The following is an 86,334-nucleotide window of genomic DNA, read 5'->3' on the forward strand; positions in this document are numbered from 1 at the left end:
TCATACTGCGAAAGTTGAGTACTTTAATTTTACCTTTTTCCCGCCATACTGTCCATTCGATTCATGTAAGCGCATATAAAATAATACCTTTTCCTTGATTCCAAAAAACAGTTACAATAGAACGATGGAACGAAGCCAACATCGACCGTGACCGTACGGTCTTGTATACGATCGCCAAAACCGGCGATAAACGGAGGGAGTATCGAAATGGCGATAGAAGTGGATGTTGCGATTCTGGGCGGAGGACCCGGAGGATATACGGCTGCGATACGCGCCGCCCAGGAAGGCAAGCGGGTAGCGATCGTTGAGATGGACAAGCTGGGCGGTACATGTCTGCACCGGGGCTGCATACCGAGCAAGGCGATGCTGCGCAGCGCGGAAGTATACGCCGGTTTGCTCGAAGCGGAGCAATTCGGCGTCAAGGTGGACGGAAGCGTCGCGCTCGACTTCCGGCGCGTATTGGCCAGAAGGGAAGAAACCGTCCGGCAGCTGCACAACGGGCTGCAGCATTTGATGAAGAAGCATGGCATTCAAATGATATATGGAAAAGGTCGGGTAATCGGTCCTTCTATTTTTTCGCCGCGCAGCGGCGCGATCGCAGTCGAAATGGCAGACGGAGAGACGGAATCCGTTGTCCCCGCCAATCTCATTATTGCGACGGGTTCGCGTCCGCGTCAGCTGCCCGGTCTGGAAACGGACGGCGAACGCATTCTGACAAGCGACGATGTTCTGCGGCTGGAGAAATTGCCCGCTTCGATTCTTATTGTCGGAGGCGGCGTCATTGGCGTCGAATGGGCTTCCATGCTGAACGATTTCGGCGTCGAGGTCACGATAGCCGAAAGTGCTCCCAGGCTGCTGCCGAATGAAGACCGCGACATCGCCGAAGAGCTGGCCCGCCAGCTGCGCCGAAGGGGCGTGCGGATCGCGACCGGAGTTACCTTCAAGGCGGAAACGGTGCGTCGGCATCATGACGGTATTTCCGTTACGGCGGCCACTGCCGACGGCGACGTCGAATGGACGGCGGAATACATGCTGGTGTCGGTGGGCCGGGAACCGAATACGGCCGGCATCGGTCTGGAAAATACGGATGTCTGTCTGAAAGACGGTTTTATTCAGGTGAACCAAAACTTTCAGACATCGGAACCGCATATTTACGCGATCGGCGATGTAATCGGCGGCTTGCAGCTAGCCCATGCCGCCGCGCACGAAGGCATTGCGGCTGCGGAACATCTGTGCGGCGTCGGGCTTTCCGGAACGGATTTCCGGCAAATTCCGCGCTGCATCTATTCGCGTCCGGAAATCGCCGCGATCGGCATGACCGAAGAACAAGCGAAAGCGAAAGGATATGACGTCGCGGTCGGACGCGTGCCGTTTCAAGCCATTGCGAAAGCGATCGTGGCCGGACATGCCGCAGGCTTCGCCAAAGTCGTGACGGACCGGGCGAGCGGCGACATATTGGGCGTGCATCTGATCGGCCCGCATGCGACCGAACTGATCGCCGAGGCTTCCGTTGCGGTCGGTCTGAATGCCGCCCATTGGGAAATAGGGCGGGCGGTTCATCCCCATCCGACGTTGTCCGAAGCGGTAGCCGAAGCGATGCTGGCCATCGACGGCAAATCGCTTGTCATCTGAATAATAATCGTCGATTTTATTTTTGCGGAAATAAGCGGTATAATGATATCAAGTATTAGTACCAGGTTTTAATAGCTTGGATATAAGGAGGACGATCGATGACCTCATTCGGATCTGTTCAACAGACTTCGGACCATGCCGCTCTTGGACTGACCGACGAACAGGCGCTCGATATGTACCGGACGATGCTGATGGCGAGAAGATACGACGAACGCGTCCTGCTGCTGCAGCGATCGGGCAAAATCAATTTCCACGTGTCGGGCATCGGCCAGGAAACGGCGCAGGTCGCGGCGGCTTTTGCTCTTGACCGGGAGAAAGATTATTTTTTGCCGTATTATCGGGATTACGGTTTTGTGCTGGCCGTCGGCATGACGCTGAAGGAGCTGATGCTCTCGGTATTTGCCAAAGCTGCCGACATTACGAGCGGCGGCCGGCAGATGCCGGGCCATTTCGGCAGCCGTAGGCTGCGGATTGTGACCGGATCGAGCCCGGTGACGACGCAGGTCCCTCACGCCGTCGGCATCGCGCTGTCGGCCAAGATGAAGAACGAGAAACTGGTCGCGTACACGTCGTTCGGAGAAGGCTCGAGCAATCAGGGGGATTTCCACGAAGGCTGCAATTTTGCCGGCGTTCACAAGCTCCCTGTCATTTTTATGTGCCAGAACAACCAGTATGCCATCTCGGTACCGGCTCATCGCCAGCTTGGCGGAAGGGTATGCGACCGCGCGATCGGCTATGGCTTTCCCGGCGTCAGAGTCGACGGCAACGATCCGTTGGAGGTTTATCGAACGGTGAAGGAGGCGCGGCAGCGCGCGATTGCGGGCGAAGGCCCGACGCTGATCGAAGCGATGGTTTACCGGCTGTCGCCGCATTCGACGTCCGATAACGATATGGCTTACCGCACGAAAGAGGAAGTGGAGGAGCACCGCAAACGCGACGGGCTGCCGCGGTTCAAGCAGTATTTGATCGATTGCGGCATTTGGAGCGAGGAAGCGGACGAGGAGCTGAATCAGACGATTCGCAAGCTGCTCGATGAGGCGACGGACGAGGCGGACCGGGCGCCATTCCCCGCGCCGGAGGATGCGCTGCTCCACGTGTATGCGGACGATGCGCCGGAAGGGGGATATTGAATGCCGGCTATTTCGTATCTTGAAGCGCTCAGGCAGGCGATGAGGGAAGAGATGGAGCGCGACGAAAATGTATTTGTGCTCGGCGAGGACGTTGGCGTCAAAGGCGGCGTCTTCACAGCGACAAAGGGTCTGTACGAACAATTCGGCGAGCTGAGGGCGCTCGACACGCCGCTTTCCGAATCGGCGATCGTCGGCGTGGCGATCGGCGCGGCCATGTACGGCATGAAGCCGATCGCGGAAATGCAGTACAGCGATTTTATGCTGCCGGCGACGAACCAGATTATCAGCGAAGCGGCCAAAATCCGCTACCGCTCCAATAACGATTGGAACTGTCCGGTCGTCATCCGGGCGCCGATCGGCGGAGGGGTGTTCGGAGGGTTGTACCATTCGCAATGCCCCGAGTCGGTTTTCTTCGGAACGCCCGGACTGAAAATCGTCGCCCCCTATTCGCCTTACGACGTCAAAGGGTTGCTCAAGGCGGCGGTACGCGATCCGGACCCGGTCTTATTCTTTGAAAATAAAAAATGCTACAACATGATCAGCGGTGAAGTGCCGGAAGGCGACTATACCGTGCCGATCGGGAAAGCGAATGTGCTCCGCGAAGGGGACGACATAACCGTTATCGGCTACAGCCTCCCTCTCTTTTTTGCGATGGAAGCGGCAAAAGAGCTTGCAGAGGAAGGGATCAGCGCGCATATTCTCGACTTGCGAACGTTGCAGCCGCTCGACCGGGAGGCGATTCTGGAGGCGGTGCGCCGCACGGGCAAGGTGCTGATCGTGCACGAGGACAACAAGACGGGCGGCGTCGGGGCGGAAGTGGCGGCGCTGATCGCCGAAGAGCTGCTCTATGAGCTGGATGCGCCGATTATGCGGCTATGCGGGCCGGATGTGCCGGCTATGCCGATCAATCCGCCCGGGGAGAAATTTTTTATGTTGAACAAAGATAAACTGAAGGAGTCCATGCGGCAGCTGGCGTTATATTAAAAGGTCTCTTTAAAAGGCCTTGAAAGGCCGAATACGTTCAGAAAGGCAAGTCAGTCCCGGCAAGGGGAGGATGAGTATGAAAACGGTGACGGAAATTATTTTGCCGCAGTTGGCGGAATCATTGGTGGAGGCGACGATCAGCCAATGGCTGAAGCAGCCGGGCGATCATATCGAGAAGTATGAGCCGATCTGCGATTTGATTACGGATAAAGTAAACGCGGAATTGCCATCCACCGTATCCGGAAAACTCGTCAAAATATTGGTAGGCAACGGGGAAACGGTGCCGGTAGGGACGGCGATCTGTCTGGTGGAGACGGATGAAGTATCCGGGGAAACGGCGACCGGAGCTCCCGGCGGCGGTCAGGCCGGGGATGACGCGGCGGCGCAAGCGAAAGCGACCGGAGAGAGCATGCGCGGCCGCTATTCCCCTGCCGTCCAGTACCTGGCCGCGGAGCATGGCATCGATTTGCGGCAGGTTACGGGTACGGGCATGGGCGGACGCATTACGCGCAAGGACGTTCTTGCCTATATTGCCGCCTCCGGAGCGGAGAGCAAACCGGACGGGCAGGAAGGAAAGGAGCGTCAAGCTTCTTCCGGCCAGGATGCGAACCGCACGAACACGGGGAGCGTCGTCGCGATCGATGAGGTGAAAGTTCCCGTCCGTTCGTCCGGCCTGCATCTGTCGGAGACGCCCAAAATTCCGACGGTGGAGGTGCAAGGGCAGTCCGTACCCGGACCTGGCGAATATTTCATCGACGTGACCCCGGTGCGCAATACCATTGCCAGCCGGATGCGGCAGAGCGTGTCGGAAATTCCTCACGCATGGACGATGATCGAAGCCGACGTGACGAACCTGGTCATCCTTCGCAACAAGCTGAAGGACGAATTCCGCAAGCGCGAGGGCATCAACCTGACTTATCTGGCGTTCATGATGAAGGCCGTCGTCAATGCGATCAAAGATTATCCGATTATGAACTCCGTATGGGCGGTCAACAAAATTATCGTCAAGCGGGAGATCAACCTGTCGATGTCGGTCGGCACGGAAGATTCCGTACTGACGCCTGTGATCAAAAACGCGGATCAGAAAAATATCGCCGGACTGGCCAGGGAAATCGACGATCTGGCGCGCCGGACGCGCGAAGGCAAGCTGAATCTGTCCGATATGCAGGGCGGCACGTTCACGGTGAACAATACCGGCTCATTCGGATCGATCTTGTCCAAGCCGATCATCAACTATCCGCAGGCGGCCATTTTGACATTCGAATCGATCGTCAAGCGTCCGGTCGTCATCAACGACATGATTGCCGTCCGTTCGATGGTCAACATTTGCCTGTCGCTGGACCACCGGATTTTGGACGGCGTCATCTGCGGCCGGTTTCTGCAGCGCGTCAAGGACAATCTGGAAAGTTACGACTTGGATACGAAATTGTACTAGCACGGGGGTGGCAGAACGTGGCTGACAGACGACTGGAGACGCGGTATATCCCTTCGATCGGTTACGGCGAAGCGTGGGAGATGCAGAAGAAGTACGTACGCGAAATCGACGCCGGGGAGCGGCCGGATACGCTGCTCCTCCTCCAGCATCCGCCGACTTATACGATCGGAACGGACCGTCATCCCGAGCATTTGCTGCTGGGAGAGCGGGAATTGCGGGAAAAGGGAATCGAGCTCTTCGAAATCGACCGCGGCGGGGATATTACGTATCACGGTCCGGGCCAACTGGTCGGCTATCCGCTGCTTTATCTGGATGCGGCCGGTCTCGACCTGCATGCGTATTTGCGCAATCTGGAGCAGGTGATCATCGATTGGCTGGCCGATTACGGCATCGCGGGCGGACGCAAAGCCGCCTACACGGGCGTATGGGTCGGGGAGGAGAAGATCGCGGCGATCGGAGTGAAATTCAATAAGGCCCGCAAACGAAAAGGATTCGTCACGAGCCACGGCTTTGCGCTCAATATCCGGTCCGGACTGGCCGCAGAAGGATTCGCGGGCATTATTCCTTGCGGCATCCGGGAATACGGCGTCACCTCGTTCAACGACTTGACCGGTCTCAATATGACGGTCGAACGGGCGGCCGCAGAAATGATCCCTCATTTTCAACGGGTGTTCGGCTACCCGGCTTAATAGAACAGCATGCCGGCGCCTGCCACGATCGTGGACAGCAGCATGGAAGCGAGCACCAAATAAATAACGATTTTGAAAAATTTCGAATTGCGCATGAGGCAGCACCCCTTTCGGAAAAAAATCGCTATCTCTATTGTATACGATAAAGTCGGACGGAGGGAAGGCCGATGGTTAACCGCGACCGTTTAGTGAACGAATTTATGGAGCTTGTGCGGATCGACAGCGAAACGAAGCACGAGCGGGAGATCAGCCTCATTTTGCGCCGCAAATTCGGCGAACTCGGACTGGACGTGAGCGAGGACGATTCGATGGCAAAGTCAGGCCATGCCGCGAATAACCTCTTTGCCGTTCTCGAACCGTCCGGCGCGCCGGACGCGCCCGTCATTTTCTTCACCTCGCATATGGACACCGTTGCGCCCGGGCGCGGCATCAAGCCGCGGCTTGACGAGGACGGGTACATCCGCAGCGACGGGACGACGATTCTGGGCAGCGACGACAAGGCCGGCATTGCGGCCATGCTGGAAGCGATCCGCGTGCTGAAGGAGCGGAAAGTGAAACACGGCCGCGTCCAATTCGTCATTACGGCCGGAGAGGAAGCGGGGCTTGCCGGCGCGCGTGCGCTCGATGCGTCCAAGCTGGAAGCGGAGTTCGGCTATGCGCTCGATTCGAACGGTGAGATCGGCGCGATTGCGGTCGCCGCGCCGACACAGGCGAAAATCACGATCGAATTTTTCGGCAAGTCGGCGCATGCGGGCGTCAATCCCGAGGACGGAATCAGCGCCATCCAGGTCGCGGCAAAAGCGGTCGCCCGGATGCCGCTCGGCCGAATCGACGAGGAAACGACAGCCAATATCGGAAAAATCGAAGGAGGCGGCGCGACGAATATCGTCTGCGACTATGCGAGACTCGAGGCGGAGGCGCGAAGCATCGCCCGGGAGAAGCTGGACCGTCAGATCGCCGCAATGCGCGACGCTGTCAGCAGCGCGGCGCAGGAATATAACGCGCGAGGCGAATTCAAGAGCGAGATCGTTTATCCGGCTTACAGCCATGACGACGGCGATCCGGTCGTGGAGCTGGCGAAGGCGGCGATTGCATCGATCGGCTGCAAGCCCCGAACGTTTCGCTCGGGCGGGGGAAGCGATGCCAACATTTTCAACGGACTGGGCGTGCCCACCGTCAATCTCGCTATCGGTTACGAGCATATTCATACGACGAACGAGCAAATCCGTGCGGTCGATTTGGCCAAGACGGCCGAACTTGTCGTCGCGCTGATCGAACAGGCCGCTTCGCGGCGCCGATGAATCGCTTTCCGTCCTTGCCGTCCTTGAATGGAGCGGTCCGGACGGAAAGCGATTTTTTATCGGCCGTTATCGTTCGGACGAACGCATGAAGCGGCTCGAAGAACGGGACGGCACGGCTGGAGGCGCAGATGCGGCTGCGGCGCCGTCGACGTTCTTCACGGCGGCCAGATGCGCGCGCCGCGCGCCGGACGGGCTGCCTGCCGCCAAATAACTGTGCAGCGTTATGTGCCGGCTGGCCGGCGATTTGGCCAGCTGCCGCAAATGATGCCGGATTTCCCATGCTTTGCCGACGAGCTGCATATTCCGCTCTCTTAAATACTTTTTCATGACCCGAAGCCTCCGCTATCAATCTTTGATATAATGAAGCGTATGCGGCGCTCGGACAAGTTATACCTTTGGAGCGGATCGATCGCGATGACCCTAAACCGGACAGGAGTGGAAGGATATGGAAGATAAACAAACAAGCAGGCGGCCGGAAGAAACGATCAAGACGGAACCGATCTTTGACGGTAAAATCATATCGCTGCAGGTCGATACCGTACTGCTGCCGAACGGGGCGACGGCGACGCGGGAAATCGTGCGTCATCCCGGGGCGGCCGCCGTACTCGCCCTTCTCGGGGACCGTATGCTGGTCGTCGATCAGTACCGCAAGCCGCTGGAAAAATTCCAGGTGGAAATACCGGCCGGCAAGCTCGATCCCGGGGAAGATCCGGCCATTGCGGCGGCGCGCGAGCTGGAGGAAGAAACCGGCTATCGGGCAGGCAAGCTGCGGCCGCTTGCGGCGTTTTATACGTCGCCCGGCTTTGCCGACGAGAAGCTTTATCTCTATATTGCCGAAGAATTGGAGCGGACGGAGATGAAGCTGGACGAGGATGAATTTCTGGAGGTCGAGGCCATTACGTTCGAGCAGGCCCAGGCTTATATCCGGGAAGGGCGCATCAGCGACGCCAAGACGATTCTGGCGGTCTATGCCTGGCATATTTACCGGCTGACCGGAGAGATCGGAACGTGACCGGAGCCGGCGGGCTTTCGCGGATTTTCGCTGATCTGCATATCCATATCGGATGTACGGACGCGGGAGAACCGGTCAAAATCAGCGCGAGCCGGGAGATGACGTTTCGGCGTATCGCCCGCGAAGCGGCCGAGCGCAAAGGGATCGGGCTGATCGGCGTCATTGACGCGCATTCTCCGGGCGTGCAGGACGACATAATGCGCCTGCTGGATCGGGGCGAGATGGAAGAGGTGCCGGACGGCGGCATACGATATCGGCAGACGACGATTTTGCTCGGAGCGGAAATCGAAGTGAAGGAGCCGGCAAGAGGGCCGGCGCATTATCTGGTCTTCCTTCCCCGGTTGTCGGATATGAGCGACTTTACCCGTTGGATGGAACGGCGCATGCGCAACGTCCGGCTCAGCTCGCAGCGCCTGTACGCCGCAGGGCGCGAATTGCAGCGGGAAGTGCGAGAGCGGGGCGGACTGTTCATTCCGGCACATATCTTCACGCCGCACAAAAGCTTGTTCGGCAGCAGCGCGGACAGGGTGGAGGAAGTGCTCGATCCCGGGCTGATCGACGCGGTGGAGCTGGGACTTAGCGCCGATACGGAGATGGCGGGATGGGTGGCCGACCTTGACCGGTACCCGTTCCTGACGAATTCGGACGCCCATTCGCCGGCCAAAATCGGGCGGGAATACAATGCGCTGCGCATGGCGGCTCCTACGTTTGCCGAATTTCGGCTTGCGCTGCTCGGACGGGACGGACGCGGCATCGAAGCGAATTACGGCCTGCAGCCCCGCCTCGGCAAATATCACCGGACAGCCTGCCTGCGCTGCGGAGCGGCTCCGGAAACGCCGGATTCGCGGCGCTGCGCCGTCTGCGGCGGCACGCGATTCGTTCGCGGCGTATCCGAACGGATTCGGCAGCTTGCCTCCCTCGCCGGAAGAACGGATTCGCGGACGGACGGCAGGCCGCCTTACATCCATCAGGTGCCGCTGGAATTCGTCCCCGGCGTCGGTCCCGCCGCGCTGAACAGGCTGCTGGAACGGTTCGGCAGCGAGATGGAAGTGCTTCATCGCGCCACGCCTTCCGAGCTTGCCGAGACGATCGGTCCGAAGACGGCCGAGATGATCGTCAAAGCGAGAGCAGGGCTGCTCGCCCTTAAGGCCGGCGGAGGCGGCCATTATGGCGGCGTCATAACCGGTACGAGCGGTACATAAACTGTACCAATCGGACAAGAAGGGAGAAAGCTATGCGTTCGCCATTCAAGCAGCCGGTCGTCAAGGATCAGCTTACGCTGTTTGTGTTCGTGTCCGTCCTGTTCGTGGTCGGCGCGATTTTTGGCGCTCTCGTCGTGAGCGCCCTGACATTGGAGCAACAGCAGACGCTGGCGGACGATATCGACCACTACGTCAAATTAATGGATGCGGGCATAGCGCCGGACGGAGCGGCAACATTCCGGGACCGATTGCTGTTCCACGCCAAGTGGCTGCTGCTGATATGGCTGCTGGGCACGACCGTGGTCGGAGTCCCGCTTGTGCTCGCGCTCGATTTCCTGAAAGGCGTGCTGGTCGGATTTGCCGTCGGAACATTGGTGAGCCAACATGCATGGAAAGGCGCCGCCTTCTCTCTCGCCTCGGTCGCACCGGCCAACATCCTCGCGGTGCCGGCGATTTTGATCGCCAGCGCGGCGGCCATATCGTTCGCGGTTTATGTGGCGAAGAACCGGATTTTGTTCCGGCAGGGGACGCTAATGCCGCAATTTGTTTCGTTCAGCTCGACCGTTCTGTTGATGCTTTTCGCGCTTGCGGGCGCGGCTTTTTTGGAAGCTTACGTATCGCCTGTCCTGATAAAATGGGCAGCCCCTCTGATCGTTGCCGCGGGCCTCTGATACCGAAGAAGTCAAATCGCAAAAGGTTTGACTTTCTTTGCGTTTAGCCCCTATAATGGATACAAATGTTCCGGCGTGGGCACTGGATTATGTGCGAGGGGGGGAACCATGGAAGCCCGGATCGAGAAAATCAAACAACAACTGCAATCGCAGGGCTACAAGCTGACCCCGCAGCGCGAGGCTACGGTGCGTGTGTTGCTGGAGAACGAAGAGGATCACTTGAGTGCGGAAGATGTGTTTATGCTCGTGAAGGACAAGGCGCCGGAAATCGGCCTTGCTACCGTTTATCGCACACTGGAACTGCTTAGTGAGCTTCATATCGTAGAGAAGCTGAACTTCGGAGACGGCGTGGCCCGTTACGATCTGAGAACGGACAGCAACCAACACCACCATCACCATCTCATATGCGTCAAATGCGGGGCGATGGACGAAATTATGGACGACTGGCTTGGACCGCTCGAGGAGCGGCTCGAACGGGAATACGGATTCCGGGTCATCGACCACCGCCTCGACTTTCAAGGCATATGTCATCGCTGCAGGGACGAGAATGACGGAGCCGAATCGGACAAATCGAATTCATAAGAAAACCTGTTGCTTCCGGAAGATCCGCTATGCAGGCGGATTCTCCGGAAGCTTTTTTTTATGACGGGACGCGTAAGCCGGTTAAACACATATTTTTGGTTGTGCGGGGAAAACGTATCGTTTGAGGACGGTCAAAACGGCAGTCGGCTTCATACATCATAGCAAGGAGGAGGATATCGATGATTGTCGGTGTGCCGAAAGAAGTAAAAAACAGCGAATTTCGCGTTTCGCTCACCCCTGCCGGCGCGGCGGCGTTGAAGGCGGAAGGTCATACCGTCGTCGTGCAGGCGGGAGCGGGGGAAGGCAGCGGCTTTCCGGACGAGGCATACGCTGCGGAAGGGGCCGAGATCGCTCCGGACGCCGCAGAGGTGTGGGAGAGGGCCGGCATGATCATGAAAGTCAAAGAGCCGCTTCCGGAAGAGTATCGGTATTTTCGCAAAGGCTTGCTGCTCTTTACGTATTTGCATCTGGCGGCTGCTCCCGATCTTGCCCGGGCGCTCGCCGATAGCGGCGTGACCAGCGTCGCCTACGAAACGATACAGCTACCGAACGGCACGCTGCCGCTGCTGACGCCGATGAGCGAGGTGGCCGGAAGGATGGCCGTCCAGATCGGCGCGCAATTTCTGGAGCAATTTTACGGAGGACGGGGCGTTCTGCTCGGGGGAGTGCCCGGCGTCCCGCCGGCGGAAGTGATGATTGTAGGAGGAGGCATCGTCGGCACCAATGCGGCGAAAATTGCGCTGGGAATGGGTGCCGATGTGGTGATCATCGAGAAAAGCGCGGAACGGATGCGATACTTGGACGATGTGTTCGGAGGCAGGGTGCGCACGCTCATGTCCAACGCCACTAATATTGCAAGCGCCGTCCGCAAAGCCGATCTGCTGATCGGGGCTGTCCTCATTCCGGGCGCCCGGGCGCCGCATCTCGTCACCGAAGAGATGGTGCGTTCGATGAAAAAAGGGGCGGTCATCGTCGATGTTGCGGTCGATCAGGGCGGATCGATCGCTACGGTCGACCGCGTCACGACCCACGACGATCCCGTCTACGTGAAGCATGGCGTTCTGCATTATGCGGTAGCCAACATTCCGGGAGCGGTGCCGCGCACGTCCACGCTCGCGCTGACGAACGTTACGCTGCCCTATGCGCTGATGCTGGCGTCGGAAGGACTGGGGGCCGCTTACCGCAACGAAGCGCTGCTCAAAGGCGTCAATACGCACGAAGGCAGCATTACGCACTTGCAAGTGGCGCAAGCCGTCGGGCTGCCCTACCGGACGCTCACTCCGCTTTGATTCCCGCTAAGCGGCTTGACCGGAGCCGCATAATTCGGACGTTCGCCACATATGGTGTGGTACGGGGCGGCGGTTGTCCGCTTCCCCGGTGCGAACGTTGGAGGTGGGGCGGGAATGGTCGTATCCGTACGCAAATGGGTTGGGAATCTGCTGTTTATGACGGTGTTTCTCGCGTTGTTTCTCGTCGTATCCGGCGGGTACAGATGGCTGCTTGACTTCATTTCGCCGGTCGATCCGTACCGGGAGCCGCAAGGCGAAGCGGTGAAAGCGTTCCGTCAGCTCGAGACGTATCCCGAAGGCGGATCGGTTGTCGACACGCTGCGCTGGTTTTACTGGTACGGCCAGTAATCCTGCGTCGTTTTTGCGGGCGGTCCCGACTTGCAAGCAGGAAATTCAGTTCCGGCGTGGAATATGTCGAAAGGGGGAATAAACGTTTCCCCTGCGGCGATTCGTCCGGAAAGGAAGACTTATGAAGACGTATTTGCAATCGTATACCGTTTTTTTGTCGTCCGAACGAGGCCTTTCGCAAAATACGGTGCAATCGTACAGTCGGGATGTGGAAGACGCCCTTTCGTTTTTGCGCGAAAACGGCATCGTTCAGCCGGAGCAGGTGCGCAGGCAGCATCTTTCGTTATATTTGGCCGAATTGCGGCGCCAGGGGCGAAAAGGATCGACGATCGCCCGCAAGACGGCGTCCATCCGTTCGTTTTTCCGGTATTTGTCCCGCAGCGGCGTCATATCCCGGGATCCGTCGGCGGAGCTGGAGACGCAGAAACGCGAGCGGAAACTGCCGGATATTTTGACGGTTGCAGAGATAGACAAGCTGTTGAACGCTCCGCCCAGGCATACCGTCGCCGGTTTGCGGGACAGGGCGATGCTGGAGCTGCTTTATGCCGCCGGTCTGCGCGTCTCGGAATTGACGGAGCTGGATCTGGACTCCGTCCAGCCGGCCCTCGGCATCATCCGTTGTACCGGCCGCGGCGGCAAAGAGCGGATTGTGCCGCTCGGTCAGGCCGCTGCCGCCGCGCTTGACAATTATCTCCGCCATGCCCGTCCGGCGCTCGAGAGGCCGGGCGGATCGGAGCCTGCGCTTTTTCTGAACCCGGCCGGGCTCCGAATGTCGAGGCAAGGATTCTGGAAAATCGTCAAAAAATACGCCCGCGAATGCGGCATTGCCTCGAACATAACGCCGCATACGCTAAGACATTCGTTCGCGGCCCATCTGATCGCCGGCGGAGCGGATTTGCGTTCGGTGCAGGACTTGATGGGACATACGGATTTGTCCGCCACGCAGCCGTATGCCGCCTTGTTTCCTGCCCGAATGAAGGAAATTTACGATAAAGCGCATCCTCGCGCAAGAATGGACAAATAGGCGTTAGATGTAAAAAAACGTTAGACAGACAAGGGGAGAACATACGGATGCAACAACAATTGTCTCAATCCGCGAAAATCCGGGAAGCGGCCGACTATATTCGCCGTTCGCTCCGTAAACAGCCGCAAATCGGACTCATTCTGGGGTCCGGACTCGGTGTGCTCGGCGACCATTTGACAGAAGCTGTCGTCATTCCGTACCGCGATATTCCGCATTTTCCGATATCTACGGTGGAAGGGCATGCCGGCGAGCTGATGATCGGGGAACTGGCCGGTCGAACGGTGGTGCTGATGCGGGGCCGCTTCCATATGTACGAAGGCTACGGACCGGAACTGACCGCGTTTCCGGTACGCGTCATGAAGGCGCTCGGCATCGATCGGCTGCTTGTGACGAACGCCGCGGGGGGCATCAACGCCTCGTTTGCCCCGGGCGATTTGATGCTCATTTCCGACCATATCAATTTGACCGGCCGCAATCCGCTTGTCGGTCCGAACGAAGAAGAGCTCGGCGTCCGCTTTCCCGATATGTCTGACGCGTATAGCCGGCGACTGCGTTCGCTGGCGAAAAGCGTCGCCGCGGAACAAGGAATCGAGCTGCGCGAAGGCGTTTATGTCGGCGTGCTCGGCCCTTCTTATGAAACGCCTGCCGAAATTCGTATGTTGCGCGCGATTGGCGCCGATGCCGTCGGAATGTCGACCGTCGCGGAGGTGATCGCCGCGAACCACGCCGGCATCGAAGTGCTCGGCATCTCCTGCATCAGCAATATGGCCGCGGGCATGCTCGATCAGCCGTTATCCCATCAGGAAGTGATGGAGACGACAGAGCGGGTGAAATCGCGATTCCTTCACCTCGTCAAGTCTTTGGTACCGCAACTATAGAGCCATTTTGTAACAAAATTGTAATATAACGCTCGACTGATTTTGACATTCTTTCATCATGAATTCGTCGTATAATGTTGTCCGTGAAACCGAATAAAAGTGGGAGTGTTCATGGACAATCATTTACATGTGCAAATGGAAGCGATCCGCGGCCAAATGATCGCGACAGCGCTGCGCAAGCAAACGTTTCTGCACCGCGAAGTGCTGGTACTCAGTCAAATGCTCGATGCGTTGATCGTACAAGTGCAGAGCGAGCAGCGGGCGAATCGTGTCAAAAAAAGGAACGGGCGGAGAGGAGTGCGGTGATCGGCGGCTGTCCGCATTCCGGCGGCAACTGATCCGGGCAGCTTCAGCATAAAACCGAAAAGGCCTCCACTTCCCGAAGAGGGTGGAGGCCATTTTGTGCCCGACGCCTGATTTATCCTTCTCTGTCCCGGTCCGGAACGCTGCTTACGGCCGCCGCTTTAGGCTTATCCAGTCTGAAAATTTTGTTGATAATTTTGTAGACCGTTTTCGATTCCTTCGTAAGCAGAGGGCCGAGAATGGCGAGAATCAGAACGTACAGTGCGGCGAACGGCTGCAGGATTGCAAGCAATCCTCCGGCTTTGCCGAGATTCGCCATAATGATCGAAAACTCGCCGCGGGAAACGATCGTCAAGCCGATGTTGGCGGACGACTTGTTCGACAGTCCGGCCATGCGACCGGCCAGCATCCCGGCGACAAAATTGCCGATCAGCGTAATGACGACGGCACCAAGCGACAACCATACGGCGTCTCCCAGCGACAGCGGATCGATCGTAAGACCGAAGCTGAAGAAGAACAGGGCGCCGAAGAAATCGCGGAACGGCAAGATCATATGCTCGATCCGTTTCATATGCTCCGTTTCGGCGAGCACGAGCCCGAAGAGGAGCGCACCGATCGCCTCGGCAACATGGATCGTTTCGGAGAAGCCGGCGATCAGGAACAGAAATCCGAAGATAAATAGCAGAAACACTTCATTGGAGCGAATATTTAATAACCGGTTTAAAAGCGGTGCGCATTTGCGGCCGACGATCAGGACGATCAGCATGAAACCGAGTGCAACGCCCGCGGATATCAATACATCGACGAACGAACTCGAGCCGCTGAGCACAAGCCCGGACAGAATGGAAATGTAGACGGCGAGGAAAACATCTTCGAACATGATGATACCGAGAATCATCTCGGTCTCCGGATTGGCCGTCCTTTTCAGGTCGATCAGAACTTTGGCGACAATCGCGCTGGACGAAATGGTCGTAATACCTGCGACAACGAGTATTTCCTTGAAAGGCAAGCCGACGATCCAGGCAAACAGAAGGCCGAGCGTAAAGTTGATGACAATATAAATGGTTCCGCCGACTGCGATCGATTTGCCGGACTTGATGAGCCGGCCGACGGAAAATTCAAGACCGAGGTAAAATAAGAGGAACAGGACGCCGAGTCTTCCCAGAAACTCAATTAACGACGCGCTTTCGATAAATCGAAAATCGAACAGCCCGACAACCGGAGCGTGCGGTCCTACGGCCATTCCGATCAAAATATAGAACGGAATGACGGAGAACCGCAGCTTGCTTGATAGAAGGCCAGCGAGAGCGATAAGTGTAACGGCGAGACCAAGCTGGAATACGGTATGGTCCATTCGTTATTCACTCTCGCTTAGGAGGATGTTCTTCAGCTTTTTAATATGCTGGCGTTCGCCCGCTACGATAAGCGTGCTGTTGACGCGGAACACATAATCCGGACCGGGGTTGATTTGCTTCGTATGGTCATGCTCGACGACAGCGATAATCGAAGCGCCGGTTTCTTGCCGGATTTGCATTTCGCCTATCGTTTTGCCAATGCATGCCGCTCCCGGTTCGATTTTGTACCATTCGATAATCAAATCGTTCAGCGCGATTTCGATCGTTTCCAAAGCTTTAGGCTTGTAGGCCATGCCGCCCACGATGCCGGCTATGCTCCGTGCTTCGTCGTCGTCAAGCGTCACCATCGACACCGAATCGTCCGGATCGTCGTAATCGAAGTGGTACAGCTCTCGCCGGCCGTCATCGTGAATGACGATGACCATCTTGTCTCCGCTCTTCGTATCGATCTGAAATTTCCGCCCGATGCCTGGCAAATCCGATTCGCGAATATTCATGAACTATGACCTCCGTATAGTGAGTTCTGTATATTTGTCATGACTTGACCGCAATGCTTCATACCTTCCGCAATTTACCGGATAAAAAGGTCGTGTTGCATTTGATCGGCATCAGCATCAGCAGCTTCAACCCGAGGCCTATGGCCGAACGGGTTCTGCGCTTCGCGGCGAGCCTGCGTTGAAGCCTGCGTATGTAGGACAGCGCGGGGAACGCCGGCAGCGCGGTGATGGGCTGGGCTTTCGTCAACAGCTGCGGCTTGGTCGGATAGGCGCTGCGCACGGTCGCTTTCTGCTCCAATGCGGAACGCTCGGCGAGCTGAGAGCGCTCATTAGGCAGGGGAAGCTCGTCTTCAGCCAAATTGGGGACGACGCCGGCCCATGCGACAGCGATGGAAACAAGCAGCAGCAGTAAACGGACCAGTCGGTTCTCGATCATTTTGGAACGCTTCCCCTTCCTTCATTTTTTCCCTGTTTTGCTCTTTTAGCCCCAGCCTTCGCTCATGCCTACACAATCAGGTTCAAGGATACCGTTTTGCTTCATTCAAGTCAAGAAAACCGAGAAAATCTCAACAATTTGGGCATATATATGCAACATAAATGGCATCCCGATCGTCTTATATTATAGAAGAGCGAAAAAACGAATGCGAAAAGGTCAAGGGAGCGATACATAATGAAGAAGACGACGATCAGTTTGGTTGTTGCAGTGGCTTGCTTGTTCACAGTCGGACTTGCCTTGGCCGAAAATAACGAATACGAACCCGTGCCGAGAACGGCCGACACGATAACCGTTTTTATCGATCATATCCGGAGCGCCGACGGCGGTTATGCCGTAACTTTCGATCAGGTGGACTGGTACGAAGGAGAAGAGGCGAACGCCGTATTTCGCGAACGGGAGAACGATCCGGAAGTGACCGAAGCGCCGGACGGCTATTATATCGTCAATGACGACGAGACGATGCGGACGTTGAAGCTGGACGCCAATGCCGTTGTGCTGCTGCAATTGTACAACCGTACGGGCGATCCGACGGAAGCCGAAATTGTATGGAATGAGAAAGTGCCGGCGGAACGGTTCGTCGAATTGATCGAAGCAAACGACGGATTCGGCATGAAAGATTTTCCTTATCATCTGACAGTGAAGAATGGCGTCATCGTCAAGGTCGTTCAGCAGTTTATTCCATAAACCGTATTATCGCTCGAATAATGAGGGCGGATCTTTCCGGGTAGCGGGAAGATCCGCCTTTTTACTTGCGCGGGGGCTTGGCGGAGTCCGTTACCTGTTGCCTGTTCGTTACATTGAGTTTTCGGCTTTGGGGAACACTCGTTACCAGATGTTTATCGCTTGGCAACAGGATCGATACATGAACGGGTTATGTTGAACATAAGGAGAACGAATCACTGACACAGGAGGACTTTTCATCTATGAAATTGTCATCGCTGATCCGGCATATTCCTTGCGTTCAGCTTGCCGGACAAACGGACCCCGACATAGCCGACATCCAGTTCGACTCCCGGAAAGCAGGCAAAGGGACGCTGTTCGTTTGCGTCCCCGGACTGCGGACAGACGGACATCTGTACGCCCGGGAGGCGGTGTCGCGCGGAGCGGCGGCACTGCTTGTCGAACGCCCGGTAGACATAGCGGGAACGGATGCGTCCGTCATCCAGGTGTCGGATATCCGAAACGTGATGGCAAGGCTGGCGGTAGCGTTTTACGGCGATCCGACCCGTGAGCTCAAAGTGATCGGGGTGACGGGGACGAACGGCAAGACGACGACGACCCATATGATTCGCCATTTGCTGGAGCATGCCGGCCGACCGGCCGGCATCATCGGCACATTGGGCGTCGCGTATGGCGATTTCGAGGAGAAGACGGCGAATACGACGCCGGAATCGGTCGACCTTCAGCGGTACATGCGTTTGATGGCCGACCGGGGAGCGGCATATGCCGTCATCGAAGCGTCTTCCCAGGCGCTGGCGATGGGGAGAATGAACGGCTGCCGGCGCCATCTGGCCGTCTTCACCAATCTGACCCGCGATCATCTCGACTATCATTCCACTTTGAAAGCCTATGCCGATTGCAAAGCGAAGCTGTTCGACGACAGCCTTAGCCCCGGTGCCGGGCACCCGATCGCAGTCGTCAACGCGGACGATCCGGCATCCGATTTGATGGTTCGGGCATCCCGGGCGGAAGTTATCCGTTACGGCATCCGCCGCCGTGCAGACGTCAGAGCGGTCGGCATTCGCAGCACGGACAAAGGCATGGCATTCGCTATCGCTGCGGCGAACGAAACATTCGAGGTCGAGCTCCCCCTGTTTGGCATGCATAACGTTTATAATGCGCTGGCCGCGTCTGCGGCGGCACTTCGGGAAGGATTGTCCCCGGCGGAAATCCGGGAAGCGCTGAGCGGCTTCCGCGGCGTGAAGGGGCGGTATCAGTTCGTCCGGGCAGGCCAACCGTACCGCGTGATCGTCGACTACGCCCATAATCCGGACGGTTTGAAAAAATTGTTGCAAACAGCGCGGGAGCATGGCGGCAAGCTGATCAGCGTCGTCGGATGCGAAGGCGACAAGGACAAGGGCAAACGCCCGGTCATGGCGCGGATTGCGGCTCAATATTCCGACCGGACCATCTTTACGACGGACAATCCTCATTCGGAAGATCCCATCCGCATATTGTCCGATATGTATAAAGGTCTCGATCACGCATCTTGCCGCAGCAAGGCCGTCATTATACCGGACCGGCGCGAAGCGATCGCGTGCGCGCTGGATACGGCCCGGCAAGATCCGGACTATAGCGTCGTCATCGCCGGCAAAGGGCATGAAACCCGACAATGGTGGCACGGGACGAGCATTCCGTTCGACGATGCGGAAGTTGCGGCCGAGACGATTCGCCGTCTGGAGGCTGAAAATGCGGCTGTGGTAAAATAAGACGAAGCTGATGAATGGGGAGCGATGAGCATTCGATGCAGGACGATTCGAATTTGCCGCAAGGCTCGGCCGATGAAAACGGGATGGACATCGCCAGGCTCGAGGCGCTGGCTTCGCAATTGCCGGAGTGGGGAATGCGGGATGTCGTAGTTGTCCGGCACGGACAGCTGGTATGGGAATGGCATGCAGCGGGGGACGATCGTCTAGCCGCCATCTATTCCTGTACGAAGAGCATACTTTCCGCGCTTGTCGGCATTGCGATCGGACAAGGCATACTCGCGGGGCCCGAGCAGCCGGCGGCCGAACTGCTGCCGGAACTGGCCGAGGCGGCCGACGAGCGGAAGCGCGCGATTACGATCGGGCATCTGCTGACGATGACGTCAGGGCTCGAGTGGCCCGATTTCGACAAGCCTTACCGGCGCATGAAAGCGTCCGCCGACTGGGTCCGTTTCGTCGCCGAAACGCCGCTCGCCCACGCGCCCGGCCAGGTGTTCGCTTACAATTCCGGCGGATCGCATTTGCTTTCGGCCATTCTGACCCGGGCGACAGGCGAGTCGGCATTGGTATTCGCCAGAAAGCATATATTGGATAAACTGGGAGTTCGCGATGTGCGTTGGAACGATCACGGGGGCATCAATGAGGGCGGAACCGGTATTCATATGAGTTCCCGGGATTTGGCGAAATTCGGCCTGCTGTATTTGCAGGGAGGGCGCTGGGGCGGCGAGCAGCTCGTTCCGGAATGGTGGGTGCGCGCTTCGCTTTCGCCCAAGCATAAAGGATTGATGAATTATGAGCCGCCGATCTACGGACAATACGGTTATCATTGGTGGATATCGGAGCGGTCGGCCAACCGCTGGGCCGATTGCCCGTTTGCATTCGGCTACGGCGGCCAATGTCTGTTTATCGTCCCGTCAGCCGATCTTGTCGTCGTCGTTCGCAAGCGCCCGGCCGGCCGCAATCAGGCGATCCTGTCGCATCGGGTTCTGTTTGACGGCATCGCCGAAGCAGTCCTGTCATAAGTTCGACAGTGAGAGGAGCGTATGAATGATGCTCATCGGAGTGCTGTCCGATACGCATATGCCGAAAATGGCCCGTCGGCTCCCTTCGCGTCTCGTGCAGAAGCTGAAAAAGGCGGATCTTATTTTGCATGCGGGCGACTGGTGCTCGCTAGCGGTGTGGGAGGAGTTGTCCGCGATTGCGCCGGTGGAGGGGGTTGCGGGAAACAACGACGGCAGCGATATCGTCCGCCGTTTCGGATATAAGAAGCGGCTCGAGCTGGAGGGCGTCCGCATCGGCATCGTACACGGCCATCAGCCGCTTGGACGAAGCGGCACCGAGCGAAACGCGATGAGCGCGTTCGCCGACAATCCGGTTCATGTCATTATATTCGGGCATTCGCACATCCCGGTCTGCAAGACCGTTGGCCATACGCTGCTGTTCAACCCCGGCTCTCCTACCGACAAGCGGCGCCAGCCGCAGTATTCTTTCGGTTTGCTGCACATTCATGACGGCAAAGTCAAGGCGGAGCATCTGTTTTTCAAAGACAAAACGTGAACGCCGACCGCTGGTGCCTACCAAAAGCAGAAGGCAACAAAACCGGAGCGGGAAGAAGCGGCGGCACGACGGCAGCGTTCGCGGCGGCAGCGGCCGTCGGCTCCGCGGCGCAGATGAGACGAATGCCGTACAGCCAAGGCGAGCAAGCGCCTTGGCTCGTTTGCGTGGCCATGATCGCGAATGCTATACGAGCGCCCCGGCTTGCCGGACGATTTGCATGGCGCGTTCGTAATCCTCTTCTTCGACGACCAGCGTCAGCAAAATATCGCGTCCTGTCGTCTGGTTGTCGTCCCCGCCGGAGCTCATGCCGCTCGCGCTGACGCTTGCGGCTGCGAGCACGGCCGCGTCCCGGTCTTCAAAATCGCCCCCGAGCGTCAAATACCCGAGTCCGGGGAAATCGCCGGTAACCGGATTTTCGATACGATCGATGCCGTCGCCGGGGTAGCCGTCGATCCGATCGACGGACGAATCGACGACACGGACATCTTTCAGCAAGTTCAGCGCTTCTTTCGCCTCTTCCGGGCTTTTGAAGAAAGCCAAAATATTTTTCTCCGCCATAACGGTCTCCTTCCAATGCTGAATTTTCGTTATAGTTTGCGCCGGCTTCTTCTGCAATATCGCGCTGCAAACGTTGCAAATGTTGGCGCGAATAAGCGGGATGCGCGATGCGCATCACTAAAGCGACAAGGATCTACCGGGAGGATGGCCGCTCATGGTTAATTTTTTGGTGAAATGGGTCTTAAACGGGATTGTCGTTGTTCCTTTGCTTATGCTGTATGCCGGCGTTTCGTTCTCGGAATCGTTCGTTGCCGCCACTTTGCTCGTAGTCGTCGCATACGGCATCGGAGATCAGTTTATTTTTCGTTATACGAATAATGGAATGGCCACTGTCGCGGATTTCATTCTGGCATGCGCCGTGCTATGGCTGGCCGCCGTTTTGACGGGCTGGGATCTGAGCGCCGGAGAAATAACGGTTATTGCCGTCATCCTGGGCATCACGGAGTACTTCTATCACCGGTATTTTCTGCGCGAAAATGTATTCGGAGGCTTATAAAAAACTCATCACACTTTTGTTCCACCGCAAATAGCCCAATACACTAGTGCTCACTGTAATCGTGACAAGTATTGTCATATAGTAAACCAAGCGGAGGCTGCCGGCCTTCGTTTTTTTTATGAAGCCGTATCTTTTGGCCGCTTCCGTTCGTTTACAGAATGAAGGCGTCTTGAAGAGAAAAGGAGGTGCGGGGATGCCATCGCAACGGGGTCGAGGCGGCCGGGACAGCGGCTTGGAATTTGAAATCGCCGTGATAAGAGACGCGCTTGTCCGCTACGGTCTGTCCCTCACGGGATCGCCGTGGGATGCGGAAGATTTGGCCCAGGAGGCGTGTCTGAAGGCGATGCCCGTTCTGCAGCGCAGACTGCAGCATGACAATCCGGTAGCTTACGCGCTGCGTATCGCCAAAAACGTCTGGATCGATCAGCAGCGGCGGAACCGATTGTTCCGGCAGCTGATGGAGAACGGTCTGCCCGGGATGAAAACGGCCGAAAAGGACGCTGCGGAAGAAACGGAGGCGGTTATGAACATGCTGCTTTCACGTCTGTCGCCGATGCAATGCGTCATTTTTCTGCTTCGGGAAGCGATGGGCTATACGGGGCCGGAGACGGCGAATATGCTCGGCTGTTCGGAAGGAGCGGTCAAATCGGCGCTGTACCGGGCGCGCAGAGCGCTGGAACGAATGCGCCGCGCCGGCGTCGAGGCGCTGCCGGAGCGGAGCGGGAGCGTCAAGCGCGAGCTGGCATACGCTTTTGCGGCCGCCTTCCGCATCGGCGATGCTTACGCGCTTATCCGGCTCGTTCAAGATGACGGATTCGACAGTACGCCGACAGCCTTTGTCATCGTTTCCCGTCCGGACGGCGCGCCGGAATGCCGACTGGACGGCGGCACGGCAATGGCGCTGATGTCGGCGTAAAGGAGGGCGAACAGGATGAGTCTAGTCCCTTATGTCGTGGAGCAGACGAGCCGCGGAGAGCGGAGCTACGATATCTATTCGCGTCTGCTGCGCGACCGGATCGTACTGGTCGGCGACGCAATCGACGACCAAATGTCGAATGCGGTTGTGGCGCAGCTTCTGTTTCTGGCGGCAGACGATCCGGAGAAGGATATCCAGATGTTTATCAATAGCCCCGGAGGCTCCATAACGGCCGGCATGGCGATTTACGATACGATGCAGTACATCAAGCCCGACGTATCGACGATTTGTATCGGCATGGCGGCGAGTTTCGGCGCGCTGCTGCTTGCCGGAGGAACGAAGGGCAAACGGTATGCGCTGCCCAACAGCGAAATGATGATCCACCAGCCGCTTGGCGGAGCCAAAGGCCAGGCGGTCGACATCAAAATCCATGCGGAATGGATTCTCCGCACGAGAGAAAAAGTCAACCGGATTATGGCGAAGCATACGGGTCAGCCGATCGAGCGGATCGAACGCGATTCGGACCGCGATTATTACATGAGCGCCGATGAAGCGGCAACCTACGGTTTGGTCGACCGTATCATTTCCGCCTTGTAGTTTCCTGGCTCATGCCAGTTTCCATGCAGCGGCCCGCCGGACGTATTGATCCGTCGGGCCGCCGGTCGTTATAATGGAGTAATGGCCGCAACGGCCAAATGGCGGTCGAATCTGTTATTGATGATGGAAACAAAGGAAGTGGAGATGCGATGAAAGGCCCCACAGACAGGCGCAAGGTAACGTTCGCGTTATTCATCGCCACGTTTCTGGCCGCAATCGAAGGGACGATCGTCAGTACGGCCATGCCGAAAATAACGGGCGAACTGCACGGGCTGGAACAGTACAGCTGGGTCATATCCGTCTATTTGCTCGCGACGGTGATCGGAACGCCCATATACGGCAAGCTGGCCGATCTGTACGGCCGCAAAAGCGTCTTCATGACCGGCGCGCTTATTTTTCTTGCCGGGTCCATGCTTTCCGGCTTGTCCCAAACGATGGAGCAGCTTATTCTGTTCCGGGTTGTGCAGGGACTCGGAGCCGGTGCGCTCATTACCGTTCCTTATACGATCATTGCGGATATTTACCCGTTCGAGCAGCGGGGCAAAGTGCTCGGTTGGACCGCGAGTATTTGGGGAATTGCCGGCATCGCCGGTCCGCCGGTCGGCGGCTTGCTCGTCGATTATGTGTCGTGGCGGGCGATCTTTTACATGAATTTGCCGTTCGGAATGGTCGCCTTGACGTTGTTCCACTTGTCTTTTCGCGAGTCGTTCGAACGCAGGAAGCGGCACATCGATTACCCGGGAATCGTGACGTTCGCCGGCGGCATGTTCTGTTTTCTGTATGCGCTGACGCTGCTCGGCGGCGAAACCGGAACGCCGGTCTCCCGGACCGGAACGTTGTTATGGCTGGCGGGCGCCGCCGTCTTGCTGACAGCGTTCTTCATCGCGGAAAGACGTTCCCCGGAGCCGATCGTGCCGCTCGGACTGTTCCGAATTCGCACGATCAGCACGGCCAACGCCGACAGCTTTCTGATCTGCGTCATTAATGTGGCGGCGATCTTTTATGTCCCGCTATGGATTCAGGGCGTTTACGGCGAATCGGCCACCTATTCCGGTCTGGCGATGATTCCGCTGTCCGTCGGATGGCCTCTCGGTTCGATCGTAGCGGGCAATTTGATGGCGAAAATCGGCATGCGCCGTCTCTCGATAACCGGAGCGTTGTTTCTTATCGCAGGCAGCGCCGGCTTCGCGACGATGACCGCCTCCACGCCGGTCTGGATGCTGATGATTTTCACGTTCCTTGCCGGCATGTCGTTCGGTTTGTCGTTAACGTCGTTCACCGTCGCCATCCAGTCTGCCGTCGGCTGGGAGGTACGGGGCTCTGCGACAGCGATGAACAACTTCATCCGTAACCTGGGGCAGACCGTCGGCATCGCCGTGTTCGGGATGATGCTGCATACCGGCAGCGCGAACACGCTGGAACCCGCGAAGCTGGAAGCAAGTCTGCATGGCATATTTCTCGTCATTCTCGCGCTGTCGTTCGTCGCGCTGCTTCTTTCGCTGAATTTGCCGAAGCAGGAAGAGCGGGCGGAGCCCGCCGCTTCCTGACGGGATCTGCCGTTAGCCCGCTCTAGGCGTCGTAGCGGCCATAGCTGCGCGCGAACGACCGCATCCGGTTGTAAGCGGTCCGATCGAGCTTGCGAAGCGGATGAAACTGCGGATGATTCGAATTTACTTCGAGAATCCACAGTTTCCCGTTCTTGTCGAAGGCCCAGTCGATTCCCATCTCGTACATGCCCGACCGTTTGGCCGCCAGTATGCGGGACACCTTCTCGGACAGGCGGGATAAATCGCGAATCTTCGACTTGATTGCGGATTCGGGCAGCCTTTTGCGCTTCAGCAGCTTGCGGATTGGCCATATTTGTCCGCCCTGATAATAGTTGGTGACGATTCGGTCGGCGGCGCCGACTTTGACAAGAAAGCCGGTGCAAGTCCACGGCCCGCCCGGCCGGCGCTGCACCATGGCGCGAATGTCGTACGGCCGGGCTTCGACGGTGTCGAGCGGTATGGCGCGCTGAACGATCCGTTTTTGGCGTTTCGATTGCAGATGGCGATATAGCTTCATCAGATTGGCAAAAGTCCGCTTGCGCACGCTGCGCCGGCGGGTCGACCTCAGCACGTACCCGTCGCCGGTGCGCGTCATTTTGTGGATTCCGATGCCGAGTGAACCGATGTCCGGCTTGATGTAAAGCGAGCGGTGAGCGGCGGCCATCCGCTTCAGCGACGCTTCCGTCAGACGGGCCGTTTGCGGAACGAATGCCCGGGTGCGCTTATCGCTTTTCAAATAACGGCAAACGTTAAGCTTTCCCCATATCGCACGGCTGTTGTAGCGTTTCCTGAACACGGCAATCACCTCTTGACCAACATATGCAGGACGCCTCTCAGGGACTGTACATATAACTATACGGGCCGCACAATTCGAAACGGCGATATAAGATATAGCGGAAAATATAGCGAAAATTAGCGATAGGATATAGTGAAAGAGGTTCTTTCCGCCGCCGTGCAATTGACATGGCGGCGCCGTCCCTATATACTTACAAATATAAAGTTACTAAAATATAGATTGATAATTGGAGGGGACGGTCATGAATCAAGCAGCCATTCACCCGCAAACGGCACTTGGGCGCGTACGGCTGAATATTGTCGATCTGGAGAAGTCCATTGCGTTTTACCGCGAAGTTGTCGGGTTGACGCTGCTGAAGCGGTCGGAGGGCGCGGCCGTATTGGGCGTACCTCCGGGCGTACCGCTTGTGGAGCTTGAGGAAGGGGCTACGGGCAGTCTTCCGAGACGCGCATATGCCGGACTGTATCATTTTGCCATCCTGCTTCCGGATCGCGTCCGCTTGGGCGAAGCATTGAGAAGGCTGATCGAGCACGACATTCCGTTCGGCCAGGCGGATCATCTCGTCAGCGAAGCGTTGTACATTCACGATCCGGACGGAAACGGCATCGAGATCTATGCCGACCGGCCCCGCGATCAGTGGACCTGGAACGAGCGGGGAGAAGTGGCGATGTCAACCGATCCGCTCGACCTGGAGGGCTTGCTCAGAGCGTCCGTCGGCCGGAAAGGCCAACAAATGCCCGAGGGAACGACGATGGGCCATGTCCATCTTCATGTAAGCGATCTGGGAGCGTCCCGATCGTTCTATCACGGCATACTCGGTTTCGGCGTGACGGCCCGCTATGGCCCCCAGGCCTTGTTCGTCTCCGCGGGAGGCTATCATCATCATCTCGGATTGAATACGTGGGCAGGCGCCGGCGCTCCGCTGCCGCCGGAGAACGCGCCCGGGCTGCGCTTCTTTACGGTCGTTCCGCCCGATGCGCAAGCTTACGGCGACGTCTTGCGGCGGCTGGAAGAAGCCGGCTGCCGAGTCGAGCGCCACGCGGAAGAGGCGTTTGCGCTGGACCCTTCCGGCATCCGCATCCGCTTCCGGCTGCCGGAGGCGGAAGCTGTCGTATGAGACGTCCGCGGCGCTTCATATACGGCCGGATCTATAGCGGATACAAGGTTTGACGCTTGCGTTTTCGCCGGACGAAAAGCAGCAGCGCCGCCGTCGCGTTGGCGAAGGCGGCGCTGCTGCGCTTTGGAATCGTTATTCGTTCGTACTTTCGGGCGCCGGATCCCCGTTGTTGCCGAGCCTGAGCACTTCGATCAGCTTGAAGAAGAGGCTGAGCGCGATGGCGGCAACGGTGGCAAGCGCCATTCCTTTCAGCTCGAAAGAACCCCATGCAAACTTCGTGCCGCTTACGCCGAGAACGAGTACGACGGCCGTCAAGATCATGTTTTGCGGTTTGCCGTAATCGACTTTCGCATCGACGAGCATCCGGAGTCCGGCTACGGCGATGACGCCGAACAGCATAATCGACACGCCGCCGAGCACCGGCGTCGGCACATTCGCGATGACAGCCGACAGCTTCCCGAAAAACGACAATATAATCGCGAGCACCGCCGCTCCGCCGATGACGAATACGGAGAATACGCGGGTCAGCGTCATGACGCCGATGTTTTCGCCGTAGGTGGTGTTCGGCGTCGAGCCGACGAAGCCGGATAGAAGCGTGGAGACGCCGTTGCCGATCAGCGAGCGGTGAAGGCCGGGATCGCGCGTCAGGTCGCGTCCGACGATCTTTTCCGTCACGAACAGATGGCCGATATGCTCGACGATGACGACCAGCGCCGCCGGCAAGACGATCAGGACGACGGACAGGTCGAATTTCGGGAACGTAAAGTCCGGCATCACGAAGAAGCTTGCCTTTCTTACGGGGGCAAGATCGACGAGACCCGCCGCCCAGGCGATCGCGTATCCGGCAACGAACCCGATCAGAATCGGAATGATCTTCAGAAATCCGCGAAACAGCACGTTGCCCAGTATAATAATGAGCAGAGTGGCGAACGAGACGAGCACCGCTTTCGGGTCGGGGCTCCACGATGCGGCCGCAGCGCCCTCCGGCGGTATCCATCCGGCCATCCGGGCGGCGACGGGCACAAGCTCCAGGCCGATTACCGCCACGATCGCGCCCATCGCGGCCGGCGGGAAGACGATGTCGATCCACTTCGTCCCGATCGCCTTCACAAGCAGGCCGACGAGCGTAAAGACGAGGCCGACGACGATGAACGCTCCGAGCACGTAAGGATATTTCTCGGGCGTATTGTCGCCGAGGACCAGCGTGACCGGCGAAATGAACGCGAAGCTGGAGCCGAGATAGGCCGGGATCCGCCCTTTGCAAATGAACAGATACAGCAGCGTGCCGATGCCGTTCATCAGCAGAATCGTCCCGACGTCGACCTTGAACAGAATCGGGACCAGTACCGTCGAGCCAAACATCGCGAACAGGTGCTGGAGGCTCAGCGGCAAGCTTTGGAGCAGCGGCGGACGCTCGTCCACCTGAATGACACGATTCACATCATTTCCCCCAATAACGTCTTAATCTTGCTTAAACCTTTAACATCTTACCAGAATCGAAGGCTTTTGACAGCCTATTTCTTCAAAAAAAAATAGCAAACCTCGCGGGAACCGGCTTGGAGGACGATAAGGGCGATCAGGGAAGCGAGGGACGACAGGGACTCCGGGGTGATCGGGGCCGGGACGATTGGGAAAGCGAGGACGGCAGACATGCGGAGCACCATACAGACCCGGGGACTATCGGGGAAGCCGGGGGCGACTGGGGACGCCGGAGCGCAGCGGCGCGGCCAGGCCGGCATCACCCCGCAAGACTACAGCTTTTGCACTGCAAGCGTCTGCACGCGGCGAATTCAGTACGTATGCCGCAGTTGCTCCTCGGTCACAACAGCGAGCTTCACCAGCCCGGCGATTTTCCCGGCATCGTGGGTCGACATCAGACGCCACAGGGCCGGATCGGGAAAAGCTTCTTGCAACTTGTCGTCCGAATATTCCCGCCGATCCTGCACGTTAATCTTCAGGATATAATCGCCGTAAGCCCGCTTCGCGATCCCGTCATGTCCGTCAAGCAGCTCGTTCCGCAGCTTGCCAAGCTCTTCGTTTACCTCCGCAGCCAGCTTTTTCAGCTCGAAATACCGTTTGAGCTTTTCCTCCATACCGAACTCCTCCTCGCGTCATCTGATATCCGTTCAGTTTATGAGCGTTCGGGAAAAAATCAGACCTGCGCGTCGTCGTCCCGCCGCAGCGGACGGCGGAACGCGGCCTTTGGCTTGCGGGTTTAAATCGGCAGCCGGGAGGTCATAAATAGATAGACAACGGGGCATTCGCGCGCCGTCTGCCGCGTTCAAAAAAATGTCGAAATTTAGACACGAATTATACATAAATGTTAAAAGCGATTTTTCAGCCGAAAAATAAGAATTTATTGGTATTTTCTTCGAATATTAAGGCCGTATGAATATAAATATGTTAAAATAAATAGCGACCAATGTACCAAAACCGCAACTTTTGCAGTTTTTGTCCGTTCTATCGGCATTTTTGGCTATCAATGCCTGGGAATGACATGTTACAAATGTGGAGAATTTTTGTACGTTGGTGTATGATGGCAACGAGAGTGGTTGAAGCAAACAAGCGAGGTGGCGAAAACCGCAATGACGTCAGACGGTACGAACAATCAGAATCCATGGCAGAACTATTACGGACCGAACTACGGTTACGTGCAGGAACAATACGAACGGTATTTGAACGATCCCGGTTCGGTCGATGCGACCTTCAGGGAGCTGTTCGATCGCTGGGGAAGTCCTCCGCTGGCGCCCGCTCACGGCGCATCGGCCGATTTTGTCGCGCCTTCTTCCGGCGCTCCGTCCCACGATCTTCTGCGCAAGGTGGTCGCGGCGGAGAAATTGGTCTGGAATATTCGGACTTACGGCCATCTGGCTGCCGATATCGATCCGCTGGAACTGCGGGCCAAAGGAGACACCCGGCTTCTGGACCCGAGCACTTATCATTTGACGGAGGCCGATCTTGAGGCGATTCCGGCGTCGCTGATCTGGGAGCATGCTCCGAGCGATGTGCGCACGGGAAAAGACGCGATCAAGCGCCTTCTTCAGACGTATACGAAAACGATTGCCTTTGAATTTTCCCATGTTCATCAGGAGGAAGAGCGGGACTGGCTGAATCGCCAGGCCGAACTCGCGATGTCTTCCGTCACGCTGAGTCCGGAGGAGAAGAAGGCGCTGCTGCGCCGCCTGACCCAAGTCGAACAGTTCGAAGTGTTTCTGCATCGGACGTTTGTCGGACAAAAGCGCTTTTCCATTGAAGGCGTCGATATGCTCGTCCCGATGATCGATGGACTTATTCGCGCGTTCGCCGACAACGGCATCAAGCATGTGCTGATGGGAATGGCTCACCGCGGCCGCCTGAATGTGCTGGCGCATGTGCTCGGCAAGCCTTACGGCAAAATCTTTTCCGAATTCCATCATTCGCCGAATAAAGATATGATTCCGTCCGAAGGGTCGATGGGGATAAATTACGGCTGGACCGGCGACGTTAAATATCATCTGGGAGCGGATTATTCCTACAGCGGCAAAAAATCGAACGTAACCCGCGTGACGCTGGCGAACAACCCGAGCCATCTGGAGTTCGTCAACCCGGTCGTCGAAGGGTTTACCCGCGCCGCTCAGGAGGATCGGACGCAGGCCGGATATCCGCGCCAGGATTACGACAAGGCAGCGACGATTCTCGTTCACGGGGATGCCGCGTTCCCGGGCGAAGGCATTGTGGCGGAGACGCTCAATTTCAATCAGCTTCCGGGCTACCGCAACGGCGGAACGGTTCATATTATCGCGAACAACCGGATCGGCTTCACGACGGAAAGCCACGATTCCCGGTCGACTTTGTACGCCAGCGATCTGGCCAAAGGCTTTGAAATTCCGATCGTGCACGTCAACGCTGACGATCCGATAGCCTGCATCGCCGCGGTGCGGCTGGCGAGCGAATACCGTCTGCGGTTCAAGAAAGATTTTCTAATCGATCTGGTCGGGTACCGGCGGTTCGGCCATAACGAATCGGACGATCCGGAAGCGACCCAGCCGCTTATTTACCAAGTCGTCCGGAACCATCCGACGATCGCCGCCAAATGGGGCGAGCAGCTGGTGGCGGAAGGATTGATCAGCAAGGCGGAAATCAAGGAAATGCAAGAAGAGATCGTAGCCGAAATGAAAGAGGCGTACGATCGGGTCAAGCGCCAGGAAAAGCTGGAGTACGCCCTTCAGAAGAGCGAGCCGCTCAGCACGCAGCGCAACACGGAGACGACGACAGCCGTTCCGCTCAAAAAGCTGAAGGAAATCAACGCCGCGATGCTGGAGCGCCCGGAAGGGTTTACGGTGTATCCGAAGCTGCAGCGCATTCTGGAGCGCCGCGCCAACGCCCTCGAGGAGGGCGAGAAAGTCGACTGGGCGCATGCCGAGGCGCTTGCATTTGCGACTATACTCGCCGACGGCAAGCCGATCCGGCTGACCGGTCAAGATTCGGAACGCGGCACGTTCGCTCATCGCCATCTGGTGCTGCATGACGTCAAGACGGGCGAGACGTTCTCGCCGCTGCACCGGCTGCCGCAGGCCAAAGCGTCGTTCGCGATTCACAACAGTCCGTTGTCCGAAGCGTCGGTGCTCGGGTTCGAATACGGCTACAACGTGTTTTCGCCGGAAACGCTTGTGCTGTGGGAAGCGCAATTCGGCGATTTCACGAACGTCGCGCAAGTCATTATCGACCAGTTCATCAGCGCCGGGCGCGTGAAATGGTCGCAGCGCTCTTCCATCGTGCTGCTGCTGCCGCACGGCTACGAAGGCCAGGGGCCGGAGCACTCGAGCGCGCGGCTCGAACGCTTCTTGCAGATGGCGGCGGAAGACAACTGGACCGTGGCGAACTTGACGACGGCGGCCCAATACTTCCATCTGCTTCGCCGTCAAGCCGCGCTGACCGAAAGCGATCACGCCCGCCCGCTCGTGCTGATGGCGCCGAAGAGCTTGCTCCGCAATCCGCGGGTCGCGTCGCCGGCCGCCGATTTTGCAAGCGGGACCTTCAAGACCGTACTGGAGCAGCCCGGCTCCGGCGGAAGACCGGATCGCGTCGGCCGGCTCATCCTGTGTACGGGCAAAGTGGCCGTCGATCTCGAAGAAGCGCTGTCTGCGCTTGAGGAAGCCGAACGGGATTGGATCCATGTCGTCCGGGTGGAACAATTGTACCCGTTCCCGAAGGATGAGATCGCGGGGATTCTGAAAAAATATGCGAATGCCAGCGAAATCGTATGGCTCCAGGAAGAGCCGAAAAATATGGGCGCGTGGTCATACATCGAACCGAGGCTGAGGGCGATCGCGCCGCGGCCGGACATCATCCGCTACATCGGCCGTCCGGAGCGGGCCAGCACCGCAAGCGGATATCAGAACGTTCACAGTTACGAGCAGCAGCAAATCATCGCAGCGGCCATGAAGCAGCGGGCCCGGGAAACTCAAGCGTAAGGAGAGGTTGTCACCGTGAACGAAATCAAAGTGCCCGCTATGGGCGAATCGATAACCGAAGGAACCATTTCCAGATGGCTGGTTAAAGAAGGCGATACGGTCAATGAAGGAGATGCGCTCCTCGAGCTGGAAACCGATAAAGTCAATCTGGAAATCAGCGCGGAAGCGAGCGGTGTATTGACCGAAATCCGCTTCCGCGAAGGCGATAACGTACAGGTCGGCGAGACAGTGGGCATTATTTCCGATGCGGCGGCCGGCGCGGCGCCGGCCGCCCGGGAGCAGGCCAAGCCGGCCGAGCCGGAAGGCAAAGCCGAACCGGCACCGGCCCAATCGGCGCCGGCCGCAGCTGCGCCGCAGCCGGCCCCGGCTGCCGCAGCCGCAGGCCGCGGGGAAGGAACGGCAAACGCTTCGCCGGCGGCACGCAAGCTGGCCAGAGAGCGCGGAATTCCGCTCGACAGCGTACAAACGAAAGATCCGATCGGCCGCATCCGCCCGGAGGATGTGCTGTCGCACGGCACCGCCGGCTCGGCGCCGCAAGCGGCGGCTAATGCGACCGCGCCGAAAGCAGCGGCCCCTGCCGCTGCGCCGGCGGCGGACGCCGGCAAGCCGATTGAGCGCCAGCGCATGTCGCGGCGCCGTCAGACGATTGCGGCGCGGCTTGTCGAAGCGCAGCGCACGGCCGCGATGCTGACGACGTTCAACGAGGTAGATATGACGGCGATCCTCGATATTCGCAAGCGCCGCAAACAATCGTTCCAGGAAAAGCATGACGTCGGACTCGGCTTCATGTCCTTCTTCACCAAGGCGGTCGTCGGTGCGCTGAAGCAGTTCCCGCTGCTGAATGCGGAAATTCAAGGGGACGAGCTGCTCGTGAAGAAGTTTTACGATATCGGCATTGCGGTATCGGCGAAGGAAGGGCTCGTCGTGCCGGTCGTGCGGGATGCCGACAGGCTCAGCTTTGCCGAGATCGAACGGCAGATCGCCGAGCTGGCGGCGAAGGCGCGCAGCAATGCGCTGACATTGTCGGACCTCCAGGGCGGCACGTTCACCATTACAAACGGCGGCGTTTTCGGTTCGCTGATGTCGACCCCGATTTTGAACGCTCCGCAGGTCGGCATTCTCGGCATGCATAAAATCCAATGGCGTCCGGTCGCGATCGATCAGGAAAAAATGGAAAACCGGCCGATGATGTACATCGCCTTGTCCTACGACCACAGGATCGTGGACGGCGCCGAAGCGGTCCGCTTCCTGGTCACGGTGAAAGAATTGCTGGAAGATCCGGAATCGCTCCTTCTGGAAGGCTAAGTTCGAACCTTCGCGGCCGGTCACAAGCCGCTTGCTTTTCCGGGTAGCGAAAGCTATAATGGGAAAAATAGGGATACAGACGAGGAACGGGAGAGTACCTTGGCGCAAACCGCTTGCAGCGAGCCGGGATGGTGGAAGCCGGCAGCGGACGGCAGGGGAAGCGGTCCCGGGAGTTGCATGCCCGAACGATGCCAGTAGGGTATGCCGGCGCAAGCCGTTAACATTGTTCAAGATGGGATTTCCGCCAGTGGCGGAAATACCAAGAAGAGTGGCACCGCGTAAAGCGACAAGCTTTCCGTCTCTTTGACAGAGACGGAAAGCTTTTTTATTTGGCGGGACACGGAAGGAGGAATAATGTATGCTGTTGCAATTGGCGGCGGAACGGATCGCGCCGCATCTGCCGGAAGCCGGCGTTGAAATTGCGGAATGGCTCGAATATCCGCCAAAACCGGAAATGGGCGACGTCAGCTTGCCTTGCTTCGTTTTGGCCAAACGGCTCAAGCGCTCCCCGCAGAGCATCGCCGCGGAAACGGCAGGCAAGCTGAACGAAGCGGACGGAGGCATCCGGGCGGAAGCGGCGGGCGGTTATCTTAATTTGCGCTTCGAACCTTCCGTCTGGAGCGCCCGGCTGCTTCGCCGCATCGCGGACGACAAGTTCGGACAGCCGGATTGGGGAAAGGGACGAACGGTCGTCATCGATATGTCGTCGCCGAATATCGCGAAGCCGTTCGGCGTCGGCCATCTGCGCTCGACGGTCATCGGCAACGCGCTCGGCAACCTGTACCGGGCGGCCGGCTACCGCGTCATCCGCGTCAATCATTTGGGGGATTGGGGAACCCAGTTCGGCAAGCTGATCGCCGCCTACAAGCGTTGGGGAAACGATGAAGCGCTCGCCGCCGAACCGATCCGGGAAAGCTTGCGGCTTTACGTGAAATTTCACGACGAGTCGGAGCGTTCGCCGAAGCTCGCAGACGAAGGCCGCGAGTGGTTCCGCCGGCTGGAAGCGGGCGACGATGAAGCGCGGCGGCTGTGGGACACATTTGTCCGCGCCAGTATGAAAGAATTCGACAGGGTATACGAACGGCTCGGCATCCGGTTCGATCATGTGCTCGGTGAGAGCTTCTATAATGACAAAATCGGCGCCGTCGTCGAGCGGCTCGCGGAGCAGTCGCTGCTGGAGGAAAGCGACGGCGCGCAGGTAGTCCGTCTGGCGGAAGAAGGGCTGCCGCCGTGTCTCATCCTGAAATCGGATGGCGCCACGATTTACCCGGCGCGCGATTTGGCCACCGCCATTTACCGCAAGGAAACGATGGGCGCGGATATGCTGCTGTACGTCGTCGGCGCCGAGCAAACGCTCCATTTCAAGCAAGTATTCGCCGTTCTCGCCCGGATGGGCTGTACGTGGAGCGAAGCTTGCCGTCATGTGCCGTTCGGACTGATGCGGATGAACGGGAAGAAAATGTCGACGCGCCGGGGACAGGTCGTATTTCTCGAAGAAGTGCTGGACGAAGCGGTCGCGAGAGCGGAGCGGATGATCGCGGACAAAAATCCCGAACTGCCGAATCGCAAAGAGGTTGCCGAAGTGATCGGCGTCGGAGCGGTCGTGTTCGGGGACCTGAAACATCGGCGGATGCTGGAAATCGACTTCAATCTGGATGAGGCGATCAGTTTCGACGGCGAAACCGGGCCCTATCTGCAATATACGTTTGCCCGGGCTTCCAGCCTGCTGCGCAAAGGACGGGACGACGTTCCCGATCGTGCCGACAATATCGACGGCGTGCATCTGTCCTCCCCTGAGGCGTGGATGTGCGTCAAGATGCTTTGCGGATATGAGGAGGCGCTGGCGGAAGCGCTGCGGGACGACGAGCCTTCCGTCATGGCGCGGTATTTGCTCGATCTCGCCAAAGCGTTCAACCGCTTCTACCACGCCGAGCGCATCGTTGCGGACAGCCGTTCCGAGCGCCGCGCAAAACTGACGCTTGTCTCGCTGGCGGCGCGGAAGCTGCAAAGCGGCATGGCTCTGCTCGGTCTGCGGACCCCCGAACGGATGTAGCCGATCATAGTCGATGCAGGGCGGCTTATGCCGATGAAACAAATAATGGTTCTCGTTCGTCTAATCGTTAAGGCTGGCGCAAGCTGGACAAACGTCTCATCATTTGCATAACCATTATTTTACAAAAATTATTGGCAAAGCTCGCTTGTTATTGCATAATGGGACATATGCCGTGACCAGACTGCGGCATACTTGGCTTTGATTTGGGGAAACATCGGAGGAGAGGCGAAATGCTGAAAAGGGAACGATTGAACGAGCTGGACCTCGTGCGCGCCATGGCGATCGTATGCGTCATCATGGTTCACGCCACGTCGTCGGCGATCGCCGAGACGACGGGGATGCGCTCGTTCGTCGTCTACAATTTTTTTAACATCTTTTTTCGGATCGGGACGCCCATTTTTATTTTTTTGAGCAGCTTCGTCCTGTTTTACAATTACTATCATCAGCCGTTTACGAAAGAAAAGCTGGCCCGCTTTTTCAGCAGACGCTTCATGTTTATTCTCATTCCGTACGTTATCTTCTCGATCGTGTTTTATCTTGTGCGCAACTACCAATATTTTGACGGCTGGTCGTTGATGTACACGCTTGAGCATTTCGGCATCCGGCTGCTGACCGGAAAAGCGAATGCCCATCTGTATTTTGTCATTATCAATATCCAATTTTATTTGATGTTTCCGATATTTCTTATGCTGTTCAAGAAAAGCAAATGGTTGCGGGTGCTGGCGCTTCCGCTCGGTTTTGCCATTCAGTGGGCTTTCGTGCTGCTGAACGCCGAATATTTCCACCTTCAATATAAAGGCAGCGTTTCTTTCTCATATATGAGCTATTTCTTTTTGGGCGCTTTTCTCGGCATCTATTTCGATAAATTTCAACAGTGGTTCAAGCCGGGCAAGCTGAAGAACGGCGGCTCGAAGCTGCCCGTCTGGCTGACGGTCTGGGCGTTGTGGGCGGCATCGGCTGCCGCGCATATTTGGGTCATGTATTCGGGCCGCACCGGGCTGCACAAGTGGAGCAGCGAAATGTACGACGCGGTATGGAATATCCACACTTATTTTTCGGCAATCGTCATGCTGCAGGCGGCTTTCTACTTGTACCATAACGCTCCGAAGTGGTCGATCCGCATGATGGCCGGCTTCGGCTCGATCTCGTTCGGCGTCTATTTGTTCCATCCGCTCGTCCTGCATTATTACCGGATGACGAAGCCCGATTGGCAAGGCATCCCGTTCCATCTGTGGTACGCAGGCGGATTTGTGCTCGCGGTTCTCGTATCGTGGCTGGTCGTCGGGCTTGTAACGAAATATTTCAAATGGTCGTGGCTCCTGTTCGGATCGGTTGCGAAGCAGAAGACGCCGCGGCCGAAGCAGGCTCCGGGCCAATACAGCGAAACGCCCCAGGCTTATTCGTAAGCCGGGGCTTTGCTTTTCTTGCCGCACCGTCCCTGGCATTTTATAATAAAACCAACGTTTGCAACGCGTTCCGGCAAAGGAGTGACTAACATGAGCGACATGCCGAAGCTGCTGATCGCGCTAGGCGTTATTTTGATCGTTGTCGGCGTCATATGGATGATCGGCGGACGGTGGCTGCCGTTCGGCCGTCTGCCCGGCGATATTGTCGTGGAAAAAGAAAATATGCGCTTCTATTTTCCGATCGTGACGTGCATCATTGTCAGCGTCGTGCTGTCGCTGATCGGCTTTGTCGTCAACCGCTTCTTCAAATAAAATGCAGCGCGGCCCTGCACGCGTTACAGCTGCCGAAAGGAGGCGACACGCCATGAACCCCGATTTCATCCGGTTGAAATCGCTGGAAGGCGAATTGAAGCTGTCGCACAAAAACAAGGACTATGGAATTACCGTATCGACGGCGGAATTTGTCATTCACAAGCCGCATGTCAACTACTTCATCCGGTTTGCCGATATGGTGAGCATCGTGCCGTACGAAGCGCCGGGCGGCGGCCGCATGGCCGTCCGGCATAAACGGCGCGGAGGAGCCGAGCTTGCGACGGCGAATCCGAGCCGCGACACGTACCGGATTTTCGTGCGCGGCGCGACCGTTCATAACCGGAGCGGCCGGTTCGATATCGGACCGATGGAGTTCGTGCTGCCGATCCACCGGGATCTGCTCGAGCTGGTGGCGCAATACAGCGGCATGGAGCTGTTTCGCTAGTCTGTTGGACGCATTTTTGCAAGCTGCGGAAGGAATCGGGACTTTTCGGGAGAATTGTTTGGAGAATTGATTATCGCAGCGTTCATCGATAAGGAGGAGAAATGGATGAATACGGTTGACAGCGTTTCCAACCTGGTCGGAAGCGGTTCGCATGTTTACGAGGCGAATTCGAACTGGGCGAAGCTTCCGGATTCGATTCGGCTTGGCTATACGCACGGCATCGTCACCGATGCGCAGGATAACGTCTATCTGTTTCATACCAACCGTCCGAGCGTCGTCAAATTCGACCCGGAAGGGAACTACATTTCTTCATGGGGCGACGAGTATGCCGGGGGGGCGCACGGCTTTTACCTTCACCGGGAAAGCGGCGGCGAATTTTTGTATTTGACCGATACGAGCAGAGGGCTGCTCGTCAAGACGACGCTTGACGGGGAGAAGGTGCTGGAGCTCGGAACGCCGGACCTGCCGGGCATATACGATGACGATCACCGCTATGTGCCGACCGACGCCGCCGTCGCGCCGAACGGAGACATTTACGTCACCGACGGCTACGGCCAGAACTGGATTCACCGCTATTCGTCGGACGGCACTTATATTTCCTCTTTCGGCGGCACCGGCAGCGAGCCGGGCAAGCTGTCCTGTCCGCACGGCATCAGCATCGACACGAGAAACGGGGAACCGGAGCTGTATGTCGCCGACCGGAGCAATCACCGGATTCAGGTTTTGACGCTGGACGGCGCGCACAAACGGTTTATCGACGAAAATATGGATATGCCTTGCAGCTTTTTTATTTTCGGCGATGAGCTTTACTTTCCGGACCTGCACAGCCGCGTTACGATTTTCGACCGCAACGACAAGCTGATTACCCATCTGGGCGAGGATCAGCAGGCTTACAAGCAGGAAGGCTGGCCGAACTTGCCGGAATCGTACTTCCGCCCGAACCGGTTCAGTTCTCCGCACGGCGTATGCGTCGACTCGAAAGGGGACGTATACGTGGCGGAATGGACGGTGAACGGACGGGTGACGAAGCTGACGCGCGTTCGGCACAAATAAGATCGAGCGGAAACGAAACCGGACGAACGGCTTCGCCCCGAATGGAATGGCGAATTCGGCCATGAAGCCCCCGCCACTTACAAGTGGTTTTGGGGCTTTTTGGCGTGTCTGTCGGCGCCAAACCGCCGCAGCATGGGCAACGCTATGAATGTAAGCGATTTCATATTTATGGCGCGATCCGACATGTTTTTGGCGGAAACCGCAATGAGCCCCCGTACCGTTTTCCACTAGAATGAACACTAGCAAGCGCGATTCATAGGAAGACCGGAAGCAGACCAATCGTGGGAGGAATAGGGATGACGGTAAAAGCGGCAGTGGTCGGCGTCGGCAATATCGGCTCGATCCATGCGGACGTTTACAATGGGCATCCGCAGGCGGAATTGGTGGCGGTTTGCGACATCGTGAAGGAGAAAGCGGATGCCGCCGCGCGGAAATTCGGATGCCGCGCTTTTTACAGCGTGGAGGAAATGATCGGAAGCGGCATCGAAATCGATGCCTGCAGCGTCGCGACCAAAGGGGAAGAAAACGGCGGCGAGCATTACGAGCCGACGATGCGGCTGCTCGAAGCGGGCATACCGGTGCTCGGGGAGAAGCCGATATCCAACCGGATCGACGAAGGCGAACGAATGGTGGAACTGGCCCGATCCAAAAAAATTCCGTACGGGGTCAACCTGAACCACCGCTTCACGCCTGCCGCGCTGAAAGCGAAAGGCTGGGTGGAGGAAGGCAGGCTCGGCAAGCTTCACATGATCAATATGCGCATGTGGATCAACAACCCGGTGGAGACGTCGCCGTGGTTTCATCTGCGGGCGCTGCATCCGCATTCGTTCGACGTCATTCGCTACTTCTGCGGCGACGTGAAGCGGGTCGCGGCGTTCATGATGAAGGGCGAGGGCCGCTCCATCTGGTCCAACGCGCAAGTGCTGCTCGAATTTCGGAACGGGGCGATCGGCAACCTGGTCGGCAGCTACGACGCCGGCGGCAGCTACGGGCTCGAGCAGTGCGACGTTGTCGGCTCCAAAGGGCGCTTCGTGCTGACCGATGCTTGCGAACACCTTACGTTTTATCCGCGCCGCAGCATCGAAACGGAAACGTACAGCTATCTCGGCGGGATGCGTTCGTTCTCGGAAACGTTCAAGAGCCGGATCGGCTCATGGATCGAGCAGATCGCGGCGGGCGAGCCGTACGACCGGATCGACGGTTCCGGCGAAGACGCGCTGAAGGCGCAATACATTATCGAGGCGGCAATTCGTTCCTGGGAAACGGGTACGATCGTCGAATTGGATTTTTAATTCGGGAGGTGCGAACATGATCAAGCTGGGCGTCAACACGGTCCTGTTCAAAGATTTCGATGTCGAAACGGCCCTTCGCCATATTGCGCGATGCGGTTACGACGGGGCGGAGCTGTCCGCCATCAAAGGGATGTGCGAGCATCTCGAGCTCGACCGCTGGCAGGAGCAGGCGGAAACGATCAAGTCGATCTCGGACGAATGCGGCATCGGATTGCTGTCCATGGAGGTCGCGTCGCTCGACGAAGCGCGGCTGACCAAAGCGTTCGAGGCGGCGGCCGCTCTCGGCATCCCGATCGTCAACGTCGGGCCCGGCGGAAAGAGCAATGCAGAGGAAGACTTGGCGCAGTCGATCGCCACGCTTGCGCGCCTTTCCGCGCTTGCCCATTCCTATGGCGTCACGCTGTGCGTCAAGGCGCATGTCGGGAACGCGATCTACAATACGCCGACGACGCTGCGGGCGATGGCGGCGATCCAAAATCCCGGTTTCGGCATCGATATGGACCCGAGCCATGTGTACCGCGCCGGCGAAAATCCGGAGGAAGCGCTGCCGCAAGTGCTCTCGCGCGTGAAGCATATCCACATTCGCGATTGCAAAGGGCGCACGGCCGGGCCCGGCGACATCTTCAACCAGGCATGCGGACGCGGGGACATCGATCTGGCCGCTTACTGCAAAGCGATGGTCGACGGCGGCTACGACGGACCGGTCTGTCTGGAGGTGATCGGCGCGAGGGGGCATTCGCTGGCCGAGGTGTCGATTGTGGCGGCCGAAAGCTACGGCTACCTGAACGCCTGTCTGAATCGTCTCGGCGCCAGACCGTCCGACGTTTCGACTTATGTCATTTGAAGCGAGAAGCGATTTCGCAAAAAGGAGTTGGGTCCGAATATGGGAAAATCCGAGCTGTCCGGACGCCGAAAACCGAACCTGCTGTTTCTCGGCGTCGATAGCCTGCGCCGCGATCATATGAGCGGTTACGGCTATGCCAAGCTTACGACGCCGCATATCGACCGTTACGCGCAGGGCGGCGTTCTCTTCGAAAACCATTTTAGTCCCAGTGTACCGACAACGCCGGGCTATGCTTCGATGCTGACCGGCATGGATTGCTTCGGCACCGATGTCGTGGCGCTTCGCCATAACGGCGGATTGGGCGGGCATGTGAAAACGTTGGCGGAAGTGCTGAACGATAACGGCTACAATACGACATGCATCGGATTTACCGGCAATCCGTCGTCGCGCGGCTTCCAGACCTATCTCGATTACGAAGGCTGGGCGGCCGATCCGGGAGGGAGGAGCCCGAAGGCGGAAAATATGAACCGCGTGGCGATTCCGGAGCTGAAGCGGCTCGTCGCCGCCGACAAGCCGTTCTTTCTGTTTCTCCGGCATATGGACCCGCATTCGCCGTATTTGCCTCCGCAGCCGTTCGACCGGCTGTTCTACGACGGCGAAGAGTTCAGTGCGGAGAACGATTCGCTGGACGCGCTGTACCGCTTCGAGCCTTTCGCCAACTATTTCCGGTCCTGGTTTCCGGAGGGCTGCACCGACGCGCGTTATATCGACGCCCAGTACGACGGCGCGCTTGCGTATATGGACGCCTGCATCGGCCGGCTGTTCACGGTTTTGGAGGAGCTCGGCCTGGAGGAAGAGACGCTTGTCGTCATCACGTCCGATCACGGGGAAACGTTGAACGAGCATGATTGCTACTACGATCATCACGGCCTGTATGAAACGAATCTGGTCGTGCCGCTGATCCTGAGATTTCCGGGCAAAGTGCCGGCCGGCGTGCGCTGCGCCGACTACACGCAAATCAAGGACATTATGCCAACCGTTCTGGAGCTGCTCGGCATCGAGTCCGGCATCGGCTTCGACGGCTCCAGTCTCGTGCCCCGCATGTTCGGGCAGCGCGGCAAGGTCGAGCCCGAATTTTACATAACCGAATGCACCTGGATGCGCAAGCACGGCTGGAGAACGCCGGAGTGGAAGCTGATCGTGGCGCTGGAGCCGGATTTTCATTTCAAACCGGCTGTCGAGCTGTACAATCTGATTCGGGATCCGCAGGAGCTTCGCAACGTGGCAGAGGAAGAGCCGGAAGTCGTCGCCATGCTGAGAAGCCGGATGGAAGCCCATATCCGCAAACGGGAAAGCGAGACGGGACGAACGAATCCGATGTATACGAATTTGAACTGGCACGGTCTCGGCACCGGACCGTTCGAGTCGTCGGAGCAGGCATATGCGTCGCTGCGCATCGGTTCGGTGAGCAACGCCAGACAGCTGCAGGAGAAATACCGGAAGAAAGGGCGCAGGGTCACATCATGATCAAAGCGGCGGTTATCGGACTGAATCATATCGGCCTGATTCATTGCGGAGTCTATTCCGACAACCCGGACGTCCGTCTCGTCGCGGTATGCGATTTGCGCGGCGATTTGGCCGAGCGGGCGGCGGAGCGGTTTCACGCGAAAGCGTATACGAGCGTGCCGGAAATGCTGGCCGCCGAAGAAATCGATCTCGTCAGCGTGGCGACCGGCGGGCTGGAGAACGGCTCCCATCATCGGGAGCCGGCGCTGCAGGCGATCGAGGCCGGCAAAGACGTCCTGGTCGAGAAGCCGATTTCCAACCGGCTGCGCGAGGCGAAGGAAATGGTGGAAGCGGCCGGGCGCAAAGGGGTACGGCTTGCCTGCAATTTGAACCATCGCTTCGTGCCGGCCGCGCTCAAGGCGAAGTCGTGGATCGACAAGGGAGATCTGGGCACCCTGCTGTTCCTGAATATGAGGCTTACGATCGGCAATCCGAACGAGTCGACGCCCTGGATCCATTTGCGCGCGCTGCATCCGCACTCGTTCGATGTGCTCCGTTATTTCGGCGGAGATGTATCGCGGGTGCAGTCGTTTTTGACGCGGGCGCCGGGGCGCGGCGTCTGGTCGACGGCCTCGATCAATCTCGAATTTGCGTCGGGCGCCGTCGGCCATCTGACCGGAAGCTACGACATGTTCGGCGGGCATCCGATCGAGCGTTGCGAAGCGGCCGGAACGGGCGGGCGATTCGTGCTCGACAATGTGTACGAGCGGCTGACTTTTTATCCGAAGGATCGCGAGGAACTGCGGGTTTTCCGCAACTCCATCATGTCGGGCGCCCGCGGGTTCCATGACACGTTCCGCTACCGGCTCAACGCTTTCGTGCAGGAGATCAAGGATGACGTTCCCCTTGACCGGATCGCCGGCTCGGGAGCGGACGCGCTGGCGGTGCAGCGCATCATTGAAGCGGCGATTCTGTCTCACCGGGAGAACGGCTCGCCGGTGCGCGTGGACGAAGTCGGCGACGACACGCCGGAGGGAGAGGAATAGGAAGAATGGATGGATGTGTCGTATGGTTTACGGGCCTGTCGGGCTCCGGCAAAACGACGACGGCGAGCGAATTGCTCGGCTTGCTGCGCGGCGCCGGCGTCCGCGCGGAGCTGCTCGACGGCGACGAGCTGCGCAAGACGATTTGCAAAGATCTCGGCTTCAGCCGCGAAGGCCGTCTGGAGAATATCAGAAGAGTGGCGTTCGTCGCCGAACTGCTCGCCCGCAACGGCGTCGTCGCGCTCGTCTCGGCCATTACTCCGTATCGCGAAATGCGGGAGCATGCAAGGTCGGCCATCGGCCGCCGCTATATCGAAGTGTATGTCGAATGCCCTCTGGAGGAATGCGAACGGCGCGACGCGAAAGGGCTGTACGCCAGGGCGAGAAAAAACGAGATCGAGCGCTTCACCGGAGTTTCCGATCCGTATGACGTCCCGGAATCGCCGGACGTCGTCATTCGTACGCAGGATTTTTCGGTCGCAGACAACGCCCGGACCGTCCTCGACTTTCTGAGAGCCCGTGGATGGTTGCCGGCCCATGTGGAGGGATGCGTATGAAAATCGTCTTCGTCTCGCTGGACACCTTGCGCGCCAGCAGGCTCGGCGCTTACGGGTACGGCAAGCCGACTAGCCCCTATCTGGACCGGATCGCCTCGCAAGGGGTGCTGTTCAAGCGGGCATACGCCGCCGACATTCCGACGGAGGTGGCGCATACCGGCATTTTTACCGGAAAGGTCGGCTTGACGACCGGCGTCGTCGCACACGGCTCCGAGCTGACGAGCCTGCCCCGCTCGGTCGGTTGGCTGCCCGCCATGCTGTTCGGCGCAGGCTTGACGACGGCGGCGATCGACAACCTGTACCAGTTGAAGGAATGGTTCGCACGCGGCTATCGCTACTATATCAATTCGTCCGGCCGCCAGCGCTGGATCGACGGTCGTACGGTCAACGAGCTGGCGAAGGCGTGGCTGAACGAGCACGCCGGCGAAGATTTTTTTCTCTTCCTGCATTATTGGGATCCGCATACGCCTTACCTGCCTCCGGAGAAGTATGTGTCCCGTTTCTACGACGCGGGGCGCGACCCGCGCGATCCGGCCAACCGGAGTATGGAGCGGGCGTACAACAACGGCGCTTATCCGTTTTTCAAATACCATCATTACGACCTGCTGGGTCCCGTTACCGACGCCGAATATATCAACGCGCTGTACGACGCGGAAATCCGCTATCTCGACGATTTGCTGCAGGAGCTGGACGAGACGCTGGAGCGGCTCGGCATCCGGGATGATACGCTGCTTATGCTGTTCGGCGACCACGGCGAAAGCCTGACCGAGCACGACATTTTTTGGGATCATTGCGGTCTCTACGAGCATACGGTCCGCGTCCCGCTCATTATGCGTTGGCCGGGACGGATACCGGCCGGCAGAAGCGTGAGCGGACTCGTGCAGCAGGTCGATATGATGCCGACGCTGCTGGAGGCAGCGGGGCTGCCGGTTCCGGACGGGCTGGACGGCCGCAGCCTGTGGCCGGCTATCCGGGGCGAAGCTTCCGGCGCGCACGATACGATTTATTTGAGCGAGTGCGCCTGGCAGGCGGCCCGCGGCATAACCGACGGCTCCTATAAGCTGATCGTGACGTACGATCCCGGCCCGTTCAAGCGTCCGCCCCGGGAGCTGTATCATCTCGAAGCCGATCCGGACGAGACGGTCAATCTGGCTGAAACGATGCCGGCCCTTGCCGACCGGATGGAACGGCAGCTGAACGACTGGGTGGCCGGCAAGCTGGCGGGCCGACGCGATCCGATGCTTGCGCAACTGGAAGCCGGTCTGCCGTTTCGCAAGCGCCTTCAGACGATTCTGGGGCAGTTCGGCTTCACGTGGGAGGATTGGTGGAACAATCCGGCGCGGGAGCGGTTCGACGAGGCGATGGAGCGGTCGCGGATGAACGGGGGTAAAGGCGCATGACGCGGCGGCCGAATGTGCTGGTCATCATGAGCGATCAGCATCGTTACGATTGTACGGGCGCAAGCGGCCGGTATCCGGTGCGAACGCCGAACATCGACCGACTGGCGGAAGAAGGCGTCTGGTTCGCCAACGCCTATACGCCGATTCCGGTATGCGGTCCGGCCAGACAATCCTTCGTCTGCGGACGCCGTCCGGAAAGCTTCGGCGCCCTCTGGAATGCCGGTCTTGGGCTGCCGGTCGGAAGTCTGGCCCCGGATGCGTATTCGTGGGCGCGGGACCTGCAGCAAGCCGGATACGCCACCGCTTATATCGGCAAATGGGACGTCCATCCGGACGCCGATCCGACCGCGTTCGGCTACGGCCGCTATGTCGATGCCGAGCGGGAATATGCGGCATACCGGCGGCTGAGGCACCCGGATATCCGGCTCGAAGGCGGCTGGCGCGGCGAGACGGACCCGGTACCGCTCGCCGATTCCCGCACCCATTGGCTGGCAGACCGGGCGCGCCGGATGCTGCGCGAGCTGTCGGAGGCGGACGGTCCCTGGCATCTGAGGGTCAATTTCGCGGAGCCCCATCTGCCGTGCCGCCCGTCCGAGCCGTTCGCCAGCCAGTACAATCCGGCCGATGTCCCGCCATGGGGGAGCTTCGGCGACACGCTGTCGGGCAAGCCTTATATTCAGCGGCAGCAGCTTGTCAATTGGGGAGTGCAGCACGCCGGCTGGGACGAATGGGCGCCCGTCGTCGCGCGGTATTACGGCATCGTCAGCCAGATGGACGACGCTGTCGGTCTGCTGCTGGACGCGCTGAAAGAGCAGGGCGAAGAAGACAATACCGTCGTCGTGTATACGTCCGATCACGGGGATATGTGCGGTGGCCACGGCATGATGGATAAGCATTACGTGCTCTACGACGATGTCGTCCGCGTACCGCTTGCCATCCGCTGGCCGGGCGTCGCGAAGCCCGGAACGGTATGCGGCGCCTTCGTCTACAACCATCTCGATCTGCCGCCGACGCTGCTCGATCTGCTGGGCTTGCCGCTGCCGCCCCATTTGCACGGACGCTCCATGCGGCCGCTGCTCGAAGGCGAGGTGCCGGACGATTGGCGGTCATTCGCCGTATCGACATCCAACGGGCAGCAGTTCGGCCTGTTCGCACAGCGGATGATCCGTACGGCGGATTGGAAATATATCTGGAACCCGACCGATACCGACGAGCTGTACGATCTGCAAAATGACCCGCACGAAAGGGAAAACCGGATCGCCGGTCCCGGTTGCGGGAAGATCCTCAGCGCGCTGAGGCGGGAGCTGCTTGGCGAGCTCAGGCGCACCGGCGACGGTCTCGTTGCCGGACATTGGCTGGAAGGCCAGCTGCTTCGCGGGGAGAAGCTGTAAGCCGGCATCCGCTGTTGCAAGCGTTTTCCCGAATTTTGTCCGATCCTGTCATCTGATAACCTGACCTGTTCCGGTTCAGTGGCAGCACATCGGTTCCGATTTGAGAAGCAGAGCGTTCATTCGCGTCATCCATTTTGCCGGGAAAGGAGTGTTGGCATGCGCACAACATGCTGTACCGGGACGTACCGCCGTATTCGTCCGCGGGATGGGCCGGGATGCGAAGCGGCATAGTTACCGAAGCAAGCACGGACAAAGTGATCGCAGCTAGCACCGTCATAGTGGCCGAAACAAACACGGACATCGTGACCGAAGCAAGCACGGGCATCGTGATCGCAGCTAACAGATGCGAAATGGTGTTTCCCGGGAACAAACATTTTAATGAAGGGGGATGCATGTGAAAACAAGGAGCACGATAACCATTGCGTGGGTGCTGGTCCTCGCACTCGCCGTGACTACCGCATTGGCCGGTTGCAGCGGTTCGCCTGCGCCGCAGGACGCGGAACGATCGGCCGACAACGGCGCTGCCGGAGAGACGGAAGGCAGCAAAGGGGAGGATGGCGGCGACAAGGGCGAACCTGCGCCCGTCGTCGACGTGTCGACGATTACGGAATTTCAGCAGTCGCCATCGCTCGAAGGCAAAGATTTGCCGCCGGTCAAGGACCGTCTGCCGGAAGTGCCGAAGCTGACGAATGAAATGCCGGCATCGATGCTGAACTACGAGATTGGCCGATACGGCGGCACGCTGCGCACGGTCACCTCGGTCATCGACTGGGACGCCGACGTCTTCGTCATGAACAACGAGCCGCTGCTCAACACGCCCGGCATTCTGGGTGAAGAAATTACCGGCAATGTGCTGGAAGGCTACGAAATGAGCGAAGATGAGAAGGTATTCACGTTCAAAATGCGCAAAGGGCTCAAATGGTCCGACGGCGAGCCGGTCACGACGGAGGATGTCCGTTTCACCATCGAGGACATTCTGTTCAACAAGGAGTTGACGCCGATCTTCCCGGCCTATCTCCACTCCGGAGGCAAGGCGACCGGAACGCCGATGAAGTTCGAACTGGTCGACGAATATACGTTCAAAATATCGTTTGACGAGCCGTACGGCGGGCTGCTTATCCGACTCGCCATTCAAGGCTGGAGAGGATACCAGCAATTTATCCGCCCGGCCCACTACCTCAAGAAGTTCCACGTCAAATATACGCCGCTTGAACAACTGGAGCCCGAAATCCGGAAAGCCGGCTTCAAAAAGGGCGAGTGGGTCAACCTCTTTAACGACAAAGATATCATCAACACCGAGCTGACCAACAAGAAAGCGATCGGTTTCCCGGTGCTGACCCCGTGGATGATTGTGAAATCGACCCAGACGACCGCGACCTTCGAACGAAACCCGTACTATTTCAAAATCGATTCGGCCGGCAACCAGCTGCCGTATATCGACAGCATTCAAAGCACGCTCGTGCAGGACATCGAAATGGTGACGCTCAAAACGATCTCCGGCGAAGTAGACTTTTCCCGCGAATCGGCGGCGCTCGTCAAAATGCCGCTGTACAGGGAAAACGAGAAAAACGGCTACAAGGCGCTGCTTGCCAACATGCATGTCACGCCGACGGATATTTTCCTCAATCTGACCCACAAAGATGAGACGTGGCGGAAAGTGACGCAGGACGTCCGATTCCGCCAGGCGCTCAATATGGCGCTCAACCGCGACGAAATCATCGATGCGATCTATTACGGCTTCGCCGTCCCGTCGAAATTCCAGGATTCCGCCTTCGATCTCGAAGCTGCGAACAAGCTGCTCGACGACATGGGTATGACAAAAGGAAGCGACGGCTTCCGCGTCGGTCCCGACGGCAAGAAGTTTACGATCCCGTTCGAAGTCGGCGCGCAGGCGCCGGACATTGTCCCGCTTACCGAACTGGTATCGGAGATGTGGAAGCAGCTCGGACTGGATGTCACGATGAAGGTGATCGACTCTACGCTGTGGGGCAAGCGTCGCGAAGCGAACGAATTGAAGGCGACGATGATCTGGACGCATACGCCGCTCTGGTATATGAGCGATTGGGGGCAAGGCTACTGGGGGACGCTCTGGGAAATGTATCACAGCTCGGGCGGCAAGAAGGGAGAGAAGCCGCCGGCGAACGTGCAGGAGCTGTACGATCTGATCGATCAGGCAGCGATCGCCAATCCGACCGACGCCCAGGCGATCATCGAGCAGGTAAAGCAGAAGATGGGCGAAGAGCTGTTCTATTTCGTCCATATCGGAGACGTGAAGCAGCCGCTGATCGTGAACGGGAAACTTCGCAACATCCCGGGCGAGGAAGGGTTCGCCATTGCGACGAACTTCAGCGGCGAGCAGTTTTTCTTCGCGGATTGACGCAGATCATTCGGACAGGGGCCGGGATCGCCGCGCGATCCGGCCCTCGCCTGCGCCCCGATGGCGGCCGCTTAGGCGGAGCCGGTTGAAACCTGTGCGCCGGCAGCCGCCGCACATCGCGGCGGGCATTCGCCGCAATAGCGCCGATTCGGCGGACTTGCGTCCGACAGATCGGCGAAACCGCCGTCCGTGCGCAGAATGACGAAGGAGGGTTCGGATGCTTAACTATATCGCATACCGTGTGCTGCAGCTTATACCGCTGCTGCTCGCCATCAGCGTGATCGTTTTCGTCATCATCCAGCTTCCGCCCGGCGACTTTCTCAGCACCTACATCCAGCAGCTGGAATTGTCCGGCAACGATGTGAGCGAAAGCGCCATTCTTAGCCTGAAAGCCCAATACGGCCTGGACCAGCCGATGTATATGCAATATCTTCTCTGGATCAAAAATATTGTGCTGCACGGTGACCTCGGTCGATCGTTCCAATGGAATCAGCCGGTTTCCGAAGTAATCGGCGATAGGCTGCTGCTGACGATCATCATTTCGGTCATCTCCCTTATTTTCGTCTGGGCGGTCGCCATTCCGATCGGCATCTATTCCGCAACGCACCAGTATTCGATTCTGGACTACGTGTTTACGTTCATCGGCTTTATCGGCCTTGCGGTGCCGGGATTTCTGATCGCTCTCGTGCTCGTCTACATCGTCTTCGTCAATACCGGGGTGTCGATGACCGGTCTGTTCTCGCCCGAATTCCAGGATGCGCCGTGGAGCATCGACAAGGTGCTCAATATGCTGCCCCGCCTTGTGCTGCCGGTCGTCATTATCGGCTTGTCGGGGACGGCCAGCCTGATCCGCGTCATGCGCGGCATGCTGCTCGACGAGCTCTCCAAGCAGTACGTCATTACGGCGCGCGCCAAAGGGGTGGAGGAGCGCAAGCTTCTGTTCAAATATCCGGTCCGCATGGCGATCAATCCGCTTATCAGCACGATCGGGTGGACGCTGCCGGCGCTGATTTCCGGGGAAGCGATCGTCTCGATCGTTCTGAATACGCCGACGACGGGCCCGATGCTCCTGAAGGCGCTCATGTTCCAGGATATGTATCTGGCCGGAAGCTTCCTGCTCATCCTGAGCGTATTGACCGTCATCGGGACGCTGTTATCCGATATATTGCTGGCATGGCTCGATCCGCGCATCCGGTTCGGGGGGGTGGCGGAATGAGCACGGTGCTGGAAAAGACGGACAAGCGCGGCATCGGGATAAGCCGGCGCAGCCGCAGGCGCAGGGACGAGCAAGGGGCGTACGAAGTGGCGTCCCAATGGCAGCTGATGTGGTGGAAATTCCGCAAGCACAAGCTGGCGATGGCTTCCGCCGTCATTTTGCTGCTGATGTATCTGACGGCCGCGTTCTGCGAATTTTTGTCGCCGACGCTGCCGGCGCAGCGGTTTACCGAGTATAAAAACGCGCCTCCGCAAACGGTCCGGTTTTACGACAAGGAGAGCGGCTTCTCCTTCAGGCCGTTCGTATACGACATGAAAATGGAGGTGGATACGAAGACGTTCCGCCGCACGTTCCAGGCCGACACGTCGAAGAAATATCCGATCCACTTCTTCGTCAGAGGCGAGCCTTACAAGCTGTGGGGGTTGTTCAAGACGGACATCCACCTGTTCGGGACGAAGGAAGCGGGCGCTCCGCTCTTTCTGATGGGCACCGACGATCTGGGGCGGGACCTGTTTACCCGTATTTTGTACGGCGCCAGAGTGTCGCTGTCGTTCGGCATACTCGGCATTATTCTGACGCTGGTGCTCGGCCTGCTGCTCGGCGGCATATCGGGCTATCTCGGCGGCGTGACGGATACGGTCATCCAGCGCGCGATCGACCTCCTGATCTGCCTGCCGACGATCCCGCTCTGGATGGCGCTTGCGGCGGCACTGCCGCGAAGCTGGTCCGCGCTCGACATCTACATGGGGATGATCGTCATCTTCTCCATTATCGGCTGGACCGGGCTGGCGCGCGTCGTCCGCGGCAAAATATTGTCGCTGCGCGAAGAGGACTTCACGATGGCGGCGCGTCTTGCGGGAGCGAGCGATATACGCATCATCCGCAAACATCTGCTTCCCTCGTTCGCCAGCTACATCATCGTCAATACGACGTTGGCGATTCCGGGCACCATTCTCGGCGAAACGTCGCTCAGCTTTCTCGGCCTCGGCTTGCAGGCGCCCGTCGTCAGCTGGGGCGTACTGCTGAAGGATGCGCAAAATCTGGAGACGCTTGCCCATCATCCGTGGCTGCTCTGGCCGGCGTTTTTCATCGTGCTGACGGTGCTCATGTTCAATTTTCTCGGCGACGGCCTGCGCGACGCGGCCGATCCTTACAAATAGGAGGGGAGCGGCGTGACTGTTCGGGCGAGAGAGGAATTTGTGAAGCCGGCGTCCGGCCGGGAAGATGCCGTCATGGAAGTGAAAAACTTGAAGGTGCATTTTCAACTGGACGAAGGCTTGCTGAAAGCGGTTGACGGGGTCGATCTGACCATTCGCCGCGGCCGGACGCTCGGTATCGTCGGCGAGAGCGGGTGCGGCAAAAGCGTCACATCGCAGGCGCTGCTGCGCATCGTGCCGGCTTCCGGCAAGGTGGAAGGGGAAATTCTGCTCTATCCGAGCGACCAGAGCAAAATCGACGGGATCGACATTCCGGACGGCGATCCGGTCGATCTTGTCGGACTGGACGGCAAAGGCCGGACGATCCGGAGCATTCGCGGCGGCGAAATCGCGATGATATTCCAGGAGCCGATGAAGGCGTTCTCGCCGATTCATACGATCGGCGATCAGATTATGGAAGCGATTCTGCTGCACAAAACCGCGAACAGGAAGGAAGCGTACGACATCGCGCTGGAGACGCTGCGCAAAGTCGGCATGTCCAACCCGGAACAGCGGATGGGCGAATACCCGCACCAGCTCTCCGGTGGCATGCGCCAGCGCGCGATGATCGCAATGGCGCTCTCCTGCGAGCCTTCCATTCTGATCGCCGACGAGCCGACGACCGCGCTCGATGTTACGGTGCAGGCGCAGGTGCTGCAACTGATCAACGAGCTGCGGGACCATACCGGCACCTCGGTCATTTTCATCACGCACGATCTGGGCGTGATTGCGGAAATGTCGGATGAGGTGGCCGTCATGTATCTCGGCAAAGTCGTCGAGTATACGGACGTCGACACGCTGTTTTACGGGCCGAAGCATCCGTATACGAAGGCGCTGCTCAACTCGATCCCTTCGGTGGCAAGGCGGGACAGACTGGAATCGATCGAAGGGACGGTGCCGTTTCCGATGAATTTGCCGCCGGGCTGCGGCTTTTATTCCCGTTGTCCGCTTGCCGAGGACGGCGTGTGCAACGCCGGCGACATCCCGCTGCGGGAGATCGCCCGCGGGCATCGCGTCCGCTGCGTAAAGGCCGAACAAGTTTGAAGGAGGCGCTGGCATGAGCGAAGCGAAGCAGATCATTCTCGAAGTTACCGGCATGAAAAAATATTTCCCGATCAAAAAAGGTTTTTTCAAGCGGACGGCCGGATCGGTCAAAGCGGTGGACGATGTGCACTTCTATATTCGGGAGGGCGAGACGTTCGGGCTGGTCGGCGAGTCCGGCTGCGGCAAGACGACGCTCGGCCGCTGCATTCTGCGCGCGATCGAGCCGTCGGACGGAAAGACGCACTTCCGGGACCGGACAGGCAACATGGTCGATCTGAATACGCTCGACAGCCGCCGGCTGCGGGCGTTCCGGCGGGATATTCAGCTTATTTTCCAGGACCCGTATTCGTCGCTTAACCCGCGGATGACGGTGCTGGGCATCGTGGGCGAACCGCTTGTATGCAACAAGCTGGCCGGCGGCGAGAAGCTGAAGGAGCGGGTGCGGGAGCTGATGGAGATGGTCGGACTCGACAGCCGGCATCTCGAGCGCTATCCGCACGCCTTCAGCGGCGGCCAGCGGCAGCGCATCGGCATCGCCCGGGCGCTCGCGACGAACCCGCGCTTTATCGTCTGCGACGAGGCGGTGAGCGCGCTCGATGTCAGCGTGCAGGCGCAAATTTTGAATTTGCTGCAGGATTTGCAGCGAAAGCTCGGTCTCAGCTACCTGTTCATCTCCCATGATCTCGGGGTCATTCAGCATATTTCCGACCGTGTCGGCGTCATGTATGTCGGACGGATGGTGGAAACTGCGCGAACCGGACAACTGTTCGCCAGACCCCGTCATCCGTACACCGAAGCGCTGCTCTCGGCCAAGCCGTTGCCCGATCCGCGGCGCAAGGCGGAGCGCATCATTCTGAGCGGCGAGGTGGCCAACCCGGCGAATCCGCCTTCCGGCTGCTACTTTCATCCGCGCTGCCCGTATGCGACGGATATATGCCGGATGGAAAAGCCGCCCTGGCGGGCGGTCGGAGATGACCATTATGTCGCCTGCCACCGGACCGACGAGCTCGAATTGCGGGGGGCGGCGACATGAGACTGATCTTGGCCGCCATGCTCGTCTTTGCCGTATCGATCGTTCTGATCATGCTGGGCGGCGTCTGGCTCGCGCAGACGGTCATGAAGCGGACGATCGGCAAACGGCACGAAGCGCTCGATACGATTATGCGAACCGGAGCGCCGCCTGCGGATTGGCTGGATACGATGCCGGCGGGCCGAATCGAGCGCGAGCTTGACCGTCTGGCGGCTTATGTCCGCAGGACGAGGCTGGTTGACGGCGAGGAGACGCGCCGGCAGCTGATCGAGCGTTTGCGGCAGGCGAAGTTGGCGGGGAAAGGATGAATAGGGCCATGGACGCGCTGATCGAGAAGGAAAGACGCAAGGCGCGCGCGGCGATTCTGTCGTGGCTGCTCGTCATCGTGCCGGCGGGAATCGGGCTGGCTATCTGGTTTACGCTGCGCTCGCTCGTGCTGCACGCGCTGATCGTCTTCGAGGTAAGCGCATGGGCCTGGCAGGCATACGACCAGTTTTCGTTCGTATTTTTCGGATTCGTATGGCTGGCGCTTGTATTCGTATACCAATACATGCTTTACAAGCAGGGGATGAAGGGCCGGATGGGCGCTTCCTTCCGGAGGCTGACCGCGGCGATGACGGCGGTGCTCCTCGCGGCGCAGCTGCTCTTGTACGCAATAGGCGGAACGGATATGAGCGTGCGGACCGCCTTCATGATGGCGGCGGAAGCGATGATCTTCGCCGCCCTGCTGACGGCGCGCGGCAGAGCCGCCGGCAAAGCCGGAACGGCATCGGCAAGCGAAGAGCGAAAGGATGGTGCGTAAGCGAATGGATATTGGCGTCGTATCGAGAAGTTTCCCGCAGCTGACCAACGAGGAAGCGGCCGGTCTGCTTGCGGCGAACGGGTTCAGATGGACGGAGCTCTGTTTCTCGCAAACCGATTCGAAATATTGGGTATATAACGGACGTTCGGATTTGTCGGGGATGACGGACGGAGAAAGCCGCCGGATTGTCGAGACGTACCGGCGTCACGGCATCGAGGTGGCGGCGCTCGGCGTATTTACGAATTTGATCGAACCGGACGACGTGGAGCTCGAACGGAATATCGCCTACTTCGAGCGGCATATGGAGCTTGCGGCGCTGAACGGCATTCCGTGTGTGGCGACCGAATGCGGCTTCGTTCACGGCAGCAGGGGCATTATCGCCGAGCTCTACGAAAGCCGCTTCGCCAGACTTGCGGACAGCCTCCGCCGGTTGACGGCGCTGGCCGAGCGTTACGGCGTCGATTTGGCTTTGGAGCCTTGCGTGCTCGATGTCGTGCCGAGCGCGAAGCGGATGGCCGATTTGATCGCGCAGGTCGGCTCGCGGCGCTTGAAGGTGCTGCTTGATCCGGCGAACCTGATCGCCAACAGCTCGGAGGACGACATGTTCCGCTATTTGGCCCCCCATATCGCCTATTTTCACGGCAAGGACCGCAAGGTGAACGACGCCTACGGCCGGGCGGTAGGCGACGGCGACATCGACTGGAGCCGTTTTCTCGATCTCTATCATAGCCATACGGAGGGGGTTCCGTTTATACTGGAATATGTAAACATCGATAATTTTTGTGCGATTCGGGATCGGGTGCTGCAGGCCGACAAAAGTCGGTAAATCGCATAGATGTAAAGCCGTTTTCCTCTTGGATGAGATCAGACCGCTTTCAGCGGATGAAACAGGGAGGGAAGATGATGGAAGAACGTCTTGCGCTAAACGATTTTTTGCGGGAGTACCGTTTTCCTTTTTATATCATTCAATGCACGCACAACGACCGGAACGTGCCGAATATGCACAGCCACGATTTCGTCGAGCTCGTATACGTCGTCAGAGGCGAGGCGGAGCATTGCTTCGAGGGCGACTGCTATCCGCTGTGCGCCGGCGATGTGTTCATTATCAATCCGAACGAAGCGCATACGTTCCGGATCGAGAAGGGCAAGGAAATTGAAATTATCAATTGCCTGTTCCAGCCCGATCTCATCCATAACAGCTGTCTTCGGGAGCTTGGCGTGGATGATTCGATGGATTATTTCTACGTGCAGCCGTTTATGAGCCACTCGGAGCGGTTCTATCACAAGCTGCAGCTTCGCGAGCGGGAGACGTCGGACGTGCTGCGGCTGCTGCAGGGAATGCTGGATGAATGGCAGGCGAAAAAATCCGGCTACCGGACGGTCATTCGCCTGAAGCTGGTCGATCTGTTTATTCTGCTGTCCCGCGTGTACAAGGAAAGTCTGAACGAAGGCAGGGAATCGACGAAGCGCTCGTCGCACCATATGCTCGTCCGGCGGATCAACGGATTTCTGGAGCGGCATTACGACGAGAAGCTGAATATCAATCATCTGAGCACGCTGTTTAATATCAGCACGAGGCAGTTGAACCGCATCTTCAAACAGGAAATGGCGATCACCGTCATCGAGCGCATTCACCAGATTCGCATCGAGCATGCCAAGCAAATGTTGAAGGAGAGCGACGAGAAGGTGATTCATGTGGCCCACAAGGTCGGATACGACGATCCGGCGTTTTTCAGCCACCTGTTTCGCCGGTATGTCGGCTGCTCGCCGGGCAAATACCGCGCGCACGGGAGTTGAGCGCTCGGCCGCAAGCTGTGGCCGCACCGGCCGGCTTGCGGCCGAAACGGACCGACGCCGGTCGGCTTGCGGGCTGACCGGCGTCGATCCGTTGGAACGGCGGGTTAAGAGGAACGGACTTCGAGATTGCGGTTGTAGACGACCGGGAATCCGGCGCCGGTCAAAATTTCACCCGGCTTCACTTCGATATGCGCTTCCATCGGGTGGCGGCCGGTCGGCTCGAAGCGGGTATGGCCCGGCATGTAATGGACGGCGATGGCGCGGCGCTTCCGCGCGGAACGGTTATGCGGGCTGCCGTGCCACGTCATGCAATGATGATAGCCGACCTGGCCTTTCTTGATCTCGAACGGCACCGCCTTGATGACCGCGCCGCTCGGCAGACGTTCCGGACGTTTGTGCACGGGCATGAAGTTCTCGTCGCTCGTCAGATCGGCCTGGTGATTGCCCCATTTGTGGCTTCCGGGCACCATCCACATGCAGCCGTTCTCGATCGTCGCGTCATCGAGCGCCACCCAGGCGCTGACGAGATCGGCGGGCTGAATGATCGGCCATGCGGGATGGTCCTGGTGCCACGCCGTCGGTCCTCCGGTCACCGGAGGCTTGTATTGGATCTGATCGTGCCAGATGCGGAGCGTGTCGGTACGGCACAGCTGGGCGACTTCCTCGCACAGCTTCGGATTGGCCGCGTGCTGGAAGAAGGCGTCGCTCGCCATCCAGATGTTGACGATTTGAACGACCGTCTCGCGCTTGGACATCGACATGCCGTATTCGCTGTTTCCGTCCAGCAGGTTCCGGTTCAGCACCGGTTTTTTGACCGATTTGCCGTTCATGACGAGATCCAGCTCCTCGCGCAGCTTGTCGACTTCCTCGTCGCTTAACACGATGTCGCCTTTGATGAAACCGTTCTCGTCAAATTCGCGAATCTGCTCTTGCGTTAGCATGCTCGATCACCTTTCTTTGTTTTGGAATGGTTTCTGCATTCAGCATAGCAGGGAACGGACCGCATTTCGTTACAGAATCGGCAAGATAGATTGCATTTTTCACAGATTGTTGCGAACATGTGCGAAGAGGGGGAATGGCCGCATGTCGAGGGAAATCCGTCTGGGAAGCTTGAACGGGCTGCGTCCGACCGTCAATTTTGCCAACAAAATCGATGCCGAGCCGGGACAGCAGTGGGGACCGCGAACGATCGGGGACTGCCAGCTGTTTTATGTGTTTGCCGGGCGGGCCGTCCTCGAGATGGGCGGCCTCAAATATCCGCTGCGAGCGGGCGATTGTGCGTTTTACGGAGCGGACAGCCCGCACCGGATCGCGGCCGACAAGCATGAGCCGCCAACCTTTTCCAGCCTTCACTTCGCCTGGGACGAGCCGAGCCCGGTGCCGGTGCCCCCGTACGACCGGCTGAAAAATGTGCTGCCGACCGACCTGCGGATCGAGCCGGTCGTATACGCAGTCGATATGGACGGGTACGGCGAGGTGGCCATGCCGGTGGTGTCGCATGTGCCGCAGCTGGAGCCGCTGTTTTTGCATATTGTGAAAGAGTTCCGCGTCGAGGAACCCGGCCATGCGTGGACGCTGAGGGCGCTGCTGATGCAACTGCTGGCGGCGCTGATCCGGCAGCGGATGAACGAGCGTTGCCTGTCCGCCAATCATCAGAAAATCATCCCCGCGCTCGAGGCGGTTCGCCGCCGCCCGGAAGAGGATTGGACGTCCGAACGGATGGCGGAGCTGTGCGGCTATCATCCGACCTACTTTGCCGCCTTGTTCGGCGAATGCATGGGATGCGGGCCGAAAGCGTTCGTCGTGGCGGAACGCCTGCGCAAAGCGAAGCGGCTGCTCATGGAAGGGCTTCAGGTCGAAGCGGTTTCGCAGGCGGTCGGGTACGGCAGCGTACATTATTTTTGCCGCAGCTTCAAGCAGGCGACGGGGCTCACGCCGACCGAGTTCCGCAGGCGCAGTCTGGAGCTGTAGGGCGCGTTCGAACGCGGAAGAGGGTCTTCCTTATTGGAACGTGGAACGGTTTGGTCCCCGGTTAGACGAAACGGAACCGTTTCCAATGCGGCGGTTCCGTCCGGCTTTGCGATTCGGCGGTTGCCCCGCGCTCATTCACCCGATATAATCGGTACAATGGCAGCGCGTTATCCGCGGCCAAAACGGACAAGCAGGTGATGACATGACGGGGAAACTGATTTTTTTCGATATTGACGGCACGCTGCTCGATCATGACAAACGGCTTCCGGACTCGACGAAGCAGGCGATCAACGAGTTGAAGCGGGCGGGTCATGAAGTCGCGATCGCGACCGGACGCGGCCCGTTCATGTTTGAGTGGCTCAGGGACGAACTGGGGATCGATTCTTTCGTCAGCTACAACGGACAATATGTGGTGCGCGGCGGTGAGGTGGTCGCGACGAATCCGATCAAGCGCGAATTGCTCGACCGACTGACCGAAGAAGCGGCCAGAAACGGCCATCCGATCGTGTATATGAGCAGCGAAACGATGAAAAGCAATACGGACGGCCATGAGCGGATTGAGAAAAGCATCACGGAGCTGAAGGTCAAGCTGCCGGAGCATGACCCGGAATTTTACATTGGTCAAGAGATCTATCAATGTTTGCTCTTCTGCACCTATGGAGAGGAAGGCATTTACAAGGATGCGTTTCGAGGGGAGCTCGACTTTATTCGCTGGCATCAGTTTTCGACCGACGTACTGCCGCTCGGCGGCTCGAAAGCGGCCGGCATCGAAGCGTTCATTCGCCACGCGGGCGTTCGGCGCGAAGATGTGTATGCGTTCGGCGATGCGCTTAACGATATCGAAATGCTCCAATATGTCGGCAACGGCATCGCGATGGGCAACGCCATCGATTCGGTCAAGGCGGCGGCAAAGTACGTCACGCGCGACGTCGACGACGACGGCATTCGTTACGGCCTGCGCATGGTCGGCTTGCTGTAGATGGTGCTGTAGATGGTGCTGGTATCGGGACGGCGGGCCCAGGCTATACAATAAGGAACCTGCGTTCAATTCCGCGACGAAGTGGCCGGTTTTTGCTCAAGGCCGGGTTTCGGTCGTCGCATGCCAGCTTCCTGCATAGGCAACAGGTCCGGATTGTGTCCGGGCCTTTTGCCGTTATTTGCGGTCTTGATCGCAGGTCCATCCCCTCTCTTCTCCAAAAGTGATATGCCCGAATACCCGGATTCCCCGACTTTTGGCCGATTTGTCGCAAGTTTGAAGTCGTTGCCGCATTTTTGCGAACGGTCTCGTATTGACTCCGCTATTTTGGTGTAATATGGTAGGAGCATGCAAGGCATGATCCGCAACGAAAGGAGTTGACCGCAGATGCAGCCTCCGCGCTCTATCGACTTCCATCCCGCTTTGGCCGGATGGTTCGCCAGGTCGTTCGGCCAACCGACCGACGTCCAGCTTCAGGCGTGGGAAGCGATCGCAGCCGGCCGCCATACGCTCATTGCGGCGCCTACCGGTTCCGGCAAGACGCTGGCGGCGTTTTTGCCGTGTCTTGACCGTCTTGTCAAGGCGAAGGACGGCAAGCCGGAGACGCGGAGGCATGGGGTACGGATCGTTTATGTGACGCCGCTGAAAGCGCTGAACAACGACATTCATCACCATCTCATTCGTTTCGCGGAAGAAATCGACGCATTCGCGGCGCAGGAAGGCATACCGTGGCCGGGCGTTCGCTGCGCGGTCAGAACCGGCGATACGACACCGAGCCAGCGCGCTTCCATGCTGCGGCGGCCGCCCGACGTGCTGGTGACGACTCCGGAATCGCTTTACCTTCTGCTGACGTCGGAGAAAGGGCGGGACATGCTTCGCACGGCGGAGCAGGTGATCGTCGACGAAATTCATGAACTGGCCGCGGACAAGCGGGGCGCCCATCTGTCGCTGACGATGGAGCGGCTGGTGGAGCTGACCGGCCGCAGGCTGCAGCGCATCGGCGTTTCGGCGACGCAGAAGCCGCTCGAACGGGTGGCCCGATTTCTCGGCGGCTGGGAAGAAGCGGGCGGCGATGCGCGGACAAGCGGGACGGCAGCCGGATGGGCGCAACACAAAAACGCACAGCCGGAAGGTGCGCGAGACGAGGAAGCGCAACGCGAAGGTATGCAGCAAGAAGGCGTACAAGACGCAGATGCGCAGCAAGCAGGCACGCAGCAAGAAGGCACCCAGCAAGAAGGCGTGCACGATGAAGGCGCGCACGATGAAGGCGCGCATGCCATCGGAGCGCAACGCGACAAGCTGCTGCGGCATCCGCTCGGCTACGCGCCGCGCCCGGTGACGATTGTGGAAAGCATGATGCGCAAGTCGATGTCGGCGACCGTGACGATGCCGGATTTCAATCGGCCGATGCAGACGCGGGATGCGGTATGGCTTCCGCTGCTCGAGCGCGTCATGCAGCTGATGCACGGCAGCAAGTCCGTAATTATATTCGTAAACAGCCGCAGACTGTGCGAGCGGCTTTGCTTGCGGCTCAACGAATTTGCGGGATACGAGATCGCCCACGCCCACCATGGCAGCGTATCGCGGGAGCGGCGGCATGAGGTGGAACGCCGGCTCAAGGCCGGCGAGCTGCGCTGCATCGTCGCGACATCGTCGCTGGAGCTCGGCATCGATATCGGCCATGTCGATCTCGTCATTCAGATCGACGCGCCGCCGGACGCGGCCTCGGGCATTCAGCGGATCGGCCGGGCCGGTCATGCCGTCGGCGGCGCAAGCCGCGGCGTCATCATTGCGCGTCAGCGCGGTCAACTGCCGGAAGCTGCGGTGCTTGCCCGTCTGATTCGGGAACGCGACATCGAAGAAATCCGGGTGCCGCGCAATGCGGTCGACGTGCTGTCGCAGCAGGTGGTCGCCATGGCGGCGGTCGAATCTTGGGAGATCGGCCGGCTGCATCGCCTGATTACGAGAAGCGACAGCTATCGGACATTTGACCGCGAGACGCTGGAGGAGATGCTGCAGGTGCTCGGCGGTTTTTATCCGTTCGCCCGCCCGCTTCTGACATGGGACCGTGAATCCGGGACGATAGCGGGTCGTTCGAACACGCCGATGGCGGCCGTCGCCGGCGCGGGGACGATTCCGCAAAGCGCGGCATATCCGGTCTATCATGCAGAGAGCCGCACCCACCTGGGGGAGCTCGATGAAGAATTCGTGCAGGAGAGCCGGACAGGCGACGTCTTCCAGCTCGGCTCCAGCCTGTGGATGATCCGGGGCATTCAGAACGACCGCGTCTATGTGGCGGAAGCGGGCAACCGGTTCGGGGAAATTCCGTTCTGGCGGAATGAAGCGGGAAGCCGTTCGTACGATCTCAGCTTGAAAATCGGCGCGTTTCTGCGGGAGCTCGAGGAGCGGCTCGGACTGGAGACGCCAACTTCGGACAAGGCGGAAGCGGACGGGCGGATCGCCGACTGGCTGGCCGCCGATTACGGCATGGACGCCCTGTCGGCGGAGAAGCTGATCGCGCTTGTCCGCGAGCAGCATCGCGTATGCGCGCTGCCTACCGACCGGCGGATCGTCATCGAGCATTACAAGGATTTGACCGGACGAACGCATGTGATCGTCCATAATCCGTTCGGTCGCCGCGTCAACCGGGCGTGGCTGCTCGCGATCGAAAAGCGGCTGGAACGGCTGCTGTCCGGACGTCCCTACGGCAATGCGAAGGATAACGGCCTGGAGCTGGTGCTGCCGGAATGGGACGCTTCGTGGCTGCAAGCGATATGGAGTATTACGCCGTCCGGCCTTGCGCCGCTGCTCGGAGAAGCGGTATCGGGTTCGCCGCTGCTGGCCGTCGCGTTCCGCCGCATCGCCGAGACATCGCTTCTGCTGGCGCGAAGCTTCAAGCGCACGCCGATGTGGCAGATGCGGCTGCGCAGCGAAGAGCTGCTGAAAGCGGCGCTTCCTTATGCCGCCCGGTTTCCTTATCTTCGGGACGCGGTAAAGGAATGTCTGTACGATTACTTGGACACGGAGCATTTGACGGAGATGCTGAAAGCGGTCAGGGACGGCAGGATGGCGGTGGAAATCCGCGAAACGCCTTATCCGTCGCCGTTCGCCGAGCAGTTTATAGCCGATTACGCCAATATGCAGCTGTACGAAGGCGACGGATTGAGCGAGACGGTTCAGCTTCAGCTGATGAACGTCAGCAAGGCGTTCACCGGACAATTGTTCGGGGCCGAGCCGTTCGGCGGTTCCATTCTGCCGAAGGTGGCGGCGGAGGAAGAGCGCAAGCTGAGCGCGCCGGATCGAGAGCCGCGGAACAAGGACGATCTGTACGACCTGCTGAAGCGGAGGGGCGATCTGTCCGCGGCGGAGCTTGTGCGGCTCGCAGGGGACGAAGCGCTGAAGTGGCTGGGCGAGTTGGAGGCGGCGGGACGAATCGTCCCTGTCGATCCGGCCGGAACGGGCGAGTATCGCTGGATATGCGCCGACGAGAGGGAGATGTACCGCGAATTTCCGGAGACGGAGACGTCGCGGCGGTTTATTATCGGCCGCTTCATCGAGCACCGCCTGTCGTTCACCGAGCCCGAGCTGTGCGAGCGCTACCCGCGTCTGTCGCATGACGAGGCCAGACGGCTGACGGATACGCTGCTGGCCGAGAAGCGGATCGTGCGGGCGCCGTTCGCCGAGCGCAGCGACGAGCGGCTCTTCTCGAGCGCGAGCGTCGCTTCGCGCATCGTCAGGCTGTCGATCGGCGAACTGCGCAAGCGCGCAGCGCCCGCGGAGCCGATGCGCTGGTGCGGGCAAGCCGCGCTGCTGCAGCATGCGCTGCACGGTACGCGGCTTCGCGGCACGGACGGTCTGCGCGAGACGATCGGCCGTCTGCAAGGCATCTACTTGCCGCTGTCGGCCTGGGAATCGGTCGTCTTTCCGGCCCGGCTCGACGATTACCGCAAGGAGGACCTCGACCTGCTCTGCGCGTCCGGCGAAGTCGTGTGGCTTGGCCGCAAGGAAGAAGGCGAGAAGGAAGGGCGCGTCGCTTTCTTCCTGTCGGATGCGGACCCGCCGCTCTACGCTCCGTTCGTTCCGCCGCCGGACGCGGCGTCCGCGAGCCGGCCCGGCCTGCTCGAGCAGCTGAAGCGGGGCGGAGCCAGCTTTCTGACCAAGCTGAGCCGGGATGCGGACCTGCCGCCTTCCGAAGCGCTGGCCGGGCTGATGGAGCTGGCATGGGAAGGGCTTGCGTCGAACGATCAGTTCGCGCCGCTGCGGCTTAAGGCGGAAACGAAAGCGAAGCAATGGGCGAGAACCGGCTCCGGACAGGGCCGCTGGTATTGGACGGGAACGCTTCGGGGCGGCGGGACGGGCCCGGACGTTGAAACGTCCGCCGTGCAGTGGGTCCATCATCTGCTTGGCGCGTTCGGCATGATCAGCAAGGAGTTGGTGAACCATGTATCGCCCTATTCGTGGGATGTACTGCTTCCGGTATTGAAACGGCTCGAGGAGTGGGGAACGCTCACGCGCGGCATGCTGGTCAAAGGCATTCCCGCCTACCAGTTCACGACGCCGGAGATGGCCGAAGCTGTGCGCCGGCCGCTGCCTGACGCCGCGGCTGACGCGATCACCGTCATTTCCGCCGTCGACCCGGCCAATCCGTTCGGGCTTATGTTCGAATGGCCGGAGGCGAAAGGTCCGAATTTCGCGCGCAAGCCCGGAAATTTTATCGTGCTGCAAGGCGATCGCTGGCTGTTCTGGATCGAAGGCAACGGCAGGCGGATTCATACGATGGACGCGGCGGCCGGCGATGGCACCGGCATGGCAGAGGAGGCCAAGCTGCAGGCGCTGAAACATATTCTTGGCACGATTATGCGCCGGCAGCGAATGACGAAAATCGCCGTTCATCTTTGGGACGGCGAAGCGGCTGCCGAAGCGGACGCCGGCCGGCTGCTGCGGGCGCTCGGAGCCGAGCGGGACCGGACGGCGCTCGTGCTGTGGGCAAGTCAGCTTCGAACGTGAGCTCGAACGTTAACGTTTAAAATCCAAATCTATTTTCGAAAGGAAGAGACGCATGAATCCTGTTCGAATCGGTTTAATCGGAACGGGCGGCATTTCGCATTGGCATACGAGGCAACTGCTGGAGCTGGAGGAAGCGACGATTGCGGCAATCGCCGATCCGGGTGAGGAAAGCCGCCGTCGATGGACGTCCGCATTCGGTCTTTCTTCCGTCCCTCAATACGGCGATTACGCGGAAATGCTGGAGCGGGAGGAGCTTGATGCGGTTGTCATCTGTTCTCCGCATACCCAGCATTACGAGCAGGCCAAAGCTTGTCTGGAAAAAGGGCTTCATGTGCTGGTGGAGAAGCCGATGACCTGCTCGTCCGCGGAGGCGGAATCACTGCTCGAAACGGCGGACGCTTCGGGGCGCGTTCTTCAGGTGTCGTATCAGCGGCATTTTCAGCCGGAGTTTCTGTATATCAAGCAAGCGATCGAACAGGGAGCGATCGGCCGGCTGACATCGGTCAACGCTACGCTGTATCAGGACTGGAGCCAGGGCACGACGGGGACGTGGCGGCAAAATCCGAGCTTGTCGGGCGGCGGCATGTTGATGGATTCGGGGAGCCATATCGTCGATGTGCTGCTTTGGACGACAGGGCTTCGTCCGGAGGAAGTGAAAGCGTTTCATAGCCGGCAGGGAACGCCGGTCGAGATCGATTCCTTTACGACGATCCGCTTCGAAGGCGGCGTCGTGGCGGGACTCAATATTGTCGGGCTTTCGCCTTGCTGGTACGAATCGTATATATTCGCCGGCGATCAGGGTGCCATATTTATGGTGGACGGCTCTATTACGCTGCGCCGCCGGGGAAAGGAACCGGAGATTCCGACGCTTCCGAAGCAGACGACGAATCAGGATAAAAGCTTCGTCGACGCGATTCTGGGCCGGCACGAAATCGCGGTTCCGGGAAGCTTCGCGCTCGAGGTTGTGCGATTGACCGAACGAATTTACGAAGCGGCAGGCTATCATCCATTCGACTAATCATAATGGGAGAGAAGCAGGGAATGAAAGGATACAAACTGGCGATCGGGCTTGCGATTGGTGCGGCTTTGCTCTTGCCGTCCGCCGCCGGTGCGGCGGCCGCGAAGCCGTCATACGAATTGGAGTGGGAAGGCGGGGGCCAATCGAGCGGAACGGTTATCGCGCGCGGCGGCGTATCGTATATCGCCGCCAAAGCGATAGCCTCGGAGGCCGGACTTGCGATCTCCTGGGACGTCTCGAAGCAGCGCGCCCAATTCGACGGCTGGAACAAAAGCTTCGCCGTTCGGGTGAACAGCGACCGCGGGGTGCTGGACGGCAAAAATACGGAAATCGGCGGCAAGCCATTCGTCTTGAATGGCGAGCTCTACCTGCCGGTCAGATTTATCGTCAAGGCGCTCGATGGGGATAACGTGAAATGGAATGCCCGGACGCAAACCGTAACCGCTTCGGGACTCGGCAGCTACCATGCCCGCAGCGAAACGCACAACGGGCTTACCTTTACGGTCGTGACCGCCACCGGCGAGCTGTATGTGACCGGGGAGTCGGGGGAAAGCCGCAAGCTTGCCGATCTTGGCGACACGATATACGGCGCGGTCAAGTTCGCCTTTTACGATTCGCCGGGCGGGCTGCTTCATCTGACCGTCACCCGGAATTATGGGGAGCCGATGATCCAGTACCGGGTGTATACCGCTGTCCTGAAGAACGGCGAGCTGATCCGAGAGGCGGAAGCGGGCTACTTCCGGCGATTTGTCGACAATGCGACGAACGGCGGCGGGCAGCTGATCGTTACCGACGGCAGAACGCTGGAGCTGGTGGACGACGTTACCGGCCGCGTCGCCGAATCGTACGACCTCGTCAAGCTGGGCGGCGAAGAGGACGACTATTTCGTGGAAGGCGTCGGACCGGAATATTTGCTGATCCGGCCGAACGACCGCGGACTGCTGATGCTGATCGACCGCAAAACGGGCGGCAAAACGCTGCTCTACAAAGAGCTGCTGGACAAACTGAATCAGGAATATGCCGAGACGAACGACGTGCCGTATTTCGGCGACTGGCTGCGCTTCGTGAGGCGGGACGGCGATACGCTCTATTTCCGCAACGACGCGCCGATCCAGCAGGACAACAAGCTGTATGCGTACAAGCTGCCCGAGTAAGCGGCGGCCAGCGGGAGAACGGACCGTAACCGGGTTTATGGCGAAGCTTGACGCCGCCGCCGGCCGAATGAGACAATCGCATATAGGGCGAACGGAAAGGACGGCCGCGAGCGCCGTCCTTTCCTGAATGATGGAACTGATACGAACAGCGGAAACCGCCGTTACGGCGAAGGAGGTTTGCGAGAAATGACCATCGTCGACGATAGTTTGAAAGGGAAAATCGCCATCGTGTGCGCGTCGAGCCGCGGGCTCGGATATGCGACGGCCAGACGGCTTGCGCAGGGCGGCGCGCTCGTCACGATGCTGAGCCGGTCGGAGAAGAACGTGGCGGAAGCCGCGGCGGCCATCGAGCGGGAGACGGGCATACGCCCGCTGGCTTACGCCTGCGACGTATCGAAAGCGGAGGACATCCGGCGCGTCGTGGCCGATACGGTCAAGGAGCGCGGGGGGCTGCACATCCTGGTCAACAACGCCGGCGGACCGCCTGCAGGAACGTTCGCCTCGTTCGGGGACGAGGATTGGATGCGCGCGCACGAGCTCAATTTTATGAGCGTCGTCCGGTTCGTCCGTGAAGCGCTGTCGCATATGAAGAACGGCGGCGGAGGCAGCATCGTCAATATCATCTCGGTTTCGGTGAAGCAGCCGATGCCCAATCTGGTGCTGTCCAACGCCTATCGCGCAGCCGTCGTCGGTCTTGCGAAAACGCTGGCCGACGAGCTGGCGCCCGCAGGCATCCGGATCAACAATGCCGCGCCCGGTCGAATCGCCACCGAACGGATCGCCGAGCTCGACCGTCATCGCGCGAATGCGGAAGGGCGCAGCGTCGAGGAGATCGAGCGGGAAAGCCTGCGGGGAATTCCGGCCGGGCGGTACGGGGACCCTGCCGAATTCGCCGAAGCCGTTGCGTTTCTGGCATCGGACCGGGCGTCATATATAACCGGGGCGACGCTGCAGGTCGACGGCGGCATGGTCCGGTCGTTGCAATGATGCGGTGCTGGCCGGCAAGCGTCGATGCTGACGTCGGCTGCCGTGTAGTCCCTGCGCCATTGCTGCGCGGGGGCGACAACGAAGTCGCCGTGCTGGAGCTTCACGGCACGGAGACGGGCGTTCTGGAATTCAAGGATGTGCCGGATCCGGTCAGTACGGAGAAACCATAAAGCGGATTTCGTCCGCCGGGGCTTTCAATCAAACGGGGCTTTCCCGCAAGCGATCGAGAATCGCCTGGGGGAAGCCTCTTTTTTGCGCTTGCCATATCAGACAAGGGAGCAGGAACTTGAGGGAGCGGGAGCGAATGTTCCTGTTCCGGCGTTTCCGCTTCCGGCGCAACATTTTCGTAGAGAGGAACGATTGTGATGAAAATCGTGACCCGATCCCCCCGCCAATCCATCTTTCCGAAAATCGTGCTGACCTTTCTTGCGCTCCTCGTCCCGCTCTATACGCTGAATTTGTTCATGAACGAATCCGGCTCGGATTCGGTCCGTACGGAAATCGTCCGTTCCATGAACGCGAAGGTCGAGTTGTACCACAACCTGATCGAATCCGATTTCGAACGGATCATCAAGCTTGTTCAGGCTTATGTGAACGACGACGATCTGGTGATGCTCAGCACGGCTGTCCCCGTCATGTCGGAAATCCAGAAAACGTCCGCCATTCTCGCTTTGAAGCGCAAGCTGGACCTGGTCAAAACGTCCAGCAATTTCGTTGAAAATGCAAGCGTATTCATTCCGTTGCTCGACCGTATCGTATCGTCCAACGACAACGCGATCGCACCTTTTGACAAGGAGCAGTTCCGGGCGCTTGCCGTCACGACGAACCGGTACGAATCGCCGTACCTGATGTGGAAGGACCGTCTGTTCATCAGCGTTCCTTATCCTGATCCCGCCATCTCCGATCGCCGCGAACCGACATTTCTGCTCGCGGTCGAAGTGTCGGAGAAAGGATTGCGCGACGCACTGCGCCAATTTGCCAACAACGGCGAACTGGCCGTGCTGTACGGCAACCGCCTTCCGTGGTCGATCGCAAGCGGCGGCGCACCTGCCGAAATGGCCGACGCGGCGGAGGCGCGCATCGCCGCCAGCCGGCTGCCCGACGACAGCGGCCGGCTGCCGCTGCGGGACGGCAAGGCGGAAGAGCGTCTCGACATCGGCGGGGAACGGTATCTTGTCGTTACCCGCTCCTCCCCAGCGCTGGACGCGTCGCTATCGATCTATATGCCCGAGGAAGAGGTGTTCGGTTCGCTGCGGCGATACCGATTGTGGCTGATTGCGCTGTCGCTCGCATCGCTCGGCATTCTGCTGTTTTTCTCGTTCAGCCTGTACCGGATGATTCAGCGGCCGCTGCGGACGCTGGTGCGGTCATTCGACAAAGTGGAGCAGGGCAATCTGAATCTGATAGTCTCGTATCCGCTGAAGGACGAGTTCGGTTATTTGTACGACCGTTTCAATGCGATGGTCAAGGAACTGAACGTTCTCGTTCATGAAGTATACGAGCAGCAATACCGGGTCCGGCTCGCCGAGCTCCGCCATCTCCAATCGCAGATCAACCCGCATTTTTTGTACAACAGCTTTTTCCTGCTGCATCGGATGGCTGCGCTGGACGACCGCGACAACATCGTCCGTTTCACGAAATTTCTCGGCGAATATTTCCAGTTTATTACCCGGGACGGCATGAGCGAGGTGCCGCTCGAGACGGAAGCGACGCATGCGCGCAATTACACGGAAATTCAGTCTTTCCGCTTCGCAAGCCGGATTCGGGTCCTGTTCGGCGACATCCCCGACGGATGCGGCGGCCTGCCCGTACCGCGGCTCATTTTGCAGCCGGTCATCGAAAATGCGTACCATCACGGTCTGGAAAACAAGACGAAGGACGGATGGATCGGCATCGGATTCAGGCGCGAGGACGAGACGCTCGTCATATCCGTTGAAGACAACGGGGACGAACTGACCGACGCCGCGCTGCAATCGCTGCGCGACCGTCTGCGCGAGCCGGCGGACGAAACGGAAAGCACGGGGCTGATGAATGTGCACCGGCGCATCCAAATCCGCTGCGGCGCGATGTACGGCCTGGAGCTCTCGCGGAGCAAGGCGGGAGGTTTGCGGGTCGATATCCGGCTGCCGTTAAGCCGAAAGGAGAATGAACATGTACCGATTGCTGATCGTGGATGACGAGCCGTATACGGTTGACGGGCTGTACGAGCTGCTTGGCGAATCGGATCTCGGGGAGCTCGATCTGTTCAAGGCTTATTCGCCGGACGAAGCGCTCGGCTGGCTGAACCGGGTAAAGATCGACATCGTCCTGAGCGATATCCGGATGCCGGGCATGGACGGCCTGCAATTGCAGCGTCTGATCAAGTCACGCTGGCCGCGCTGCAAAACGATCTTTCTGACCGGCATTAACGAAGTCGCGTCCATACAGCAGGCGCAGCGCGACGGCAGCATCGATTACATTTTGAAAACGGAAGGCGACGAGCCGATTATCCGCAGCGTGCAGGCCGCCATCAAGGCGCTCGATCAGGAGCTGATGAGCGACCATTTTCTGCGCCGCGCAGAGATTCGCGTCCGCGAGGCGCTGCCTGTGCTGCGCAGCGAATGGCTTCGCCGCTTGCTGAAATACGGGGCGGCCGATGCGAAGCTGTCGTCCGCGCGGCTGAAGGAGCTCGATTGCCCGCTGGACGCGGAAACCCCGGTCCTGCCCGCCCTTGCCCGCATCGACCGGTGGCCGGAGCAGGCCAGTCTGTCGGACCGGTCGCTGCTGATGTACGGAGTGGAAAATATGATCTGCGAATATTTCGGGACGCTGACCGTGCAGCCGGTCGTCGTGGACGAGTCCTACGTGATGCTGCTCTTTCAGCCGGGCAAGACGGAAACCGATGCCGAGGGGGACGGATGGGAACGGACGCTGCGCTTCGTGCAGGGGACGCTCGAAGAGGTGCAGTCCACTTGTACGCGCCTTCTGAAGCTTCCGCTGTCGGTGGCGTGCAGCCGCGGGCCGGTGGGCTGGGAGGAGGTCGCCGACATTTATTCCGGCTTGCGGAACATGCTCGTGCTCGGCATCGGCAGCGGTGAAAACATGCTGCTGTCCGACGGCGCGGGCGACAGCTGCCCTGACACGCCGGAGCGGCTCGAAGGGGCTCGCATCGCCCGTCTCCGCGAACGGCTGACCGTCGTGCTGGAGAGCGGCAGCGGGGAGGAGATGCTGGCGGTCATCGGGGAATGGTTCGGCGGTACGCAGGACTACGTCTTATATCTGGAAGCTTATTATACGGTGGCGACAGAGCTGATCCGGCAGTTCAACCGCTGGGGCTGGCCGGAAGCCGGACAATCGGACATCCGTCCGGAACGGCTGATGGATGTGCGAAGCCACGTTTCGCGGGATGCGGCGGTCGAATATTTGCGGCGCGCCGGGCTGCGGCTGCTGACCGTCAGACAATCCGAGCAGGACGAGCGGACCGACCGGATTGTCCGCAAGGTGAACCGGATGATCCGGGAGCGGATAGGAGGCGATCTTTCCTTGACCGCCATCGCGGAATCCGTCTACCTGAATCCGTCCTACTTGTCGGTTCTGTACAAGCAGACGACCGGACGCAACATTTCGGAAACGATCGCCGCCGCCCGGCTGGACAAGGCGAGGGAGCTGCTCTCGCTTCGCCGCTGAAAATCCATGAAGTCGCCGCCGCCGTCGGCTTCGAGAACGCGGGCTATTTCACCCGTTTTTTCCGCAAGCATACCGGAATCAGTCCCCAGGAGTACCGCGATCAGGCGGGCAGCTGACAGGCGGCGGAAATTCCAAAACAAAAGAGAACGAATCTAAACATTGTTCCATATCGGCTTCGGAGCAGACGCGATATACTGAGCGCAAATCACCACATTACCGGAGGAGGATCGCGATGAAGCGTATGGCGAATTGTAAAGGTGCCGCAATCGTGCTGATGCTTCTGCTTGTTTTTGTAACCGCTTGCTCGGGCGGAGGCCAGCCGTCAGGCGAGGCAAATAAGTCCGGCGGACAAACGGCGGATAAAGGAACGACGGACGGCGGAACGGGAACGGCGGAAGAGGATCAGCCGGCCGACCCGGCGGGCAAATACGATCCGCCTATTGAAATAACGACCGTGCGCATCGTGAACGACACGTTCAAGTACGCCGAAGGGGAAGATATCAGCAACAACGTATGGACGCGGACGATGGAAGAGAAGCTGGGAATCAAGGTCAAATACGATTGGGTCGTGAGCGGCGACGGACCGGGCGGACAAGGCGAACAGAAGATGAACGTCTCGATCGCCTCCGGCGATTTGCCGGAAATCGTCCCGGTCAACGCGAGACAGCTCAAGCAGCTGGTGGAAGCGGATCTGCTGATGGATTTGACGGACATTTACGAGAAGTACGCTTCGCCGTTTTTGAAAGAAATTATGACCCAGGATGGACCGAACGCGCTCGCCTCGGCTACATTCGACGGCAAGCTGATGGCGATTCCGAATACCGGGTCGGCTATGGACGGGGCTCCGATGGTTTGGATTCGCAGCGACTGGCTGCAAAAGCTGAATTTGCCTGAGCCCAAAACGATGGACGACGTACTGAATATTATCGAAGCGTTTACGACGCAGGACCCGGACGGCAACAACAAGGCCGATACGATCGGCATGTCGCTCAACAAAGACCTGTATGGCGGTTATGCGACGATCGACGGATTTGCCAACAGCTATCATGCCTATCCGCGCATCTGGGTCAAGGACGGCAGCGGCAAGCTCGTTTACGGCAGCATTCAACCGGAGATGAAGACCGTCCTGGCCAAGCTGCAGGAGATGTACAAGAAGGGCCAGATCGACCGCGAATTCGGCGTGAAGGATACGGGCAAGGCCGCGGAGTTCGCCGCCGCCGGCAAAGTCGGAGTGCATTTCGGCCAAATGTGGAATCCGCTCTGGCCGCTCGTCGACAACAAGAAGAACGATCCGAACGCGGAATGGCAGTCGTATCCGCTCATGTCGATCGACGACCAACCGGCCAGGCCCCAGACGAGCATGGCGGTCGGCACCTATTACGCCGTGCTGAAAGATGCGAAACATCCGGAAGCGCTGCTGAAGCTGATCAATCTCTTTGTCGAAACGGGCTGGGGAGAGACGACGACGCCGGAAAACTATGCGGCGCATTTTACGAGCGACGGCATCGAACGGTTCAAGTACGCTCCGTTCCAGGCATGGCCGGCCCGCAAAAATCTGGACATTCATCTGCATATTCTGGAGGCGGAGAAAAGCGGCGACGCAACGAAGCTGAATCCGGAGGAGCAGGACAATTACAAGCAAATCAAAGATTATTTGAACGGCACCGGCACGGAACTGGGATGGGCGTATGACCGCGTGTTCGGTACGACCGGATCGTTCGCGACGATCAATCATTACGTGAATGAGAACCTGCTCTACCAGAACGAATTTTTCGGCGCGCCGACGCAGACGGCCGTGGAGAAAGACGCGACGCTGCAGAAGATGGAACTGGAAGTGTTCACGAAAATCATTTTGGGCGATCCGATCGACAATTTCGACAAATTCGTAGCCGATTGGAAGAAGCTCGGCGGCGACGCGATTACCGAAGAAGTGAATGCGTGGTACGCGGCCCGATAATGATCCGAACCGGGGAGGGAAGAGGAGGGACCACTCTTCCCTCTTTTTATCCGCTGACGCTGCAGAAGAGAGGTGGTTTTATGTTACACAGAGTGAGATGGAAATCGCCGTATTGGCCGCTTCATCTTATGGTGCTGCCGGGCCTCATTCTCGTACTGATTTACAGCTACGGTCCGATGTTCGGCATCGTCATCGCCTTTCAGAAGTTTATGCCGGCCAGAGGCATTTTCGATTCGCCCTGGTCGGGTCTGGACAATTTCCGCTATGTGCTGGATATGCCCGATTCCATGCGGGTGCTGCGCAATACGGTCATCATCGCCTTTTTGAAAATCGTCGCCGGTCTCATCGTGCCGATCATCGTCTCGCTGCTGCTCAACGAGGTGCGCAAAGAGCTGTTCAAGCGCGGCATTCAGACGCTCATTTATTTGCCTCATTTCCTGTCCTGGATTATTCTCGGAGGCATTCTGATCGATATTTTGTCCCCGTCGACGGGAATCGTCAACCAGGCGCTGTCATGGGCCGGAATCGAGCCGATTTATTTCCTCGGCGATAACAGCTGGTTCCGTCCGGTTCTCGTCATCTCGGACGTCTGGAAGGAATTCGGCTTCAACACGATCGTGTATTTGGCGGCATTGACAAGCATCAGCCCCGCGCTGTACGAAGCGGCCATTGTGGACGGCGCGGGCCGGTGGAAGCAGACGTGGCATATCACGTTGCCGGGGATGATGCCGATTATCGTGCTGCTGACGACGCTGAGTCTGGGCAATGTGCTCAATGCCGGCTTCGATCAGGTGTTCAACCTGTACAGTCCGCAGGTCTACGAATCCGGCGACATCATCGACACGTTCGTATACCGGATCGGTCTGGTGGACGCCCAATACGGCGTAGCGACGGCGGTAGGGTTGTTCAAGTCGTTCGTCTCCTTCATATTTATTTCCGTATCGTACTATCTCGCGTACCGGCTGGCCCATTACCGGATATTTTAGGCCCGCTTGCGAAGCCGCTTTGCTCGCGCAAAGTTTTGGCTGATGCTTACGAAGCCACTTTGCTCGCGCAAAATTTTAGCGGATGCTTACGTAGTAACTTTGCTCGCGCAAAGTTTTAGCGGATGCTTACGAAACTGCTTTGCTCGCGCAAAGTTTTAGGAGGTTGATTATGGTCGAGCGCATCACGACGGGCAGAAGATTGTTTGTCGCCTTCAACTATTCGCTGCTCACGCTGCTTTCGCTGCTATGCCTGTTTCCGATGATCCATGTGCTTGCGGTATCGTTCAGCTCCAGCGAAGCGGCGACGGCCGGCCTCGTCAAGTTGTGGCCGGTCCAGTTCACGTTCAGTTCGTATGAATTCGTGTTGGCCAAACCGGCGTTTCTGACGTCGATCGGCGTTACGCTGAAGCGGGTTGCGCTCGGCGTTTCGATCAATATGGCGCTGTCGGTTTTGCTCGCCTATCCGTTGTCGAAGGAGGTCGCGAAATTTCCGTGGCGGACGTTTTACGTCTGGATTTTCGTCATCACGATTCTGTTTCAGGGCGGACTTATCCCTTTATATATGACCGTCAAGTTTACCGGCATTATGGATTCGATCTGGGCGCTCGTGCTGCCTTCCGCCGTCCCGGTATTCAATGTTATTCTGCTGCTCAATTTTTTCCGCGGACTGCCGAAGGAACTCGAAGAGGCGTCGTTTATGGACGGCGCCGGCCATTGGACGACGATGTGGCGCATCATGGTGCCGCTGTCCGCTCCGGCGCTGGCGACGATTACGCTGTTCGCTACGGTCAACCACTGGAATTCGTGGTTCGACGGGCTGATCTTCATGAACTCGCCGGAACACTATCCGCTGCAGAGCTATTTGCAGACCGTCGTCATTAACCGCGATCTCAGCCTCGTTTCGTCGTCGGATATGAAGTCGCTCGCGGAAGTGAGCGACCGTACCGCGAAAGCGGCGCAAATCTTTCTTGGCGCGCTGCCGATTTTGCTCGTGTACCCGTTTTTGCAACGGTTTTTCATGAAAGGAATCGTGCTGGGCAGCGTCAAAGAGTAACCGGTACAATCGTGAAGAAATAGATTCCAATTCTGCCAATTTCGAGAGGATGCTGAAAACGGATGGATAAAGTGACGAAACTGACGGACGCGCGCTGGCTCGTCGTACCGGCTGCGCTGTTCGCCGAACGCGGGGAGCCGGGACCCGTACGGAACGAGACGGCCTATTACCGCTGCCGGTTTCACCTGCCGCAAGCCGGCGCGCAGCTTGAGCTTTCGATCAGCGCGCACAGCCGGTACCGGTTATGGGTGAACGGCGCGCCGGTCGGCTCGGGACCATGCAAAGGCGACAGATGGCGGCATTACTATGAAACCTATGATGTCAGCCATCTGCTGCAGCCTGGCGCCAATTGGATCGCCGTAAAAGTTGTAGCCTATTCGCCCTACGAGGCGCAGCAGCAAGGCGGGGGCGGGCCGTTCGCGGTTTCGGCGAACGCTGCCGGCCCTTGCCTCGTAGCGAGCGGCCGCTGCATCCTGCCGGGAGGGGAGACGGCGGCCGATGTGGCGACCGGCAAGGAAGGTGCCGCGCCGTGGGAAGTGATGCTGGACCGGGCGGTGAAGTGGGAGCCCTACGGCGGGACGGCCTTTCTCGGCGCGATGGAACGGGTGGAAGGGGGACTGCTGCCGCACGGTTGGAACGGACCGGACGGCGGACGCACGGACGAAGCGCACTGGTCTGCGCCCGAAACGAGGTGGCCGGCGGACGGCCGGACTTACGGGCTCATACCGCCGTTTCCGCTGCTGGAGCGGCCGATTCCGCTTCTGTATGAACGGCCGCGCCGTTTTGTCCGCGAGATGCCTCGCGGAAGGGACGGCACGCCTTTCGGCACGTTCGGGCCCGCTCTGACGGAGCCGCTTGACGTCGCCGCGAACGAAACGCGCGCCATCGTGCTCGACGCCGGAGAGCTGACGACAGGCTATCTGTCGCTGCGGCTGACCGGAGGAGCGGGCGCGGCCGTGCGCATCCGCTATGCGGAAAGTTACTCCCGCATCGGAAAGCGCGCGTTCCGGGAGAAGGGACGGCGCGACGATGCCGATCAATACGATTTGCTTGGCCATGAGGACCATTACAGAACGGGCGGCGGAGAGGAGACGTACGAGCCGTTCTGGTGGCGGACGTTCCGATTTGTACGCATCGAGGTGACAGCAGGGGACGAGCCGGTTGCCGTTTATCCTCCGACATACCGCGAGACGGGCTACCCGCTGGAGGAAGTATCGGCGGTCCGGACATCCGCCGACTGGACCGGTCCGCTGTGGGACGTAAGCGTGCGCACGCTGAAGCGCTGCATGCACGAGACGTACGAGGATTGCCCGTATTACGAGCAGCTGCAATATGTGATGGATACCCGCCTGCAAATTTTGTTTACGTACCGGCTGTCCGGAGATGCGCGGCTGGCGAGGCGGGCCATTGAGGACTATCAAGCCTCGCTGCTGCCCGAAGGCATCATTCAAGCCCGCTTTCCGTCGATGGAGCCGCAAGTGATTCCCGTTTTTGCGCTGCACTGGATCTTTATGCTGGAGGATTATGTGTGGCAAACCGGGGATACCGGATTGCTGCTTCGCTGCCGGCCGGCCGTCGACTCGATTGTCGGCTGGTACGCGCGCAAGCGCGGGCCGCACGGCCTTGTGGAAAAGCTCGGATATTGGGAGTTTTTCGACTGGGTGCCGGAATGGTCGGATACGCTCGGCGCGCCGGCCGCCACGCTGCACGGCCCTTCCGCTTGCCACAACGCCGTGTTCGTATGCGCCTTGAAGGCGGCCGCCCGTTTGCTGCGCCTGACCGGACGAACGGAGACGGCCCGGGAATACGAACAGATGGCCGAGTCAACGGCCGAGGCGCTGAAGCGGCTGTGCTGGTCGGAGGAACGCGGGCTTTACCGCGAAGGGCCCGGACTGGAATGGTACAGCCAGCATGCCCAGGTGTGGGCGGTTCTCGCGGAAATCGAACAGGGGAAAGCCGCGGCGTCCCTTATGGACCGGATGCTGGCGGCCGATGACCTGCCGGTGTGCTCTTATGCCATGTCGTTCTACCTGTTTCGCGCGCTCGAAAAGACGGGCCGTTACGACCGGACGGAAGCGCTATGGAAGCCGTGGCGCGAACTGCTTAAGCTCGGTTTGACGACCTGGCCGGAAGATCCGTTCATGCAGCGCAGCGATTGCCATGCCTGGGGCGCGCTGCCGTTGTACGAATTTACGCATGCGCTGCTCGGCGTTCGTCCGGCAGCGCACGGATGGTCGGTCATCGGAATCGAACCGCAATGTCTGTCGCTGACCGAAGCGGAAGGCCGCGCCGCGACGCCGCATGGACCGGTCGACGTCAGTTGGAGCAGGCGAAATGGCATATTCCGCATCGCGGTAACGACTCCGGACGGAGTGCCGGTCCGGGTGACGCTGCCGGGCGGCAAGACGGTGGAAATGCCCGGCGGCGGCGCCATGATGGCGGAAGAGCCGATAGTCCTATGAAAATGAAAAATGAGAACTATAGACGCGGAAAGAACCCGCGTCTTTTGTCGTTAAATGATGGAAAGGGAAACCGGAAATCATTGACGGCCGATGCTCCTTATGTTACATAAATAATAAACCAACAGGGTATGACAGCTGTCATGCAAGTCGGATCGGGTTGCAGGCGGCCATCGCCTGCCGGCCATACATATGAACTTTTACGCCATGGGTATATCAGCCGTTCGGTCCGCAATTCGGTGCCCAGGGCTTTTTTCATGCCAAACGATTTGCTCGGAAAAGGGGGGATCCGGCTGTAATGACAACAGACTGCAGCTATAAGGAGCGCTCACAACATCATATTAACGAATGGCGAGGCGACGTCCGATGAAGAGCAATCATGCAACGAAAACAGGATTTCGGATTACGGGTACCAAACCGTCATACGTCCTGGAATCGCAAAGCCTTTGCGAGCAGTACGGAATCGACCCTTCGCAATTGCCTATATTTGAGCAGCTATCCGATGCCGAGCTTCGGGACAAGCTTCGCGATTACGGCGAGTTTCTGGCGATAACCGACCATTTTATGGAACGGATGCTGGGCACGATCGCGGAGCCGATCCCCGTCCTGTTGGCCGTCTGCGACTATGAAGCCAGCATTTTGCAAATTCGCGGCGACGAGAGCATCAAAAGCTTTATGGATCAGATCGGCTTCAAGGAAGGCGTCCGGTTTACGGAGGAATTGACCGGCACGAACGTCGTCAATTTATCGCTTCGTCTGAAAAGGCCGATTCAGCTTGTCGGGGACGATCATTATCACCGCGTATTTTACCAGGCAGCCTGCTATTCCGTGCCGTTTCGCTTCGAACAGCTCGGCGATCTGACAGGGACGATCTGTCTGATGACGACGGCCGGATTGCATAATCCGCTTTTCATGAATATGCTGCAGTCGACGCTGGATTTGATCGAGCGGGAGATTATGCTCCGCAATCAGAATAAACAGCTACATATATTGAATCAGATCATGATGGAGACCGAAATCAACGCCGTCATCGTCACCGACCGCAAAGGGCAGATTACGGAAATCAACAAATGCGCCACCAATATTATCGGCGTACCCCGGGAGAAGATGCTGGGACAACTCGCCCAGTCGCTGCCGTATGTCGGTTCCTATTTCACCCAAGTGCTGGAAAAGGGCAGCCGCTTCGAGGATATCGAGCTGCGGATCGAACTTCGCAATCTTGTCGGTCTGTTCGACGTATTTCCGATCCGGGACGAGAAGGGCAGTCTGATCGGCGCATACGGCCATTTCCGCGATATTACCGAACGGTACGAAACCGAGATGAAAATCAACTACATGGCGTATCACGACGAGCTGACGACGCTTCCGAACCGCCGTATGCTGATCAAATATCTGGAAGATAAAATTTGCGATTACGAGCGCAGCGGTGGCAACAAATTGGCGGTCATGTTCCTCGATCTCGACCGGTTCAAGATGGTCAACGACACGCTTGGGCACAGCGAAGGCGACGTTCTTCTCCAGCAGGTCGCCTCCCGGCTCGTCCGGTGCATCGGCAGCGGGGATCTGGTTGCGCGCATGGGCGGCGACGAGTTTATGATCGTACTCGAACGCCCGCACGTGAAGGAAATCGAAGAGACCGCACGCGAGGTGCTGAAGACGTTCGGCACTTCGTTCGTCATCGGCGAATACGACTTCCATGTATCCGCCAGCCTTGGCATCGCCGTATGTCCCGACAACGGCACCGACGTCAACTCCCTGATGATATTTGCCGATACCGCGATGTACAGGGCGAAGGCGAAAGGCAAAAATACGTATCAGTTTTTCGATCCGGATATGCCGCTCATTACGCATGAACAGCTCGTGCTGGAGATGGACCTGCGCAAGGCTATCGAACGCGGCGAACTGCTACTTCATTACCAGCCCCAGGTCATCGCTTCAACCGGACAACTTGTCGGCCTGGAAGCGCTCGTTCGCTGGCAGCATCCGGTATTGGGTATTATTTCGCCGGACAAGTTCGTTCCGGTTGCAGAAGAGACCGGCCTCATCCTGCCGCTCAGTCTCTGGGTGCTCAATGAAGCGTGCAGGCAAAACAAACGCTGGCAGGACGAGGGGTTCCGGCCGATTCGCGTTTCGGTCAACTTGTCGGCCCTGCAGTTTTCGGACGAGGCGTTCGTCCAGACCGTCGCTTCCGTGCTTGAAGAAACCGGCCTCGATCCGCAATATTTGGAGCTTGAGCTGACGGAAACGATGGCGATGGACGTCGATCATGCGGTAGGCACACTGAACGCTTTGAAGGAGCTGGGCGTACAGCTGGCGATGGACGATTTCGGTACCGGGTACAGCTCGCTCAATCATTTGAAGCGGTTCGGCCTGCACAGGCTCAAAATCGATCAGTCGTTCGTCCGCGATCTCATCAGCGATTCCAACGATGCCGACATTGTCGGTACGATTATCGCGATGGGCCATCTGCTCGGTCTTCGCGTCATCGCGGAAGGCGTGGAAACGAGCGAGCAGTTCGACTTTTTGCTTAGCAAAAAATGCGACGAAGTGCAGGGATACTATATCAGCAAACCGCTGCCGCCGGATCAGGTTGTGAAGTTGCTGGAGAAAAACTGAGAAGTCGCGCGGCTGCCGCTTTTCGAAATCCGTGAAAACAAGTCGAGTCCCCGATCCGTCTGTCGATCACAGTTCGAGTCTGGAAGGAGTTCCTATTTTTCCGAAAATTACGATGCGAAGGAGTGACCGGGATGGAGAGTGTAGCTGCTGTTTTGGCCAAACATTTCCAGTCGTGGGCAGTGACGCATGTATTTGGCGTCCCAGGCAAGGCCATTCTGCCGATCATTAATGCTTGCGATCGGGTAGGTATCCGCTTTGTGTTAAGCAGCCACGAAGGCGCGGCCGGATTCGAGGCATCCGGCTTCGCATGGGGGAAAGAGACGCTCGGCGTCTGCCTCGGAACATCCGGCCCCGGCGGCACGAACCTTGTGACCTCGGCAGCTCAGGCCAAAGCTTCGAATTTGCCCGTACTGTTCATAACCGGTCACCCGTCGATGAAAGATACCGGTGCCGGGCTTGGCCAGGACGCCTCCTATTTCGGAACCGATATTGTCAAAATATTGGAGCCGGTGACGAAATTCAGCATGCGGGTCGAAAGAGGCGATTTGCTGAAAACCTATTTGCGCCATGCGATGGAGCGGGCGTTTTCCGGCGTGCGTGGCCCCGTCCATCTGTCGATCCCCTACGACGTATTTCAAGAACAGATCGAACCTTTCGAGCTTGAGCTGCCAAGCTTTTCTCCGACATGCTCCCTGAATCTCGGCCATGTCGCCGAGTTGATCGAGCGCGCGAGACGCCCGGTTATATTTGCCGGCAAAGGCGTCCATAGCGCGAGGGCGTATGACGAGCTGCGCCGGCTCGCGGAGCGCTGGAGCATTCCGGTCATGACGACGGCCAGCGCGAAAGGCGCTTTTCCGACTCTGCATCCGCTGTCGCTGGGGGGCTTCGGTCTCGGCGGCACGGACAAGGCCGACCGTTACTTGCTTGAAGGTACCGATCTGCTGCTCGTCATCGGCACCAAGCTGAGCGATATGACGCTTTCCGGCTACCGGGAAGAAATGAAACCGGAACGAATCGTTCACTTCGATTTCGAGCCGACGTTTATCGGCAAGACGATCGATTGCCCGACCGTTCCCGTGCTGGGCGACATCAAGGCGAATTTGGCCGAGCTCCTGCGTCTGTCGGGGCGGATGTCCGGCGGCCAGCCGGAGATGGAGGCCGTCCGCGTCTCGCGGGAAGCGGCGGCTGCGGCCGAAGCGCCGGTGCAGGATGGAACGCCGGTACGGGGCGAGACATCGCCGCAGAACGGAACGCCCGTACTGGCAGAAGCGCCGGTGCAGAATGGAATGCCGGTACTGGCAGAAGCGTCGGTGCAGAATGGAATGCCGGTACGGGCCGAAACGTCGGGAGCGGTGCCGTCGGGTCCCTCCGCGATTGCGGCGGCGCCGTCTGCCGGAGACGGACGGCCGGATCGTCCGGACAGAGGAGGCTTTATCTCTTCCGGCGACGCCATACGGGCGATGCAGAGACATATGCCGCAAGACGCGCTGCTGTTCGGAGATTGCGGCAGCCATACGTTTTATGCGATTCGGGATTATGTTGTACACACGCCAGGCACGTTCATTTTCGACAGCTTGTTCGGCGCCATGGGCCATGCGATCGGATATGCGGTGGGCGCGAAGCTGGCCAGGCCGGAACAGACGGTCGTGTGCCTGACGGGTGACGGATGCATGCTGATGCACGGTACGGAAGTGTCGACCGCGGTAAATTATGACGTGCCGGTTATTTTCGTCGTGCTGAACAACGGCCGTCTCGATATGGTGGAGAAAGGCATGACGAAATATTTGGGCAAAGCGATCGGCGCTATCTATAAACAGCCGATCGACGCCGCGGCGTTCGGCGAATCGCTCGGAGCGCTCGGGTTCCGGTGCCTGACGGAAGAGGATATCGGACATGCGATGCGCGCGGCGCTTGCTTCGGGTCGGCCGGCCGTGCTCGACATCATCGTCGACCCGCTGGAGACGCCGCCGACGATGAAGCGGTAGAGCGAAGGAACAGGGGGGACGAATAATATGGAACTGTCGCGTGTCGAAAAGGGCAGGCAGGTCATGTACGATATGATGGGAGAGCACGGCAATGCCGCGCTGAACCAGATTGCCGCGATGGACGAAGGGTTCGCGGAATTGTTAATCGGATTTTTCGGCGATATTTACGGCCGGACGGGGCTCGACAAGAAGCAGAAGGCTCTTGTGACCCTGACGACGCTCATTACGCAAGGCGCACATGCCCAACTGCGGCTGCATACCCATACTGCGCTTCGGGCGGGGCTGACCGAGCGCGAGATTATGGAAACGGTCATTCAATGCATTCCGTATGTCGGGTTTCCGTCCGCAACGAACGCGCTGCACGTTATTCGCGAAACGCTGGATCGGGAGAAGAATTGACCGATGCCGATGAAGTGGCTGCGCTGGGCGAAGCGTCTGCAGGCAATAGCACAGGCGGGGTTGACCTATTCGAAGGATCCGTACGACCGGGAAAGATTCGAAGAGATTCGCGAGCTGAGCGTTGAAATGATGGCGGCCCAAACCGGCACGGAGGCGGCCGTCGTCCGCGAATTGTTCGCCAATGAGAAAGGATATGCGACGCCGAAGGTGGACGTTCGCGCTGTCGTATTCCGCGACAACAAGCTGCTGATGGTTCGGGAGAAGGCGGACGGATGCTGGTCCCTTCCGGGCGGCTGGGCCGATATCGGCCTGTCTCCGGGCGAAATCGCCGTGAAGGAGACGCGGGAGGAGGCCGGTTACGAAGTCCGGGCGGAACGTCTGCTGGCGGTGTTCGACAAGCGGCTTCATCCGCATCCGCCTTCGCCTTACGACACCTATAAATTGTTCATCCGCTGCGAGATATGCGGCGGATCGGCGCAAGCAGGGCTCGAAACCGACGGCGTCGGATTTTTCGCCGAAGACGGGCTGCCGGAGCTTTCGACCGAACGCAATACGGAATCGCAAATTCGCCTCATGTTTCAATACTTGCGCGAGCCGGACCGCCCTTGCGCCTTCGATTAGCGATTCGGCTTTTCGCAACCGACGTTTAAAAGCAGCCGTACGCCGCCATAATGAGAGGGAAAATACCGTATGCCCGGCATACGATGGCAAAGGGGCGGAAAGCTGTGAATTACGATTGCGCGATTGTCGGCGGCGGCTTCGCCGGCGTGCAGGCCGCCATCCAGCTCGGAAGATACCGGCACAGCGTCGTGGTGCTGGACCGCGAGGGCGGCCGTTCCAGCCTGTGCAGGCGTTATCACAACCTGCTCGGCTGGCCGGACGGGGTGAGCGGCCCCGAGCTGCTCCGACTGGGGCGCAGACAGGCCGAAGAGCTGGGCGTCCGGTTCGTCAGGGCCGATATCGGGAGGGCGGAGCGAAGAGGCGATTCGTTTACGCTGCATGCGGACGACGGGACAGTGTATCGCGCCAGGCGGCTGCTGCTCGCCACGGGCGTGAAGGATCGGTTGCCCGACTTGCCCGGGCTGCTGCCTTGTCTCGGCTTGACGATCTTTATTTGTCCGGATTGCGACGGTTATGAGGTGCGCGGACGGCGCACGCTTGTGATCGGTTCGGGCGATGCGGGCGCGAATATGGCGCTTACGCTGGCCTACTGGACAAACGATCTGGTCTATGTGAACCATGAAGGGAAGGCTGTCTCGCCGGACAAGATGGAGCAAATCCGGCATCTCGGGATCGAGTACCGCGAGGAGGCGGTGATCCGGCTCGAGACGGACGGCGGCGAGCTGCTGGGCATCGAGCTTCAGTCGGGCGACCGCATGCCCTTCAATCGCGCCTTTCTGGCGCTTGGCGGCAACGAGGTCAAATCGGAACTGGCCGTCCAGCTCGGCGTAGCGGTAGCGGACAACCGCCATATCAAGGTCGATCCGCGTACGAAATTGACGAATGTGGAGCATGTATGGGCGGCAGGCGACGTTACGGTTCATTCCGAACAAGCGATAATCGCGATGGGCGATGGGGCCCAGGCCGCAATCTGGATGCATAAAAGCTTGTTGTCATAAGGTTTCGCCGGTCGGGTGACGGATGATCGATTCCGTTGCCCGATCGGCGTTTTTGTATCGGAGCGTGGCTTTCACCGCGGGCGGACGGGGAAACGGGCGCGCTGGTACTAAAGCCCTGCGGGTGCGCTATGGCGTCTCAGCAGGCGAGTGCCTGCAGGTGCGCTATGGGCAACGGAACAAGCGATCGCGCCGCCAACAGGGTCTTGGAGGTGCGCTAAAGGCAGCGGAGCAGGCGCGTCCTGCCAGCGATGTCAAAACGGAAAGGACAGTTGTTCGACGCTTTCCGTTGCCGCGGGCGGTTTCGGCTGTCGTCCTGGCGGCGGGGCGGTATTGCCGACGGGACCGCTTCCGCCGCCGTCTTGAAGGCCGAGCCGCTTCCGGATGTCACGATAATTCGCGGAGAGCGGTTCCTTGTAGCTGTCCGGTACCGTGCCCGAGCTTGCATACAGCGTTTCGTATGCGCGCCTGAGATGGGGATAGTGGAAGGAGAGCGTCTGCATAAACCAGCTTTTCACTTCGGGCGTGCTAAGCCGGAGGAAGGACGTCATAACGAAAGAAGCGCCCGCCTTGACCGCCTTGGCCATCAACTCGTAAATTTTCTCCGGATGGTCCGAAATATAAGGCAGTATCGGTGCGATAAACACGCCTGCCGTTATACCGGCGCTGCGCAGCTCCTGGAGCGTTTCCATCCGCTTAGCGGGGGACGGCGTGGACGGCTCGAATGCGCGCCAGATCGCGGGGTCAAGCGTGCCGATGCTAATATTGACCGACCCTCCCGGCAATTTCTTCAGCAGGTCGAGGTCGCGCAGGACGAGCGGCGAGCGCGTCGTGACCGATGCGGGAATGCCGTATTCGACCAGCAATTCGAGGCAGCCGCGCGTCAGCTTCGCGTCCTTCTCCGCCGGCTGGTAAGGGTCGGTGGCCGTGCCGATGACGACATGCCCGGCGCGCAGGGAGGCGAGCCGGGCCGGCGTCATTCGTTTCAGCTGTCTGGCAAGCGCTTCCCGCGCATTGCCCTTGATCATGATGCGGTTTTGAAACGTATCGTCGGCGTCAAGCCCGAGAAAGGCGTGCGTCGACCGCGCATAGCAGAAGCTGCAGCCGTGTTGGCACCCTCTGTAGGGATTGATCGACCAGCCGAAAGGCATGGAAGGCGCCTTGACCGGATTGAGCACCGTTTTGGCTATCAGCGTTTCGTAACGGATCGTCCGTTTCATCGTCCCACCCTCGTTTTATCCGCAAATTAGAAAAGAAGCAGTTGATTGCGAACATTTGTTCCTGTATATTGTAACATACAAACGTTCAAAATCAACTCGGCAAATCATGCCTTTCTCGTTCGTGATGCCGAGTTTTTCGTGTGCGACAACGGCTGGTCCAGCGCTCTGGATGCGGAGACGGAGCGGAAATGGTGGGAACGGCTGTTCAGCATACGTCACGGCGCGACTTGCCTTGTCATCTCGCAACGCAAAACGACGCTTGTGCATGCCGATTGGAACATCGTGCTTGAAAATGGCCGCATGGCGGCGGAAGGAACGGCAGAGGGAACGACGGCTCGCGAACGGCCCGCCCCCGCCTTGCTGCTGCGCCTCGTAGGGGCTGCTGCGGAAAGGCGCGACTTTCCGCCAATTTGGGAACGGGAAGGGCTCCATGAAACGTAACGGCCGTCCACAATGCGGGACGGGAAGGGCTCCATGAAACGTAACGGCCGTCCACAATGCATGACGGGAAGGGCTCCGTGAAACGTAACGGTCGTCCTCAATGCATGACTGGAAGGGCTCCGTGAAACGTAAAGTGGCTGTCTCACATGTTCATGGTTCATTTGTCAGCGTGGTGTGCGAGGGGATATTCGATACGTTTTCCCGGCTCAAAACCAATACTGCAAAAGTGCAGTTTTTTTCCGCAATTAACAGCTCGAACGCTCAAATTCCTGCGATTATACAGTATTTTTGTTTCCAAGCGTCTTGTAAGACGGAAGTGATCAAAAAATTCTGCACTTTCGCAGTAATTTGAGCCAAAGACATCTGTCAGGGGCAAAAATCCTGCACTTTTGCAGTATTCACCGCTCTTCGGCTGTTACCGGCGGCCCCTGCCCGTCGGAATAGGTCGCTCGGCTAACACGGCGGCATCTGCTCGCTGGCATAGCCATCTTCGGCTATCGGCGGCGGCATCGCTCGCTGGCA

77 protein-coding genes, 1 pseudogene and 1 other annotated feature are annotated in these 86,334 nt (G+C 58.8%); of the genes and pseudogenes, 67 read left to right on the top strand and 11 right to left on the bottom strand.

The window, feature by feature from the left end; translation table 11 throughout:
• The first annotated feature begins 207 nt into the window (after positions 1 to 207).
• From lpdA to lipB, 5 genes are all read left to right on the top strand, one after another.
• Complete coding sequence (gene lpdA / locus ABEV74_RS15305; RefSeq protein ID WP_430147190.1) at positions 208 to 1,632, top strand: dihydrolipoyl dehydrogenase; 1,425 nt, start codon at positions 208 to 210, stop codon at positions 1,630 to 1,632.
• Positions 1,633 to 1,730: 98 nt separating this feature from the next.
• The gene (locus ABEV74_RS15310; protein ID WP_430147193.1) at positions 1,731 to 2,762 is read left to right on the top strand and encodes a thiamine pyrophosphate-dependent dehydrogenase E1 component subunit alpha; all 1,032 of its coding nucleotides are present in this window, start codon (positions 1,731 to 1,733) and stop codon (positions 2,760 to 2,762) included.
• Positions 2,763 to 3,746, top strand: coding sequence for an alpha-ketoacid dehydrogenase subunit beta (locus ABEV74_RS15315; RefSeq protein ID WP_430147196.1), 984 nt, complete (start codon positions 2,763 to 2,765; stop codon positions 3,744 to 3,746).
• Between the two features lie 76 nt (positions 3,747 to 3,822).
• A complete protein-coding gene (locus ABEV74_RS15320) occupies positions 3,823 to 5,181 on the top strand; it encodes a dihydrolipoamide acetyltransferase family protein (RefSeq protein WP_430147199.1) in 1,359 nt (452 codons plus the stop codon).
• 17 nt (positions 5,182 to 5,198) lie between these two features.
• A complete protein-coding gene (gene lipB, locus ABEV74_RS15325) occupies positions 5,199 to 5,870 on the top strand; it encodes a lipoyl(octanoyl) transferase LipB (RefSeq protein WP_082655253.1) in 672 nt (223 codons plus the stop codon).
• Here lipB and prli42 read toward each other — a convergent pair.
• Positions 5,867 to 5,965: a stressosome-associated protein Prli42 gene (gene prli42 / locus ABEV74_RS15330; protein WP_149917096.1), complete on the bottom strand. Its 99-nt coding sequence runs from the start codon at positions 5,963 to 5,965 to the stop codon at positions 5,867 to 5,869. The two genes, lipB and prli42, sit on opposite strands and share 4 nt — an antisense overlap.
• A 72-nt stretch (positions 5,966 to 6,037) precedes the next feature.
• Here prli42 and ABEV74_RS15335 point away from each other — a divergent pair, with 72 nt between their 5' ends.
• Positions 6,038 to 7,171 (top strand): M20/M25/M40 family metallo-hydrolase, encoded by a 1,134-nt coding sequence (locus tag ABEV74_RS15335; RefSeq protein WP_430147202.1) that lies wholly within the window; start codon positions 6,038 to 6,040, stop codon positions 7,169 to 7,171.
• A 243-nt stretch (positions 7,172 to 7,414) separates the two neighbouring features.
• On the opposite strand, the pseudogene mciZ reads toward ABEV74_RS15335, so the two are convergent.
• Positions 7,415 to 7,498, bottom strand: a pseudogene (gene mciZ / locus ABEV74_RS15340) (Z-ring formation inhibitor MciZ); the annotation flags it as partial.
• 118 nt (positions 7,499 to 7,616) lie between these two features.
• Between mciZ and ABEV74_RS15345 the strand changes: the two are divergent.
• From ABEV74_RS15345 to ABEV74_RS15385, 9 genes are all read left to right on the top strand, one after another.
• The gene (locus ABEV74_RS15345) at positions 7,617 to 8,183 is read left to right on the top strand and encodes an NUDIX hydrolase (RefSeq protein ID WP_430147205.1); all 567 of its coding nucleotides are present in this window, start codon (positions 7,617 to 7,619) and stop codon (positions 8,181 to 8,183) included.
• Positions 8,180 to 9,385, top strand: a complete 1,206-nt coding sequence (locus ABEV74_RS15350; RefSeq protein WP_430147207.1) for an endonuclease Q family protein — start codon at positions 8,180 to 8,182, stop codon at positions 9,383 to 9,385. Before ABEV74_RS15345 ends, ABEV74_RS15350 begins: the two co-directional genes overlap by 4 nt.
• A gap of 32 nt (positions 9,386 to 9,417) precedes the next feature.
• Positions 9,418 to 10,056 (top strand): stage II sporulation protein M, encoded by a 639-nt coding sequence (spoIIM, locus tag ABEV74_RS15355; protein ID WP_430147208.1) that lies wholly within the window; start codon positions 9,418 to 9,420, stop codon positions 10,054 to 10,056.
• 108 nt (positions 10,057 to 10,164) lie between these two features.
• Entirely contained in the window at positions 10,165 to 10,638 is a 474-nt protein-coding gene (gene fur / locus ABEV74_RS15360; protein WP_062493283.1) for a ferric iron uptake transcriptional regulator, read from the top strand.
• 179 nt (positions 10,639 to 10,817) lie between these two features.
• Positions 10,818 to 11,927, top strand: a complete 1,110-nt coding sequence (gene ald / locus ABEV74_RS15365; protein WP_062493282.1) for an alanine dehydrogenase — start codon at positions 10,818 to 10,820, stop codon at positions 11,925 to 11,927.
• 114 nt (positions 11,928 to 12,041) lie between these two features.
• On the top strand, positions 12,042 to 12,275 hold the full coding sequence (locus ABEV74_RS15370) for a DUF4227 family protein (protein WP_062493281.1): 234 nt from the start codon (positions 12,042 to 12,044) through the stop codon (positions 12,273 to 12,275).
• 121 nt (positions 12,276 to 12,396) lie between these two features.
• Positions 12,397 to 13,299 carry a site-specific tyrosine recombinase XerD gene (xerD, locus tag ABEV74_RS15375; protein WP_430147213.1) on the top strand — a complete coding sequence of 301 codons (903 nt, stop codon included), beginning with the start codon at positions 12,397 to 12,399 and terminating at the stop codon, positions 13,297 to 13,299.
• 47 nt (positions 13,300 to 13,346) lie between these two features.
• On the top strand, positions 13,347 to 14,177 hold the full coding sequence (locus ABEV74_RS15380; protein WP_430147216.1) for a purine-nucleoside phosphorylase: 831 nt from the start codon (positions 13,347 to 13,349) through the stop codon (positions 14,175 to 14,177).
• A gap of 111 nt (positions 14,178 to 14,288) precedes the next feature.
• A complete protein-coding gene (locus ABEV74_RS15385) occupies positions 14,289 to 14,483 on the top strand; it encodes an aspartyl-phosphate phosphatase Spo0E family protein (protein ID WP_213531290.1) in 195 nt (64 codons plus the stop codon).
• Positions 14,484 to 14,595: 112 nt separating this feature from the next.
• Here ABEV74_RS15385 and ABEV74_RS15390 read toward each other — a convergent pair whose 3' ends face one another.
• Genes ABEV74_RS15390 through ABEV74_RS15400 form a run of 3 tightly spaced genes read right to left on the bottom strand, consistent with a single transcriptional unit; the run spans position 14,596 to position 16,768 of the window.
• Positions 14,596 to 15,834 carry a cation:proton antiporter gene (locus tag ABEV74_RS15390; protein ID WP_062493278.1) on the bottom strand — a complete coding sequence of 413 codons (1,239 nt, stop codon included), beginning with the start codon at positions 15,832 to 15,834 and terminating at the stop codon, positions 14,596 to 14,598.
• Positions 15,835 to 15,837: 3 nt separating this feature from the next.
• On the bottom strand, positions 15,838 to 16,332 hold the full coding sequence (locus tag ABEV74_RS15395; RefSeq protein WP_430147220.1) for a cation:proton antiporter regulatory subunit: 495 nt from the start codon (positions 16,330 to 16,332) through the stop codon (positions 15,838 to 15,840).
• A 58-nt stretch (positions 16,333 to 16,390) separates the two neighbouring features.
• Positions 16,391 to 16,768, bottom strand: coding sequence for a hypothetical protein (locus tag ABEV74_RS15400; RefSeq protein ID WP_430147223.1), 378 nt, complete (start codon positions 16,766 to 16,768; stop codon positions 16,391 to 16,393).
• A 234-nt stretch (positions 16,769 to 17,002) separates the two neighbouring features.
• Here ABEV74_RS15400 and ABEV74_RS15405 point away from each other — a divergent pair, with 234 nt between their 5' ends.
• From ABEV74_RS15405 to ABEV74_RS15420, 4 genes are all read left to right on the top strand, one after another.
• On the top strand, positions 17,003 to 17,512 hold the full coding sequence (locus ABEV74_RS15405) for a lipocalin/fatty acid-binding family protein (RefSeq protein ID WP_062493275.1): 510 nt from the start codon (positions 17,003 to 17,005) through the stop codon (positions 17,510 to 17,512).
• Positions 17,513 to 17,751: 239 nt separating this feature from the next.
• Positions 17,752 to 19,257: a UDP-N-acetylmuramoyl-L-alanyl-D-glutamate--2,6-diaminopimelate ligase gene (locus ABEV74_RS15410; protein ID WP_430147227.1), complete on the top strand. Its 1,506-nt coding sequence runs from the start codon at positions 17,752 to 17,754 to the stop codon at positions 19,255 to 19,257.
• Positions 19,258 to 19,271: 14 nt separating this feature from the next.
• Positions 19,272 to 20,276, top strand: coding sequence for a serine hydrolase domain-containing protein (locus tag ABEV74_RS15415; protein WP_244863703.1), 1,005 nt, complete (start codon positions 19,272 to 19,274; stop codon positions 20,274 to 20,276).
• A gap of 28 nt (positions 20,277 to 20,304) precedes the next feature.
• Entirely contained in the window at positions 20,305 to 20,811 is a 507-nt protein-coding gene (locus ABEV74_RS15420; protein WP_430147338.1) for a metallophosphoesterase family protein, read from the top strand.
• A gap of 183 nt (positions 20,812 to 20,994) precedes the next feature.
• On the opposite strand, the gene ABEV74_RS15425 is transcribed toward ABEV74_RS15420, so the two are convergent.
• Positions 20,995 to 21,369, bottom strand: coding sequence for a hypothetical protein (locus ABEV74_RS15425; protein WP_062493271.1), 375 nt, complete (start codon positions 21,367 to 21,369; stop codon positions 20,995 to 20,997).
• Between the two features lie 154 nt (positions 21,370 to 21,523).
• On the opposite strand from ABEV74_RS15425, the gene ABEV74_RS15430 reads away from it, so the two are divergent.
• The 4 genes from ABEV74_RS15430 to ABEV74_RS15445 all read left to right on the top strand — a co-directional run bounded on the left by ABEV74_RS15430 (position 21,524) and on the right by ABEV74_RS15445 (position 24,925).
• Complete coding sequence (locus ABEV74_RS15430; RefSeq protein WP_430147231.1) at positions 21,524 to 21,865, top strand: DUF2512 family protein; 342 nt, start codon at positions 21,524 to 21,526, stop codon at positions 21,863 to 21,865.
• Positions 21,866 to 22,058: 193 nt separating this feature from the next.
• Complete coding sequence (locus ABEV74_RS15435) at positions 22,059 to 22,781, top strand: RNA polymerase sigma factor (RefSeq protein ID WP_430147233.1); 723 nt, start codon at positions 22,059 to 22,061, stop codon at positions 22,779 to 22,781.
• 15 nt (positions 22,782 to 22,796) lie between these two features.
• Positions 22,797 to 23,378 carry an ATP-dependent Clp endopeptidase proteolytic subunit ClpP gene (clpP, locus tag ABEV74_RS15440; protein WP_430147235.1) on the top strand — a complete coding sequence of 194 codons (582 nt, stop codon included), beginning with the start codon at positions 22,797 to 22,799 and terminating at the stop codon, positions 23,376 to 23,378.
• Between the two features lie 149 nt (positions 23,379 to 23,527).
• On the top strand, positions 23,528 to 24,925 hold the full coding sequence (locus tag ABEV74_RS15445) for an MDR family MFS transporter (RefSeq protein ID WP_430147237.1): 1,398 nt from the start codon (positions 23,528 to 23,530) through the stop codon (positions 24,923 to 24,925).
• A gap of 22 nt (positions 24,926 to 24,947) precedes the next feature.
• Here the strand turns inward: ABEV74_RS15445 and ABEV74_RS15450 are convergent, their stop codons facing one another.
• Positions 24,948 to 25,721 (bottom strand): YheC/YheD family protein, encoded by a 774-nt coding sequence (locus ABEV74_RS15450; RefSeq protein WP_430147240.1) that lies wholly within the window; start codon positions 25,719 to 25,721, stop codon positions 24,948 to 24,950.
• Between the two features lie 241 nt (positions 25,722 to 25,962).
• Here ABEV74_RS15450 and ABEV74_RS15455 point away from each other — a divergent pair, with 241 nt between their 5' ends.
• A complete protein-coding gene (locus ABEV74_RS15455) occupies positions 25,963 to 26,838 on the top strand; it encodes a VOC family protein (RefSeq protein WP_430147242.1) in 876 nt (291 codons plus the stop codon).
• A gap of 132 nt (positions 26,839 to 26,970) precedes the next feature.
• Here the strand turns inward: ABEV74_RS15455 and uraA are convergent, their stop codons facing one another.
• Together uraA and ABEV74_RS15465 are read right to left on the bottom strand one after the other, a co-directional pair.
• The gene (uraA, locus tag ABEV74_RS15460; RefSeq protein WP_430147245.1) at positions 26,971 to 28,278 is read right to left on the bottom strand and encodes a uracil permease; all 1,308 of its coding nucleotides are present in this window, start codon (positions 28,276 to 28,278) and stop codon (positions 26,971 to 26,973) included.
• Between the two features lie 350 nt (positions 28,279 to 28,628).
• Positions 28,629 to 28,931, bottom strand: a complete 303-nt coding sequence (locus ABEV74_RS15465; RefSeq protein ID WP_430147247.1) for a hypothetical protein — start codon at positions 28,929 to 28,931, stop codon at positions 28,629 to 28,631.
• A gap of 492 nt (positions 28,932 to 29,423) precedes the next feature.
• Here ABEV74_RS15465 and ABEV74_RS15470 point away from each other — a divergent pair, with 492 nt between their 5' ends.
• The 23 genes from ABEV74_RS15470 to ABEV74_RS15580 all read left to right on the top strand — a co-directional run bounded on the left by ABEV74_RS15470 (position 29,424) and on the right by ABEV74_RS15580 (position 56,300).
• Positions 29,424 to 32,291 (top strand): 2-oxoglutarate dehydrogenase E1 component, encoded by a 2,868-nt coding sequence (locus ABEV74_RS15470; RefSeq protein ID WP_430147250.1) that lies wholly within the window; start codon positions 29,424 to 29,426, stop codon positions 32,289 to 32,291.
• A gap of 15 nt (positions 32,292 to 32,306) precedes the next feature.
• Positions 32,307 to 33,596 carry a 2-oxoglutarate dehydrogenase complex dihydrolipoyllysine-residue succinyltransferase gene (gene odhB, locus ABEV74_RS15475; RefSeq protein ID WP_062493261.1) on the top strand — a complete coding sequence of 430 codons (1,290 nt, stop codon included), beginning with the start codon at positions 32,307 to 32,309 and terminating at the stop codon, positions 33,594 to 33,596.
• Between the two features lie 73 nt (positions 33,597 to 33,669).
• Positions 33,670 to 33,902, top strand: a binding site (T-box leader).
• Between the two features lie 52 nt (positions 33,903 to 33,954).
• The gene (gene argS, locus ABEV74_RS15480) at positions 33,955 to 35,649 is read left to right on the top strand and encodes an arginine--tRNA ligase (protein ID WP_430147253.1); all 1,695 of its coding nucleotides are present in this window, start codon (positions 33,955 to 33,957) and stop codon (positions 35,647 to 35,649) included.
• A 230-nt stretch (positions 35,650 to 35,879) separates the two neighbouring features.
• Positions 35,880 to 37,055: an acyltransferase gene (locus ABEV74_RS15485; RefSeq protein ID WP_430147256.1), complete on the top strand. Its 1,176-nt coding sequence runs from the start codon at positions 35,880 to 35,882 to the stop codon at positions 37,053 to 37,055.
• 90 nt (positions 37,056 to 37,145) lie between these two features.
• On the top strand, positions 37,146 to 37,367 hold the full coding sequence (locus ABEV74_RS15490) for a DUF2905 domain-containing protein (RefSeq protein ID WP_062493258.1): 222 nt from the start codon (positions 37,146 to 37,148) through the stop codon (positions 37,365 to 37,367).
• A gap of 52 nt (positions 37,368 to 37,419) precedes the next feature.
• Positions 37,420 to 37,812 (top strand): hypothetical protein, encoded by a 393-nt coding sequence (locus ABEV74_RS15495; protein WP_213530716.1) that lies wholly within the window; start codon positions 37,420 to 37,422, stop codon positions 37,810 to 37,812.
• 105 nt (positions 37,813 to 37,917) lie between these two features.
• The gene (locus tag ABEV74_RS15500) at positions 37,918 to 38,865 is read left to right on the top strand and encodes an NHL repeat-containing protein (protein ID WP_213530764.1); all 948 of its coding nucleotides are present in this window, start codon (positions 37,918 to 37,920) and stop codon (positions 38,863 to 38,865) included.
• Between the two features lie 296 nt (positions 38,866 to 39,161).
• Positions 39,162 to 40,157: a Gfo/Idh/MocA family protein gene (locus tag ABEV74_RS15505; protein WP_430147260.1), complete on the top strand. Its 996-nt coding sequence runs from the start codon at positions 39,162 to 39,164 to the stop codon at positions 40,155 to 40,157.
• A gap of 16 nt (positions 40,158 to 40,173) precedes the next feature.
• Positions 40,174 to 41,001 (top strand): sugar phosphate isomerase/epimerase family protein, encoded by an 828-nt coding sequence (locus tag ABEV74_RS15510; RefSeq protein WP_430147263.1) that lies wholly within the window; start codon positions 40,174 to 40,176, stop codon positions 40,999 to 41,001.
• Between the two features lie 39 nt (positions 41,002 to 41,040).
• A complete protein-coding gene (locus tag ABEV74_RS15515) occupies positions 41,041 to 42,468 on the top strand; it encodes a sulfatase family protein (RefSeq protein WP_430147266.1) in 1,428 nt (475 codons plus the stop codon).
• On the top strand, positions 42,465 to 43,493 hold the full coding sequence (locus ABEV74_RS15520; RefSeq protein WP_430147269.1) for a Gfo/Idh/MocA family protein: 1,029 nt from the start codon (positions 42,465 to 42,467) through the stop codon (positions 43,491 to 43,493). Before ABEV74_RS15515 ends, ABEV74_RS15520 begins: the two co-directional genes overlap by 4 nt.
• Before the next feature lie 5 nt (positions 43,494 to 43,498).
• Entirely contained in the window at positions 43,499 to 44,047 is a 549-nt protein-coding gene (gene cysC, locus ABEV74_RS15525) for an adenylyl-sulfate kinase (protein WP_430147272.1), read from the top strand.
• Complete coding sequence (locus ABEV74_RS15530) at positions 44,044 to 45,447, top strand: sulfatase family protein (RefSeq protein WP_430147275.1); 1,404 nt, start codon at positions 44,044 to 44,046, stop codon at positions 45,445 to 45,447. Before cysC ends, ABEV74_RS15530 begins: the two co-directional genes overlap by 4 nt.
• Positions 45,444 to 46,838, top strand: a complete 1,395-nt coding sequence (locus ABEV74_RS15535) for a sulfatase family protein (RefSeq protein ID WP_430147278.1) — start codon at positions 45,444 to 45,446, stop codon at positions 46,836 to 46,838. Before ABEV74_RS15530 ends, ABEV74_RS15535 begins: the two co-directional genes overlap by 4 nt.
• A gap of 394 nt (positions 46,839 to 47,232) precedes the next feature.
• Positions 47,233 to 49,215 carry an ABC transporter substrate-binding protein gene (locus ABEV74_RS15540; protein WP_430147281.1) on the top strand — a complete coding sequence of 661 codons (1,983 nt, stop codon included), beginning with the start codon at positions 47,233 to 47,235 and terminating at the stop codon, positions 49,213 to 49,215.
• 217 nt (positions 49,216 to 49,432) lie between these two features.
• Positions 49,433 to 50,431, top strand: coding sequence for an ABC transporter permease (locus ABEV74_RS15545; protein WP_062493247.1), 999 nt, complete (start codon positions 49,433 to 49,435; stop codon positions 50,429 to 50,431).
• Entirely contained in the window at positions 50,428 to 51,591 is a 1,164-nt protein-coding gene (locus tag ABEV74_RS15550) for an ABC transporter permease (protein WP_430147283.1), read from the top strand. The genes ABEV74_RS15545 and ABEV74_RS15550 overlap by 4 nt, the downstream gene beginning before the upstream one ends.
• Positions 51,592 to 51,603: 12 nt before the next feature.
• On the top strand, positions 51,604 to 52,671 hold the full coding sequence (locus ABEV74_RS15555; RefSeq protein WP_430147286.1) for an ABC transporter ATP-binding protein: 1,068 nt from the start codon (positions 51,604 to 51,606) through the stop codon (positions 52,669 to 52,671).
• Positions 52,672 to 52,684: 13 nt separating this feature from the next.
• Positions 52,685 to 53,704: an ABC transporter ATP-binding protein gene (locus ABEV74_RS15560; RefSeq protein ID WP_430147288.1), complete on the top strand. Its 1,020-nt coding sequence runs from the start codon at positions 52,685 to 52,687 to the stop codon at positions 53,702 to 53,704.
• A complete protein-coding gene (locus ABEV74_RS15565; protein ID WP_430147290.1) occupies positions 53,701 to 54,009 on the top strand; it encodes a hypothetical protein in 309 nt (102 codons plus the stop codon). Before ABEV74_RS15560 ends, ABEV74_RS15565 begins: the two co-directional genes overlap by 4 nt.
• A gap of 8 nt (positions 54,010 to 54,017) precedes the next feature.
• Positions 54,018 to 54,503 carry a hypothetical protein gene (locus ABEV74_RS15570; protein WP_430147292.1) on the top strand — a complete coding sequence of 162 codons (486 nt, stop codon included), beginning with the start codon at positions 54,018 to 54,020 and terminating at the stop codon, positions 54,501 to 54,503.
• A 4-nt stretch (positions 54,504 to 54,507) separates the two neighbouring features.
• A complete protein-coding gene (locus ABEV74_RS15575) occupies positions 54,508 to 55,329 on the top strand; it encodes a sugar phosphate isomerase/epimerase family protein (protein ID WP_430147294.1) in 822 nt (273 codons plus the stop codon).
• Positions 55,330 to 55,403: 74 nt separating this feature from the next.
• Entirely contained in the window at positions 55,404 to 56,300 is an 897-nt protein-coding gene (locus ABEV74_RS15580; protein ID WP_430147297.1) for a helix-turn-helix domain-containing protein, read from the top strand.
• 104 nt (positions 56,301 to 56,404) lie between these two features.
• Here ABEV74_RS15580 and ABEV74_RS15585 read toward each other — a convergent pair whose 3' ends face one another.
• Positions 56,405 to 57,241, bottom strand: coding sequence for a phytanoyl-CoA dioxygenase family protein (locus ABEV74_RS15585; RefSeq protein WP_062493241.1), 837 nt, complete (start codon positions 57,239 to 57,241; stop codon positions 56,405 to 56,407).
• A 142-nt stretch (positions 57,242 to 57,383) separates the two neighbouring features.
• Between ABEV74_RS15585 and ABEV74_RS15590 the strand changes: the two genes are divergently transcribed.
• From ABEV74_RS15590 to ABEV74_RS15680, 19 genes are all read left to right on the top strand, one after another.
• A complete protein-coding gene (locus tag ABEV74_RS15590; protein WP_430147300.1) occupies positions 57,384 to 58,271 on the top strand; it encodes a helix-turn-helix domain-containing protein in 888 nt (295 codons plus the stop codon).
• 202 nt (positions 58,272 to 58,473) lie between these two features.
• Complete coding sequence (locus ABEV74_RS15595; RefSeq protein WP_430147303.1) at positions 58,474 to 59,250, top strand: Cof-type HAD-IIB family hydrolase; 777 nt, start codon at positions 58,474 to 58,476, stop codon at positions 59,248 to 59,250.
• A gap of 384 nt (positions 59,251 to 59,634) precedes the next feature.
• The gene (locus ABEV74_RS15600; protein WP_430147304.1) at positions 59,635 to 64,254 is read left to right on the top strand and encodes a DEAD/DEAH box helicase; all 4,620 of its coding nucleotides are present in this window, start codon (positions 59,635 to 59,637) and stop codon (positions 64,252 to 64,254) included.
• Between the two features lie 52 nt (positions 64,255 to 64,306).
• The gene (locus ABEV74_RS15605; RefSeq protein ID WP_062493236.1) at positions 64,307 to 65,272 is read left to right on the top strand and encodes a Gfo/Idh/MocA family protein; all 966 of its coding nucleotides are present in this window, start codon (positions 64,307 to 64,309) and stop codon (positions 65,270 to 65,272) included.
• 23 nt (positions 65,273 to 65,295) lie between these two features.
• The gene (locus ABEV74_RS15610) at positions 65,296 to 66,426 is read left to right on the top strand and encodes a copper amine oxidase N-terminal domain-containing protein (RefSeq protein WP_430147307.1); all 1,131 of its coding nucleotides are present in this window, start codon (positions 65,296 to 65,298) and stop codon (positions 66,424 to 66,426) included.
• A gap of 186 nt (positions 66,427 to 66,612) precedes the next feature.
• A complete protein-coding gene (locus tag ABEV74_RS15615) occupies positions 66,613 to 67,413 on the top strand; it encodes an SDR family oxidoreductase (RefSeq protein ID WP_430147308.1) in 801 nt (266 codons plus the stop codon).
• Positions 67,410 to 67,583 carry a hypothetical protein gene (locus ABEV74_RS15620; RefSeq protein WP_160327804.1) on the top strand — a complete coding sequence of 58 codons (174 nt, stop codon included), beginning with the start codon at positions 67,410 to 67,412 and terminating at the stop codon, positions 67,581 to 67,583. Before ABEV74_RS15615 ends, ABEV74_RS15620 begins: the two co-directional genes overlap by 4 nt.
• A gap of 195 nt (positions 67,584 to 67,778) precedes the next feature.
• Entirely contained in the window at positions 67,779 to 69,590 is a 1,812-nt protein-coding gene (locus ABEV74_RS15625; RefSeq protein ID WP_430147340.1) for a histidine kinase, read from the top strand.
• Positions 69,565 to 71,079, top strand: a complete 1,515-nt coding sequence (locus tag ABEV74_RS15630; RefSeq protein ID WP_430147311.1) for a response regulator — start codon at positions 69,565 to 69,567, stop codon at positions 71,077 to 71,079. The genes ABEV74_RS15625 and ABEV74_RS15630 overlap by 26 nt, the downstream gene beginning before the upstream one ends.
• 2 nt (positions 71,080 to 71,081) lie before the next feature.
• Positions 71,082 to 71,195 (top strand): helix-turn-helix domain-containing protein, encoded by a 114-nt coding sequence (locus tag ABEV74_RS15635; RefSeq protein WP_430147343.1) that lies wholly within the window; start codon positions 71,082 to 71,084, stop codon positions 71,193 to 71,195.
• Positions 71,196 to 71,311: 116 nt separating this feature from the next.
• Positions 71,312 to 73,036, top strand: a complete 1,725-nt coding sequence (locus ABEV74_RS15640; RefSeq protein ID WP_430147313.1) for an extracellular solute-binding protein — start codon at positions 71,312 to 71,314, stop codon at positions 73,034 to 73,036.
• Positions 73,037 to 73,116: 80 nt separating this feature from the next.
• Positions 73,117 to 74,022, top strand: a complete 906-nt coding sequence (locus tag ABEV74_RS15645) for an ABC transporter permease (protein ID WP_430147316.1) — start codon at positions 73,117 to 73,119, stop codon at positions 74,020 to 74,022.
• A 169-nt stretch (positions 74,023 to 74,191) separates the two neighbouring features.
• On the top strand, positions 74,192 to 75,076 hold the full coding sequence (locus ABEV74_RS15650) for a carbohydrate ABC transporter permease (RefSeq protein ID WP_062493229.1): 885 nt from the start codon (positions 74,192 to 74,194) through the stop codon (positions 75,074 to 75,076).
• A gap of 62 nt (positions 75,077 to 75,138) precedes the next feature.
• Entirely contained in the window at positions 75,139 to 77,538 is a 2,400-nt protein-coding gene (locus ABEV74_RS15655) for a family 78 glycoside hydrolase catalytic domain (RefSeq protein ID WP_430147319.1), read from the top strand.
• Positions 77,539 to 77,901: 363 nt separating this feature from the next.
• Positions 77,902 to 80,151: an EAL domain-containing protein gene (locus ABEV74_RS15660; RefSeq protein ID WP_062493227.1), complete on the top strand. Its 2,250-nt coding sequence runs from the start codon at positions 77,902 to 77,904 to the stop codon at positions 80,149 to 80,151.
• Positions 80,152 to 80,282: 131 nt separating this feature from the next.
• On the top strand, positions 80,283 to 82,136 hold the full coding sequence (locus ABEV74_RS15665) for a thiamine pyrophosphate-binding protein (RefSeq protein ID WP_430147322.1): 1,854 nt from the start codon (positions 80,283 to 80,285) through the stop codon (positions 82,134 to 82,136).
• 27 nt (positions 82,137 to 82,163) lie between these two features.
• Positions 82,164 to 82,535, top strand: a complete 372-nt coding sequence (locus ABEV74_RS15670; RefSeq protein ID WP_213529051.1) for a carboxymuconolactone decarboxylase family protein — start codon at positions 82,164 to 82,166, stop codon at positions 82,533 to 82,535.
• A gap of 3 nt (positions 82,536 to 82,538) precedes the next feature.
• On the top strand, positions 82,539 to 83,156 hold the full coding sequence (locus ABEV74_RS15675; RefSeq protein WP_430147326.1) for an NUDIX hydrolase: 618 nt from the start codon (positions 82,539 to 82,541) through the stop codon (positions 83,154 to 83,156).
• Between the two features lie 104 nt (positions 83,157 to 83,260).
• Positions 83,261 to 84,154, top strand: a complete 894-nt coding sequence (locus tag ABEV74_RS15680) for an NAD(P)/FAD-dependent oxidoreductase (RefSeq protein WP_430147329.1) — start codon at positions 83,261 to 83,263, stop codon at positions 84,152 to 84,154.
• A gap of 251 nt (positions 84,155 to 84,405) precedes the next feature.
• Here ABEV74_RS15680 and ABEV74_RS15685 read toward each other — a convergent pair whose 3' ends face one another.
• Positions 84,406 to 85,371 (bottom strand): SPL family radical SAM protein, encoded by a 966-nt coding sequence (locus tag ABEV74_RS15685; RefSeq protein WP_430147332.1) that lies wholly within the window; start codon positions 85,369 to 85,371, stop codon positions 84,406 to 84,408.
• Positions 85,372 to 85,509: 138 nt separating this feature from the next.
• Here ABEV74_RS15685 and ABEV74_RS15690 point away from each other — a divergent pair, with 138 nt between their 5' ends.
• A complete protein-coding gene (locus ABEV74_RS15690) occupies positions 85,510 to 85,812 on the top strand; it encodes a hypothetical protein (RefSeq protein ID WP_430147335.1) in 303 nt (100 codons plus the stop codon).
• The last annotated feature ends 522 nt before the right edge of the window (positions 85,813 to 86,334 follow it).

The organism is Paenibacillus cisolokensis (assembly GCF_050481165.1).
GTDB classification, from domain to species: domain Bacteria; phylum Bacillota; class Bacilli; order Paenibacillales; family Paenibacillaceae; genus Paenibacillus_AH; species Paenibacillus_AH cisolokensis.

Excerpts from the sequence above, each read along its gene's own strand:
- lpdA (WP_430147190.1), top strand. The coding sequence starts at position 208 with ATGGCGATAGAAGTGGATGTTGCGATTCTGGGCGGAGGACCCGGAGGA.
- ABEV74_RS15310 (WP_430147193.1), top strand. The coding sequence starts at position 1,731 with ATGACCTCATTCGGATCTGTTCAACAGACTTCGGACCATGCCGCTCTT.
- ABEV74_RS15315 (WP_430147196.1), top strand. The coding sequence starts at position 2,763 with ATGCCGGCTATTTCGTATCTTGAAGCGCTCAGGCAGGCGATGAGGGAA.
- ABEV74_RS15320 (WP_430147199.1), top strand. The coding sequence starts at position 3,823 with ATGAAAACGGTGACGGAAATTATTTTGCCGCAGTTGGCGGAATCATTG.
- prli42 (WP_149917096.1), bottom strand. The coding sequence starts at position 5,965 with ATGCGCAATTCGAAATTTTTCAAAATCGTTATTTATTTGGTGCTCGCT.
- ABEV74_RS15335 (WP_430147202.1), top strand. The coding sequence starts at position 6,038 with ATGGTTAACCGCGACCGTTTAGTGAACGAATTTATGGAGCTTGTGCGG.
- ABEV74_RS15345 (WP_430147205.1), top strand. The coding sequence starts at position 7,617 with ATGGAAGATAAACAAACAAGCAGGCGGCCGGAAGAAACGATCAAGACG.
- spoIIM (WP_430147208.1), top strand. The coding sequence starts at position 9,418 with ATGCGTTCGCCATTCAAGCAGCCGGTCGTCAAGGATCAGCTTACGCTG.
- fur (WP_062493283.1), top strand. The coding sequence starts at position 10,165 with ATGGAAGCCCGGATCGAGAAAATCAAACAACAACTGCAATCGCAGGGC.
- ald (WP_062493282.1), top strand. The coding sequence starts at position 10,818 with ATGATTGTCGGTGTGCCGAAAGAAGTAAAAAACAGCGAATTTCGCGTT.
- ABEV74_RS15370 (WP_062493281.1), top strand. The coding sequence starts at position 12,042 with ATGGTCGTATCCGTACGCAAATGGGTTGGGAATCTGCTGTTTATGACG.
- xerD (WP_430147213.1), top strand. The coding sequence starts at position 12,397 with ATGAAGACGTATTTGCAATCGTATACCGTTTTTTTGTCGTCCGAACGA.
- ABEV74_RS15380 (WP_430147216.1), top strand. The coding sequence starts at position 13,347 with ATGCAACAACAATTGTCTCAATCCGCGAAAATCCGGGAAGCGGCCGAC.
- ABEV74_RS15385 (WP_213531290.1), top strand. The coding sequence starts at position 14,289 with ATGGACAATCATTTACATGTGCAAATGGAAGCGATCCGCGGCCAAATG.
- ABEV74_RS15390 (WP_062493278.1), bottom strand. The coding sequence starts at position 15,834 with ATGGACCATACCGTATTCCAGCTTGGTCTCGCCGTTACACTTATCGCT.
- ABEV74_RS15395 (WP_430147220.1), bottom strand. The coding sequence starts at position 16,332 with ATGAATATTCGCGAATCGGATTTGCCAGGCATCGGGCGGAAATTTCAG.
- ABEV74_RS15400 (WP_430147223.1), bottom strand. The coding sequence starts at position 16,768 with ATGATCGAGAACCGACTGGTCCGTTTACTGCTGCTGCTTGTTTCCATC.
- ABEV74_RS15405 (WP_062493275.1), top strand. The coding sequence starts at position 17,003 with ATGAAGAAGACGACGATCAGTTTGGTTGTTGCAGTGGCTTGCTTGTTC.
- ABEV74_RS15410 (WP_430147227.1), top strand. The coding sequence starts at position 17,752 with ATGAAATTGTCATCGCTGATCCGGCATATTCCTTGCGTTCAGCTTGCC.
- ABEV74_RS15415 (WP_244863703.1), top strand. The coding sequence starts at position 19,272 with ATGGGGAGCGATGAGCATTCGATGCAGGACGATTCGAATTTGCCGCAA.
- ABEV74_RS15420 (WP_430147338.1), top strand. The coding sequence starts at position 20,305 with ATGCTCATCGGAGTGCTGTCCGATACGCATATGCCGAAAATGGCCCGT.
- ABEV74_RS15425 (WP_062493271.1), bottom strand. The coding sequence starts at position 21,369 with ATGGCGGAGAAAAATATTTTGGCTTTCTTCAAAAGCCCGGAAGAGGCG.
- ABEV74_RS15430 (WP_430147231.1), top strand. The coding sequence starts at position 21,524 with ATGGTTAATTTTTTGGTGAAATGGGTCTTAAACGGGATTGTCGTTGTT.
- ABEV74_RS15435 (WP_430147233.1), top strand. The coding sequence starts at position 22,059 with ATGCCATCGCAACGGGGTCGAGGCGGCCGGGACAGCGGCTTGGAATTT.
- clpP (WP_430147235.1), top strand. The coding sequence starts at position 22,797 with ATGAGTCTAGTCCCTTATGTCGTGGAGCAGACGAGCCGCGGAGAGCGG.
- ABEV74_RS15445 (WP_430147237.1), top strand. The coding sequence starts at position 23,528 with ATGAAAGGCCCCACAGACAGGCGCAAGGTAACGTTCGCGTTATTCATC.
- ABEV74_RS15455 (WP_430147242.1), top strand. The coding sequence starts at position 25,963 with ATGAATCAAGCAGCCATTCACCCGCAAACGGCACTTGGGCGCGTACGG.
- ABEV74_RS15465 (WP_430147247.1), bottom strand. The coding sequence starts at position 28,931 with ATGGAGGAAAAGCTCAAACGGTATTTCGAGCTGAAAAAGCTGGCTGCG.
- ABEV74_RS15470 (WP_430147250.1), top strand. The coding sequence starts at position 29,424 with ATGACGTCAGACGGTACGAACAATCAGAATCCATGGCAGAACTATTAC.
- argS (WP_430147253.1), top strand. The coding sequence starts at position 33,955 with ATGCTGTTGCAATTGGCGGCGGAACGGATCGCGCCGCATCTGCCGGAA.
- ABEV74_RS15485 (WP_430147256.1), top strand. The coding sequence starts at position 35,880 with ATGCTGAAAAGGGAACGATTGAACGAGCTGGACCTCGTGCGCGCCATG.
- ABEV74_RS15490 (WP_062493258.1), top strand. The coding sequence starts at position 37,146 with ATGAGCGACATGCCGAAGCTGCTGATCGCGCTAGGCGTTATTTTGATC.
- ABEV74_RS15495 (WP_213530716.1), top strand. The coding sequence starts at position 37,420 with ATGAACCCCGATTTCATCCGGTTGAAATCGCTGGAAGGCGAATTGAAG.
- ABEV74_RS15500 (WP_213530764.1), top strand. The coding sequence starts at position 37,918 with ATGAATACGGTTGACAGCGTTTCCAACCTGGTCGGAAGCGGTTCGCAT.
- ABEV74_RS15505 (WP_430147260.1), top strand. The coding sequence starts at position 39,162 with ATGACGGTAAAAGCGGCAGTGGTCGGCGTCGGCAATATCGGCTCGATC.
- ABEV74_RS15510 (WP_430147263.1), top strand. The coding sequence starts at position 40,174 with ATGATCAAGCTGGGCGTCAACACGGTCCTGTTCAAAGATTTCGATGTC.
- ABEV74_RS15515 (WP_430147266.1), top strand. The coding sequence starts at position 41,041 with ATGGGAAAATCCGAGCTGTCCGGACGCCGAAAACCGAACCTGCTGTTT.
- ABEV74_RS15520 (WP_430147269.1), top strand. The coding sequence starts at position 42,465 with ATGATCAAAGCGGCGGTTATCGGACTGAATCATATCGGCCTGATTCAT.
- cysC (WP_430147272.1), top strand. The coding sequence starts at position 43,499 with ATGGATGGATGTGTCGTATGGTTTACGGGCCTGTCGGGCTCCGGCAAA.
- ABEV74_RS15530 (WP_430147275.1), top strand. The coding sequence starts at position 44,044 with ATGAAAATCGTCTTCGTCTCGCTGGACACCTTGCGCGCCAGCAGGCTC.
- ABEV74_RS15535 (WP_430147278.1), top strand. The coding sequence starts at position 45,444 with ATGACGCGGCGGCCGAATGTGCTGGTCATCATGAGCGATCAGCATCGT.
- ABEV74_RS15545 (WP_062493247.1), top strand. The coding sequence starts at position 49,433 with ATGCTTAACTATATCGCATACCGTGTGCTGCAGCTTATACCGCTGCTG.
- ABEV74_RS15550 (WP_430147283.1), top strand. The coding sequence starts at position 50,428 with ATGAGCACGGTGCTGGAAAAGACGGACAAGCGCGGCATCGGGATAAGC.
- ABEV74_RS15560 (WP_430147288.1), top strand. The coding sequence starts at position 52,685 with ATGAGCGAAGCGAAGCAGATCATTCTCGAAGTTACCGGCATGAAAAAA.
- ABEV74_RS15565 (WP_430147290.1), top strand. The coding sequence starts at position 53,701 with ATGAGACTGATCTTGGCCGCCATGCTCGTCTTTGCCGTATCGATCGTT.
- ABEV74_RS15570 (WP_430147292.1), top strand. The coding sequence starts at position 54,018 with ATGGACGCGCTGATCGAGAAGGAAAGACGCAAGGCGCGCGCGGCGATT.
- ABEV74_RS15575 (WP_430147294.1), top strand. The coding sequence starts at position 54,508 with ATGGATATTGGCGTCGTATCGAGAAGTTTCCCGCAGCTGACCAACGAG.
- ABEV74_RS15580 (WP_430147297.1), top strand. The coding sequence starts at position 55,404 with ATGATGGAAGAACGTCTTGCGCTAAACGATTTTTTGCGGGAGTACCGT.
- ABEV74_RS15585 (WP_062493241.1), bottom strand. The coding sequence starts at position 57,241 with ATGCTAACGCAAGAGCAGATTCGCGAATTTGACGAGAACGGTTTCATC.
- ABEV74_RS15590 (WP_430147300.1), top strand. The coding sequence starts at position 57,384 with ATGTCGAGGGAAATCCGTCTGGGAAGCTTGAACGGGCTGCGTCCGACC.
- ABEV74_RS15595 (WP_430147303.1), top strand. The coding sequence starts at position 58,474 with ATGACGGGGAAACTGATTTTTTTCGATATTGACGGCACGCTGCTCGAT.
- ABEV74_RS15600 (WP_430147304.1), top strand. The coding sequence starts at position 59,635 with ATGCAGCCTCCGCGCTCTATCGACTTCCATCCCGCTTTGGCCGGATGG.
- ABEV74_RS15605 (WP_062493236.1), top strand. The coding sequence starts at position 64,307 with ATGAATCCTGTTCGAATCGGTTTAATCGGAACGGGCGGCATTTCGCAT.
- ABEV74_RS15610 (WP_430147307.1), top strand. The coding sequence starts at position 65,296 with ATGAAAGGATACAAACTGGCGATCGGGCTTGCGATTGGTGCGGCTTTG.
- ABEV74_RS15615 (WP_430147308.1), top strand. The coding sequence starts at position 66,613 with ATGACCATCGTCGACGATAGTTTGAAAGGGAAAATCGCCATCGTGTGC.
- ABEV74_RS15620 (WP_160327804.1), top strand. The coding sequence starts at position 67,410 with ATGATGCGGTGCTGGCCGGCAAGCGTCGATGCTGACGTCGGCTGCCGT.
- ABEV74_RS15625 (WP_430147340.1), top strand. The coding sequence starts at position 67,779 with ATGAAAATCGTGACCCGATCCCCCCGCCAATCCATCTTTCCGAAAATC.
- ABEV74_RS15630 (WP_430147311.1), top strand. The coding sequence starts at position 69,565 with ATGTACCGATTGCTGATCGTGGATGACGAGCCGTATACGGTTGACGGG.
- ABEV74_RS15640 (WP_430147313.1), top strand. The coding sequence starts at position 71,312 with ATGAAGCGTATGGCGAATTGTAAAGGTGCCGCAATCGTGCTGATGCTT.
- ABEV74_RS15645 (WP_430147316.1), top strand. The coding sequence starts at position 73,117 with ATGTTACACAGAGTGAGATGGAAATCGCCGTATTGGCCGCTTCATCTT.
- ABEV74_RS15650 (WP_062493229.1), top strand. The coding sequence starts at position 74,192 with ATGGTCGAGCGCATCACGACGGGCAGAAGATTGTTTGTCGCCTTCAAC.
- ABEV74_RS15655 (WP_430147319.1), top strand. The coding sequence starts at position 75,139 with ATGGATAAAGTGACGAAACTGACGGACGCGCGCTGGCTCGTCGTACCG.
- ABEV74_RS15660 (WP_062493227.1), top strand. The coding sequence starts at position 77,902 with ATGAAGAGCAATCATGCAACGAAAACAGGATTTCGGATTACGGGTACC.
- ABEV74_RS15665 (WP_430147322.1), top strand. The coding sequence starts at position 80,283 with ATGGAGAGTGTAGCTGCTGTTTTGGCCAAACATTTCCAGTCGTGGGCA.
- ABEV74_RS15670 (WP_213529051.1), top strand. The coding sequence starts at position 82,164 with ATGGAACTGTCGCGTGTCGAAAAGGGCAGGCAGGTCATGTACGATATG.
- ABEV74_RS15675 (WP_430147326.1), top strand. The coding sequence starts at position 82,539 with ATGCCGATGAAGTGGCTGCGCTGGGCGAAGCGTCTGCAGGCAATAGCA.
- ABEV74_RS15685 (WP_430147332.1), bottom strand. The coding sequence starts at position 85,371 with ATGAAACGGACGATCCGTTACGAAACGCTGATAGCCAAAACGGTGCTC.